Source organism: Bacteroidales bacterium (genome assembly GCA_035647615.1).
Classification (GTDB): domain Bacteria; phylum Bacteroidota; class Bacteroidia; order Bacteroidales; family 4484-276; genus SABY01.
The window spans coordinates 1-115343 of the sequence record DASRND010000007.1 but is presented as its reverse complement, the minus strand read 5'-3'; the positions used below and the strand labels follow the sequence as shown (position 1 = coordinate 115343).

Below are 115343 nucleotides of genomic sequence, written 5' to 3'. Positions count from 1 at the left end.
TGAAACCACGGTGCTGTCGTCGGGGTAGTTGTAACCATTGGCAAACTGCGTATTAAAATTGATTTGCCCGGTAGCACTCCAGTTTTTCGAGAATTTCTGATTGAACTGCGAGATCAGCTCGATGAGATCCTCGCTCTTGCGCGCATGTTCGTCGGTTTCGTTTTTGAGTATGCCGTATTTCAGCGTCAAGGAGTTGTTGTTAGAAAAATTGCCGTTGGTGTAGTCAGCGAAAAGTTTTCCCAGTGCCGAGAATGCAACGGAGTTTTCGCCACCGGCAGTCCAGTTGGTGTAGCTTGCCTGGTTGAGCGTTAAACTAGTCAAACCGGTAACTTTCCATCGCTGCGCAGTGTCAGCAACGTTTTGGGCCGATAAACTGACGGACACAAATACCGCCATTAGGAGAAGGATTTTTTTCATAAATCTATAAATTTCGTTTTGTTAAAAAAAATGAAAATCAATAATTTAAGTGCAAAATAAACCATTAATCTTCAGAATGCTTAATTTGAAGGATACAATTTGTAATTTTTAACAACAAAAAAAGCCGCTCCCGGATTATCAGGAGCGGCTTTTTATTAATTAATTTAAAAAAAGTTCTAGTCAGCAAACAGCGGGAAGTGTGTCATCATCTTGTTCACCTCAGCTTTCACGTCGCTGATGGTCTTCTCGTTTTCGTGGTCGGAAATAACGCGGTCGATCAGCTCGACGATTGGCTCCATGTGTTTCTCTTTGAGGCCGCGGGTAGTAATGGCCGGCGTTCCGATGCGCAGACCGGAAGTCTGGAAAGGACTGCGGCTGTCGAAAGGCACCATGTTTTTGTTAACGGTGATGTCTGCTTTGCCCAGCACATCTTCCACCTGCCGTCCGGTAATTGCCGGAAACTTGGTGCGCAGGTCTATGAGCATCAGGTGGTTGTCGGTACCTTCGGAAATCACGTGGTAGCCGCGTTCTACAAAAGCTTTCGACATGAGGTGCGCGTTCTTTTTCACCTGCAAGATGTAGCGCATGTATTCGTCGGTGAGTGCTTCGCCGTAAGCCACTGCTTTGGAAGCAATCACGTGCTCCAGCGGGCCGCCTTGTATGCCGGGGAATACGGCGGAATTGAGCAGCATCGACATGGGTTTTATTTCACCTTTTTTGGTGGCCAGACCCCATGGGTTGTCGAAGTCCTGTCCCATCAGAATCATGCCGCCACGGGGGCCGCGCAGGGTTTTGTGTGTGGTGGTGGTAACGATGTGGCAGTGGGGCATTGGATCGTTGAGTACGCCTTTGGCGATGAGACCTGCCGGATGGGCAATATCAGCCATCAACAAGGCGCCTACCTGATCGGCAATCTGGCGCATACGTTTGTAATCCCAGTCGCGTGAGTAGGCAGATGCTCCGGCGATTATGAGTTTGGGTTTTTCGGCCAGTGCAGTTTTTTCCATCTGGTCGTAATCTACCAGGCCGGTTTCTTTAATCACACCATACGACACCGGATTATATAGGATGCCCGATGAGTTGACGGGTGAGCCATGCGAAAGGTGGCCGCCATGTGCCAGGTCAAGACCCATGAAGGTGTCGCCGGGTTTGAGGATGGTCAGTAAAACAGCCATGTTGGCTTGTGCACCTGAGTGCGGTTGCACGTTGGCATATTCGGCTCCAAATAGTTCTTTCGCGCGGTCGATGGCCAGTTGCTCGGTCATATCTACAAATTCGCAGCCGCCGTAATAACGTTTGCCGGGATAGCCCTCGGCATATTTATTCGTCATCACCGATCCCATTGCTTCAAGCACCTGATCGCTTACAAAGTTCTCGCTGGCGATCAGCTCGATGCCTTTAATCTGGCGCTCGCGCTCCTGACGGATGATATCAAAAACCCGGGTATCTCTTTTCATCTTCAATGTGTTTTATTAGTGTGTTAATTATTAATGTTTTACTGCGTGCAAAAATAAGATAATTTCTTGCTTTTCGCTTACGCGGATAGAATGGGTTGGCTTGCAAAAGTTTACCGCAGCTTCTCGAAGTCGATAGAGATTTCGTTGTTATCTTTAAAGTCGAAGAGCGTGAGCTTGCGCAGTTGGTAATAGTTGATCCAGTAATCCTGAAGGCTTCGGATAAAGCTGATGGTGGCGTTGTCGTTGCTCGACTGTGCATCGCGCAAATTGATGATGTCGATTTTACCGATCAGGTAACGTTGTTTGGCAATATCAAAACCTTTGCGTGCCACTGTGTCGGCCTTGGCGGCAATGGCGAGCTGCCGTTGCTGCATCATAAAATTCTGCACCTTCAAATATACATCTTGTTCAAAGTCGATGCGCTCCTGCTCGATGGATGTGTTCACGATCTCTCTGTCTGACTGTGCAATTTTGATGCGTCCTTTGGCCAAACCCCAGTCAACGATGGGTATCGACAAGCCAAGCGAAACCACCTGCTGGTCCTGTGGTGAGCGGAATGCATCTTCAAAATTTTCGGCACTTTGCGTTAGGCCGTACTGGGCAAAAAGTGCTGCACTGAATCGGTCGGTAGTCTGGGCGCGGTTTACCTCGCGGTCAGCTTCAAGCAGGCGTCGTTCAAAAGCCAGTGATGTCGAGCTGTTGGTTTGCGCCAACAGGGTGGCCTCCTGCACGGCGATATCAAAAAATTTAATCTCCTCTACCGGCAACTGCAGCGATATGGGTGCGTCGTCCTGCAGCCGCAAATACGATTTGAGTTTAAACATCCGGTTCTCCGTTTCTATCTGGTTGCTCTCCACAGCAGCCTGCGCCTGCAACAAACTCAGCTCAAGTTGCAGGAGATCATTCTCAGGGATTTTCCCAAGATTAAACCGGCCAACGCCGATCTTGTAAAGCGTGTCGTAGTTGGCTTCTTTTTGCTCTTCTATGTTTTGACGCACCTGGCTTACCAGTAGGTTAAAGAAATAGTTGGTGGCCGTTACGGCGATTTGTTCCACCTCTTCCAGATATTGCCGCTTGGCTTCGCGGTATTTTATCGGGTCGATTCGCTTCGACCATTTGTAAGGGTTGAATGTGAAAATATTTTGCTGATAGCCTATCACCAAGGGGTCGCTGGCCCAGGCCGAGGAGTCGGCAGCCAGATAGTCGATGCGTTCCAAACGCGATTGCATGAAAATGCTGCCGCCCGTCAGTCCTACATTTTTAGAAATACCCAGCGCTGCTGACGTTGTCATTTGGGATATTTCGCGAAAAGCATCAGAGCCGTCGGGTTGCGTCACTTTTATAATGCTGCGGTTGAAATTGGGAACCGTTGCATTAAGCGACAATTGTGGCAACAGGCGCGCTTCGGAGGTGCGCAGCTCCCAGAAGGCTTTCAAAAACCGATTCTTGGCCAGCAGCGCGTCGGGCGACTGCTCCTGAGCGATTTCGATCACCTGATCGAGCGTGAAGCTGCGCTCAGCCACCTGTGCTGACAATGCGGCCTGGAGCGCCAGCACCATTAATACAATAAGAATGTTCCTTTTTTTTATCATTGCTCTGCTAGCCCATTTCCCCGATGGGTTTATGTTTTAATTTTTTATTTATTGATATTCGTAAAAATGAATTTCCTTTTTTTATTTTCATTGTTGTCCGGTAAACATCATTTTCCATAAATAGATTCTGATCCGCCGGTTGGCGGATCAGAATGACAGGCTGTTAGGGTTCTTGGGAGGGCTTAGTCGGCGGCGCAGCCGCCGACTAAGCCCTCCCTCCCCAAATTCATCGCAAACCGATGTCATTCTGAGCGCAGCGAAGAATCTATTGTTTTTAACCGGACACCAGTGATTTTTTTATTAAAACCAATATTCATTTATAAAATATTCTATTCACATCTGACTTCACTAATCGTGTCGCAGCGACGTCACCGGATCCTGGTGGGCAGCCTTGCGCGCAGGCATCAATCCGAATACAATGCCCACCGTGGCAGAAACGCCAAAGGAAACCACTATCGAAAGCATCGAAATGATGGTCAAAATTCCGGTGAGCTGCATGATGACTTTGGCCAGAATAACTCCCAGGATTACTCCGATAAATCCGCCGGTGATGCTGATGAGGGTTGCCTCGGCGATAAACTGGAAGATGATGTCGGTGCGGCGTGCGCCCATGGCCATGCGCACGCCGATCTCGCGGATGCGTTCCATCACCGAGGCCAGCATGATGTTCATAATGCCGATGCCGCCCACAATGAGCGAGATGCTGGCGATGGCACCTAGCACGATGTTAAAAATGTCTTTGGTGCGCTGTTCCTGCCGGAGCAGAAGCTCTGGAATCTTAATTTCAAAATTCTCTTCCCCGGCGTGGCGGCGTTTCAGTATTCGTTTTATCACCGAGGCGGTGACGGTCATTTTTTCGCTGTCGGTAACCTGCAGGATGATTTTGTCGAGCTGGTTACGGTTTTGGTTGGTGGTGGCCTGGTCGTTGCCGGCATTCATCAGCATGGCCTGGGTTATCAACGACCTGTCGCGGTAGCGCATCAGGATGGTTTTTACAGGTACGAATACCGAATTGTTAAATTCACTTACGCCCAGTTCTTTGGAGGCGCTTTGCGAAACTTCGCGACTCTTGAGCACACCGATTACTTCCAGCCACACATCGCCGCATTTTAGTCGTTTGCCAAGGGGACTTTCTTTTTTAAAAAACTTTGCCCGCACCTCCGGCCCGATGATGCACACCGGCTGTCCGTTTTCTATTTGATAATGGCTGAACATTTCTCCCTGCATCAGATCCAGATTGAAAACCTCGAAAAATGCGGGGGTGACGCCCGAAAATTTCACCTGGCTGCGCGTTCCTGCCGTCACTGCAAAAGCGTTGTAAATTACTTCGGGGCTTACCAGCCGGATGTCGGGGATCACCTGACTGAGGCTGTAGGCATCCTGCAAAGTGAGGCCAGGGATAAACTTCTTCCGGGTCGTTCCGCTGCCGTTATCACTTTCTCCGCTGGTCTTATCGCCATCTTCATCTTTCTCCAGGATGGGCGTAATTACGATATTATTAACGCCGACCATCTTCATCTGATCCAGAATTTCCTGCTGCGCTCCGTTGCCGATAGCCATCATAGCAATAACAGCAGCCACTCCAAAGATGATTCCCAATGCTGTGAGTATCGAGCGGAATTTGTTGGCAAATACTGCCTCTATGGCGGAGTTGAGATTGTGCAGGTGGCGTTTCACGATCGGGGGTGGCAATGATTTATAATGTTATCAATCTGGTGTCGTCGGGGTTTTCAGGGATCGACAGCAACACCTCCTCGTTGGCTTCGAGGCCATCGGTAATGATGATTTCGTTTTCGTTGCTGGCGGCGGTTTTTATCTCTTTACGAACTACATGACTTCCTTTATTAATAAATACAAAAGTGAGCGTGTCGTTGCTGTGCACGGCATCGATGGGGAGCGCCAGCACATTGTCGAAAGCGGCGGTGATGATCTCGTTTTTGGTGGTCATGGAGGGGCGCATGATGGTGTCGGATTGGTTCACGTTGATGACCACCTCAAACACTTTGGCGTCCGATCCCTGCAATTGCTGACCGATATTGGCCACCTCGTCCACGATGCCGGAGTATTGCCTTTCGGGAAAAGCATCGATGGTAATGCGCACAGGTTGTCCTTTCTGCACTTTAGAAATGTCGATTTCATTGACGTACGTTTTGGAGATCATCTTGCTCAAATCGGGAAGTACCGCCACGGTATTGTTCCAGGGGTCGATGGAGGAACCGGTTTGTGTTTTTTTTCCGCGCCAGTCGCGTTGATAAATTACCATTCCCGGCTTGGGAGCATACACCATAAAACTACTCAGAATCGCCACCATGCGGTCTTTTTTGCGATGTGCCTGATCCAGTGTGGCAGACACCTCCTGCATTTCGGCCTGTGCTTTTTCCTGTTTTAATACATAATTCTCTACTGCCTGGTCGTAAGTGCGCTGCGACTTGTCGCGGTTGATCACTGCCTGGCGTTGTGTGGCCGGCGGCTCAAACTGCGACTGATCCACAGCAATCTGCGCCTCTTCCATGGCAAACTTCAGGTTTACCAGCTCGTTGCGTGCGCTGCGCATGTTCAGCGAGGTGTCAAGCATCGTCTTGGTGTATTGCGACTCAAGTTTATCAAGCTCATTCTCCAGGTCTTTGAGCTTGCTTATCACCTCAGTTTGATCGAGTGAAGCAACAAAATCGCCCGAGTCCACCACGGTTCCTTCGGGTATCAATTCATTAATCTTAATCTCACCCCATATCTGGATGCTGCGCAGGTTTTCGGGGCCATAGATGTTCTCGGATTGCTTTGCTTCAAGCTCGCCGGTGGTTACCACCGCCACCTCAAAAAGTCCCTGCCGCACAGGAACACTCAGCGTATCTGTTGCAGCAGTTTTGGTTCGCGCAAAATACCAGGTAGCCGCCAATAGCAGCACGGCTACACCCAGGGTGATAAGAAGTTTCTTTTTCATTACAAGCTGTAGCTAATATTTATGCTGATCTATTCTTCTTTGAGAAATTCATCGATGATATTCTCGATAGAGATGCCGGCGGCTTCCGCTTTGTAGTTGCGCACGATACGGTGGCGCAGGATGGCGACAGCTACTTTGCGCACGTCTTCGATGTCGGGGGAATATTTGCCGTGGATAGCAGCATGGCATTTGGCTCCTATCACCAGGTATTGCGATGCACGCGGACCAGCGCCCCAGGTGAGGTATTCGTTGGCCCACGGGTGCGAGTCGGGGCGGTTGGCGCGAGTTTTCGATGCCAGCCTCACAGCATATTCATAAACATTATCTGGTACCGGAATTTTGCGAATCAGATTCTGGAAATAAAGAATCTCCCGATCGCTAAGCACCACTTTGAGTTCGGGCACGTAGGTGGTCGTAGTACTTTTTACCACATTCACTTCTTCTTCAAAGCTGGGATAGTCGAGCCAGATGTTGAACATGAAACGGTCGAGCTGGGCCTCAGGTAGGGGATAGGTGCCCTCCTGCTCGATGGGGTTTTGGGTGGCCAGCACAAAGAAAGGCTCATCCAGTTTGTAGGAGCGTCCTGCCACGGTGATTGCTTTTTCCTGCATGGCCTCCAGCAGCGCACTTTGTGTTTTTGGGGGCGTACGGTTGATCTCGTCGGCCAGGATGATGTTGGCAAATACGGGGCCTTTATTGAATTTGAAGCTGCGGCTCTGGTCGAGTATCTCCGTGCCGATGATGTCGCTGGGCATTAGGTCGGGGGTAAACTGAATACGGCTGTAGCTAAGCCCCAGCACCCTCGAAATAGTGTTCACCAGCAGCGTTTTGGCCAGGCCGGGCACGCCCACGAGCAGCACGTGTCCGTGTGAAAAAATGGAGATGATCACATTTTCAATCACATCGTCCTGACCTACTATGACTTTCGCTATTTCGGCACGAAAAATTTTTACCTTTTCTACAAAAGCATCAAGAGCTTCTACATCCGTTTTATATTGTTCCATGAAATTTCTTTTAAATTTTTTGTGTAAACCAATCTAATTAATATTTCTAAATCAATCCCGTCCTATCAACACCAAATTCCAATAACCCTAAAACCATTTTTGGGCAAATTTGCATTGCAGGAATTCACCATAAACTTTGATGTAGGTTTTGTGGGCGTTTTTCTTGATCCACACGAAGATGGCATCTTGTCTTTTTTGTTGTAATGCCCAGTCCTGTATCTGGTTGTAATCATCTTCTAGGTTGGCGCGGTGGGGCTGTGTACGTTTGCTAAGCATCAGCAGGCGATACGCTTCTTCGCCTTTATCGTCTTCCATCAGCACGGGGGTTGACACTTCGCGGGGTTCGAGTTTGTCGACTACAAAAAACACCTTTGGATCGAGCTCTTCTACCGACCACTGGGCGCTGCCAGTGTTGGGGTTGATCATGATGCCTCCGTTATTTTTGGAAGGATCAGTGGAATAAAGTCGTACAGCATTTTCAAAAGTCAGCGAATCATTACGGATAAGCTGTCCGATGCTGTCGAGAAACGATCGTGCCTCTGCCAGCGCTACCGGCGAAACCTTGGGGCGGATAAGGATGTGGCGCACACGTGAAAATTCTCCTCTTTTCTCAATTCCCTGAATGATGTGAAAACCGGCTTCGGTTTCAACTATTTCCGACATAGCGCCGGGTTCGAGTTTAAAAGCTACAGCTTCAAATTCGGGGTACAACTCGCCTCGGCTGTGCAGTCCGATGTCGCCACCCTGCTTGGCAGAGCCGAGGTCTTCGCTGTAGAGTACCGCCAGGGCTTCAAAGCTTTCACCTTTCAGGATGCGTTCGCGCAGCGTGTTTAGCCGCTCTTTCACCTCATGTTTTTCTTCGTACGAAATGGGCGGTTTTTTCACCAGTTGCATCACTTCTACCACAGAACTGATGAGCGGAACGCTGTCGCGCGGGATTTCCTTATAAAAGCGCCGCACCTCCGAAGGAGTTACGTTGGTGTTGGTCGTAATGTTTTCCTGTACCCGGTTTATCATCATCTGGTCAGCGATAACATCGTACAGCTCTTGTTTAAATTCTAATATCGTTTTGTTGTAATATTTCTCCAGTTTTTCCTGTGTTCCAAACTGCTGGATAAAATAACGCATGCGCCGCTCTTGTTCTGAGCTCACCTGATCGGGAGTAACGACGATGCTGTCGAGTGCGGCCTGGTGCAGCAACAATTTCTCAAACATCAGGTTTTCGAATATCTGGCATTTTACTGTTTCAGCGGCGCCTTTTATGGTGCCCTGCATGCGCATTTGCAAGTATTGGCTTTCCACGTCGGAGCGCAGGATGTAGTTTTTGCCTATCACCGCTACCACTTCATCGATGGTGGCGCCTTCGGGCGTGCCCTCCTGATCCTGCGCTACAGCAGGAACAAAGGTTAAAAGAAAAATGACGCTGGTTATCCAAATAAAATATTTCATCGCAGTTGCCGGTGTATGGTGATGCAGATAGTTGATAAATTAAAAAAGTTCGAAATTATTGCCTTTTAAAGCCTGTTGGTAAGTTTCATCCTGCATCTTTTTGATGAGCAATTTCTTGCGCTTGTTGAGCAATATTGAGCGGATGTTTTCGCGCTCAAGCGACAAGGGCGAGAGGCTCTCGCTGAGACCATAATCCAAGAAATTTACAAAATACCAATAAGGTTTCTCATAATGCTGAACAAACGCATTTTTTGTCAAAAACGTCTCGGGATTGCCTGCAGGTATCGGCACCCGTAAAAGCAGATCGTCAAAGGTGATCCACTCGCGGTCGATAAGGTCGAAATCCTCTGCATAGCGAATGCAATAATACGCCAGCGAGTCGCGGTCTTGTTCGTCGTTGCTGCGGGTAAGCTTTTTTATCTTGTTGAGATATTTCGACTTTTCGTCAATCTTTACGTAAACGGCCTGAACAATGTTTTCGTTGAGTTTGAAATTACTTTGATTCTCGTTGTAATAAGCCTCTATTTCTGAATCACGAACTAGGGTATCGAGTTTTTGGTTGATAAGCTGTGTCTCGTATTCGTAGATCACCAGCGAGTTGCGGTAGTCCTGAATGAGCTTGCTGAAATCCTTCTGTTCGCTGCTAAGGTTTTTCTCGGCTTTGTAGAGGATCAACTGGCTTTTTATCCAATTATTAATAAAGTTTTGCGCAATGCTCAGGCTGTCGGTGGGGCTGGTGCCTTCCGGCACGATATTATTGAGATCTGATTCGTAAAGATAGGCATCATATGCGCGTGCCAGGATGCGGTCAGAATCTCTGAAAGCCTCATTCTGGCACGCCATGCCGTTGATAATAAGCAGGGATATGATGACTAAAAGGTTTTTCAAATTCGCAGATTACTTTTGCAGATCGTTCAGTACATTTTCGTTTACTACCACGGGGTATTTGCCGCGTAGCTCTTTGATCCATTGTGCTTCTAGATAGTTCTGATAATCGGCGGTGATGAGGCCGCGGGCTTCCCCCAGCGTTTTATTCTCCGGTGCAACAGTTTCCTCAACGATTACAAAACCGAAGTTGCCTGTACCTGAATAGACCCGCGAAGTGCCTGCTTTCCATTCCACTTTATCCACAAATTCGTTATCGCCTTTGCTGAATTTTTTGTTGACAACCATCACGTCGAGTGGCTTATCATTTACGAGAACCTCCTTCATCTCTTCGGGCGACATACCGTTGTTGATCAGTTCTAATGCTTTGTCGGCATCGTCGTTTTTAACAGATGTAATTACGGTAGCTTTCAGGCGCTTGCCCCACACGTAGTTTTCTTTATTATTTTCATAAAAATTCTTCAAACCGGTGGTGTCGCTAATGGCTTTGCTCCATACCATTTTGTCGGTAAGATCGAAAAGCAAGATGCCGTCGCGGTACTCTTTTACCAGTGCTTTAAATTCGGGATGTTTCTCCTCAAGCCGCTCGTCTTCGTAAGCAATTGCCTGCTCATCCACCCATTCGTTGTAGGCTTTCTCTACGAAAAAAGGAATGGTTTCCTTGCTGTTGATGGATTGATGTTTGGCCAGATAAGTGGCAAACTCCTGCTGGTTATAATTTTGGTTGCCCAATGTAAAAAGTGTTTTATTCATTCCGGCAGCTTTGTCGGTTTCCCACTTGCGTTTATACACCGACGAGTCGATGACAGCATAAAACTCTTCGAGCGCTTTTTGATTGGGCTGGTAATTGGCTTCCTGTTTTATCCTGCGGATGATGGATTCTTTGCTTTTGTTCGAGCGCGTGTCTTTGGAAAGGCTTTGTTTCAGGTCGGCTTTTTCATCCTCGAAAGAGCGGATGGGTTTTTTATCCACCAGCTTGATGATGTGCCAGCCGTAAGAGGTCATCACAGGTTTGGAAATGCCGCCGGTGTCGGAGATGCTGCGGATGCCGTCAATAAAGGAAGGTACCATGCGGTTGGAGCCAAACCACGGGAGTTTGCCGCCATTTTCGGAGGAGCTTTTATCGTCGGAGAGCTCTTTTACCATATAATCCCACAGGGCACCAGCATTTAAAGCTTTATAAATGGAATCGGCACGTACGGCCAGGTTTGCCGAATCGGCAGGGGTTGCTTCGTCGGGCATCTTCAGGAAAAGGTGTGCTACCTGCACGCTGCCCAAGGCTGGGCGGATGCTCTGCAACATGAGCAGATGATATCCAAAGTCGGTGCGCACCGGCTGCGACACTTCGCCTTCTTTCATCGAAAAGGCTGCTTCTTCAAAAGGCAGCACCATATCAAAAACCGTAAAGTAGCCAATGTCGCCGCCGTTTCCTTTGCGTGGGGGCTGAAAACCCTGTGCCGGCATGTCACGAGCCGACGGGTCTTCCGAAACCTCGGCAGCTACTTCGTTAAAGTTTTCGCCGTTGATAATCCGGCTGCGTATCTCCACAATTTTGTTGTAGGCAGCCAGGGTATCTTCGGGCGTGGCGTACTTGTCGGCACGCACCAGAATATGACTTACGCGTACATCTTTCAACTTGCGGTTGTAAGCCTGCTGCAGCAGATGGGCGTTTACTTCTTCATCAACAAAATAAGGCTTTGCAAGCTGGTCGCGATAGCCTTTCAGTTCGTTTTTGAATGATGCTGCTGTATCCAGTCCCAGTGTTTCAGCTTCTTTCACTTTCAGCTTGAAGTTGATGAAGAGTTCAAGATACTCTTCGAGAGATTTCTTGTCGAGCACCTCTCCGTCCACGTTGTTTTTTTGGTAAATCGCCATAAACTCGTTGGAGCTAATTTTATCGTTGCCAATGGTCAGCAAAACTTTTTCGCTTGCATTTTGAGCGTTCAGGCTCAAAAACATAATCGAAAAAACCATGATAGCAGCTACTGCACACCGCCGCTGGAAACCTTTTGTAGTAAAAATCTGTGTCATCTTTGATTTAAAATTTAAGATAGTTTATTGCTTGTCAATAAAGTGTTATCTGTTACGAATAAACACTGTAATTATTATATGTTCAAATAAAAAGCATGATTAAAATTTGCTGTAGTTGGGCGCTTCACGCGTAATAGTGATGTCGTGCGGATGACTCTCGGCAACGCCGGCAGGGCTTATTTTGATGAAGCGCGCCTGCTGCAGTTGTTCAATGTTTTGCGATCCGGTGTAGCCCATGCCTGCGCGCAGTCCGCCCACCATCTGATGGATCACTTCGCTCAGCGATCCTTTAAAAGGTACCCGCCCAACGATGCCTTCGGGAACCAGTTTTTTGATGTCTTCTTCCATGTCCTGAAAGTAGCGGTCTTTGGAGCCATGTTGCATAGCTTCGATAGAGCCCATGCCACGGTAGGCCTTGTATTTGCGGCCTTCGAAGATGATGGTGTCGCCGGGCGATTCGTCAACGCCGGCAAACAACGACCCGGCCATGATGCTGTGGGCGCCGGCGGCAATAGCTTTTACGATGTCGCCCGAATAGCGGATACCGCCATCGGCTATCACAGGGATGCCGGTATCTTTCAGCGCACGCGCCACATTATACACGGCGCTGAGTTGCGGGATGCCTATGCCGGCAATGATGCGCGTGGTGCAGATAGAACCGGGGCCAATGCCCACTTTCACGCCATTCACACCGATGCGCGCCAGGTCGAGGGCAGCCTCGGCGGTACCGATATTTCCGACTATCAGTTGCAGGTTGGGATATTTGCGCCGGATGACGCGGGCGGCTTCCATCACACCTTTGCTGTGGCCATGCGCCGTGTCGATGATGATGGCATCCACGTCCACAGCAATCAGCTCATCCACGCGATCCATCATGTCGCCACTCACACCTACGGCAGCGGCTACACGCAGGCGGCCACGCTCGTCTTTGCAAGCGTTGGGGCGCTCTCTTATCTTTATAATGTCTTTGTAGGTAATCAATCCCACCAACTTATAATCTTTATCGACCACCGGCAGCTTTTCTATTTTAAATTCCTGCAGGATGTCGGCAGCTCTTTCAAAATCAGTAAACTCGGTGGTGGTAATCAGGTTTTCGCTTGTCATCACCTCTTCCACCGGACGCCCGTGGTTGCGCTCAAAGCGCAGGTCGCGGTTGGTGACGATGCCTACCAGCGTATTGTCGGGAGTTATCACCGGGATACCGCCGATGCTGTACTCTTTCATCAGCGCAAGCGCGTCACCTACTTTTGCTGTTTTGTTGAGCGTGATAGGCTCCAGAATCATTCCGTTCTCCGCACGCTTCACACGGCGCACTTCGTTGGCTTGCTTGTAGATGCTCATATTTTTGTGCAAAACACCTATGCCGCCTTCCTGCGCCATGGCGATGGCGAGCTTGTGCTCGGTCACAGTATCCATGGCCGCCGACACAATGGGTATCTTCATGCTGATGCCCGAAGTGAATGACGTCGAAAGGTCGACCTCCCGCGGAAGTACTTCGCTGTAGCCCGGCAACAATAAAACATCATCGTAAGTAAGTCCTTCGCCAGTGAATTTATCTTGATTTTGAAGCATTTGAAACGGTTTAAAAAAATTGGGACAAAGATATAAAAATTGATCAGTCGCAGTCGGCTTTTGGCAGTCTTCAGCCGGAAGAAATGAACTTTCAGAAATGAGAAAGAAGTTATTTATCCGGAGTGTCACAGTGTAACACAGAGTTTTACACAGTGTTACTCTGTGTAACTATTGTTTATAAGCGTCTTTCCCTTCGATAAGGCTGGTTTCGGCAAGCTGGCTTCGACTTGGTTCGGCTTGGTTCGACTCCGCTCACCAACCAACGCTGGCTTCGACTCCGCTCAGCCGCCACAGTTGACGGTGGTTGAGCGTAGTCGAAACCACCACAACCACAATCGTTAATCGTAATTTGCAACCCGCCACCCGCAACTCGCAACTCGCAACCCGTCAATCTCACCTCTGTTTTCCCACAATTTCAAAAGGAACCCGCAGCAGATTGCCGTCACCGTCGAGCAGGGTGAGGATATGTTTTCCGGGCGCCGGCTGCAGCGATAACGTGTGAAAGGTGCTGGTTTGTCCGGCAAAGGTTTCGTCGAGGTACCAGAAGATGGTGGCGCCGGCATCTTGATGCGCCGCCTCAAAAACGGTTGCCTGGAGGTTTCCGTCGGTTTCGCGTGGCAGGAAAATCTTTCCCGGCTTATCCGGCCGGATGATCTGCATCACCTGCGTCGGCTCCTGCTGACAACCGGGAAGCCACGGTGGCGGATTTTTGTAAAAAGGGTTTTTGTTGCGATAATACCACGCCATCGCCGCCGGAAGGATAAACCACGGTTGGCTTTGAATCTGACCGATAGGATAGCACTGGGCGTTCACCTGGTGTTTTTCTTCTGTGTCCAGATGCAGCAGATGGTGCCACGGACAGGCGGCGCTATTAAGTCCGTTTAGCGGGATGAGCACGCTGTCGATGTGGTTGCAAAATGGAGAGGGGCGCATTCCGCTCTCGTGGCACACCGGCACCTCGGCCAGCGCATCCCACGGCGTAACAAACCATCCGGTGGCGGGCAGCAGATCGAAAAGATCGAACATCACGGGAGCAGCAGCCAGCAAACCCGTGAGGCCGGGACGTCCTTCGCCATCGGCATTGCCGGCCCACACCACCACCGTGTAGCCGGGAGTTACGCCAACAGCCCACGCATCGCGGAAGCCAAAGCTGGTTCCCGTTTTCCAGGCGACGGGTGTGGACGAAAGAAAGGCTTCCCATCCTGCCTCCGCCGCCGGACGCCGCACCTGCTGCATGGCATCGAAAGTAAGATAGACGGCGCCGGCACCAAAAACCGGCGTTTGTTTTTTAAGATGATCATCAGTTTCAGAAATGAAATTGAGCTTTGTCGCAAGTTCCGGCTGAAGGTCGGGATAGTGCAGCAGCGTGACGGCCATGTTGCGGTACATCAGCGCCAGGTCTTCCGCTTTTGCTTCGGCGCCTCCCAATATCAACGACAAGCCATAATGCCCTGCCGGAAAAGTAAGCGACGACAGTCCGGCCTGCTGCAACTGGTGGTAAAACCGTGGCTGTCCGTATTGGTTGAGCAGACGCACCGCCGGCACATTCAGCGAACGAATCAGCGCCTCGTCGGCATGCACTGCGCCATCGTAGGCCACCTCGAAGTTGCGCGGCGAATAGTTGCTGATGGTGGTGGGGATGTCGGCAACCAAAGTGCCGGGCAGCAGCTCGCCGGCGTCGAGCATGGCGGCATAGAGGAAAGGCTTGAGGATGCTGCCGCTGCTGCGCGCGCTGGTGATCACATCCACCTGATCGCCGTGGCTTCCTTCCTCCGAAGGAGTGGCGATATTACCCACATACGCCAGCACATCAGCGGTACTGTTTTCGACGATCATCGCGGCGATGTTGTGGATTCCGTTGGCGGCCAGCAGTCGCTGGTGGCGGCTGAGGACTTCGTTGCAGTTCTGTTGCAAAGGAGCGTCGAGCGTGGTTTTGATGATCTGTCCGTGCGCCGCAGCATTTATCCTTTCGGTGAGATGAAAAGCCAGGTCGGGCAGCGGCTTGGGCTTTTGTGGCAACGGCTCCGCTTTGGCCAGCGTGCAGGTGGTGGCGCTGATGATGCCGCGACTTTCTAACCGGTCGAGGAGCATGTTTCGTTTTTGAAGCAGAAGCTGTGCATTCCTTCCCGGAAATATCAATGCCGGAGCGTTGGGCAGCACTGCCAGCGCCGCCGTTTCGGCCCAGCTCAGGTTGTCGGCGCTACGACCATAATAGCGCCATGCGGCAGCGTCCAGCCCCACCACATTGCCACCAAAAGGAGCGTGCGAGGCATGCAAAGCCAGGATTTCGTTTTTGCTGTAGCGGCACTCCAGCCGAAGCGCCAGCCATATCTCATAAAACTTTTCTACAACAGTGCGCGGCTTTCCTTTGCGCATCAGCCGGATGGTCTGCATGGAGAGGGTGGAGCCGCCGCTCACCACGTGGCCACCAGCCAGATTTTGCTTTAGCGCCCTGGCCAACGCCAGCGGATTGACGCCGGGATGACGATAGAAATAACGGTCTTCGAAATGGGTGATACAAACGGCAAACTTCTCCGGAACCTGCGCCGTGGCTGGAAAGCGCCATTGGCCGTCGTCGGCGATGCGTGCGCCCAGCATCTGCCCGTCAGCAGCCACCACCACCGTGCCGGTAGGATCGCGGAAGAGATGGCGCGGCAGCGAGAAATAAAAAACCACCACCAGCACCACAAGCCCCGCCGCCAGCCAGCGCACGAGCCGTGGGGTTTTTATAAGAAGGGTGCGGATTTGGTTCTTCAATTTCATCAGGCTGCTTTGAGAGGCAAAAGTAGGGTTATGGTGGGAGATGGATGGGTGAGGTTAAATGCGCAAAGCGTTAATGAAAACTTTTCGTCATTTAGATTTGTTTGGACAGGGTTTGCTTATTGGAGAAATAGAATGTGGAGGTGGGGTGTTACGTATATGGTTAGTTGCCGATTTTGAGGCACTGTTATATCAAAATATGATGTTCTTTACTCAAGCATTTTAATCCATTGTAAATATTGAACTTCTGTGTCATTGTCCTTTTTATTTCTTGTCTGTGTCAACTCGTGTGTAAGTGTTTGTTAATTCTTTAAAGTTGACAAATTATTATAGATAATATTACTTTTAGCTTTGGTTTTCAGATATTTGGTAAGAGTTTACAAAAAACGGGTAGAAGCAGAGAGTAGTTGTTCATTTAATTCGCGAAAGCTTTGCTCAATATATGGTGAGCTAAAATCAGCTTCCAATTTTAGTTTTTCAAGAACGAAGTGAGAAGCAAATTCACCTGCTTTGTTACCTCCAACTCCGTCTGCAACAAAACAAAAGCAACTGTCTTGTCCAATTAAATGAATTTCTCCTTCATTTAATACCATTCCATTGACAAGAATATGGTCTTGGTTCAATTCACGAATCGTTCCAATATGTGTAAACGCCGAAATGTTAAATTCAACCCGCATATCCAATTCTTTAGGATTTTATGAGGATGTCACTACCGTGACATCCTCATAAATACTATCATTTGTTGTAAACGTAAGCTTCTGCTTTGTTCATTGCCTCTGTAGCCGAACTTGCTTTGCCAACACTGGTCCAACCAGCATAGCTAACATAAACGTCACGATTTGATTGGTCCCACTTTACATCATATGATTTCTGCGTTTTGGGAGATTTAACTGTCCCAATTTTTTCTGCTGCCATAACTTACTTCTCCTTTTTTAGTTAATACGAATATTGAAAATTGTTTTTTTATTACTTTTATATCCAAGTTTTTTGCCATGATGAGTTTTGAACAATAATTTGACAGTTCAAGCAAATTAACAATGTATTAGAGGTTGTACAGCATTAGACTGCACTTTTATTATCCATTTTGTCGTTTGGCCCAATCAATTAATTCTTTGAAATTATAACCGCTTTGTCCACTATCATCATGTGTATATATATGCATGTCGCCATATTCTTTTTCTTCGCCGCTTGTGACAACAGATTTTAGATTATTATGCTTATCAGATAGTAATAAAACTGACCGATTATTCTTATCAACACCTAGCATAACTCTGCTGCCATAAAATGCATTGTGTATACTTAAACTCATCATTCCATTACCCTCCTTACTAAGGGATAATATATTCATGCTCGTTACCATACCATTTTCTAATTCACCTTCAACAAATATGTCATCTGCATCAACAAGTTGTATGATTGGCCTCTCATTATCATCTATAGAAATTCTAATAGCCGGAACACCTTTTTTATCTCGAAGAATGATCTGAGGATCACCATTAGAAATGGTGCGCAATTCAATCTTAGGATTGCCATCATTATCAACAATGACTAACTTTTTTGTTCTGATTTCTTCTTCCATGATGTGTAGTTTTATTTTTGTCTATGTTTTGTCTCATTTTGAAAATTTTGAGTAAAATAGTCAATTTTTATGTGGCATTTTATAAATAATTGTGTTTTTAAAATTTCTCTATAGTAGGCCTCAGAAAATCTAAATGCCCTTGAACAACATCGCATGCACGAGAGTAATCGTTCATTAAACCCCAAAGCGTTCCTAAATATTTCGTCCCATTGGGTTCATAACGATTACTTTCGTAAATTTCCATAAAACGCTCTGAATTCGTATCAGCAAAAGTGCAGGTAAAATAATATAAGCTTTCAGCATCAATATCATCAAAAAACGGGCCTGCTAATTTTGAATAAATACCTTCTATTATTTGTTCTGTTGTGCCGATATTTCTAAATATTGTACAGACTTCTTTTGTAGAAACATCTATCTTTTCACTGTACATCTTATTTAAGGCTAAAAGCCCAACAAGAGTATATACTGCACGTTTAAAATCATTCTTATTTTGCACATCTTTTTGGAAATGTAATGTGTTGTTCTGTCCAATGCATCTTATTAAGATGTCAAGTGTCGTATTGTTGGCAATATAAATATTATCTAATTGCTTTTCAATTTCTTCTAATCGTTTTAGAATTTCTTTTGATATCTCTGAGTTTGTCATAAGTTTAAATTTAACATGTTCTTATAAGATTTAATTGCAAATTATTTCAATCCATATTACTTCACTTTCAGATCCTAATACCATGGCTTTTCATTTCCGCACCGTTTCTTCAAGAGGCTTCTGATTTCCACTTTTTATTTCAATTTTTGAAGTCGTAACTTTTTAGAGCTATAAAAGTCAAGTTTCGCTAGTCCTCTTGCTAACCTATTGTATTTTATGTAATTGCTCATAAAATCTGTGTAAATGCATTTTTAGGTTAATTTCTTCATTCCAATTTGCAAAAAGTACATTTTACACACCCAAGGTTAGGTTGCAAATTTGCACCTTTTGCATCCTTATCCGTAATCATTCGGTGGGTTTACGATTTTACTTAATTCTTTCTTGGAAGCAAGTGTGTATATTACGGTGACTGTGCTGCTTTTATCTCTCACCATTTGCCAAACTGGGGCAAAAACACCCCTCATTTTAAAATCACTGTTAGCAATGTCCCAAATCCCCTGGCTTTGACTATGGGTTACGTGTGGAAGACCTTTCACTTTGCCTTTGGGGCAGGGCTCCTTTACAGAGCCCAATCTGTACAAAGGATTTCCATGGTGGTTATCGCAAGTCAAACTATTTTCAGAATTTCTCATGCAACAAATATTACATAATTCAAAGCGGCAAATCTAAAGAAGATTTTGATTAGAAATACATCACATTGCCTTTTTAGAATGATTCTGAATAAATGGGACTGTGCAAACCAAGTGCCTTATTGGCGAAGATAGAAAGTCACCCCGTGAATTACGCCAGACAAGCCTACAAATCTTCGGGCGAATGTTTCTGGCTTAGGCAGCATTCACGGGGTGACTGCTGTCTGTGTTCTACTTTTCGTCCGAAAGCGGGACAAAACGAGCGGTTAGATCCGGGTCGGCCATCTCTTCGTCCAGCGGGTACATGGGGCGGTCGATTCTCTGGTAGGGCAGCCGATGCAAGTCCTGATCCACACCACCGGGCGTGAGTGCCATGATCCAATCGCCGCGCATGTCGTACAACTCGGGTACGAGGTAGCCAATTTTTACGACCACAATATCCGCTTTGCGCGGATCGAGCCCTAAGTTGGTAAAATCCGATTCGTAGTGGTATGGTTTCCGTTTTTTGGTGACGATAACCCGCACGCTGCCCACGCGAACCACCACTTCGGTTTGGGCGTTGTCGTCGCTTTGGCGAATGGCTTCTACCGTGCCCTTCAGCATGACGGGGCCTTCGTAGCGGTTGTCGATATCTGCTCCGGCAAAGGCTTCTACTTTTCCACCCACGCCTGCTTCGATGGCTTTATCGATGAGCTTGGGGCCGGGAAGTGAAGCGTAAATCAGCGATGGGCCGTCAGGATTTTTGAAAGTATCGTTGTCGAGTATTTGCTTTAGCGTCCAGGTAACGTCGCCGGCACCACCTGCCGTGGGGTTGTCGCCCATATCGCTGATGATAAAAGGTTTTTTGTCGCTGTGGAGGGCCATTTCCAGACATTCGTCCAGCGGAGCCACGGGAGCTACAAATTCAAATTGTTCGCGGACATCCCAAAATGACTGCGCCAGCGTTTCGGCCGAACGTTTTACCTCTTGCTTGTCGTCGCCGGTAACCATTACTACCGCTATGTTGCGCGGTTCATCGGCCCACGCGTAGCCTACCCAAATGGCGGCGTCCAGCACACCTTCCAGTTTTGTAATCGGATCGACTTGTGCATAAAGGCTTTTGGCCGGTTCGATGCGTGTGCTGGTTTTTTCGCCCGGCAGCAGAATGGGAATGGGAATCCATGCCTTATAGGCGGGCTTTCCTTTCCCGGATTCCAGACGATCGAGCAGGTTTACCAACGTCCGCTTTTTCGATTCGATGGCATCTTCGTGGGGTGCCAGTCGGTAGCAGGTGATCAGATCGGTCTGATGGGCCAGTCGCCACGACACGTTTCCATGCAAATCCATAGAGGTGGAAATCAAGGCATCTTTACCAACGACATCGCGCACGCGCTGAATCATATCGCCTTCGGGGTCGTCAAGTCCAACCACGCTCATAGCGCCGTGGATGTCGAAAAACACGCCGTCGTAGGGGAGGTTCTCTTTGAGCCGTTGCAGCATTTCTGTCATCAAAGTATCGTAGGCTGCGCGGGTAACGATTCCGCCGGGGATTGCATGGCCTCTCATCGCCGGGAAGTATTGCGCCCGCTGGCGTGTGGCCGAATCTTCATGCATAAACGGGTAGTACGAGAATATCTCTTCGCCACGACGGACGCGGAAATCTTCGGCATTGCTTTGTGCCGGCGAAAAGGTGCTGCACTCAATGGCCAGTCCGGCAATGGCGATGCGCGGGTTACTTATTGCCTTTTCCTTTTGCGATTGGCAAGCTGACAAGCCGATTAGGATTATTGCTGCGATCAGTATTTGTTTAAAATTCATAGCGGTTATTTTGTGATTTATTTCTGTTTTTCAGAATGCTTCAAAAATAGGTAAATTTCTGAAAAGGCACTTCCAAATCATAATCCCTCCTTTGAAAGTCACCTCGTGAATAACGCCAGGCCAACAAACTAATGATCTGGCTAATGTTTCAGGCTTAGGTGGAATTCACAGGGTGACTATAGCCGTTTTTGTTCCTGGGTGCATATTATTACGTGTTTTCGATTTCTATATCGTATTTGCCTAGAAGCCCCGGAATCCCATGGATAGAAAATTTCGCTTTCTTAATTCGGTTAATTTCCGGGTCGATCGAGTAGTTGAAGGAAGTCCGAAAATCTGCTTTTTCAATAATTGTATTGTCAAAAGTTGCTCTGGTCAGGTCGCAATCATCAAACAGCGAATTTGTCAGGTCGCAGGATGTAAAATCGACTTCCTGCAATTGGGTGTTTTTGAAAGATGTTTTTTTGATTTTTGTCTTGTAAAACGAAGAGTGATTTAAAATGCAATTTTCGAAGCTGAAGGAAAGTCCAAATGCGTTGCAATTGTCAAAGTTCAATCCCAACATTTTGCACTCCTTGAATTTTATGCCCCGAAATGCTGTCTTTGTAAGTTTGGCCAAACTCAAATTACATCCCGAAAACTCACAATCGGCAAACTTATAGTCGGCCAGGTCACTATTTGAAAAGTCGCAATTGAGAAACCGGCAATTTTCATACTCCCCTTTTGTCAAAGGTTTGTCTGTGAAGTCAATTTTGTCAAACGTTTTTTCTACGATGTATGCTTGTTCCATATTCTGTTATTGTCTGTTTGCAGTCCCTTTTTATGCTTGGGACTAAGGGATTGGAGGTGTGTTTTTATTGCCGGTTATCATTCGATTTTAAATTTCCCAATACTTACTCTTTTTTTAATTTCGTAAGTCTCAAATCCAAACTTAGCCCAGGTCTTTTTACCAACCTCGTTGTCGGCAAGAACTGATAGTTCGACGTGTTTGATGCCCTTACTTTCAAACCATTTTTTAAGCTCTGTCAAAAACTCCCTGGCAATGCCGAGTTTCCTGAATTCTTCTTCTACAAACACATCGTTTATGTATCCATTTTTAGCAATCCTGAATATTGGCGACCTCGCCTGAATTTCTGCTGCAGCATATCCAACTATTTTCCCGTCAATTTCCGCAACCAGAAGAAGCCTATCCTCCGAAAGCAGACTTCGCTCCATAAAATCTCGATACACTTCTTCTACGGCGTCGGTGGGAACAAAATATGGATCGAGATCGGAATGTTGCTTTAATAAAATCAGGCCATAATTCGTCACTTGTTCTATGTCTTGCAGTTTTGCTTTTCTTATTTTCATATTGATAAATTTAATACAACGTTTTTCAGCTATCCGAAGGTGGTGGTTTGGGAGACTCCCCTGTCGAACTGCTGCAAATTTAAAGAAAGTTCTCAAGCTTCCAAATGAAAATTGATTCTGCTATTGTGCCAGACTGCTGTTAGCGTTTGGGTGGTTTTCAGAGCACTTCACTAGCCACCTACTAAACAAGTTTATTAAATGGTATTACTTTCATTCTAAAGCCAAACTCTGCATTAAGGATAGCCATGGTTGGGCAATTATATTTTATTGAAATTCAAATTTCAAATAATTCCTTGTTGCTCCTATTTCCGAATCTTGAAGATTTGAGATGTCAATGACAGCACCAAATTCTATAAATACATCAAAGAACTTGTCATAGTCATGTCCCCAATAAATCATTGCGCATGCCATTGGCGCGCCTTTTCCGGCACCAGAACCATTTTCAAGGAATTTCAATCTAGTATCATAGAGAAAGCATATAGCTTTGGCTTGTCCAAAAATACTTTGTTTCCAATGTCCGGTATTCGTAGCAACTGGTACTAAAGCTAATATTTCTGAATCAAATTTATTATGTGTCAAGGCACATTTTGCTAACCAGTTTTTAATGGTTGTTCCCCTATCTCTATCAGCACCGTATGGGGGATTCATATAAATAGTTGGATAGTTCCATTCTTCTTTTAGTCCATCATTTTTGGGTAGCATAAACTCCTTTTCAGCATGGACTATTGAGTATTCATTTGAGCACGGATCTAATGAAATTAAGCCTCCAAAAAAACGCCTGATGACATTTACATATTTGGGAGGAGTTCCCCAACTTTGACTTTTTGAATTTACTGTTCTACCCGCACTCATAAAATTTCTTTCCAATTTTTTGAACGCAACTCAATAATTTCGTTCTTTAATTCAGTAATGCTTTTTTCCGCTGGCGCAATGATATTGAACCAACCTTCTATTTCATTCAATTTGTCAGAGAAATATTTCAGCAAAATAGCATCTGCCTCAAAATCCATTTTGACTTTTGTGAAAACGTTTCTCTTTTTATCAGCAGTATAACTGCTTTTAAAGGCTTCTTGAACTTTAGAGTATTCCGGTATCGGATTCAGAATTAATTCTTCAATAAATTGAGCCAACCCATTGTCTGTTAAGAATATTAACCAATCATATGAATGAGCTAAAACCTTTAATTCTTTATTATGGTTTTCTGCTGTAAACCAATTTCCATGGTTGCTGACAACGCCTACAGTTAAAATGAATTTTTTAAGTAGTTCGGTATCATCTGAGTAAATTACTTCCTCCATCAAATCAATATATGGTTTTATGTACGGCTCATTGTTTGAACGGTAAATAAGCCCATACTTTTCACCAGTATCTGTTCTGATTTTTTGAAGTGATGATGCAGTTCTTGCAACATATGCTCCCTGCTTTGCTTTCTCAATTGTCTGTGGTCCTTTTTTATTTCCTTCCTCAACTCCAACTCGCTTGCATTCAAAGATTGCATATGGCTTTTGCTTTTGTTCGAAGACGAACAGTTCATATTTATCTTGTCCTATTGATTTAAAGCTGGTAAGCAGGAAGGAGTCTTCGGACTCGCCAATAGTGCAAGCGTTGCGGAGAATATTATGCTTGTCGAGAAGGTTGTTATTCCTTTTTTTGAACTTGGTAATATCTACGTTTTCTGCTAATGCTTTTAATATCCTCGTAGCTGTTATGGAATTGCTGCATCTGTCAATAGTTACTTCATGTTCTTTGATTATAGGGTGTAGAGAGTATTCAACATTGTGGCAGATATCTTCATTTCCATATTCCACAAGACCTCTCTCTATTGAAGTTGAGTTATTGAAGCCCCAAGTTTTGAGCAAGTAGTATGTTATGATTTCAACCATCGTCCCAAGTGCCCTGCCAGCTGCCTTTTTCTTGTCTTGAGTGTAATGAAAAACTTTCTCTACAAGAGCGTTTTGTAATTTATCTACTGAATCGTATGCCATTTATTTATGTTTTTTACAAAGATACTTGTTCTGTTGACTTTTTAGCATGTTGCCCAAAGTTATTGGTTAACCTGAGATTTTATTTCATTTATGTCTTTTCATGATTTGTGAACATACTCCAGCAAATCGGCGTAATCCGATTTGGCTCCAAGTGGTTTCTTGTAGGCTTTTCACTCTTATGATGTTTACATAACACTTTCCAAAATCCAGGCTGCCCACCAGATTTCTGGGGTGGTTATTGTAAGCCAAGCTATTTTCAGAGTTTTCCATGAGCCAAAGATTAATTCTTAAAAGTTGCCAAAGTTAAAAAGTATTTTGAACGGAAAAACATCCCGTTGCTTTTTAGAACCATGATGAATAAAGAATCCTGTGCGAACTTGAATGGCTTTCCCTAGATGAGGGAGAATACGAAAAACCTCCAATCCGGTTTTAAAAGTTCCCCCGTGAATAACGCCAGGCCAACCAATAAATGTTCGGGCTGTTGTTTTAGGCTTAGGCAGAATTCACGGTGTGACTGCTGCTTGGGGCGACTGATGCCCGCATTGAATTACAATAAATTAATTCGCGGTAACTAGCTTAATTGGTGGTAATTCATGGACAGTTGAAATTCGTGGACAGTAGATTTTCCTCCGCCATCTCTATTTTTTATAGTTTTGAAGCTTTGTTACAAGAGCATTTATCATAAAAATAAGAGATATGAAAACCAGGATTTTACTATTGTTGTTGTTCGTGGCAGCTACGCAGGCAAGGCCGCAGGCGGCGGTTGATTTCGATAAGACTTTTACCGGCAACACCATGCGGGTAGATTATTTCCATACAGGTACGGCAAGCGAGGAGCATTTCTCGGTGGATCGCATCCTGAATGACGGCGCGTGGGCCGGCAGCCAAACGGTGCTTCTGGATACGTTGAACAGGGGATTGTATTTTTACGAAGTTACCGATGCCGCCACAGGAGCCTTGCTTTACAGCCGGGGTTTTGCCAGCATCTTTGGCGAATGGCAGAGCATTGCGGAAGCAAAAATAAACTGGGGCACTTTTCATGAGTCGGTGCGGTTTCCCTGGCCGCAGCATCCTGTGGTGCTCACCATCTCGAAGCGGGATGCCACCAACAAGTTTGTACCGCTGTGGAATACCACCATCGATCCGGCGGCGCGCAACGTAAATCCTGCTCCGCTGCAATCGGAATTAACCACACAAACCCTTTTCGAAAACGGCGACCCGGCCACGCATGTCGATCTGGTGATTCTGGGCGACGGCTACAGCGCCGGCGAGATGGAGAAATTCAATGGCGACGCCCGTCGGCTCATCCAGGCGATGTTTGATGTAGAGCCTTACAAATCGCGCAAAGCAGATTTTAATGTGCGGTTGGTGGAAACACCTGCTGCCGAAAGTGGCGTCAACAAACCACACCCCGGCAGTTTCCGGCGCACGCCACTGTCGGTTTCTTACAGTGCTTTCGATTCGGAGCGTTATGCCCTGGCCACCGACAACCGCGCCATCCGCGATGCTGCCGCCAACGTGCCTTACGACGCCATGTTTATCCTTATCAACGAGCAGACCTACGGCGGTGGCGGTATTTATAATCTCTACTCCACCGTGGCCGTCGACAACAAGTTTTCGGATTACATCTTTGTGCATGAGTTTGGGCATTCTTTTGCCGGGCTGGCCGACGAATATTACACCGCCGACGTAAGCTATGAAATGGCCGAAATTACCGTGGAGCCTTATGAGCCAAATGTTACGGCATTGCTCGATCCGTCAGCTTTGAAATGGCAGGAACTTGTCGAGCCTGAAACGCCTATCCCCACGCCGTGGGACAAAGAAGCTTTTGATGCTTTCAGCTATGAGATACAAAAGGAGCGACGCGAGCTGCGCGCCGCCAAAGTGCCCGAAGCACGCGTGGAAGCGCTCTTTGCCCGCGAAAGGCAGGAGATGCTGAATATGATCGACAGGATGGAATATAAAAACACTACCGGCGCCTTTGAGGGAGCCAACTACATGCAGCACGGCATGTATCGCTCGGCCATCGACTGCATCATGTTTACGCGCAACAAGCAGGAGTTTTGCCCTGCTTGCCGCCGCGCCATCTCGCAGGTGATTGATCAATACACAAAGTAAATGGAACAATTTGGTGTTTACAATAAACTACAGTTTTTCTATCACCAATGCCCCATCGAAGCGCTTCGTTCAACGAACTCTCATATAGCCAGGCAGAAGAGCTCCCATCTCCAATTGGAGAGGGGTCGGGGTTGAAGCAAAAAAGAAGTATTTTGCTCCGCGATCATTTAATTTTAAACAAGAGTTAATTACCTACTCATACGTCTTTCATGAAGCCCTCGATTCGCTCATCTGCCTCTCATTTTGCTGGTATATTTCTGTTATGGTTTTTATTCGCAGCTTTCGCTGAAATATCTACTGCACAGGGGCAGTCCGCGGCAGGAATACAGCCGGCATTTTTAAATGAATTTATTAATAACTCCTGCTTACAACATGCGTCGGTGGGAGTGCTGGTGATAGATGCAGAAAGTGGAGAAGTGGAGATGGAGCATCAGCCCGACCTTACTTTGGTTCCGGCATCGCTACAAAAACTGCTCGTCTCAGCGGCTGCATTGCAAACTTTTGCCGCCAGCTATACTTTCGAAACGCAGTTGCTTTATCAGGGTGTAATTGATTCGGCGGGTACGCTGCATGGCGATGTGATTTTGCGCGGTGGCGGCGATCCCACCTTTGGTTCTTCACGTTTTGCGACGCATTACGGCGATGTGATGCAACGGCTTGCTGCAGCTCTTTTGCAGGCCGGGATTGCGCTTGTGGATGGCAACATCGTAGCCGATGCTTCTTTATTCGGATCGTCGCAACTTACCGGCACCTGGATTTGGGAAGATATCGGCAACTACTACGGAGCTGCTCCCTGCGGCCTCAATTATCTCGATAATAGTTACGAAATCACCTTTGCTACCAGGGCTGCCGGCACGGCCGCAGAGATCGTTAAGACCACACCGAAACTGCCGGATATTACTTTTCGCAACAGCGTAATGGCTGGCGGCTCCGGTGATGAGGCATATATTTACGGAAGTTATCTTACCAATATCCGTGAGGTCCGTGGCACGTTGCCCCCTTACCGGAAGGCGTTCACCATAAGAGGTGCTTTGCCTGATCCGGCATTGGTCGCGGCCACGCAACTTTGGGCGGCAGTTGGTAAGTCGGGGATTGCTGTGAATGGAATTGCGCGATCGGAGTATCAACAACAGGATTCGATAAATGAGCAAGTGTTGCTAAAGATAGCGTCGCCGTCGTTGACCGAAATTATCCATGAGCTTAACCTGAACAGCATAAATCTTTATGCCGAGACCTTGCTGCTCCATCTGGCGATAAGTGCCGATAAAGCCCCGGAGATAAAAATGGGCTGCGAAGTTCTGAAGAAGTTCTGGAAAGAAAAAGGGATGGATACCGACGGATTGTTTATGGAAGATGGCAGCGGGCTTTCGCGTACCAACGGCATCACCGCGCACCAGTTTGCATTTGTTTTGCGCGAAGCGATTAACAGTGAAAACGGCGATATATTTCTCACTTCTCTTCCGTTGGCCGGACGTTCAGGCACGTTGCGCTACTTTGGCGACGGTACACCGATTGAAGGGAAGTGGCGCGCCAAGACGGGCAACATGTCGCGTGTAACAGGCCATGCCGGCTTGCTGACGGATGCCGCCGGCCGAAACAAAATTGTGGTGGTGATGGTTAATAATTTTGTTTGCACCAGGATGGAGTTACAGCGGAAGATAGAGCGGTTGCTGGTGGGGATTTATGAGAATGAATAAAAGAAATGGGAACCATCGAACAAATCAACTTCGTTGGTGGTTTTTTTTCTGATACATTTGCAACAATTAACTACAAAGACTATGGAAGATATCGAAAAAGATGAATTGATACAACTTATTTCGGCGCCTTACATACAGAAGGCGACGGCGCTGATAGGCGTGGCGCGCAAGGTAGGCGGCAACCAGTTCAGGCACACGATGGCTACTTTTGCCATCCTTCTCGACTATCACTACACCAATCATGTGCTGCTAAAAGCTTCGCTGATCCACGATTTGTTTGAAGATGTACCTCTGAGCAACCGCGAGGAGATCAGGCGGATCGACGAGGACGGCGACGAGGTGGTGCGGCTGGTGGAGGAGGTGACACGGACCCCTGAAGAGAGCAAAATCGGTTATCTGGAACGTATTCTGAAATATGGGTCGCCCGAAGCCAAAGTCCTGAAAGTAGCCGATCGCATCAGCAATATTACCGACCTGCATCTCGACATCATGATCGAAGAAAAAATGGCCGACTATCTCGAACAGACCATGAAATACATTTTCCCGATGGCTGAGCAGGTAAACCACCTGATGGCCATCGAGCTTGGCGATTTGGTAGAGCGCCGCCGGATGTACCTTACCGCTTTTAGGTAGTCGGTAGCCCATAATTCTCAGTCTGAAAACTTCAAAATTCGATATTCAAATTTCCTGGTTTTAAAAATCTAAATTCTAAAACCCGCATTTTGTAGAGACCCGACTGGACTGCGACCTGCGGCCTGCCACCTACCTCAGAAATTGTGTAGTTTTGCGGCTTAATCCACATTGTCAGCATGACCGAATATTTGCAAACACCCGTACCCGCTCCTGTCCGTCCCCGACTTCTCACCACTCTTTGCATCCTTAGCTACATTGGCAGTTCGATGGGTGCTTTCAGCTATTTCATGATCTTTTCGGCCTATTCGCAGTTCATGCCCATGATCGAAGAGATGGGATTGGCTATGCCTGGCATGGAGCTGTATCTTAGCGCAGGGCGCAACTTCTTTCTGGCCGGAGCAGTGTTTTATTTCCTCTCTCTGATAGGGGTGGCGCTGATGTGGCGATTGCGCAAAGTTGGTTTTCACTTCTACACTGCTTCGCAGGTGATGATCCTCATCATGCCGTTGTTTTACATCCAGGGCTTTCCCATCCCTTTCCTCGACGGCATCATCACGGCACTTTTCATCTTTTTGTATTATCGTTTTTATCCTTTCTTTGTTTAATAAAAACAAATTTGCATAAAATGGAAAAAGAGAACAACCAAATAGATAGCCCAACACCAAAGGCGGAAAAGAAACGACTCCGCAGGAAATCGTTGCCTCTGGGACTGGCCATCCTACTGATATTTTCGTTTGTTTACAACGGGTTGATGCTGGTGCTGCTGGTGGCCGGCTTGTTTTTCCGCGACATCGTCCTCAACATCCTTCAGCAATATTACAAGCAGATTTATATCTCACCCGAGCTTTCGTTGGCCGCCAATGCCGGAGCTGTAGCGCTTTTCGCAATATCATTATTCGGGCTAGTCCTTTTGTGGCGGCAGCGACGCACCGGCATCTGGTATTTTGCGCTTTCGCAAATTGCTATCCTATCCACGCTGGTATTTGTGCTGCATACTTACGACTGGATTAACATCGCCATCGCATCGTTTATCATACTCATCATTGCCATTTACGCACGGGGAATGAAGTAGCGGCGGGCGCAATGCGATAATGATTATTTTTGCATCAAAAGTTATTACAACCATGCCCGTCGTCCACCATCAGCAATTTGAACTTCAGCGCAGCTATTTCGATCATCAGAGCACGTTGCATGGCATCAATCACACCTACCGCGTGATGCTGCATGTGCTCAACATCGGGCAACAGGCGAACCTTGACCGCGAGATACTGCCGGCGTGGTGTGCGGCTTACATCCACGATATGGCGCGCAAGCACGATGGCTATTGCACCCGGCACGGCGCCTGGTCTGCTAATACAAAGCTGCCGCTCTTCCGTGATTTCTTTGCGCAGCAGGGTGTGGATGACGAAGGTTTGCGCGCCATCGAAGTGGCGGTGGCCAACCACTCGGCGCACCAGGAGATCCATCCCCGACATCCTTATTATAAAATTACAGCGCTGCTCAAAGATGCCGACGCCCTCGATCGCATCCGCATCAGCGAAACCAACCTTAAGGTAAAGTATCTGCGCTATCCCGTCACCGCCTCGCTTGTCGATTTTGCCAAAGCGCTTTACTACGCCACACCCTCTCGAGAACTCACCAGCTTTGACGAGCTGCTGCAAATAGCTGAATCTATCGGTGGGGTTTCTTTTGGGGATTTGATTGGGTAGGGTGGAAGGTTGTTGGTTTTAGAAATGTGGTAAGAAACTTTTGATTAATAATCATAAGGCCAAACAGACTATCACTAACTGTTGTCATTCCCGCAAAACTTCTTCCATGGGTAATCTTTGTGCGCATGCACCGTTAATCTCCTTTTTAATTTGATTATTTGCTTATGCAAAAATTATTGAAAAAGAGATGGCTGGTTGCAGTAATTGCCGTGAGCCTGCTGCTGCAGAGCTGTATCAATATCGTAGAAGAGGTAACGGTGCATGCCGATCGCTCGGGCAGTGTTTCGCTGCGGCTGGATGCCGGCAGCGGCAACCCGTTGATGACACTGCTGGGGCGCTTTGTCGATCTGTCGTTTCTGGACGATCTGGAGCAGGAAGCGCGATCGGTGGCTTCCACACTGCGCTATCAGCCGGGCATTAGCAAAGTAAACGTCCGAAAGCTTGGTCGCAATGGTGCGCTGGAACTTTCGTTCGACTTCGTCGACAGCCGCGCTTTAAACCACGCCTTGTATGCTGCGGCGGGTGCCCGAAAAACCTGTTGGCAGCCGGCTATTTACAAAACCAGAAACAGCAATTTTGTGCGCACTAACACCACCGGATGGCTGCGTCTGCTTGTAAAAGAAGCCGGCGACGAGATGCCCGATAAAGCCATCGCAGAATTTATCGATATCACCTCCATTTATCACGTACCGAAACCTATGCGCAACATCAGCAGCAAAGGCAAGTACTCTGTTTCCAAAGACCAAATGACCATTACCACCACCAACACGCTGGCCGACGTGCTCGACAACAACATCAGCTCGCGCATCAAAATCCGGTATTAGATAGAAGGATTGCAAAAAATCAGAACGGCATCTTGTGATGATTAAAAGTTTGTCCTTCTGAAAAGTGCCGTATCTGTTCGGCGATGTGGACAAAAATCTCCAACTTTTGGTTGCGAAACCAGGCGATGGCTTGCTGGTTGTTGCGGGCGGCCTGTGCCAGCATTACGTAGAAGTCGAGCTGGTGCTGCCGGAGCCACTGCATGGCGCGATCGTCGTCGACAGAGGCGGCATCGAAAGCAGCGTAATGATTATAGCCATTGCCGATGAGCCAGCGGATGGCGTCGCCGCTGCCACGGATGGCATTGGCCAGCGCTGCCAGCTCGGGATAGCCGTTGTTGAGCAGCCAATAAAGAAAATCCTCCTTTCCGGCAATGGCTCGCTCTAAAGCCAGCAGGATTTTGATATCATATTCATACAATTGTTTCATCAATTCATTGGGTTCTTACAGCAGGACAGCCATTAATAAACGCTGTATTTGATGCGCATGGCGCGCAACATATCTGCTATTTTATACAAATCCTCTTTGCTAACTACCTCCAGACCATTGGTGGGTGTGGAGCGGTCGATGGGATAAAGCATCACATAGCGCGGCTGTATCTGTTTGATGTGTCCCATCCAGGCATGCAGCTCGGCAGGTTTTGTATTGTCGATTTTTTCGCCATCTACCTCACCACGTACGAACAAAGTTTGTATGATCACCTTTTGGCGAAAGCGCATCAGGTTTTTCACGATGCTGTCGAGGGTAAGCTTCGGAGAGAGTGGTTTGCTGATCTTTTGAAAAGTAGCTTCCAAGCCGGCGTCGAGTTTCAGGATGTTGTTGTCGACGCGGCTAAGGGCAATAAAAATCTCCGGGTTGTGCAGCGTACTTGAGTTGGAAAGTACGGTAACTTCGGCATCCGGAAAGTGCAGGCTGCGGAGCTTCAGGGTGTCTTCTAAAATGCCCGGAAATGCCGGGTGAATAGTTGGCTCACCGTTTCCGGCAAAGGTGATGCTGTCGGGCGTTTTTCCGGCAGCTTTCATCTTTATCAGCTTCTCTTCGAGTGCGTCGGCTACCTCGCTGCGGGTGGGCAACACGGCAGGCTCACCCTGTTCGTCGGGCGTAAAGCCGCATTCGCAGTAGATGCAATCGAACGTGCACATTTTACGGTTGACGGGCAAAAGATTGATGCCCAGCGAAAGGCCCAGACGTCGGCTGTGCACCGGCCCAAATATGAGTTTATTAAAAAGAAAAGTCGACATGGTTTCTGGTTTCTTTGATAAAATCGGCTATCATTGTTGACAAACAAAACAGATACCCGAATGTTATTCCCATCACAAATAAACAGCTTCTCAATGAAAAGCTATACTTTTGAAAGCTAAAATTATGAAATGGCTGATCTGAAAGAAATCAAAAGTCCCATTAGTAATCACCTGACACTTTTTGAGCAAAGGTTCCGCAAGTCGATGAAAAGCAATGTAGCGTTGCTCGACACAATCATGCGTTACATCATCCGCCGCAAAGGCAAACAGATGCGGCCGATGTTTGTGTTTTTTTCGGCTGGCATCTGTGGTACCATCAGCGAATCGACCTATCGCGCGGCTTCGCTCATCGAACTTCTCCACACCGCCACTCTGGTGCATGACGACGTGGTGGACGACTCCAACATGCGTCGCGGATTTTTCTCGATCAATGCTTTGTGGAAAAACAAAATTGCTGTGCTGGTGGGCGATTATCTGCTTTCGCAAGGCCTGTTGCTGGCGCTCGAACACGACGAATTTGAGCTGCTCAAAATCGTGTCGTCGGCCACCCGCGAAATGAGCGAGGGGGAGCTGATGCAGATAGAAAAGGCGCGTCGCCTCGACATTCAGGAGGAGATTTATTTCGAGATCATCCGCAAAAAAACCGCTTCCCTCATCGCCTCCTGCTGTGCTGCCGGAGCACAATCCACCGGTGCCGACACCGAAACGGTTAGAAAAATGCACCGCATCGGCGAATACGTGGGCATTGCTTTCCAGATCAAAGACGACCTCTTCGATTATACCGCCGACAAAGCCACCGGCAAACCAGATGGTATCGACATTAAAGAACAGAAAATGACGCTGCCGCTGATTTACATGCTCAACCACAGCCTAAACAGCGAAAAGCGTGAGGTGATCAACGTTGTGAAGCGTCACAACAACAATCCCGACAAGGTAAATGATGTAATCGAAAAAGTGAACCATAGCGGTGGCATCGACTATGCCCGGCAGCGCATGCTCGAATACCAGCAAAAAGCTTTTGATTTACTCTTCACTTTTCCCGACACCCCCATGCGGCAGTCGTTTGAGCAACTGGTGCGTTTTACGGTAGAGCGCAATAAATAGAGGCGGGAAAGTTTCAAATCCCATTCTTTCATCATTTCAATTTCCCAAGATCTTTTTTTGTAGAGACACCCGATTCGGGCGTCTGTACGATTTGTGCTTTAAAATCAACATTCCATGAGATTTCGTTGGGTTTTAAAAGCTTGGGCATCTGACGGTTCAGATTAGGCTTTCCTATTTAAATGTTTTCTAAATTTTAATAGGTCGTTTCACAACTTACCGCTCACCGCTCATTTCTAATCACTCAATTCTTAAGATTTCGGACTGAGAACTGTGGACTGAAGACTTTCTGCTACCCTTCCAGCCGATAGCTCTCCAGTACCGTGTAAACAGGTCCTTGTGGCCGGAGCGTGCTTTCGATCAGCTCGAATGATTCCACTTTTACTTCCTGAATCAATGAGTCGCTGTGTTGACGGATTGTCTGTTGGAATATCTTTTTATCCGTGATATTTTTAACACGACCGATGGTGAGATGTGGTCGGAAGTTCTGGCGGTCGCGCGGAAAGCCAAGAGGCACCATTGTATCGAGCACATCGGTGGCCAGTGCGCTGATGGCTTCGCTGTGGCGGATTCCAAACCAGACCACGCGCGGATCGTAGCTGCTGCCAAAGATGCCGGTGCCGAAGAGTTCTATGTCAAATGATTGGTGTCGCCGGGCTACGTGCTGCAACGCATCATCGATGGCTTCGATCTGTTCCTCGTGGACTTCTCCAAAAAACTTCAGCGTCAGATGCATGTTGTGCAGCGGCACCCAGTTGATGCGGTCGTGATGCAAAGCGGTTTTTAGTTGGTTGTAAATGCTGCTGAAGTTGGCGTCAGGAGCGATTTTGACGGCGGCAAATATTCTTTTCATCATACCTAAAATTGCTTTGCGCAAAAATAAGGTTTTCCTCTGGTTGTTGATATTTCGATGCTCTGCACAATAGCATTTCCCTCCACAGTCACACCGTTAATTCTGCTTTAGAATAAAACAGTTTGCTGAGATTTTGTTCCAGGGTTTGGCGCTATTCACGGTGTGACTTTCGATATCTCCACAAGCCAACATTTGTAATATCGAATGCGTCAGTAAATTGGATAAATTTGCAGCATGATAGTACTGGATAAAACCACCGTTTCTGACGATCTGCGCCGTGTGCAGTTTGTTTGCAACATCAAGAAATGCAAGGGGATCTGTTGTGTGGAAGGTGACGCAGGCGCTCCTTTGCTCGACGAAGAGATAGGACTGCTCGAAGATTGCCTGGATGAGGTGAAAGCCAACATGCGCCCGGAAGGTTTGCGTGTAATAGAGGAGGTCGGGGTGTATGAATACGATATGTCGGCGCAGTTTGTAACGCCTTTGGTGAACGGGCGCGAATGTGCTTTTGTCAACTTTACCGACGGCATTGCCTGGTGCGCCATCGAACGCACCTGGGAGCAAAAGAAAATTTCATTTCGCAAGCCGATCTCGTGTCATTTGTACCCGGTGCGCATCACCAACTACGAAACCTTCGAAGCGGTGAACTACCAGGAATGGCATATCTGTCGTCCGGCGCTGGTGCATGGGCGACGCAACGGCGTGCCGCTTTATGTTTTCCTGAAAGAAGCGCTCACGCGGAATTATGGTAAAAAGTGGTACGACGCGCTGGTAAAAGAATTTGAAGCCGGTGGGAAAGAATAAAAAAAGGACGACTCATGGTCGTCCTTTTTCAATTAAATAACACAAACAATTTTATTACACTTGAGCTGCGGCCAGTCCATTGAGGAACATATCGAGGTGGAAGTTGCCGTTTTTGCTATCGCCAACCAGCTTTATCTTGTCGACGATTTCCTGCGACAGGCTTTCTTCTTCAATTTGTTCGGTGACGAACCATTGCAGAAAACTATTGGTGGTGTGGTCTTTTTCGGTCAGACACATATCCACCAGGTTGTTGATTTTGCTGGTAACGTAGCGTTCGTGGTCGAGCACGCTTTTGAAGAGTTCTTCGAGAGAGTTCCAGGTGTGGCTGGGCTCCTCGAGCTTCAGAAGCTGCGCATGGCCACCACGATCGTTGAGGAAATGCACAAGCTTGAGCATATGCTCGCGTTCTTCGTCGCTGGCTGCGTAAAGAAATGCTGCTGCTCCGGGCAGGCCATTTACCTCGCACCACGAGGCCATGGCCATGTAAATGCGTGAAGACTGCTCTTCGAGTTTTATCTGTTCGTTGATGGCTTTTTCTAAATTTTTCGAGATCATAACTATTATTTTATTAATGAATGTTTTGTTGACCGAATAACAGCTAAGGGCTGATAATGTTTTTAAAAAAATTGTTAGGAAGAAGGTTCGGAAATGTTAAGCTGTTGGAATAAGAAGTTGTCGAGTTGTTGAAAGAAGGAGAAAGCTATCCGGGCTGATGAAGTGTCTAAAAAAGAAGACCCCTTGTTGGGTAAAGGTAGAGATGAGTTTTGAGAATCTCTTCTAAAATCATCTTCCCGATGACCTTGTTGATCAGACTTTGCGAAAAAAACTATTTTTGAAAAAAATCTATCGCATGGTCTGGTTGTATTTCTGGATTGTAATTTATCTGTTGCTGGTGATGTATCTAACGCTGCGTCATGTGCGTGGCGGCGATACGGAGGCTTATCTGGTAAACAGTCGCAAGACGCGCACGCTGCCGTTGGTTTTTACCACGCTGGCAACTTTTGTGGGTGGCGGCACCTCCATCGGATTGATGGCAATGGGTTATGAGTCGGGTTTTGCTGCCGTCGGTATTGGCGTAGCATACGTCATCGGATTTTTTATTTTATTTCGGTTTGCCGGAAAAATAAATGCCGAGGGTTCCAAAAAATCGATTTACTCTTTGCCGGGATATCTCAATCTTCACTACACCGACAGCGGCCACCGACGACATGCGCGTATGTTTGCGGCGGTGGTGAGCGGCGTCAATATTTTCATCTTCTTTTTTCTGCTGGCGGCGCAGTTTGTGGGCATGGCTTCATTGCTGCGCTACGCATTCGAAATCGGCTATGTGCCGGCGGCTATAATCTCATGTCTGGTGGTGATTTTTTATACGGCATTGGCGGGGCTTTCGGGCGTCATTCTCACCGACATGATCCAGTTTATGATCATCTTGATAATGATCATTTTGCTTTTTATTCCCGGTATCTGGAGCGACACCAATGGCCTCGAACGGCTGGTTGAACTCCCTGCAACGATGCTTAACGGTACCCATTACGGAATTTTGTTTTTGGTGGGATTGCCGCTGTTTTTGGCGCCTTCGGTAATGGTTCGGATGGATATCTGGCAGCGCATGCTTGCTGCCCGCAACCCGGCCACCGCGCGCCGTACCAGTATTATCTCGGGGCTGGGCATGTTGCCGTTTTACATTATTTTTCCTTTGGTAGGGATGGCGGTGCGTCTCACCATTACCCAGGATGCTGCTCCACGCGACGTGGCCTATCTTTTCATAAACCGCCACAGCACCGAATTTGTGCTTGGATTTGCCGTGGTCGGACTGCTTGCGGCGCTCATGTCGTCGGCGGATAGTTTCCTAAATATTATTTCCATATCCGCCGTGAAAGACTTTGTGGCGTCGGGGCGTGGCAACAATAGAAGCAGCGGGACGGTGCGGCGCAGCATACGCCTCACGACGATCGCGTTTGGCATCATTGCACTGATAATGGCGCTGGTATTTCCACGCATCGTCGATTTGATGGTGGTGGGATTGGGAACCATCGTCATCTTTGTTCCGGTAACGGTGGCAGCCCTTACGCACCGAAGCGTCCATCGTTGGCGCATGGCTGCACTTTACAGTATTTTGTCGGGATTTCTAGTAAACCTCGGTTTCTTTATCTGGGGCATTGCTGCGCCGGCGCAGTTCGAAGCCAAAGCATCATTCATCCCCGGGTTTCTCGTGGCGCTGATAGTGCTTTTGGTGGGAATGACGATAGAGAGAAGAAGGCAGAAATGAGTTACGGGTTACGGGTTGCGGGTTGCGGGTTGCGGGTTGCGCATTTTGCCTGCCCTGAGTGTAGTCGAATGGATTAACGATTAACGATTAAAAAAGAAGTAAACAGATTGCTTCTCCGCCAGCCGGCGGATCGCAATGAACCATGAACGATTAACAATTATCCATTATGCTCGATCTTTACACACACGAATTTTTTATGAAAGAGGCGCTGAAAGAGGCGCAGCAGGCTTACGACAAAGACGAGGTGCCGGTAGGGGCGGTGGTGGTGTGCAACGATCGCATCATCGCACGGGCGCACAACCTCACCGAGCAGCTTACCGATGCAACGGCCCATGCCGAGATGCAGGCTTTTACGGCTGCCAGCAATTATTTGGGCAGCAAATACCTCGAAGGATGCCGCCTTTATGTAACCCTGGAGCCTTGTGTGATGTGTGCCGGCGCCGCCTTCTGGACGCAAATAGAACAAATCTTCTTCGGTGCTTCTGATCCCAAACGTGGATTTATGCGCTTGCAGCCTTCGCCCACACATCCCAAAACGATTATTACCGGAGGCATAATGGAAGCGCAATGCGCCGCCTTGCTCCGTAAGTTTTTTGAGAATAAAAGATAGGGGGAAGTATTTTACTTGAGTGCAGCGGGGAATCTCCTAATATCATCTGCCACCGTCAAAAACGAAGTAGCGACCAAGCAGGTGACTTCAAATAAGTTCAAAAACAAAAATGGATTTGGGAGATTTGTGGTTTAAAGCTTTTTAGAATTCTTAATTCTTTAATTTATGAAACCAAAGAAAATAAACCTGGCAATCATCGGAAGTGGCGCTTCCACGGTATTTTTGCTAAAACATTTTTTGGACAACCTCGACGCGTTTAAGCAATTCGTAGATGAAATTGCCATTTTTGAAAAAGAGCAAATCATGGGGTTGGGCATGCCTTACAGCCCGCACACCACCGATTATTTTAACATGGCCAACATCACCTCCGAAGAAATACCTGCACTTACCGAAAGCTTTGCTGAGTGGCTCAAAAAGCAGGACGACAATATTTTGAAGGGTTTTGGCATACAAAAAGCCGACATCAGTGAGTACGGAATTTACAGCCGGTTGACGCTGGGCAGCTATCTGGGTGCGCAATACAGTGTGCTTGTGGATGCAATAAAGGCAGGCGGGATAACGGTTAAAGACTTTCCGCAAAGCGAGGTAACCGATATTTCCTACGATTCAGAACAAAATAAAGCCAGCGTTCGATATGGCGCCGGCAGCTCCTACGCCGCATCTACGGTAGTTATCTCAACGGGCCATTGGTGGGAAAATTCGGATAAACCTGATCAGGGTTATTTCTGTTCCCCATGGCCCATCGCCAGAATTTTACCCAAAAAGGATCAGATTTTTAATTTCGAAATCGGGATTTTAGGCGCGTCACTAAGCGCATTCGATGTGGTGTCGTCGCTGTCGAGAAGGCACGGTGTCTTCGAAGCTTCCGACGACGGCGGCCTGACATACATTCCGCGCACTGGAACCAAGAAGTTTAGTTTGATAATGCATGACGCCCATGGGTGGTTGCCTCACCTTCAATACGAACAGCAGGAACCTATGCGGGAAATTTATCGCCATTTCAAACGCGATTTCCTTTTTGATTTAATCGATAAAAATGGCTTTTTAAGGTTGGATGTTTATTTCGAAAAAATTTGCAAACCCGCGTTAATAAAAGCATTCGAGAAGGATAAGATGCCGGAAATGGTGAGCCGTATGTCGGAGCCGGATTTTGTTTTTAAAGATTTTATTACCTGCATGAGCCGGCAGCATGAATATGATAATCCGTTTGAAGGCATGCGCCTTGAAATGCAAAAAGCCGAAAAGTCGGTTAAAAAAGATAAACCAATTCATTGGAAAGAAGTCACCGACGACCTGATGTATGCACTCAATTTCCATGCGGAGCTTATGCCTGCCGAGGATCATTTGTTTTTTAATAAAGAATTAAGGTCTTTTCTGATGAATGTAATTGCAGCCATGCCGCTTCCGTCGGCCAATCTGTTGCTGGCTTTGAACGATGCCGGCAAATTGTCGTTGGTGAAAGGAAGGGTAGAGATTTCTGAAAAACAGAAACCAGGTTCTACTACAGTAAAGGTCAGCAACGGAGAGGATGTTAAAACCTATAGCTACGGCATGTTCATCAATTGTGGCGGACAAAAGCCGGTCAACTACGATATTTTTCCTTTCAGCCGACTGAAGGAGGAGGGTGTGATACGTCCGGCACGAGTAAAATTTGCAGATTCAAAAAACGCCGAAAAGATTGACGAATCGGAGCAGCAACAGATTATTAAAGAAAACAATCAGTACTTCCTTCAACTTGATGGTGTTGGTGTAGATGCCAGCTATAGAATAATCGACGCGAATGGTGAGCCTAACAACTGCATTCACGACATTGCTTTCACGCACACCGCAGGCCTGCGACCCTATTCATACGGGCTTCAGGCGTGCAGCGCCACCAGTCATATCTTCATCGAGTCATGGCTGAAATCGTTACAAAAAAACGGTAAGGCCGAAGGCAACATTGAGGATGTTTCCCGAATTTATCAAGAGGAATCAGATTTGTAAAAACAATTTTGGTAAAAACTGTATGAAAAACATCATCCAAATCAAAATCCTATTCTTATCGCTGCTGGTTTTAATGGCCGCTGCGCTTTATGGCCAATCGGCCAAAGCCCCGATTATGGGGTGGAGCAGTTGGAATAATTTCAGAACCAACATTGATGAAGCGATGATTCGCCAGCAGGCCGATGCGCTGGTTACTTCCGGGCTTTGGGATGCCGGATATCGCTTTATTAATATCGATGACGGATATTTTGGCGGACGCGATTTATCGGGGCAAATTTTCGTCGATAGCACCAAGTTTCCGTCAGGCATGAAATCGCTGGCGGATTACATTCATTCCAAAAATCTGAAAGCCGGAATTTATTCGGATGCCGGCCGCAACACGTGTGGTTCTATTTGGGATGATGATAAAAATGGAATTGGCGTCGGGCTTTATGGCTACCTGGAGCAGGATTGCCATCTCTTTTTTAATAAATGGGGCTTTGATTTCTTAAAAGTCGATTGGTGTGGCGCCGAACAAATGAAGCTCGACGAAGAGACGGAGTACGTCCGGATTATCGACCATGTAAAAAGCTTGGATTCAAATATTGTTTTTAATGTTTGCCGGTGGCAGTTTCCGGGAGAATGGGTTACTAAGAAAGCCGACTCCTGGCGCATATCCGGCGACATAGATGCTTCGTTTTCGTCAATCCTACACATCATCGATTTGAATGTGGAGCTTTATAAGTATGCATCCGCGGGCCATTACAACGACATGGATATGCTACAGGTAGGAAGAGGCATGAGCTACGACGAAGACAAGACGCATTTTTCGATGTGGTGCATGCTCAATTCGCCGCTTCTGGCCGGAAACGACTTGCGATCGATGTCAGCGGAAACGATAGAAATACTTACCAACCAGGAATTGATAGCGCTCAGTCAGGATATCGGCTACCGGCAAGCAACCAGGATATTTTCGCAAGATAATCTCGAAATCTGGCTTAAGCCGCTGGGCGTTGATGGTAAATCGAAAGCTGTCGCGTTGATGAATCGTGGGGAGCAGGAAATTGATTTTTATCTTTCTCCCGAAATGATTGGGGTAGAAACCCATTGTCAATTAAGAGATTTGTGGCTTCATGAAAATCTAGGCAAAATAGGGGAGGGACGACAATTTACAATCCCGGCACATGGGGTGGTTGTTTTAAAAACGGAGTGACTTGCGAGCGTCCGCAGAATCTCGAAATATCTAAAAAACAGAAAAACCTTTTTTTTGAAATACTTCTTACCTTCGCCAGCAACTCAAAAAATCAACAGGTATGAAAAACGTGGTAATGCTCATTTCATTTTTGGCTTTGGCTTATCCATTTTCTGCTTTTGGACAAGTTAAGGTTTTTAATTCCTACCTGGATTATTCTAATGGAGTGTTCGATGCTTACCATAAAACAGGCGAAGCAGGCCCAAATCTGGAGAACTATCTTATTGTAAAGGACGACGCCAACAAAAGGACTCGAATACTGATGTCGTCAATTTGGGGATACCAGAACGAGAAGGGTGATTTATATCGGGTGCGGGGCGATGTGCCGATGAAAGTGGATTATTCCAACGACCGGATAGCCATCTACTGTATCACAAAAGACGACACCATCATCCTTGGCGACATGATTATTCCTGACACAAAAACCATCCTCTATTTTAGTTTGGATCTGTCAGCTGAAATCCATGAATTTTCTTTGGATGCATTGTTATCCGAAATCTCCTTCAGCGATCAGGAAAAGGAGCGCATTGCCGAGCTTGATAAAAAGGGCAGACTCACCAAAAAGAATTCAGAAACAAAGGAGTATTATCTGGTTGAAGCTTTATTTGACTTTTAACGTTTCTATGTCCTCCTTCGTCGGACGATAGAAAGTTGCCGCCTGCCCTCAGACTTTCGAGTGTCCGGAGGACCTCGAAACGTCTAAAAAGAAACCCCAAAAGAAAAGAGGCTCCAATTTCGCCTTGTTGTATTTGATTTCGAAACCTGAAAATTTACGGTTGACCATAAGAATTATGGCTAAAATTTACGGTCAACCGTAAGAATTCGGGTTTTTCATTTTTTACCACATGATGAATGAGTTACCCATCCATTGCTACCAAAAGCCCTCGTTCGGGTTGCTGGCTGGCCTAAAAAGTATAGTTTTGCCGGCAGTGAAAATAGGTTTATTTGATCATCCTTAAAAGAGTAGCAATGAAAGTATTAATTGTTTTTAACAGAGAACCTTACGACAACACCGATGTAACCTGGAACGGCCTCAGGCTTGCCGAGACCCTCAGAAAAAATGGACACGAGGTCAGGATTTTTCTCATGAACGATTCCGTGGATATGGCCAGAGATGTTTGTAAACCTCCCGAAGGATACGACCAGGATTTGTCGCAAATGCTCCGCGACTTAATATTGCAGGGTGTTGCGGTACAAGTTTGCGGAACTTGCATGTCGCGCTGTGGCATTTATAAAAACCATCCCTACTTCGATGGCGCTGAAAAATCGACCATGCCAGCATTGGCAGATTGGGTGATCGACAGCGACAAAATCTTGACATTTTAACCCGAGATCGTCTCTGTGTGGCAGTGTCCGCGTCGACAATTGAAAAACTAATCCATTCGTAAACTACAATCATTATCATCAACATTCGTAAAGCATCAATCAATAAACTTTCAGAGCGTATGAAAAAAGTGTTTTTATTAATTGCAATTGCAAGCCTGTTTTTTGCTTGTCAGCAAACTCCTAAAGATTCAGCAGATGCTATTTATTACGGAGGCGACATCCTGACCATGCGTGGCGAAACGCCCGAGTACATGGAAGCTATGGCAACAAAGGATGGCAAAATCCTTTACGTTGGCACCAAATCGGAGACGATGAAACTAAAAGGGGATTCGACTGTACTTGTCGATTTAAATCAGCGCACGCTGTTGCCTGGTTTTATCGATCCTCACAGTCATCTGTGGATTTCCGGCTTGCAGTCGCTGGCAGCTAATCTTTTGCCTGCCCCCGATGGCGAAGGAAATTCCATTCCTGCACTCATCGAGGTGGCCAAAGCGTGGGCTGACGATAATCCGAAAGCCATTGGAAAAGTGGGTTGGATCGTTGGCTTTGGCTACGACGACGCACAGTTGGCCGAGCATCGTCATCCTTTGGCTGATGAGCTGGATAAGATTAGCACAGAGTTTCCGGTGCTATTGATTCATCAGTCCACGCATTTGGGCGTGATGAATCACAAAGGGCTGGAGATGGCCAATATCAATGCAGGCACACCCAATCCTGTCGGCGGGGTGATAAGACGGATAGCCGGAAGCCAGCAGCCGGATGGTGTTTTGGAAGAGATTGCGTTTTTTAATGCGGCATATAATTTCCTGAAAAATTTCGATCCGGAATCCAACGAAGCTATTGCCAAAGCCGGATTAAAAAATTACGCTGCCTTTGGCTTTACCACCGCACAGGAGGGACGCGCTACAAAATCGGTGGTGGAAACCTGGAAAGCCCTCAGCGAAAAAGATGAGCTGTTTCTGGATGTTGCTGCGTATGTCGATTTGGAGGCTGAAATGGAGTACATGAAAAACCATGGCGTGAGCAGCACTTATTCCAATCATTATCGGGTGGCAGGTGTAAAATTGTGCCTCGACGGATCGCCACAAGGCAAAACCGCCTGGCTTACGGAGCCATACAAAGTTCCTCCGGCCGGCGAAAGCAAAGATTACAGAGGCTATCCGGCTTACGAAGACGAAAATTTGGTGTTTGCTTTGGCAGATACCGCTTTCAAATACAACTGGCAACTACTGGCGCACACCAACGGCGATGCTTCAAGCGATCAGTTTATTCACGCTGTTCGCCATGCCGCCAACAATTACGGAAACGACGACCGGCGCACGGTGATGATCCATGCCCAGACCGTGCGGGAAGATCAACTCGATTCGATGAAAGTATTAGGAATCATGCCTTCTTTTTTTGGTATGCACACCTATTATTGGGGCGACTGGCACCGCGACCAAACCTTGGGTAAAGAGCGCGCCTATCGCATTTCGCCTGCTGTTTCGGCACTCAATCGGGGTATGATTTTTACGGAACATCACGATGCCCCCGTAGCCACAGCCAGCTCGATAATGATTTTGCATACCGCCGTCAACCGCACAAGCCGTTCGGGAGATATAATAGGCCCGGATCAACGCATCTCGCCCTACATAGCGCTCAAAACTCTCACCGAATGGTCGGCATATCAATATTTTGAGGAGGAGAGCAAGGGAACTTTAGAAGTCGGAAAATTAGCCGATCTGGTGATTCTTGATAAAAATCCATTGAAAATTCCGCCTGAGGAAATCGTCAACATTCAGGTGATGGAGACCATCAAAGAGGGAAGCACCATTTATAAATTTTAGCAACTTCACTTTTTTATCCTACCCTTAACCTGCTCAAGAAAGAGGGCGGGTGGGATGAGAAAGGAAATAGTTTTTTAAAAATACATTTCAGATGAAAAACAAATTCCTTGTGTTAATCTGCCTGGGTTTCATTTTTAGTTTATCAAAAAGTGCCGAACTAATAGCTCAGCAGGATAGCCTGAAATTTGTAAATTTATTCGATTCAAACGCAAAGCCCGGCGTGGCCTGTTACCGGATACCGGCCATAGTTACGGCTCCCAACGGAGATGTGGTGGTGGCTATTGATGAGCGCGTTCCTTCCTGTGGCGACCTGAAATGGAATGATGACATAAACATTGTGATGCGGCGCAGCGCCGACAACGGAGCGTCCTGGTCCGACATCGAAACCATTGTCGATTATCCCGCAGGCCAGTCTGCCTCCGACCCTTCGATGATTGTGGATCGTGTTACGGGAACCATTTTCTTGTTTTTTAATTACATGGATGTAGAAAATGAAAAAGACGTCTATTATTTTCGGGTTACCCAAAGCCGTGATAACGGAAAAACCTGGAGCGAGTCTGTTGATATTACTTCACAAATCTCTAAACCCGAATGGCACAACGATTTTAAATTTATCACTTCCGGCAGAGGCATCCAAACCCGTTCGGGGAAGCTGCTGCACACGCTTGTGAATCTCGAAAACGGGCTTCATCTTTTTGGCAGTGACGACCATGGTGAAAGCTGGCAGCTCTTCAGCAAGTCAATTGTGCCGGGTGACGAATCCAAAATGGTCGAATTGGCCGACGGCATCTGGATGATCAATAGCCGCGTAAATGGTTCAGGAACCCGATACGTTCATACATCAACAGACCAGGGTGCTACCTGGTACTCTGCAGCTGATTCGGCGCTCATCGATCCGGGCTGTAATGCAAGCATCATCCGCTACACCAGCACCGATGATGGTGCCGACAAAAACAGGCTGCTATTTGCAAATGCAAAATCCACCGACGATCGCGTAAATATGACTCTGAGAATTAGTTACGACGAAGGCAAGACCTGGACGGTAGGCAAAACCATTTATGAAAGAGGTTCTGCTTATTCTTCCCTGACTGTTCTTTCCAATGGCGATATTGGTTTATTCTTTGAAAAAGATAATTATCAGGAAAATACGTTTGTCCGGATTTCGTTGGAATGGCTTACCGATGGTAAGGATGAATACAATGAAATTCAGGAACATTAGAAAATTATAAAAATAATTCACAGCCAACTAAAAACAGCGTACCGGAAGAATTGCAGGAGGTGGTAAGAAACGCGCGAGCCGGTGGATGGGATGTTGAATTTAAAACAAAGCGATAATAAGGTGTAAAAAATACTTTTTCGGGTTAGAAAATAGGAGACAATGAAATGGATGATTTCAAAGATAAATTCCCTGAGCTTATCAAAAATAAGAGGTGGATATTGCTAAAGAGTTCATTGAATGAATACGATTCAATTCAAATTACAGATCTCATTGAAGAGTCATCCGAAAGTGATCAGATAATTCTCTTTAGATTACTCAACAGGACGCAGGCTAAGGAAGTTTTCCAGCTACTTTCCTACGAAAATCAGGAGCAGATCATAGAGGGGCTGTCGCAAAATACTCAGGAGCTGTCGGATTTGCTTAACGACCTGGAGCCGGATGACAGAACCGCGTTTTTCGAGGAATTACCCGGGCAGGTTACCCAGCAACTTATTCAGGTCCTTTCGCCCGAAGAGCGTCGCATAGCCATTCAGTTGTTAGGATATCCCGAGGATAGTATCGGCCGGTTGATGACTCCTGAATATGTTGCCGTTAAACCCCAGGATACAGTCGAGCAAACCTTTGCGCACATCCGTAAATACGGCAGGGATTCGGAGACGCTCAACGTTATCTATATTGTCGACGACGGATGGAAACTGGTTGATGACATCCGGATCAAAGAGTTGATTTTGGCTTCTCCGCAGCAGAAAATCGAAGAGCTGATGGACCGCCGGTTTGTTGCGCTCAATGCCATGGAGGACCAGGAAACTGCTATTAAAACATTCCAGGATTACGACCGAGTGGCGCTGCCCGTAGTCAATGACGAGGGCGTGCTGATAGGCATTGTTTCGGTGGACGATATGTTGGACGTTGTGGAAGAAGAATCAACGGAAGACTTCCATAAATTTGGTGCGTTTCAGAGTGCGATAGCCAACCCATTAACGGAGCGAATAGGCTCTTTGTACAAAAACCGGATCGTTTGGCTGGTGGCTTTGGTATTTATGAATGTATTTTCGGGAGCGGTTTTATCACATTTCGAACATGTAATTCAGACGGTAGTTTCGTTGGTTTTCTTTCTGCCCCTGCTCATCGACAGCGGCGGCAATGCCGGCTCTCAGTCGGCTACCCTTATGATTCGCTCATTAGCTATCGGAGATGTAAAAATATCCGATTGGTACAAGCTTATTGGCAAAGAAGCACTCGTTGCTTTGCTGCTTGGTATTACTATGGCGGTAGCCGTTTCCGCTGTCGCCAGTTTTAGAGCGCCCGAAATAATTTATGTGGTAGCCATTACGATGGTTTTGACGGTTGTGAACGGAAGTCTGCTTGGCCTTCTGTTGCCCTTTATCTTTACAAAGTTAAAATTGGACCCTGCCACAGCGAGTGCGCCATTGATTACCTCCATCGCCGACATCAGCGGAGTGTTGATTTACTTTTCCGTTGCAAGCTGGCTTCTGCTTCCTTGATTTGCAAAACCCGTAGCGCAAAAAGTGAGTGGTAACGCCACAAAAATTCTCATAAACTTACGTTTCAGATTTTAAGTTGTAAGGACTTGTTCTGGGAATGTCACGAATGAGTTGGCGAACTTTGCCGTCAAAATTAGCTCGATGACTTTAAATCAGTAACAGTTCAAATAAATTTTAATGAAACACAATTTACACGCATTATTAGTAGCAGCATTGATCTTTGTTGCGCAAAGCTTTTCGGTTGACGCACAAACCATTTCTACATTTGAAAACCTTACCCTTGCGCCTGATTCGTATTGGGATGGTGCGGATACACCACATGGAACATCGTTTACCAGTGGCAATGCCATCTTCCCCAATTATTACGAAACAGAATATGGCGGTTATTGGGCAAGTGGCTGGGCATACAGCAATATGCAGGATAGCACCACCGAAGGTTTTACCAATATGTACAGCGCAAGGCCGGCTATTGGCTACGACAATTCGCCTAATTATTTGGTCGGACAGCAGGGGTCAGTTATTAATTTTAACGAAGCAGCCATTGGACGGACAATGCTGGGATGTTACATCACCAACGGGACTTTTGCAGCAATAAGCATGAGAGATGGCGATGGCTACGCCAAAGCATTTGGCGGCTCCACCGGCAATGACCCTGATTGGTTTAAACTCACTATTCGCAAATGGTACGGAGGTGCGATGACCGACGACAGCGTTGAGTTTTATCTTGCCGATTATCGCTTCGAAAACAACGACCAGGACTATATTTTAAAAACCTGGCAATGGGTCGACTTATCTCCACTTGGAAATGTGGATAGCTTGAAATTTGTGATTTCTTCCAGCGATGCAGGACCTTATGGGATTAATACGCCCACTTTCTTTTGTATTGATAACTTCACAACTGCGGATGCGGGCGTATCGGTTCCAAATATTGTTGCAGAAAACTCCATTGTTTCAATTTATCCTAACCCGGTGGCGGAGATTGTAAACGTGGATTTGTCGCAACTCACCGATAAGAATCTGCATGTGAAACTTTCCAACATCAACGGACAAGTACTAATTGATAAGGCAACAGACTCACCCCGACGTATTGCATTTAATCTGAATGAATATCCCGGCGGTGTTTATTTTGTTACCATCAGCGGAGATCGCACCTCCATTGTTAGGAAACTGATCAAGGAATAAATGCAAAATTTCACGCTCTCTTTTTTAATATCATTAATGGGTTTAAGTGGTTTTGCCCAATTTGCTCCACCTGCGGGGCAATTGGGTACCACTGCTATTGCCGGTGATAGTTCTGTTTTTGTTGCCTGGGCCACGGGGTGCACGGTTGAAAGAGGCTACCAGGACATTTCAAATCCGGGTCTTGGATTTGCCTCCTTAGGCGACAGTTCCATGGCTTTAGGAATTGCTGGTGCCAGCGGAGTGGTTTCTTTAGGCGATGGAGGCTCCGCAATTCTCACCTTTGAAAATCCGATATCCAATGGTCCCGGATGGGATTTTGCCGTTTTTGAAAACGCATTTGATGATACCTTTCTGGAATTGGCTTTTGTGGAAGTGAGTTCCGATGGCGTGAATTATTATCGTTTTCCGGCCACTTCTTACACGCAGGATACCGTTCAGATAGAAAGCTTTGGTTCGGTGGATGCCTCAAAAATCGACAACCTTGCCGGCAAATACAGGGCTTTGTTCGGGACGCCGTTTGATTTGCAGGAACTATCCGGCCAAAGTGGACTGGATGTAATGCACATTACCCACGTCAAAATTATCGATGTGGTCGGATGTATCCAAAACGAGTACGCCAGCTACGACCAATACGGCAACAAAATCAACGATCCGTGGAATACTCCTTTTGCTTCCGGAGGTTTCGATTTGGATGCTGTTGGTGTTATCCATCAGGCTGGTGCCGGATTCCAAAACTTTCCGGCAGTAATTTCATCCATAAATATCTTCCCCAATCCTGTTACCCAACACACGGTGCTTGCGTATTATCTCAATGAACCCTCCGTGGTACAAATTGCTGTTTTTGATGTGGCTGGAAAAGAACTATGTATCGTTTCAGAGGGCCACCAAAGTTGCGGAAAGCAATCTTTCGCACTCAAAAACTTTCATCTCAAAAGCGGCATTTATCTCCTTACGCTGCAAACCACCGACACGAAGATAACTAAAAAGATAATCGTAAATAACTAATTCATCTTTTCACAAAATTCATAGCCGGAGTTTGGGTTTGCACGAAACGGCTCCTCTTTATACTATAAATCCTGATATCGTTGTGTCGGATAGCAAACAATAAAAAGTGCGCTAGAATGCACTTTTTGAGAACTTCCGCTATTTTAATATTCTTTATGCTTTTAAATCGGATAATATTGTCCGATATAAAAAAGTTATCTATCTTTGCCTTGTCAAATCATTTAGTAAAAACTAAAAAAGGATGTTTTCCAGAGCTTGCGAATACGGGATAAAAGCGGTGATTTACATTGCCGTGCAATCCAAAGAGGCCAGGCGTGTGAGTTTAAAAGATATCGCCAGCGCATCTAATGCGCCGGAAGCCTTTACGGCGAAAATTTTACAAATTCTGGTAAAGGCAAACGTGATCGATTCGGTGCGCGGTTCTGCCGGCGGTTTCGAAATTGATCCCGCCAAATTGAATACCCTCAAACTGAGTCAGATTGTTTCCGCCATCGATGGCGACGAAATCTACAAAGGATGTGGACTGGGTCTGGAGGAGTGTTCTGAAATCCAGCCGTGCCCTGTGCATCATAAGTTTGCAAAGATCAGAAACGATCTGAAGCAGATGCTCGAAACCACCACAATCCTCGAATTAGCAGAGGGAATAAGTAAAGGCGAAACTTATCTAAAAAGAAAAAGCGTGCTATGATAACCCAGGTAAAATACCTCCATGCGCACGTTTATAACATAGGCATGGAGTTGGTAAAATTGTTTGCCTGTTTGTTTTCGGTTTTAAACTTTTTAAATATTGAATTTGTTACTCTTAAATAACTTTGTAAAACATGAATGATATCAAAGAAAAAACAATTGGAGAAATAGTTGCCGGGGATTATCGTGCAGCAGCCGTTTTCGAATCTTTTGGCATCGACTTTTGCTGCGGTGGCAACATAACCGTGGACGAAGCCTGCCGGCAAAAGTCGGTAAATACCGATGAGGTTGCCGGTAAACTGGCCGCGATTATCAACAATCAACAGGGCACCTCGGTCGATTTCAAATCGTGGCCGCTCGACCTGCTGGCCGATTACATACAGAAAAAACACCACCGGTATGTAGAAGAAAAATCGCCAATTTTGAAGCAATACCTCGAAAAAGTGTGTCAGGCGCATGGCGACCGGCATCCCGAATTATTTGAAATAAAAAAAGAATTCGACATTTCTGTCGGCGAGTTGGCCATGCACATGAAAAAAGAGGAGCTGATGCTTTTCCCGTTTATAGGTAAGATGGTGCGCGCTAAGTCGGCCGGACAACCCTTGCCACAGGCTCCGTTTGGGAAGGTGCAAAATCCCATTCAAAATATGATGCATGAGCACGACACGGAAGGCGACAGGTTTAAGAAAATTTCGACGCTGAGCAACAACTACACTGTGCCGCCGGATGGCTGCAATACCTACAAGGTAACGTATGCACTGCTCAAGGAATTTGAAGATGATCTGCATCTGCACATCCATCTCGAAAATAATATCCTGTTTCCCAAAGCTATCGAACTTGAAAATGAATTTATTATTAACTAACTTTAAAAACATAAATAAAATGGCAATTAAAAAAGTATGGATCGAAGAAGGTTGTACAGCCTGTGGGCTTTGCGAGAGCATCTGCCCCGAAGTATTTGTAGTGGAAGACGAAGCAACAGTAATCGAAGGTGCCGACTTTGGTCCGCACGAGGATGAAATTATCGAAGCCGCCGAGAGCTGCCCGGTAGAGGTCATCAAATATGAATAGAAACCATTGTGATGAAAACTTTTAAAAATATCAATGTAGATGAAAATCCCATCGAGATGAAGAAGCATCTTGATATCGACAACGATCGCGTTGATAAAATGATTGATATCAAGCTAAAGGTCTTCAACAAGGAGTTTACACTGGCCGAGGCCAAAGAGTTGGTCAACAAAACCTTCGACCACATCACGGCCGAAGAGTTTGCTTACGGCGAACAGCATTTGTACAATGCCGGCATTACCGACGAAATCATGGCGGAGGGTATGGATGATATCATCGATGTCTTCCGCGATGTTTTGTTGGTCAACAGATTGAATCTCCCGTCGGGGCATCCCATCCAGACCTATGCCGATGAAGCTGCGGCCATCAAGAAAGTTGTGCACCAGATGGAAGTAAAGCTTAAGGGCAAATTCATCAAAAACGAATGGCTTGAACTGTATGCGCAGCTCAGCCAGATCAACACTCACTTCAGCCGCAAACAACACCAATTGTTTTCGGCGCTGGAGCGCAAAGGATTCGACCGACCGTCAAAAATCATGTGGACCTTCGACGACCGCGTGCGCGATGCCATCAAAGATTCGTACGAATTGCTGCAGGCCGACAAAGATCAATCGTTTATTGAAGCTCAGCCTAACGTCATTCATTTGGTGCGCGACATTCTGTCCAAAGAGCGCGATGTCCTTTATCCCACTTCACTCAAGCTTTTATCCGATGAAGAATTTGCAGAAATGCGCATCAGCGACGACGAAATTGGTTATTGCCTCATTGAAAAGCCAAAGCCATACAAAGGCACCGCCACGAAAACGGAGCGCGGACAAGGGAAAAATTCACCCGCAGTCGACAGCACTTTGTTGGATGATTTGAAAGCAGTACTCGAAAAGCACGGGGTGGCAGGCAATGGTGGCAGCAAAGGAGATATGCTCGATGTAACTACCGGCCGGATAACCTTGGAACAGATAAATTTGATCTACAAACACATGCAGGTCGATTTGTCGTTTGTGGACGAAAACGACGAGGTAAGGTTTTACACCGACACCAAGCATAGGATTTTCCCTCGAAGCGCCGGAGTCATTGGTCGCAAGGTTCAAAACTGCCATCCGCGCGAGAGCCTGCACATGGTCGAGGCGGTCATCAAAGCATTCAGAAGCGGCGAGCAGGATGAAGCTGAATTTTGGATTGATAAAGGCGAAAAGTTCATTTACATTCTTTTCACCGCTTTGCGCGATGATGAGGGCAACTACCGCGGAACCCTTGAGTCGATGCAGGAGGTTGCCCACATTCGCAGCCTTACCGGCAGCCAGCGGTTGCTTAACTGGGACAAGGATTACGACAAAAAAGTGATAAAAGAAATATCGGAGGCACAAGCTGAAGAGAAGCTGGAAATAACTCCGAAAACTATCGTGGGTTCGCTCATCAAGCGCTACCCTTTTATCAAGGAATTCCTTGTTTCACTTTCGCCCGAATACGACAAGCTGAACAATCCGATTATTTTCAACACCATGAAACATGTGGCAAGTCTCAGCATGATCAGCCAGGTTGGAGGATTTGAAGTCGATAATTTGATTCAGATGATCAAAGATGAAATAAAACGTAAAACCTGATTAATATGGAAAAGTACATTTTAAAAGTAAAATCTGTGGGTCATGTCACGCATGATGTGTTGCAAATCGTGTTGGAAAAACCTCCCGGTTTCACATTCCTTCCGGGGCAGGCTGCCGAGGTAGCCATCAACAAAGAGGGCTGGGAAGGTGAAGTAAGGCCATTTACATTTACGTGCCTTCCCGATGACGATTATCTGGAATTTACCATCAAAACCTATCCCGATCACAAAGGTGTAACCAACGAGTTGCTCAGCCTGAAACCCGACGATGAACTAATCATCAGTGAAGCGTGGGGTACAATTAATTATAAAGGTGAAGGCACATTCATTGCCGGAGGGGCAGGGGTAACGCCCTTTATCTCCATCTTTAGGCACCTCCGTTCCAAAAATAAAATTGGAAACAACAAACTCATTTTTGCTAACAAACGAAAATCGGATATCATCAATGGCGACGAGTTTGAAGAAATGTTGGGTAAAAACTTTGTCAATATTCTGTCGGATGAGGAAGCGGGCGTTTACGCCAAAGGATACATTTCAGAAGGCTTTTTGAAGAAAAACATCTCAAACCGCAAGGACTACATCTATCTGTGTGGCCCCGAGGTTATGATGGACATCGTAGAAAAGCAGTTGGCTAATCTGGGTATCAAAAAAGAATTGATTGTAAAAGAAGAGTTTTAAGGATTGATTTTTGAAATCAGTACTAAATAAATGAAGAGATTCCTCACTTCACTTCGTTGCGTTCAGAATGACAAGGTTTCTGAGGTAATAGGATGTTGGAGTGGGTGCGGCGCAGCCGCACCCACTCCAACATCCTCCGGGTATCAAACGCCTCGTCATTCCGACCAAAGGGAGGAATCTGTTAACGCACTCAAATAGTAGCTTTATTAAACATTAACTTAATACAAAACACAAAATCAACATGGGAAAGGACATTTTTAAGATTAAGAAACCTTTGACAATCGGCGATAAGAGTTATACTTATTACAGCCTCGTCGAATTGCAAAAGCAAGGCTACGATATCGGCAAGCTGCCCTTTTCCATCCGGATTTTGCTGGAAAATGCATTGCGTAATTACGATGATTTTGCGGTAACGCGCGAAAACATCGAAACCATTTTGCACTGGCAGCCGCAGGCCACCGACAAGGATATCCCGTTTAAACCTGCCCGCGTTTTGATGCAGGATTTTACAGGTGTTCCCGCCGTGGTTGATATTGCCGCGCTTCGTGCCGAAGCAGCCCGGAAAGGCAAAGACCCCACCATTATCAACCCGCTCATTCCCGTGGATCTGGTGATAGACCATTCGGTTCAGGTGGATTATTTTGGCACCGGGTATTCTTACAAACGCAACATCAACGAAGAATACAGGCGCAATCAGGAGCGATACCAGTTTCTGAAATGGGCGCAAAACTCGTTTGATAATTTTAGCGTGGTGCCGCCCGGAATGGGTATTTGTCATCAGGTAAATCTCGAATATCTTTCCAAAGGCGTTATCGAACGAAACGGGGAGGTTTTTCCGGATACGCTGGTTGGAACCGATAGTCATACGCCAATGGTCAATGGCATTGGTGTGGTAGCATGGGGCGTGGGCGGCATCGAAGCGGAAGCAGCCATTTTAGGCCAGCCGCTCTATTTTATAATGCCTGAGGTGATCGGCCTGAAACTTACCGGTAAACTTCCGGTGGGTTCCACGGCCACCGATTTGGTTCTGACCATTGCCAACATGCTTCGTAAGCTTGGTGTAGTAGGAAAGTTCGTTGAGGTCTTCGGCCCGGGGCTGGACAATCTTTCTGTCCCTGACCGTGCCACCATTGGCAATATGTCGCCCGAATTTGGAAGCACCATCACCTATTTTCCCATCGACGATAAAACGCTGGAATACATGCGAAAAAGCAATCGTTCGGAAGAGCAGATTGCGCTGGTGGAAAGCTATTGCAAAACCAACATGCTGTGGCGCGAACACGAAGATAAAATTACCTATTCGGATGTTTTGGAGCTGGACATGTGCACAGTCGAACCTACTGTTGCCGGCCCTAAACGGCCGCAGGATAAAATACTCTTGAAGGAGTTCAAAAGCAAATTCATTGAGTTGCTGGACAAATCTTTCGATCGGAAATACATATCCCAGGAAGACCGTGAGATTGAGAAGTCCATCACCCGTTTTGATGGCGAAGGTGGCGATTTGCCGGTATCCAAATCTGACAAAAAGATGCCCACCGAAGTAGAAACGAAAGATAGCAACGGCCTAAAAACGGTTTGGATCACCAGAGGGCAGCAGAAGTTTATGCTTTCGGATGGCGCAGTGGCTATTGCAGCCATCACCTCCTGCACCAATACTTCCAATCCTTTCGTAATGATAGGCGCGGGATTGGTAGCGCGCAAAGCCAGAGAGCACGGTATCGACGTAAAGCCTTGGGTGAAAACTTCGCTTGCCCCCGGCTCGAAGGTGGTGACCGATTATCTCGAAAAGGCCGACCTGATGAAAGACCTCGAAGCGCTGCAGTTTCATCTGGTGGGTTATGGTTGTACCTCATGCATCGGGAACTCCGGCCCGCTGACGCCTGACATTGCCAAAGCTGTTGATGAGAATAACCTGATCGTTACGTCCGTCCTTTCCGGAAATAGAAACTTTGAAGCAAGGATTCATCCACAGGTAAAAATGAATTTTTTGATGTCGCCAATGCTGGTAGTGGCTTATGCCATTGCCGGCCGCGTAGATATCGATCTGATCAACGAGCCGATTAGCTACGACTCCAATCGGGAACCGGTTTTTTTGAAAGATATCTGGCCTTCCGACGATGAGATCAACGAAATACTAAGCAAGGTTTTGTCGCCCGGCGATTTTGCTAAAAATTACGGTGAGATTTTCAAAGGCAACGAAATCTGGAGAAATCTGGAAGTGCCGTCAGGAAAGCTTTATGATTGGGACGAAAACTCTACCTACATCAAAGAAATTCCTTTCTTTCATAACATTCCTGAAAATCCCGAGGCGCTCGAAAACATTGAAAATGCACGCGCTTTGCTGGTTTTGGGCGACAGCGTAACCACCGACCACATTTCTCCCGCTGGCGCCTTTGCTGAAGATTCTGCAGCCGGGAAATACCTGTTGGAAAAGGGCGTCGAAAAAAAGAATTTTAATTCTTATGGATCACGCAGAGGCAACGATGAAGTGATGGTTCGCGGCACATTTGCCAACGTGCGCATCAAAAATAAACTGGCCGAAAAAGAAGGTGGATTCACACGCCATTTGCCTACGGGCAAAGAGATGCTGGTATATGATGCTTCTTTGAAATACAAAGAGGAGCAGACGCCGCTGCTGGTTTTGGCCGGAAAGGAATATGGCAGCGGCTCCTCGCGCGACTGGGCAGCAAAAGGAACATTTCTGCTGGGCGTAAAATGTGTGCTGGCCGAAAGCTACGAACGCATCCACCGCAGCAATTTGGTGGGGTTGGGTGTGTTGCCGCTTGAATATAAAAATGGAGAAAGTGCAGAAAGTCTGGGAATTACCGGTGAAGAAGTTTTTACAATAACCGGCATTGCCAACGATCTCAAACCGCACAAGGTGCTACAGATTATGGCCAAAAACGACAAGGGCGGCGTGATTAAATTTCAGGCCATTGCCCGCCTCGACTCCAACATCGAAATTGAATATTACCGCAACGGCGGAATCCTACAATATGTTTTGCGGCAGTTTTTAAATAAAAAATGATTTATCCATCAATTAATAACCATTTAAAATCAAACTATTATGTCAACATCAAATGCACACGCACAATGGAAAGGAACGATCAAAGAGGGTCGTGGAACAATGAGTTTTACCGGCTACGAAGGCGTCTACACTTTCAACTCCCGTTTTGAAGGAGCCAAAGGCACCAATCCCGAAGAGCTTGTTGGAGCGGCACATGCCGGATGCTATTCCATGTATCTTTCATTGCTGCTCACCGAGGAAGGGCTGAATCCTGAGAGCATCGAGACCAAGGCTCAGATAACCCTTGCCAAAGACGACTCTGGCCCCCACATTACCGAAATCAAGCTGGATTGCAAAGTAAAATGCCAGGGATTGGACGAAAGCAAACTGAAAAAACTGGCTGCAATTACCAAAGAAAAATGCCCGGTTTCGCGCTTGTATGCCGGCGGTACAGCCAAGATTTCGGCTGAAGCAAACCTGGTTAAGTAAATCCTGCTTATTGCAAAAGATGGAATAGAAGAGGATCAGGTTTCAGATAGCTGTTTGACCTGATCCTTTTTTTTTGAACTTAAAAATTCTGATTATGGACTTTTTTGAACAACTTCACGACTTTTATAAAAAGCCAAAAGAAGCAACAGAAAACCTGGCTCCTGAAGGCGTTTGCCCTGTTTGCTGGGGCTATCAGGAATATGACCAAAAGATTCGCAAACTTTTTGAAGACGATCAAATTGATGTGTTGCATCAGCAGAAAAAATATACGCTCGTGCGTAAGTTTATCAAAGAGCACATTGATGGCATTCGTTTAAAAAAAGGCGAAGTTGAGGTTTGCCCAACGTGTGGCAAGAAACACGATTAAAACCAGCATTTATCATTAAAAACCAACACCATGAAAAGCGAAGATTTGTATCCAAAATCAACCAAAGAGCTCGCTGACAAAAGGTCGGCATTGGCTCCTGAAATAATGGAAGCCTGGGCAAATTTCAGCAAAACGGTTTTCAAAGAAGGAGCGCTGCCCGAAAAAACAAAACAATTGATTGCCGTTGCCGTGGCGCACGTCACACAATGTCCGTATTGCATCCGCTCGCACACCAGGACGGCCATGCGAAAAGGGGCAAGCAATCAGGAAATAATGGAAGCAATTTGGGTAGCTGCCGAAATGCGCTCGGGTGGAGCTTTTGCTCACTCAGCCCTTGCCCTGAATGAAATGGAGTGATGAGTCAGGAAAAACAAAATAGAAAGATTTGGACCATCGGGCATTCCATTCATAGCCTGGAGGAATTTATTGGCATGCTCAAATCCTTTCAGATTGAAGTGGTGGCCGACGTCAGGAGTTTTCCCGGTTCGCGCAAGTTTCCACATTTTAATAAAGAAGCGCTTGGAGTTTCCTTGCCGCAAGCCGGCTTTCGATACATCCATATAAAAAATCTTGGCGGTAGAAGGAAAGTACATCTCGACTCTAAAAATACTACCTGGCGGAATCAGGCCTTCCGCGGCTATGCCGATTATATGGAAACTAACGCTTTTCGCGAAGGAATAGAAGAGCTGAAGCAAATAGCTCTGACGCAGCGCACCGCCTACTTTTGTTCCGAAGCTGTTTGGTGGCGCTGCCATCGCTCTATGATTTCCGATTGCCTGAAAGCAGAAGGCTGGAACGTGATGCACATTATGGGCGTGGGCAAAGTCGAAGAGCATCCCTACACGCAGCCCGCAAGAATTGTGGCCGGGAAGCTGACTTATGTTCCTGAAACCAGCAACGAAAACATAGCCGATTAAGGATAAAAACCAATAAGATGAAACCACGAATAAAATACTCAGAACAAGCACCCGAGGCTATCAAAGGTATGCTCGAACTCGAAAAATATGTGCACGGTTCGGGGCTTGAACGTACGCTTTACGAATTGGTAAAAACCAGGGCGTCGCAAATTAACGGGTGCGCCTACTGCCTCGACATGCACACCAAAGATGCACGCAAGGCAGGCGAAACCGAGCAGCGCCTTTTCGCGCTGAGTGCCTGGCGCGAAACATCCTTTTACACCAATCGCGAGCGGGCTGCCCTGGCCTGGATGGAGGCACTGACATTGATTTCGGAAAATGATGTGCCGGATGAACTTTACGAAGCAACCCGCAAATATTTCGACGAGAAGGAAATCATTGCCCTCACGATGGCCATTGTCGCCATAAACGGCTGGAATCGGTTGGCCATTGGTTTCCGCACGGTTCCGGGGAGCTATCATCCTGAGCCGTAAAAGCGTTGTGTTTTACACAAAATAAATAGTACGCAGATGTTGATAGTTCGAAGACAACGACAAACGATTATTCCGTAGCGAAAATCTGAACCGCATGATAATACAAAGTGCGAAAGCTCTACTTTCGCAGCGATGCAAGGGAAATTTAGAAAAGATTAATAACCAGCAAAAATATTTATGATGAACAGACTAATCGAATTATTAAAGTATGGCCAGAGTTATTGGCTTGATAATTTAACGCGGGGGAAAATTACCTCTGGCGAATTAAAGAAAAGAGTGGAGGAGCAGGGACTGAGAGGAATAACTTCAAACCCAAGCATTTTCAACAAGGCCATTACAGGTGGTTCAGATTATGACGACCAGATTGCCAAATTGGTAAATGAGGGCAAAAACCCTTTGCAAATCTATGATGCACTTACCATAAAAGATGTACAGGATGCCTGCGATATCCTCTTTCCGGTGTATGAAAAATCAGGCGGCACCGATGGCTTTGTAAGCCTTGAAGTTCTGCCCAATCTTGCCCGGGATACGGAAGGTACGATTAAGGAAGCCCGCAGGCTATATGATGAGGTTGGTAAGAAAAACTGCCTTATCAAAATTCCGGGAACAAAGGAGGGCGTTCCGGCCATTGAGCAAATGCTTTACGAAGGTATCAACATCAACGTAACGCTTCTTTTTTCGATTGAGAGTTACGTTGCGGTGGCGCAGGCCTACATCAATGCCATTACACGAAGAGTTGCAGAAGGTAAACCGATCAATCATATTATTTCCGTAGCAAGTGTTTTTATCAGCAGGATTGACGTACTCACCGACCAGCTGCTCGATCAGCATATTAATAAGGCCGGAGAAGATAAAAACACCAGCCAAAGCCTCCAATTATCAGGCAAGGCGGGAATTGCCACAGCACGTCTGTGCTACCAACGGTTCAAAGAAATATTCAGCGGTGCGGATTGGAAAAAACTGGAAGAAAAGGGCGCTCATGTGCAACGGCCTTTGTGGGCAAGCACCAGCAACAAAGATCCTAAGTACAATGATCTCCGCTACGTTGATCCGCTGATTGGTGAAAACACGATAAATACTTTGCCCGACAAAACCATTACAGCTTTTGCCGACCATGGAATCCTGAAAAAAGATGCCATTGAGGAGGATCTTGACCAGGCCAATGCTTTGTTTGGTGAACTAAAAAAAGTGGGTATTGATATCTCACTTGTAACACAGCAGTTAGAAGTCGAAGGCATCCAAAAATTTATCGAATCTTTTGATGAATTGATCAGTAACCTGGCAGATAAAAGATTGAAAATGCTGGGAGATATCCAATCTGCCAAATAGCATTAAACTCAGAATAAGTGATCGCTTGATTGTTCGTTTTAGCTCATTCTGGAAAATAATAATCTGGATTAAACAGAATAATAAATATGAAAGAGACAAAATTCGACTACGGAATGATTGGCCTTGGCACCATGGGGCGCAATCTTGTTTACAACATGAGCGATCATGGATACACCGTGATAGGTTATGATAAAGATAGTTCACAAGCAGAAACACTTAAAAAAGACGCCGGCACCGAAAATGTGGCCGCCACCTCCGACCTGAATGAATTTCTCGGTGCGCTAAAGACGCCTAAAATAATCTTGATGCTTGTGCCTGCCGGAAAAATTGTGGACGATGTCATCAGTGAATTAAAACCTTTTTTGTCGGAAAATGATTTGCTGATGGATTGCGGTAATTCTCACTTTACGGATACCAACAGAAGGAGTGAGCAATTGCAGGAATCAGGCATTCATTTTATGGGCGTTGGCGTTTCAGGAGGAGAGCTGGGCGCACGCCAAGGGCCAAGCATTATGCCGGGTGGACCGAAGAAAGTGTATGAGCGTGTGGCTGAAATGCTGGAAGCTGTTTCTGCCAAAGTGAATAATGAACCTTGTGTAACATGGCTGGGGCCAGGCTCCGCCGGACACTATGTAAAAATGGTGCACAACGGAATTGAGTATGGATTGATGCAACTCATTGCCGAAGTTTATCACCTGCTGAAGGAATGTGCAGGTATGAATAATGATGAGCTACACGCTATTTTTTCAAAATGGAACGAGGGGGAATTGCAGTCCTATCTTATCGAAATAACCGCAGATATTTTTACCCAAAAAGATGACCTTACCGACAGCCGGATCATTGACAAGATCCTCGACAGTGCAAAACAAAAGGGCACGGGCGCCTGGACTTCTGAAGATGCTATGAGTTTGCAAGTACCTATTCCTGTCATTGATATTGCCGTTTCCATGCGAAATTTATCAACTTATAAAAAAGAACGTGAAGCTGCACATCAACATCTGGAAGGTTCTATAACGAAATTCGCCGGAGATAAAAACGATCTGCTGAAACGGATGGAGCAGGCACTCTATTTTTCAATCATCACAGTTTATGCGCAGGGAATGCAGCTGTTGCAGGTAGCATCTAAAAAGTATAAATATGATTTGAAATTAGAAGATATTGCTGCTATCTGGAGAGGTGGTTGTATCATCCGTGCTGCCTTATTGGAAGACATCCGTTCTGCGTTTCTGAAACAGCCGGATCTGTCGAATCTTATGCTGAGCGATGCGTTTTCAAGAAAACTAACGCAATCGCAAATAGATATTCGAAAAGTTATCCAGACAGCTGCGGGATCAGGGATTCCGGTTCCTGCAATGATGGTCGCTTTGGCCTATTTCGACAGCTACAGGAGTAGATGGCTTCCTGCCAATTTAATACAGGCACAGCGCGATAATTTTGGTGCTCATACTTACGAGCGAAATGACAGAGACGGAATTTTTCACACACAATGGAACCAAAAGAGATAACATGGAAACCGGAACAAAAATAGGCCCCACCATCATTGTAATACTTGGCGCCACAGGAGATTTGACCTGGCGCAAACTGATTCCCGCCATTTATAATCTCTGGCTGGATAAATGGATTCCCGAAGAGTTTGCAGTCATCGGGGTAAGTCGTCGTAAATACACAGACCCGGAATTTGTAAAACATTTGCATGAAGGCGTAGATAAGTTTTCGCGACGGGGAAAAGCAAAAAAAGATCAATGGGATGTTTTTAGTAACTACCTCACCTATCTGCAAGGGGAGTTTGATGCTACATCTACCTATTCTGCCATAAGCAAACAGATAAAAGCTCTCGAAAAAAAATGGAATGCCTCCGCCAACACAGTCTATTATCTTGCTGTTCCGCCAAATGCATTCGAAGAAATTTCGATGAATATAGGATCGTCGGAGCTTTGTGATAATAAGCAGAAAAGCCGCATTGTTATAGAAAAGCCTTTCGGGCACGATCTGGAGGGTGCTATTAGTCTTAATACCTTGTTGCATACCCATTTTGACGAATCCCAGATTTATCGTATCGATCACTATCTGGGCAAAGAAACCGTGCAAAATATTCTGGCATTTCGTTTTGCCAATGCATTATTTGAGCCGATCTGGAATCGGAATTACATCGATCATGTTCAGATCACTGTTTCAGAAGAATTGGGCGTCGAACACCGTGGAAATTATTATGAGACTGCCGGCGCACTTCGCGATATGATTCAAAATCATTTGCTCCAGCTAATGTGTCTTATCGCCATGGAACCACCCATCACTTTTGAAGCAAACGAAATCCGTAATAAAAAGGTCGATGTATTGAATGCGGTGAGAAAATTAAAACCGGAAGAGGTACACAAAAATGCCGTAAGAGGCCAATATGGTAGTGGATGGATAAAAGGTAAACAAGTAAAGGGTTACCGGGAGGAGCCTGATGTGGCACCAACATCCAATGTAGAAACTTTTGCAGCGGTGAAATTTCATGTCGATAACTGGCGCTGGCAGGGAGTGCCTTTTTATGTTCGTACCGGGAAACGGATGAATGAGACCATTTCCGTAATCACTATTCAATTTAAACCGGTGCCACATCATTCCTTCCCGGTTGAAGCTATCGAAAACTGGCAATCCAACAAGCTTATCCTTAATATCCAGCCGCACATGGGAATACAGTTAAGCTTTCAGGCAAAACAACCCGGACTTAAAATGCTTCTCAACCCCGTTCACATGTTGTTTAATTACCACGACACCTACACAGGCGGAACGCCCGAAGCTTATGAAACCTTGCTGCTCGATGTATTCCGGGGAGATGCAACGCTTTTTATGCGTGCTGACCAGGTAGAAGCGGCATGGGCAATACTTATGCCAGTGCTGGATGCATGGAAAGCAAACACCTCTCCTAATTTCCCAACTTACGATGCCGGATCACACGGACCTCAGGATGCACACGCATTGATAGCTGTTGACGGGCACAATTGGCTCACAATACCCTTTGGAAAAAATGAAATTGAATCAGCAAAATAGCATAAGCGTTTTTCAGAATTCAGCTGCATTGGCAAAGGCAGCAGCGGATTTGATGATTAAAATTTCGAAACAAGCCATCGAAAGCCGCGGAAAATTTGTGATCTCCTTATCGGGAGGAACTACCCCCGAAAACCTGTTTGCTCTTTTGGCAAAGCCACCTTACCGGGATCAAATTTCCTGGAACAAAACCTTTGTCTTTTGGGGTGACGAGCGTTTTGTACCATCGGATGATAAACGAAATAATGCCACCAAGGCCAGGGCTTTATTGTTGGATCACATTGATATTCCGGCAATAAATATTAATCCCATTCCTGTTGATTTAGAACCGGACGAGGCTGCAAAGAAATATGCAGACATCATTACAAAATTCTATGGAAAAGAGTCGCCGCGTTTCGATCTTATTTTTCTGGGTCTGGGCGCAGATGGCCACACGGCGTCATTATTTCCCGAAACCGATGTTATTTTCGAAAACACTCGGCTGGTACAAGAGCTCTATGTATCGGAGCAACAAATGTTTCGCATCACCATGACGCCCTCTTTAATTAACAAAGCACACAACATTGTTTTTCTTGTTGAGGGAGAAAAAAAAGCAGAAATTTTAAAAACCGTTTTGATTGACCCGCGTCAACCGGAGAAATTTCCTGCACAGATGATCCATCCGGAAGATGGAAACCTAATTTGGTTTGTCGATAAAAAGGCAGCCGCACTGTTGCCTTCGCTTTAAGCCGCATGAAAACGAAATTTTTAGAATGGGATAAGTAGAATGATTAATACAAAAAACCAAACCCATGAAAGAAATAAAATTAAAACGGATTTACGACGATCCTTCTGCAGATGATGGCTACCGGGTTTTAGTTGACAGGCTTTGGCCCCGTGGCGTTTCCAAAGAAGTTGCAAAGCTCGATGAGTGGGACAAAGAACTTGCTCCATCCACCGAACTGAGAAAATGGTTCGACCACAAAGAGGAGCGGTTTGATGAATTTGCCCGTCGCTATCGCGAAGAGCTAAAAGATAAAAAAGAGGCCCTGGACAATTTGCGTGAAAAGGCGAAAAATAAAACGCTTTGCCTTTTGTATGCGGCCAAAGACCACAAAATAAACCAAGCCGTTGTGTTGAAAGAGGTGCTGTTGGAAAGTTGATAATACCGGCTATTTCATTATTAAAAATAGGAGCAAGGTATGAAAAAGGAGAGAAAAAAAAAGAAGGTAATAGTTGTGGGTGGCGGGTTTGCCGGCATTCCGATAACAAGGCAGTTGGATAAAAATTTGTTCGATGTGTTGCTGATCGACAAAATAAACCATCATCAGTTTCAGCCATTGTTTTACCAGGTGGCCACTTCGCAAATTGAACCGGCTAATATCTCTTTCCCTCTCCGCTATGTTTTTAAAAACAAAACCAATGTGGTGATCAGGTTGGCAGAAGTGACCCACGTTTTTCCCGAAGAAAATAAAATACGCACCACCATTGGCGATTTCAACTATGATTATCTGGTGATTGGCATAGGCTGTAAGACCAATTTTTTTGGGAATGATAAAATTTGCCGTCATTCTCATACTTTAAAAAGCACCTACGATGCCATAAAAATCCGTAACCACATTTTGCAAACCTTCGAAAAGATTGCTTCAGCAAAAGAGGAGAATAAGGAGGCATTGCGAAACCTCGTGATTGTAGGTGCCGGGCCTACCGGAGTGGAGCTGGCAGGCGCTTTTGCCGAAATCAGAAAAAACATCCTCCCAAAAGATTATCCCCGCATCGATTTCTCAAAATTCAATATCACGTTAGTAGAGGGTACCAGGCATACCCTGAACAATATGAGCGGGAAGGCACGTCATGCTTCACAAAAATACCTTGAGGGTATGGGCGTGAGGCTGCTTACCGAAACATTTGTAACCGATTATGATGGCGATATCCTTACCCTGAACAATGGCAGCAAAATACTTACGAAAACCGTGATATGGACCGCCGGAGTTATAGCCAACCAGCTTGAGGGCTTGCCTGCAAGCAGCATCACGCACGGAAACCGTATCATTGTAAATCGAATAAATCAAATGGCAGGAAGTGAAAATGTTTTTGCCATTGGCGACATTGCCTACATGGAAACACCCAAGTACCCAAAGGGGCATCCTCAGGTGGCCAATGTGGCGATAAACCAGGGTAAGAATTTAGCAAAAAATCTTAAGAGGTTGGGTAGGGGAAAGGTACCGGTGGATTACGAATACAAGGACCTTGGTTCCATGGCAACCATTGGCCGAAACAAGGCAGTGGTCGATTTCCCATTTACCAGCTTCAAAGGATATTTTGCCTGGTTTGTATGGATGTTTCTGCATCTGATGCTCATCCTGAATGTGCGCAGCAAAATAATCATCTTCATCGACTGGGCCTGGGTGTACGTCACCAAAAACTCGTCGCTTCGATTGATCCTCACACAATCTGATGAACCATGTTCTTCCGGAAAAAACCAGGCCGGATAAGTATTCAATGTGCATCCGGTTTACATAACCTTTCCTTTTCCCAATCGTAATTCTGTCATAATTTCTCGTCAAAGTCAGAGAGTCGCGATGACGATAATGGCCGCATGTATGGCACTGATAGCCCATTCCCGGCTAATAATTTTCTTATAATATACAACAGCACTGAGGTCCGTTTTTTTCTTCGTTTCAGAAGAAAGAAACGGGCTTGTTGATTTTCTTAAGGAAATAGGTTCTAATTTTGGAGCCATCAAAATCTTCTTTATCAAAATGAACTACGATGACAATTGTTTTATTTAAAATTGCGATACTCCTTACATTTGTTTTGTTTCTGCTTCCAAAAAAGTATCAGTATTATTTTGGTTTGGCATTGCATCTTGCAATTATTACTATTTCAAGCATCTGGCTCATTAACGTTTTAGCATTCTCATCCACGTTAACGCTGCCATTTACCCCGTTTTTGGGAAACACCCTATTCATCAAAATAGACCAACTATCCGCCTTCTTTATGCTGGTCATAAATTTTACGGTACTTACCGGTATTATTTACGCCAAAGGCTATTTACAACCCTATTTCAATACAAAAAGTAAAGCGGAGATGGGCTGGCATTTCTTTAATTTTTTATGGCTTCACATTTCAATGCTTTTGGTTGTAATTGTCCGCGATGCCATTGCTTTTTTGATGATTTGGGAAATTATGTCGCTCTCCTCATTTTTCCTTGTAATTTTTGAATCAGAAAAAAAGGAAACCATAAAAATTGGCATTAATTATCTGATACAAATGCATGTGGGGGTTGTCTTTCTGATGGTTGCATTTATTGTCGCCTATGTGCAGACAAACGCAGAACTTAGTTTCGACGGTCTGTCGGTTTATTTTGCATCACATAATCCGTTTTGGCTTTTTATACTGTTTTTTGTCGGGTTCGGAATTAAGGCCGGATTTATCCCGTTACATTCCTGGTTGCCCCATGCACACCCGGCTGCACCTTCGCACGTTTCGGGGGTAATGAGTGGCGTGATGATCAAAATGGGCATCTACGGCATCCTTCGCGTGTTGTTGTATATCCCTCACGATTTGCTTAATATTGGTTTATTTATTCTGATTGTTTCGCTGATAACCGGTTTAACGGGCATTTCGCTGGCCATTGTTCAGAAGGACTCAAAAAAAATATTGGCCTATAGCAGTATCGAGAACATTGGGATTATCGGCATAGGGATAGGTTTGGGTGTTATCGGAATTGCCGAAAGCATGCCGGTGCTTGCCGTTCTTGGTTTTGGCGGCGGAATTTTACACATCCTAAACCACTCTCTTTTCAAGTCATTACTTTTTTATGCCGTTGGCTCGGTTTACAAACAAACCCACACACGAAACATTGAGCAGCTTGGAGGTTTAATTAAAAAAATGCCTAAAACCGCCTTGTTCTTTCTCCTCGGAGCATTGGCAATTAGTGGGTTGCCCCCGTTTAACGGCTTTATTTCCGAGTTCTTAATTTATTCCGGAATTTTTAAATCGCTTCGTTCGGCAACTTTATACATCGACATTGTACTCATGTTCAGTTTTATCGGATTGGCTATTATTGGCGGTTTGGCTGTGTTTTGTTTTACCAAAGTGTTCAGCGTTATTTTTCTCGGAACAGCCCGGTCATCCAAAGTGGAACATGCCACCGAGGTTGGGAAACAGATGTTGATTCCTGATTTTTTGATTGGTTTTTTTATAATAGTCATTGGTTTTATTCCTGTCATTTTTACGCGTCTGATCTCTCAGGTAGTCGTCTTGTTTTCAGCCGATACTCTTGCCCTTCAGCGCATAATTCCAACGTTGAATTACATTAGTTTGTCTTCCGGCATTTTTATAATACTTATTGGTTCATTATGGCTGTTAAGAGCCTGGCAGCAAAAGCAGCAAATTGTAAAACAAAATGCTACATGGGGCTGCGCGTATTCAGGAGCCAATCCAGCTTTGCATCAATACACAGCAGCATCTTACGCCGACAATTTTGTGCAGTTAACATCAAAAGTTGTAAATGTTAAAAATGATTTTAAAGATTTTGATGAAGCTGAAATATTCCCTCAGAACCGGGAATTTAAGACCCGTTCCAGCGATGTTTTCGAAGACAATTTAATAACCAGACCCGGAAATAAGTTATTGGTCTGGATGGAGAAAATTGCTGTTTTCCAAACGGGTAAAATCCAACACTATTTGCTGTATGCTCTCGTGTTTTTAGCCCTTATTTTTTTACTCAACTTTTTTAATTTGATCTAAGATGGTTAGTCTGCTATTGATACTGATCTCTTCGTTGTTTTTTGTAGGGATTATCGTGAGGGTAAAGGCCAAAATTGCTGCCCGGAAAATGCCTCCGATTCTTCAGCCGGTTTATGATGTAATCCGGTTGTTCAAAAAAGGAGCTATTTACAGTCGCACAACGAGTGTTATTTTCAAAATTGCACCTTTAATCTATTTTTCCTCTGCGTTGGTGGCCACGTTATTTATTCCAGTCGGTTCGTTCAAATCTATTTTATCCTTTGAAGGCGATTTTGTGTTTTTTGCCTATTTATTGGGGATTGGAAAATTTATGATGATTGCGGCAGCAATGGACACCGGCAGCGGCTTTGAAGGAATGGGAGCCAATCGTGAGTCTTTGTATTCCATGTTGGTAGAGCCTGCATTCTTCATTCTGATTGGGTCGGTGGCGTTGTTTACCAATAATATTTCCTTCCACGATTTATTTTTAAATTTTAATGTTGGCAGCAACCTTTCTTACATCATCGGCGTCGCTTCTATTTATGTTTTGGTATTTATAGCAATGGTTGAAAACTCGAGAATGCCGGTCGACGATCCCAAAACCCACCTGGAGCTGACGATGGTTCACGAAGTAATGGTTCTCGATAATAGTGGTTTCGACCTGGCATTGATACACATGGCATCGTGGCTGAAATTTGCAATTTTCGGAGGATTAATCTCTAATTTTATCATTAAAGGTTCGTGGGCAATCCATTGGCAAATTCTTGCCTTTTTCGGAATTCAGTTTGCTTATTCTGTTGCGGTGGGGATGTTAGAGGCTTTTAGGGCAAGAAACAAAATGGAAAAAAATCCGCAATGGATTCTCATGCTCTCAGCCATCTCGGTTGTGGTATTTCTCACTGCTTTAATCATGACGCAAAAAATAATATTGAACTAAAATGGCCTATTTATTTATTATTCTTTACGCAGTTACCTTAATTTATTTCGCTCTTTCGGAGCGGGTAAAAAAATTTGTGTGGCTGCTGGTAATTCAAGGAATCATTCTGTTTGCGATTGTATTTTTCAGTTTAAATGAAATTGAATTATTCGATTTTATCTTCATTCTTACTGAAACCATTTTGGTAAAGTCGATCATAGTACCCTGGTTCATCAACAAAGTGCGAAAACGCAATAATCTGAAACGAACACAAGAAGTGTCGGTTCCGGTTTTTTATTCGATCATAGTGGTGGTAATTAGTTTGGTGGTTAGTTTTTTAATAAGCAACAATTTAAACAGCGACCACATTCACACCCGGTACTTTACGGTTTCCTTCGCATCTGTTTTGTTTGGTATTTATTTCATCATTATACACAAAAATATCTTTTCACACGTCGTTGGTTATCTCATCATCGAAAATGGGATATTTCTGCTCTCACTGGCGGTTGGTAGCGAAATGCCGATGATGGTGAATTTGGCAATATTACTCGACGTGCTCATGGGTGTGTTGGTATTAGGTGTTTTTATCAACCGCATTGGCGATACCTTCGAAAGTACCCGAATCGATCAACTATCCAGACTAAAAGATTAAGACTATGTTTTTTACATTTATCATTCTGTCAATTGCCATCAGCCTGAGCATTTTTCTGGTTAAAAACGCTCGTTACACAAAAGTGATCTCCTCCCTGTTTTTGTTTTCTGTTTTGATGATCACCGGATACGCCTACCTGCACCTCGAAGAAACCAGTTCTTTGTATTTTAAATTTGATAGCCTGGGCGTTTTGCTGGCTTTTGTTTTAGGTATTTTGAGCGTTGCAACTTTCTACCACAGTGTTTTATATTTACAACGACATCATTTTTCGGCAGCACAGGAAGCCGGATATTACGCCTCATTAATTATGCTGATCACGGCTATGTTGAGCGCTTATTTTGCTGATAACATTGCTGTATTGTGGATTAGCATCGAAACCACCACGCTGTTCGTCTCTATTTTGATTTTTCACGAACGAACCAAGGAAGCTTTGGAAGCTGCCTGGAAATATTTATTTGTATCGTCGGTAGGTGTCGCCCTGGCTTTTATCGGGATATTATTCCTTAGCATCACGGCAAGTAGCATCGGCATTACCGATTTGAGCTTGACCCGTTTGTTGAATGCCACACAAACCATGAATACCGTCTGGCTTAAAATGGCCTTTCTTTTAGTCCTAACAGGCTTTAGTGCAAAAATGGGGATATTCCCCTTGTACACCGTTGCCGTGGACGCGCATACTGTTGCCCCGCCACCGATCAGTGCTTTTATTTCGACTACGTTGATGAATGTCGGTTTCCTGGGTATTTTCAGGATTTTTACCATTCTTGCTCAAACAGATGTGCTGCAATGGGCACAGAATGTATTGCTTATTGCCGGCGTTATTTCGGTGTTTATGTCGGCTATTCAGCTTTTAAGAATCAAACATTATAAACGGATGTTTGCTTTTTCAAGCCTGGAGCATATGGGGCTTGTTGCTCTGGGGTTGGGAATTGGCGGAATAGGCTATTATGCTGCCGTGCTGCACATCGTATTTCACTCGTTTGCAAAGGCAGGATTGTTTTACCAAATCGGGCAGGTACATCAGTTTTTCAATTCGTATTGGATAAAAGATGTTGCCGGTTATTTTAAGAAGAACCCGATTGGCGGTTTGTCAATGATTTTGGGAATTGTTTCAATTCTGGCAATTCCACCCTCCGGTCTGTTCGTTAGCGAGTTTTTGGTTTTTAAAGCCATGTTTGTTCACGGGCATTATTACATCGCGGTTTTTGTTCTGATCCTGTTAACGGTTATCATTTATACTTTTAGTAAAAACGCCTTTCATCTTTTGTATGGCGAAACCGACAATCTTGTCGATCGGGAGTCGATAAAGGTGAATCCTTACGAAACTATTTCACAGTTTGTTCTTTTCGGGCTGGTTATTTATCTGGGGGTAAATCCACCCTTGTTTTTCACCGATTTGATTAATAACGCCCTTGCCATTTTATAATTAGTAAAGCCATGATTGAATTACAAAATACCCTACGAATAAAAAACAATCAGTCTGTCAACGTGGCGGAGATTCCCAATTTTTCCTACGATGAATTTTCAGAGCTTGTTTTAAAAATATTTGAAGAGGAAGAAAACCATTGCCTTACTTATTTTGCCTATAAAAAAGAGAGTGGGCTTCACTTTATTATGGCCATTGCCGATGATGAAAATCACGACATAATTATCCTTTCCCATTTTCTGAAAGCAACCGAAAAACAAACATTACACGCTTTAAGCGAAAAGATTTTTGCGCTGCATATTTTTGAGCGTGAAATTCACGAGAATTTTGGTGTTGAGTTTTTAAATCATCCCTGGCCAAAGCCTGTCCGCTTCGCTCACGATCGTGCCGATAAGAAATTGCAAGTCAACGATTATCCGTTTTATTCTATCAAAAGCGAAGAGCTGCACGAAGTTGGTGTCGGGCCTATCCATGCCGGAATCATTGAGCCTGGACATTTTCGGTTTATCTGCAACGGTGAAAATGTTTTGCATCTCGAAATACAATTAGGCTGGCAGCATCGCGGCATCGAACAGCTTTTTTTGGATAAAAAGCAAAATTTGCAACGAAACATTTTAGCTGAAAACATTGCTGGCGATACAGTGATCGGACACACTACAACGTTTGCGCAAACAATGGAAGCGCTTGCCGGGAAGCAGGTTGCCGAACAAACACATATAGAACGTGCGTTGGCAATGGAATTGGAACGAATAGCCATTCATACCGGCGATATTGCTGCGTTGTGCATCGATGCGGCGTATCATCTTGGTGCCAATGTTTTCGGGATTTTGCGAACAGCCATTATCAATTATACACAATTCTGGTGCGGCAATCGTTTGGGTAAAAGTCTGGTGCGGGTGGGCGGAACAAATTTTCCTTTTACCGAAGAGTTAAAAAAAGAACTGCTCGAAATGTTATTAAAATATGAAAAGCAGTTTGACGAAATGGCAAACGTAACCTATCGCTTGCCGAGCATTCAGAACCGTTTCGATTTTGTTGGAAAGGTAACCCCACAGCAAGCCCGTTTAATTGGGGCTGTCGGACTGTCGGCGCGGATGACGGAGATTAAAAGAGACATCAGAATTACGCATCCAAACCGGGCAATGGAAAAATTCCCTTACGAAATGATTGTCGTCGATAACGGCGATGTTTTTTCGCGATTTTTATTAAAGAGAAAAGAGATAGCAACCGCTATTGCCTGGATACGGAATTTGATGAGTAATTACCAATTTGACGCCTCGAAAACAGAAAAGCCGGATTATCAATTACCGTTGAAACCCGGTAAGCTGGCAATTTCCGTCAACGAAGCATGGCGGGGCGAAGTTTGCCATTGTGCTATTACAGACGAAAATGGCGAGTTGATGCATTACAAAATAAAAGACCCTTCGATGCACAACTGGAAAGCTTTGGAGTTGTCGTTGAGAAATACCGAAATCTCCGATTTTCCAATCAACAACAAAAGTTATAATTTAAGTTATTGCGGTCACGACTTATAAAATTTGAGCAATGATAAACGAATTTAAAGTAATGCTCCACAACGGGAGACAGTACATTCCGGATCTGAGAAATGTTAAACTTAGAGCACCCTTCAGAGGCCGGCCAGAAATTTCCAATGCCAAAGTCGATGAGCAGGCACTGGTAAATGTTTGTCCTTTGCAGGCAATTTTAGCCAATCCCGTGAGGATCGACATGGGGAAATGTGCTTTTTGCGGCGAATGTGCTTTTGCTTTTCCCGAAAAAATAAAATTCACCCAGGATTATTTAACGTCATCCAATGTGCGCGAAAACTTAATTATCAAAGAAGGCGATCGAAATCCTATAATTTTTGAGAAAGATAAAACCAGAAAAGAGGTAAGAAATACATTTTCAAGATCGATAAAAATGCGACAAGTGTCGGCAGGGGGCGATAATTCGTGCGAATATGAATTGGGAGCCAGTGGAAACGCAAACTTCGATATGGGTCGCTATGGAATCGAGTTCGTAGCATCGCCTCGTCATGCCGATGGAGTTGTAATTACAGGCCCTGTTTCCGAAAATATGGCTGAAGCTTTACAGATTTGTTACGATGCTATTCCTTCACCAAAAATAGTTGTTCTTGTTGGTGTTGATGCAATCAGCGGTGGAATTTTTGCCGGAAGCCCGGCCATAAATCGGACGTTTTTGGATAAATATCCCGTCGATTTGTACATCCCGGGAAATCCGGTTCATCCGCTGACTTTTGTAAATGCAATTTTGGATCTTACAAGATGAGTTCTGATGTTCCTTGCTTCTGACAATACCATACCTGCCAGCAGGCTGTAAGGATTTGTACAAGCTGCAAAATGAACCTTCTGACTTTGGCTATCTCGTTGATAAATAACGTGGTGCAAGAGCCTGTAATTGGAAAAGTTAGATTGGGTAATGTTAATCTAGTAACACTGTTAGCTTGTTCACGAAAAAACGTTTTTTATTATGAACTTTCGTCATAATTTTGCACCGGTCTCAGAGTTTCACTTAAGGGTAAATAACTGTAAGAAAACGATATAGTAATTTTTCGAGATAAATTAACCGAACAAACAACTAAAGAAAAATGGCAAAAATTAAAAATTTAGCCGAGTTGCGTAAGATGAGGGAAGAGCAGCAGAAGCAGCTCAACCTACGCGAAAAAAGCGCCGATCCTGAGAAGTACGTTCAGATCAAGGTGGGCATGGCTACAAGTGGCATTGCCTCCGGAGCCAAGGGCATTATGGATTTTCTCATCGTAGAACTCGACAAACGCGGAATCGATGCTGTGGTAACACAAACCGGCGACATGGGCTATTGCTATGCTGAGCCCACAATTGAAGTGACAAGACCTGGCGAAGAGCCAATCGTTTTTGGATACGTGGATACAAAACGTGCCGACGAAATCATTGAGAAATTCATCAAAAATGGTGAACTCGTCGAAGGTATTATCCCGGTGAATTATGAATCTATTGACTAAAAAGTAACAAGCAAGATATGGCACAACAACTGAAAATGCAACTGCTGGTATGCGGCGGTACAGGCTGCCGGGCTTCCGAAAGCGAGTTGATAGAAACAGCGCTTATACGTGAACTCAAAGCTCACGGACTTGAAAATGAAGCTAAGGTGGTAAGAACAGGATGCTTCGGCTTTTGTGAAAAAGGACCGATTGTGAAAGTGCATCCCGACAACACTTTTTATACACAGGTAACACCTGATGATGCTCGCGAAATCGTGGAGGAGCATGTTTTGAAAGGACGTAAGGTAGAACGCCTGCTTTACACTGATCCTGAAAACAAAGAGCATGTCCCCGATAGTAGGCACATGGGTTTCTACCGCAAACAAATTCGTATTGCTTTGCGCAACTGTGGTTTTATTAACCCCGAAAATATCGAAGAATATTTGGCGCGCGATGGCTACGAAGCCTTGGGCAAATGCCTCACAGAGATGAAACCCGAAGCTGTTATCGACATCATAAAAAAATCAGAGTTACGCGGTCGTGGCGGTGCTGGTTTCCCTACCGGCCTCAAGTGGGATATAACCCGCAAGAGCGCAGGCGACCAGAAATATGTTGTTTGTAATGCTGACGAAGGTGACCCGGGCGCATTTATGGATCGCTCCATTCTGGAAGGCGACCCACATGCAGTGCTCGAAGCTATGGCCATTTGCGGCTACGCTATTGGCGCAAACAAAGGTCTTATTTACATACGCGCCGAATATCCACTGGCCATCAAACGTCTGAAGATTGCTATCGATCAGGCCATGGAATACGGGCTGCTGGGTAAGAGAATTTTCGATACCGATTTTGATTTCCATGTAGAGCTGCGTTATGGCGCCGGTGCTTTTGTATGCGGCGAAGAAACTGCACTTATCAGTTCGATGGAAGGCGGCCGTGGCGAACCTACCTTTAAACCTCCGTTCCCATCGGTGGAAGGTTATTTGGGAAAACCCACCAACGTTAACAACGTCGAAACCTTTGCCAACATCCCAATTATTATCAACAAAGGCGCCGAATGGTTTACAAGTATTGGCACTAAGGGTTCAAAAGGAACCAAAGTATTTGCTCTGGCGGGTAAAATCAATAACGTGGGACTGATAGAAGTACCCATGGGAACTACCCTGCGCGAAGTAATTTTTGAAATTGGCGGTGGCATCAAAGACGGCAAAGAATTTAAAGCTGTACAAACCGGTGGCCCTTCGGGTGGATGTTTAACGAAAAAGCACTTGGATATGCCTATCGAATACGAAACGCTGGTAGAAGCTGGCTCCATGATGGGATCAGGTGGTATGATCGTAGTGGACGAAGATGACTGTATGGTTTCGATGGCTAAGTTTTATCTGGAATTTACAGTAGAAGAGTCATGTGGTAAGTGTAGCCCATGCCGCATTGGCAACAAACGCTTACACGAAATGCTCGAAACCGTCACCTCCGGGAAAGCAACCATGGAGACGCTGGAGAATCTGAAAAATTTGAGCAACGTTATCAAAGATACTTCCCTTTGTGGTTTAGGTCAAACTGCACCTAACCCGGTACTTTCTACACTGAACAACTTCTGGGACGAATACGTAGAGCACGTGGTAGATCATAAATGCCGTGCCGGCGCCTGTAAGTCGCTGATGCGTTACGTAATCATACCCGACAATTGTGTGGGATGTACTGCCTGTGCCCGCAACTGCCCGGTTAACTGCATTTCGGGCGAACGCAAACAGGTGCATGAAATCGATCAAAGCACCTGCATTAAGTGCGGAATCTGCATGGAGAAATGTAAATTCAATGCTATCGAAATTGTTTAATCCAACTATTAAAAAAGCATTATAATGGAAATGATTCGTCTGACCATAGATAAAAAAACTGTAGAAGTTAAAAAAGGCACCACTATTCTGGATGCTGCTAAAAGTATAGGTATTCACATCCCCACCTTGTGCTATCTTAGCATGCCCGACATGAATATTGAAAACAAACCGGGCGGCTGCCGAGTGTGTGTTGTAGAAGTTGAAGGACGCCGAAACCTGGCTCCCTCATGCGTTACCCAATGTATGTCTGGCATGGTAGTAAATACGCATTCGATGCGTGTTTTGAACGCTCGTAGAACAGTAGTTCAGCTTATCCTCAGCGACCACCCGTTCGACTGTCTGGTTTGCGCCAAGTCGGGCAATTGCGAGCTGCAGGATCTGGCTATTAGACTTGGCATTCGCGATGTTCCTTTTATTGGTGTTAAAAGCACTTATCGTGAAGACACTTCGCCCTCCATCATCCGCGACATGGATAAATGCATCATGTGCCGTCGCTGCGAAGTAATGTGTAACGATGTGCAGACTGTTGGTGTTCTTTCGGCTGTAAACCGCGGTTTCCAGTCGGTGGTAGCTCCCGCTTTCGAGATGAACCTCGACCACAGCGTGTGTACCTATTGCGGACAATGTATAAACGTATGTCCTACCGGCGCCCTGACAGAAGTAGACCATTCTAACCAATTGATTAACGACCTGTCCAATCCTGACAAAGTGGTGGTGGTACAAACCGCTCCTGCAGTGCGTGCAGCGCTTGGCGAAGAGTTCGGCTTGGAGCCGGGAACCCTCGTTACCGGAAAAATGACTACCGCACTTCGTGAGTTGGGATTTGATTATGTATTTGATACAGATTTTGCTGCCGACCTTACCATTATGGAAGAAGGCTCCGAGCTGCTTCAACGTCTTAACCTGCACCTGCAGGGTGATCCCGACGTGAAGTTGCCTATCCTCACTTCATGCTGCCCGGCCTGGGTCAAGTTTTTTGAACACAACTTCCCGGAGATGAAGGAAATTCCTTCAACAGCACGCTCACCACAGCAGATGTTTGGTGCAATAGCCAAAACTTATTTCGCTAATAAAATTAAAGTAGATCGCGAAAAACTCATCGTGGTTTCCATCATGCCCTGTGTGGCTAAGAAGTACGAGTGTACCCGTGAGGAGTTTCAAACTGACGGGAATCCCGACGTCGACTACTCTATTTCTACACGAGAGCTGGCACATCTTATCAAACGTGCCAACATCGAATTTACAGAACTGCCCGACAGTGAGTTCGATACTCCATTAGGTGAATCTACCGGTGCTGGTGTTATCTTCGGCGCTACCGGTGGTGTAATCGAAGCTGCTGTGCGTACCGCATATGAGGTGCATACCGGCAAGACCCTTGAGAGTGTTGATTTTAAACAGCTTCGTGGTCTGGAGGGTATCCGTTCGGCAACAGTCGATTTTGACGGATTACCTATCAATATCGGAATAGCCCACGGACTGGGCAACGCGCGTAAATTGCTCGAAGACATCAAAGCAGGCAATAACACTTATCACGCCATCGAGATTATGGCATGCCCCGGCGGCTGTATCGGCGGTGGCGGACAGCCTTACATCCACGGCGACAGCAGTATCCTTAAAGCGCGACTAAAAGCAATCTATGCCGAAGACGCCGGAAAAGTACTGCGCAAATCGCACGAGAACCCATACATCCTGAAACTCTACGAAGATTTCTTGGGTAAACCGCTCAGCGAAAAATCGCACCATTTGCTCCACACACATTATTTCGACCGCAAAAAAGAAATATTTATCGAGGAGTAATCCGGTAAGGCTAAATCATTAAGGAAATAGTTTGATTAAAAAATTCTGACGTAAATATCTTTTGAAATATGTCATCAATAAAAGTAAAATTGAAAGAAACGGACGTCGCAAAGATCATCGAGATATGCGATTCGTTCAACAATAATCCACGCGATCTTGTAAACGTGCTTCACAGAGTACAGGGTGAGTTTGGATACCTTCCTGCCGAGGTGCAGGAGGTGGTGAGCAACCAGCTCAAGATTTCGTTGGCTAAAGTTTATGGAGTGGTAACGTTTTATTCGTTCTTCACGATGATACCACGCGGCAGACATCCCATTTCCGTTTGCATGGGCACGGCCTGCTATGTGCGCGGCGCCGAGAAAGTGCTCGATGAGTTCAAAAAAGAGCTGGGTATCAAAGTAGGTGAATCGACACCCGACGGTAAATTTTCGCTTACTTGTCTGCGCTGTGTTGGTGCCTGTGGTTTGGCGCCGGTGGCTCAGATTGGCGACAGAACCTTCGGGCGCATTGCTCCCGACGATGTAAAAAACATACTTAAAGAGTTCCCTGATTAATAAATCAGCTGCTTTTGTCTTTTTAAGCTTTGTTTCATAGTTATAGTTTTTGTTAATAAATCACTTCGGAGCTATCGATGGCCTGTGCGTAAACCTTACCACGGATCGTCGATAGCTCTTTTTTTTTTAATTTTGTACAATAACTTTAAATAAAGTGCTCAAAAAAAACACTTAGGAATTGTGGTAGAACGTAAATATCAAGAACCTTCAACAAAGGAGATCAAAGAGAATATTCGCCAAGGACTTAGGGAACTGTAGTTGGTTGAACAAGGCAAATTAAAAACCAGGTCTGCTAAAGAGTTTGTAGATGAGCTATAGAGTGAAACGAATGATGTTTCCGATAATGAAATTCAGGATTTGATTAAAGGAATTCCTTAAAAACCGGTTTTCCTATTTAATAAAGCAAGGCGCTTGAGGGTTCTTTCTCCTTCTACCAAAACTCTCATTCAATCCCACCCCTTGTGTACGGAGCTGCGCTGTGTGCAGTAAAATCCTTTTTTAAATATTTAAAATATCCCGAAATGGCAATCATGGCCGCGTTATCGGTGGTGAATGAAAAGGGTGGGACAAAGGTTTCCCAGCCTTTTTCGGTTTGTGCCTGCTGCATGGCGTGGCGCAGTGCCGAGTTAGCCGAAACGCCACCGGCAATGGCTATCTGGTTGATCCCATAACTTTTGGCTGCCAGCGTAAGCTTGTGCATCAGTATGCTGATGATGGTCTTCTGCAGTGAGGCGCTGAGATCTTCCTTATTTTCATTAATAAAATTAGGATTGACCTTGAGGCTGTCGCGCAGAAAATACAAAAAAGAGGTCTTCAGTCCGCTGAAACTATAATCGAATCCTTTGGCTTGTGGGTGTGGAAATGGGAATTTTTTGGGATCGCCGGCAGCAGCAAGTTTGTCGATGACGGGACCGCCGGGATAGGGCAGCGACATGATTTTAGCTGCTTTATCAAAAGTTTCGCCCGCCGCATCGTCGATGGTTTGTCCTACAATCTCCATCTCAAAATAATCCTTTACCAGCACGATTTGCGTGTGTCCACCCGAAACGGTGAGGCACAAAAACGGAAACTGGGGTACCTTTTTATTTTCTCCCGGCATCTGGATAAAATGCGCCAGAATATGTGCCTGCATGTGGTCGGCTTCGATGAGTGGCAGGTCAAGCCCCAGCGCAAAAGCCTTGGCAAAAGAAGTGCCCACCAGCAACGAGCCCAGCAGACCTGGCCCGCGTGTAAACGCCACCGCGTGCAGTTGATTTTTGCGGATGCCTGCTATTTGCAAAGCCTCGTGTATCACCGGCACGATGTTTTGCTGGTGTGCACGCGAAGCCAACTCCGGCACCACGCCGCCGTATTTGCGATGTACTTCCTGATTGGCCGTAACATTGGAGAGCATGGTGGTGTCGGCCAGCACTGCCGCCGAGGTGTCGTCGCACGATGATTCGATGCCGAGGATGTAAGTCATGAAAGTTTTAAATTTGAATCTTTGACTTGTGGTAACGCAAAGCTGAGTGACATAGTTTATTTTCCCTCCTGTGGTTCCTCATTTTTCGTCGCCGCGTCGTTTCCTGGTTTCTGTTGGGTTTGTTTGGGATTGTTCCTGGAGCGGATGCCGAAAAGATCGTTAAAACCATCAAATTCCTTACGGAAAAATATCCCCACGCCCTGGGTGTAGGGGGCGTTGTCTTCGAGGAAACTGATGTCGTTCGTGCGGTTGAAGGCTTTAATGCGAAACCGTCCGTCGTTGGTAATTTTGTATTCTACGTTGATGTCGCCCACCACGTTGCTGGTATTTTGTTCGCGTTTGGTGCCGCGCACGCCAAAGTTTCCGTCTATCGAAAGGCGGTCGTTGAAGAGCTGTGTCCGCAGCGCCACCTCCAGTTCTTCTTCGCTAAGTTCGCTACCTGGCTGGTAGTTGATGCCGATGTCGAAATCCTTGCTGATCTTCGAAAGCCAATCGCTGAGCTGGTTGCTTAGCAGCTTAAAGCCCGTTGCACCGATGTTTGGACCCGCAGTAGTATAACTAAAGCTGCCCAGTACCAGCAGCGAGATGATTTGCTGGCTCATTGCCGACTGATCGGTGGTGTCGAGGGCAGCGAAGATGATCTCTTTGGTATCGTCGGTGACGTTGGTAAAGTCGATCGAGAAGCGGATGTCGGGATTAAAAAGTGCGTTCATCAGGTGGATATTGCTTTGCACTTCCACGCGGGTATTGCGCAACGCCGTCGAGTCGGTTTGAAGGCGCAGTCCCGCCAGGTTGGTCTTCACGGTATAGGTAGCGGTGATGTCCACGGTAGCGTCCAAAGGATCGCCGGTCCACGAAATCTTGCTGCCGCTGCGTATCTTCAGGTTTCGACCGATGAGGTTTTCGAAGTTAAAGAAAAAGCTGCCCTCGCTGATGATGTAGTCGCCGTTGATGGTAAAATCGCCGCGCGGTGTTATGCCCATGCCGATGTCGCCATTGCCCCTGCCTTTGATGTTGCCCATGTTGTCGGGCAGATAAATTTCTATTTCAGCCTCGGGTGTTACGTCAAGCTCCATATTCATGGTGAAACCCTTGACATTTAGGTTATAATTATCGGCTTCTTTGTGGATGGTGTCGGTATCATTTATAAAAATAATAAAGTCGTTTTCCGAAACGCTCAGTCCGGTGTTGATAGGAATAATGACGCGGGTACCTTTGTTGGTGCTCGCGTTGATGCCCATCAGTATGTCGTCGAAGGGTCCGGTAATAGCTACTTTTCCGGTGGCGACGGCTGTGCCGTAAAATATTTCATTATCGCGTGCCGATGTGTTGAGGGCGCGCAGATTTTGGAGATCGATGTAGATGGCGAGCCGGAAGTTTTTAAAATAATCATGCGTGATGTTCCCCGAGAGGTCAGCCGAATGCTGCTGGGTATCGTAAAGAACCAGGTTGCTCACGTTGATGCTATTTTTTGCTATCTCCGCAGAGCCGGCTATCGAGTAGAGTGAGTTGAGATATTTAATCAAAAACTGCGTACGCATGAGCTTGACGGTTCCGGTGGCCACCGGTTTGTTATAGCTTCCGCTGATGTGCAGAGCGCCACTGGCCAGGCTGGCCTGATCGATCACAGCATAATCACTGATAAAAGGATTGACAATTTGGATGCCCAGGTTGTTGAGCTTCACGTCGAGATCGAAATTCTCACGGGTGCCGGTCGGGAAATAGTCACCGGTGATGCCTACCACTTCACTTACGCCAAGGTTGCCACTGCGCAGGATGCGTGTGTCAACTCTGAGCCGTTGGGCAGCATCGTTCCATGTTGTTTTCAGTTTCATCATACCGAGATCCTCACCATTAAAAAATAAATCTTCCAGAGTGATGTCGGCCAGGAAATTAGGTTCTTTCATCAGGTTTACCAGCGTCACCTTACCACTGAGGATGGCGTTCACGTCAATCATGTCGCCGCGAATGAGCTGGTCGAGCTCCGAAATGTCGAGTGATGCAAAAGCCAGATGCAGGCTATCGTCAGGTTGCGAAGTGATGCCACCGGAAATGCTTACCCAGCTTGTGTCGCTGTATAAGTTGAGGTTGTCGAAAACGATACCGCTGGTATCAGCCGCTATCCTGTTGCCTGGCCGGATGCTCCAGAGAGCGCTGTCGATGGTCATATTCACATTCGTGAGTGCGGCAATTATCCGGGTGCTGTCCAGATGCACGTAGCCGCCTACTTGTCCGGTGTTTCTGTTGGTATTGTCCAGGTCGTTCCACAGCAGCTCAAACTGAATGGTATCGCGCGCCAGGCGGGTAGTAATTTGCAGGCTGTCGATACCGTAGCCAGCAGTATCGGAAATGCTGAGGTCTTTAAGCATCAATCTGTCGAAACCTGTGGTAAGCTCAAAAGCATCTACACTGCTGCTGGTCTCAAGGTTCCAGTCGTAAGCGGTAAGGGTGGTGTATTTTATCCAGTCGGCGTGTCCGCGAAGTTTTACTTTTTCTTCCGTAAGATTGGCTGTGCCTTCTATTATTGTCTGTGGGGCAAGTTTGAGCGCAGGAACGAAAAGATCGGTAAGGGCGTCGGTGTTTTTCAGTTCTATATTAAAAGTAAGATATTGCTGCTCCTCTCCTGGCGGTTGCTGCCAGGGTAGTTTTGCAGCCAGGACCGGACTGTATTGCCGGGTGTAATTCCCGATAGTTTCCGATAGAGTGCTCAATTTGTAATAACCCTCCAGTCGTGCGTCGATGTAATCGGAAGCCAGGCTGATGCCCGAAAGTCCATCGCCGGCTTGCCAGGCAACCACTTGCAATTTTTTTAGCTTGTATTCTTTACTGCCTTCGATATAGGAAGTATTGGTTATTGCCAGGGTTCCGCTGATGTCGTCGATGCTGGTGGCGCGCATGTCGGCATCTATTGCGGTACTCAGGATGCTGACGCTGTCGCGGGATGAAAAATGCAGCGCGTTAAGGTCGGCGTGGTCGATGCGCGCTTTAAAATCAAAACGTGGTATTTCGTCATTAAAATCGATAAGCCCGTCGAAGACAAAGCCGAGGTTTTGATCGTCGACTGCTGCGCGACCTTTAAAAATTAATGCATCCAGGCTGGCGTCGATGGCGATGTTGTTATAATCATAATCATGAAATTGCAGCGACTGAATGATCCCTTTGGTGTTGATGCGCAGCGCGTCGCGGCTGAACCCTTCCCCATCCACATCAAGCGTAAAGCTTGTCTTCCCGAGATTCTCCTCCGCGTCGAGCAGTGTGCCAATGTCCAGGTTGCTGGCTACCAGATTTCCCTGGTAAGTCACAGCGTTTTGTTGGCTGGTCTTCATTACAAGATTGGTCCTGAGGCCCCCAAGCCGGCTTTGCACCACCGCTTTAGCTACAAAATCGTTGTAGAAGCCGGTAAATTTCCCCGATACCTTCACCAGCCCCATTTTCATCAGCAGGTCGGGCACTTGTATGGGCGGCGCCTCGCCGGGCAATCCAAAAGAACGGATGTCGCGTGTGCGCGTGGTAAGGGTTTTTATATTGGTATTAATGAAGGTTTCGTAGAAGTCGGGCAGGCCGTTCATTTGCACCGAGCCAACAAAGCGGGTGTCGGTGCCGTAGGTGACGTCGAGATCGCTTCCGCGGATGTTGCTCACCGTGCCCTTCACGCTGCCTTCGATTCCGATGGTGTTGGTCATCGAAAACATAGTTTCGGCAAAGTACCCGATGTCGCTCATATCGAGCTTCGATTTACCAAAGGTGCCGTCGAAATGCACTTCTTCAATAAAATTCTTAAAAGAACCCAGGCTGGGATAGGCAAATGCCAGGTCGAGCTTTACGTTGGAGTTGTTGGTAATCAGCAACAGATTATTAACCGAAAGTCCGACAGGACTATAGCGTACAATGCCGGAGAACTCCTTGAGTTCAAAGCCGCTTTTTTCGACGAAAGTCAGATTTTGAATTCTGGTGCTGATGGTGTCGTGGTCGATGATTACCGAAGCAGCGAGCAAATCCATATCGAGCAGCTCCATATCGTTATAGTCGATGCCGCGGCTGGCAACTTTAGCATCGGCATCTTCGTAAATAAAATGCGCATTGCGTATCTGTAAGTCGTTTACCAAAAGCGTCCAGGGCTGTGGCGGTGGCTTATCCTGTAGCGTGTCGGCGTTGGGATTTGTGAAATGCCGCATGAAATAGCCTAAGTTGTTAAGGTCGTCGGCAGAGTAGCGGCGCAAGAAAAATTCTGCGCCGGTAAGATGTAGGCTGCGTACACGTAATGTCCGCTTAGCGCGACTTATCCCCGAAAGGGCTACCGATAGCTCGTCGGCAACAATCATTTCATTGCCGTGCTCATCTTCTATCACCAATCCCGTAAGGTGCAGCGTTCCTGTAAGTTCCACCTGAATACCATCAATGCTGATGGTGGTGCCGGTCTTCTGCGTCAGGAAGGCTGCGGTAAAACGCGATGCCAGCGTCTGCACCTCCGGGTTGCGTAGCAAAAGAAAAACCACCAGTTGCAGTGAAACTACAAAAGCAATCAGGTAGATGATGCTATGGAAAATCTTTTTTAGAATATCAATAGAGTTTTTTGTTGATGCCGGTTGATATGCAAAAGCCGTTCACGTTGAAAATCATAATATAACGTCATTTTGCAAAATTATGATTTTGTTTCGGGTGTGCAGGGGTAATAAAAAATTGTTGGTGTGGTGGAAATCCCTAACCGAAGAAAGTCAAGTGCCGCCCGTTGATGCTATGAGATAGTAGCGTGCTATCTATACTTTCCGGGTTTTTTACTTCAGTACGTTTTATTCCCTTTCCACAGCAGCCTCTTTCAATCTGATGCGTCAGGCGGCCAAAAACACTGCCGTGAGTAATCTTTTTCAACTGGTTGTGCGTCAAAACCATTTCATAGTATTGCAAACCATAACGTAAAATTATCGGCGGAGCCTCGCAGGTTTTGCGTAAATTCGCCAATCATTTTAGAGATTCATTTTTTCATTTTTACAAAACCTCATCATTATGAAACTATTTATCAAACGACACTTTTTATTGATGCTGCTGGCCATGGGGATGATGATTCCGGCTTATGCACAAATTACCATCAAAAGCAGCGACATGCCCATAGCCGGCGACACGCTGCGCAAGAGCAACAGCGTCGACATCAGCGGCGTCGACTTTGAAGCTACCGGCGCCGGATATGTCTGGGATTTTTCCGAATTTCAGCCGGTGTTCCAAACTGTCGACACATTCGTGAGCGTGAGTTCCGTGCCAATTCTTTACCAGCTCGTCTTCTTTTACACCAACGCGGCCAACCTTGCACAGAAATATACCGGGATCAATCTCGACACCCTCGTCGGCGTTTCGCTGACTGACCCTTACCGGTTTTTTAAAAATACTTCAAGCTCCTATACTGATGTGGGCTTTGCTCTTACTCTCAACAGCATTCCGGTGCCGCTTAAATTTGATAATGCCGATGTATTGTATAAATTTCCGCTCAACTACGGTCATGCCGATTCGAGTGTTTCGGGAGTAGGCTTTGGTTTGCCAAATCTCGGCTACATCAACATCGACCGAAAGCGCGTGAATGTGGTTGACGGCTGGGGCTCGCTCACCACCTCGTACGGCACTTACGATGTGCTGCGGCTGCGTTCCACTGTCAAGGAAGTCGACAGCATTTATGTAGACTCGTTGCAGTTTGGCACCGCCATCACCCGCAACTATGTGGAATACAAATGGCTTGGCACCGGACACGGTGAGCCTTTGTTGCAGGCTACCATCGAAGGGCCGCTCATTACGGTTGCATGGCTCGACTCGATAACCGGCAGTACCGTAGGCATAAAGCAGCCGGTTGCGTTTGAAACGCGTCTTTCGGTAGCTCCTAACCCAATGGCCGCTGAGTCCACCGCCACTGTGCATCTCGATCGCCCCGATGTGGTTTCGATGACAATTTTCGATCTTTCGGGCAAACGTGTTGCCGAAATATTCAATGGCAGATTGCCGGCGGGGATCTCTGATGTTTCGTTTAACAATCGGCTAAAGCCTGGCATCTATTTGCTCAGGCTCACTACATCTGAGAAATTACTGACAGAGAAATTGATAGTTCAGTAGGGAAGAAAGAGGTGAGAGGGTGGAAGTTAGATATTCGAATTGCGTTTGGTATGTAGAGGCGCACGGCCGTGCGTCTGGAAATGCAATCCGAATTACATTTGGTATATAGAAGCGCACAGCCGTGCGCCTAAAAATGTAATCAAATAAAAAAACAATGCGATGAGTTTTACCATTTATAAATCTTCGGCCGGATCGGGCAAAACCTACACGCTGGTGAAAGAATACCTGAACCTGGTGATGCAGCAACCGGAGGACTACCGGCATATCCTGGCCATTACCTTCACCAACAAAGCCGCCGGGGAGATGAAAGATCGTATCCTGCAATATCTGGCGCTGATGGCCTACGACGTTGCCGACGACAAAGACCGGGGAATGCTTGCGGGATTGTCGGCGCATTATTGCGATTTACTTCAGGGCGATGCAGCGGCTGTGCAGGCGCGGGCACAACTGGTGTTGGGCAACATCCTGCACGATTATTCCAATTTCGCCATCGGCACCATCGACAGCTTTGTGAATAGCATCGTGCGTAGCTTTGCGCGCGAACTAAAGTTGCCCGCCGGTTTTGAGGTGGAGCTTAGTGCCGAAAATCTCCTGCGCAAAAGTGTCGACGCCTTGCTGAGCAAGGCCGGCGTGGAGGCCGAACTCACCACTCTGTTGGTAAGTTTTATTAAAACAAAAATGGAGGATGAGAAAAGCTGGAATATCGAAAATGAGATTTTCAAATTTGGTAAAATCATGCTGCGCGAAGACAGCCAACTGGCTGCCGATAAGCTACGGCACCTCTCCATCAACGACTTTAAGCTAATCCAACAGCAGCTGTCGAAACATTGCGCAAGTATCGAAACCAAAATAAAAGTCCCGGCTTCAGATGCAATGAAACTGCTTTCGCAAAATGGCATCACCGGCGAGATGATGTACCGGGGTGGAACTGGCGTTTATTCATACTTTGAACGAATTGCTAACGGGGATTTTAGCAAACCTGAGCCTAATAAATTTGTTCAGAATATGCTGGACAATCAAAAATGGTATTCTGGTAAATGTCCGTCTGACAAGCGCGTGATCATCGAAAATCTGCAATCCGAACTGGAAGATTTGCTTCATTTAACTTCTGACACCATTCAGAATCTGTTGCTGGCTTATAATTTGCACAAGCTCGTCCTAACGCATATTTATGAAATGGCGCTGCTGAATGAAATCGAAAAGGTGATGCAGGACTTCCGTGACAACGAGAACATCGTGCACATCTCCGAGTTCAACAAGCGCATCGCCACCATCGTGCAGCGCGAGCCGGTGCCGTTTATTTATGAGCGTATCGGCGAAAAATACCGCCACTTTCTTATTGACGAATTTCAGGACACCTCGGTGTTGCAGTGGCATAACATGCTGCCGCTCCTCGAAAATTCGCTGGCAAGCAATCATTTCAACATGATTGTTGGCGATGGCAAACAAGCCATTTACCGTTTCCGGAATGGCGATGTAGAGCAGTTTGCAGCGTTGCCGGCGTTGATGCACCACGACGGAGATCCGATAATGCAGCAGCGCGAAAACCTGTTGCGACACCATTGCAAAGAGCTGGAGCTTGGTACCAACTACCGCTCGTTTCGGGAAGTGGTGGAATTTAACAATGATTTTTTTGAATTTGCCAAACAATTGGTGCCTGAAAATTTGCAAACCATCTACGATTGCAGTCCGCAAAAGGTGGACGAAAAGAAAACCGGCGGCACTGTCGACATCCATTTTTTAAAATTTGAAAAAAAACAAACTGATGCAGAAACCGAAACAGATACCGAAACCGAAACCAAGGGTGACAAACAGCAGCAATGGATGGATGCCATTATGGAGCAGGTACAAAAGCAGCTTCATACATTCCAGCCCGGACAGATTGCCATTCTGACTCGACAAAATGATCAGGCAAGCAACATTGCGCAGCATCTCACCTACAACGGCATCAGCGTGGTTACGAGCGAGGCGCTGTTGCTTATCTCAAGCCCGGAAGTGAGTTTTATCATTGCGCTTCTTCGGTTTATTAATGATAAAACCAACAAGATCAACATCGGCGAAATGCTCGTTTTCCTCTTTAGTCGCTCTCCCGAAAAGGTTGTGGATTTGCATCAGCTTCTGAATTTGAGCATTGATATTAATACCAAAAACCCGGATGGACTTACTCTTTCGGCCTTGCTGTACGAGGTTTTCGGATATGATTGTGATTTTGACAGGCTGGCCAGTCTGAGCCTGACCGATCTGGTGCACGAGGTAATTCGTGTTTTTGAATTGTCGGAAGGCGGTCGCAACGACTTTGTCCGGTTTTTTATCGATATCGTCATCAAATACACCGCTACCAATCCCGAAGGCATCCCCGACTTTTTGCGCTTTTGGGATGAGGAATGCCAGAAAGAATCCATCGTGGTGCCCGAAACCATGCAGGCGGTCACGGTGATGACCATTCACAAAGCAAAGGGCTTGCAGTTTCCGGTGGTGATCCTGCCCTATGCCAATATCAAATCGAAAAATAGTGGTGAGTTCCTGTGGATCGATCCGCAGTTTCAGCAGGATACCCCATTGCCGGTGGCATTGGTTAAAACGGGCGATATATTAAAAGCTAGCAGCCAGTCAGCGCTCAACGAAGCTGAATGCGGCAAGTCGATGCTTGACGCGCTCAATGTTCTTTACGTTGCCATGACGCGTCCGGTAGAGCGGCTTGTGGTAATGATGGAAAGTAAAGCCAATGAGAAAAAGGACGACGCCTGGAGTATTTCAGAGAAATTTTTGGATGGTGCTGACATTTTTTATCAATACCTCGAGTCAAAAGAATTGTGGGATGCAGAAAAGTTGCATTACCATTTCGGTGCAGATGTTTCTGAAGATTTAAAATCAGAAGAAAAAACGCTGGAACATGATGAGAAAGCTAGTGAACAATTGCATGCCGGACGCTGGAGCGAAAAGCTGAGTATTCGTTACCGTGCGCCGGAATTTTGGGAAGGCGCTGCTCCCGACCGGCGTCGTGACCGCGGCATTATGATGCACCATCTCTTGTCGCAGATCAACACTTCTGCCGATATCCGCGGCGCGATTGAGCAGGCTGCCATGCAGGGGTTTTTGGCTGCTGCCGAAAAGGAGGCTGTTGCCAAAGATTTGGATCAGCTTGTGAGCCACTCCACACTGGCGCCATTTTTTGCTCCCGGCGCAGAGGTGATGACCGAACGCGACATCCTTTTGCCCGATGGCAATGTTTTGCGACCCGACCGCGTAGTGAAGCTTGCAACCGGTGCGGCAGTTATCGATTACAAAACCGGAAAGGAAAACCAGATGCATCACAAGCAGATGGAAACCTATGCCGCAGCGCTTCAGGCCATGGGAATGACCGACGTGGAGCGCTACCTGGTATATCTGCCATCGGATGAACATGCTGATTTGAAAATTGAAAAGGTGTGATTATTAGGATTAATTTGGGTGCTATCCGGTGCGGGGATTACTAACCCCGGGCTTCAGGTCGGGGGATAAAAAGACACAAAGTTTCATGGGGCTTTAGCCCCGGATAATTATAAAAACATTCTAAAATATGGATTCTGAAAACCGTCATGTGCGGCTTATCGCCGAAGAGTTGGGAATTAGCGAAAATCAGGTGAAGAGCACGCTGCTGCTTTTTGCCCAGGGCGACACCATTCCTTTTGTGGCGCGTTACCGCAAAGAAGCCACCGGTGGCCTCGACGAGGTGCAGCTTGCCGCAATCCGCGACCGTAAAAATAAACTCGACGAGATCGACAAACGCCGGGCGAGCATTCTCGGTACGCTCACCGAAAACGACTTGCTCACCGACGAGCTGCGCCGCCAGATCGAAGAGGCGGAGTCGCTGGCCGAGCTTGAAGATATTTATCTGCCCTATCGTCCCAAGCGCCGCACGCGCGCCATGATAGCGCGGGAACGCGGATTGGAGCCGCTCGCCAAAATCGTCATAGCGCAAAATGCCGGCGATGTTGTGGCTGTAGCCAAAAAATATGTCGATGCTGCCAAAGATGTTCCTACCACCGATGATGCTCTGAGCGGCGCGCGCGACATCATCGCTGAATGGACCAACGAGAACGCCGGCGTGCGCCAACGGCTGCGGCGACTGTTTGCCACGCAGGCCACCATAAGCTCAAGGGTGATCAAAGATAAAGAGGAATTTGCCGGTAATTACAGCAACTATTTCGAATTTTCGGAGTCGCTGCATCGCGCCCCATCGCACCGGGTGCTGGCCATGTTTCGCGGTGGAAACGAAGGCTTGCTCCGTGTGGAAGTAGCACCGCCCGAAGAAGTTGCCGTTGAGATTTTAAAAAAGCGTCTTATCAAAAATTCTTCGGAGGCTGCCGCTCAGGTGCAGCTTGCGCTAAAAGATTCGTACAAACGGCTCTTGCAGCCTTCGTTAGAAACTGAATATCGCAATCAGGCCAAAGAACGCGCCGACCGCGAATCCATCCGCGTTTTTGCCGACAACGTGCGGCAGTTGCTGATGGCACCGCCGCTGGGACAGAAAAATGTGTTGGCCATCGATCCGGGTTTCCGCTCCGGATGCAAACTCGTGTGCCTCGACGCACAGGGAAAGTTGCTACACAACGAGACCATCTATCCGCATCCGCCACAAAGTGAGGTAAAACAATCCATCAACAAAATTGAACATCTGGTGGCTGCGTATAAAATTGATGCTATCGCTATTGGCAACGGCACTGCCGGGCGCGAAACGGAGCGGATGGTGAAATATCTGCGCTTCAACCGCGAAGTAATCGCTGTGATGGTCAACGAAAGTGGCGCTTCGGTATATTCGGCGTCGGCGGTGGCACGCGAGGAGTTTCCCAATTACGACGTCACTGTTCGTGGCGCCGTCTCCATCGGGCGCCGGCTGATGGATCCGCTGGCCGAACTCGTCAAAATCGATCCGCGCTCCATTGGCGTGGGGCAGTACCAGCACGACGTAAACCAAACGCTGCTTGCCGGAAGCCTGGAAGATACGGTGGCCAGTTGTGTGAATGCGGTAGGAGTGGAGGTGAACACCGCCAGTCCGCAACTGCTTGCCAACGTGGCGGGAATCGGCCCGGCGCTGGCACAAAACATCATCGAACATCGCAACGAAAATGGCGCCTTTGCTTCACGCGAAAGCCTCAAAAAGGTGAAGCGTTTCGGGCCAAAATCCTTTGAACAGGCGGCGGGATTTCTACGCATCCGCGAAAGCGAAAACCCGCTCGACCATAGTGCCGTGCATCCTGAGAGCTATCACATTGTGGCTAAGATGGCGAAAAAGCTAAAGGTAACCATCGGCGCGCTGATCGAGGATGATACGCTGCGAAAGCAGATAGATATTCATGAGTTTATCACTGAAAGTGCGGGGCTGCCAACGCTGAAGGACATTATGGAGGAGCTGGCCAAACCTGGCCGCGACCCGCGCGAGAAATTTGGCGTTTATCAGTTTACCGAAGGCATCAATTCACTCAATGACCTGAAGCCCGGCATGGTGCTCAACGGGCTGGTGACCAACATCACGGCCTTTGGCGCCTTTGTGGATGTAGGAGTTCATCAGGACGGGCTGGTGCACAAAAGCAAAATCGCCGACACCTTCGTCCACGATCCCGCCGACCACGTGCGCCTCAACCAGCGCGTAAAAGTAAAAGTAGAAAGCGTGGACAAAGCCCGCAAGCGCATCCAGTTTACAATGGCTGGCGTGGAGCAGCCTAAATATGCGTGGTGAGGCTTCGACTACGCTCAGCCAGCAGGCTTCGACAAGCTCAGCCGCCGGGCTTCGGCAAGCTCAGCCACCTCAATCATTTGTAAAGTATCTGATGCCACAAACACTGTCGGAATTAGGATTTTTATGATTAAAAGATAATAGGATGAAATCTATCAATGAAAAGATAAACAGATGAAACATGAAGAGTTAACACATAAAATCATTGGTTGCGCAATGAAAGTTCATAGCACTTTAGGCAATGGGTTTCAAGAAGTTATTTACCAACGCGCTTTAGCTATAGAAATGGGGAATCAAGGATTAAGATTTCAGCGTGAAATGACAATGAACATTTATTATGAAGGAATTGACATCGGAACGCGCAGGGTTGACTTTTTCGTAGAAGATATCATCATGCTTGAATTGAAGGCGGTGATAAAACTAGAAGATGTGCATTTAGCGCAAGCAATGAACTACTGCCAGGCATATAATTTACCCATTGGATTGCTCATAAATTTTGGTTCAAAAAGTATGGAATTTAAAAGAGTTTACAATGTAAATCACCCAGACAACAAAGACTATCAAAACAATCCTAAAATCACCAAATCCTAAAAATCCTAATTCTGACAATGATGAACGCAGACGAGCCTCGAAAAGAGAGAGGTTTGCGAGATAAAGCCCCTTGCATAATGACAAATTCTTAGTAAACGATATCCTATGAAAACTCCCCATTTCAAAACAATTGCTTTCCTATTTGCTCTGGTAGCCTTGTTTGGCTGCAATGAAACACCTCCCGACATTAGTCCAAACCCGGTTGTGCCGTCAGAAAAATTAATAGCCTATCAGCAAATGGAGTTGATCGGATTTATTCATTTTTCTGTCAACACATTTACTGATAAAGAATGGGGATTTGGTGATGAGCGCCCTGAACTATTCAATCCGAGTGAGTTGGATGTGGAGCAATGGGTAATAACTGCAAAGTCGGCAGGGATGCAGGAGTTGATACTTACTGCAAAGCATCACGATGGGTTTTGCCTGTGGCCCAGCCGTTACACCGAGCATAGCATCAAAAACAGTCCGTACAAAAATGGCCAAGGAGATATTGTAGCGGAATTTGCCGACGCCTGCCGTAAACATGGCTTAAAGGTGGGGCTGTACCTGTCGCCATGGGATCGGAATTCGAAAGATTACGGCCGGCCGGAATATCTCGAATATTATCGGAATCAGCTTCGGGAGCTGCTCACGCAATATGGCGAGATCAATGAGATTTGGTTTGATGGTGCGAATGGCGGCGATGGTTATTATGGCGGCGCCAACGAAACCCGCAAAATTGATAGCGAAACCTATTATAACTGGGCAGGGATTTTTTCGTTCGTAAAAGCGTTGCAGCCCGGCATAAAAATATTTTCGGATGCAGGCCCTGATGTGCATTGGATTGGCAACGAAAAAGGGTTTGCGGGTGCTACCTTTTGGTCGTCAATAAACCGGGATAGCGTGGCGGTTGGAACTTCGAAGACCAAGTACCTGAATACGGGTGATCCTTTTGGGAAAGACTGGGTTGTGGGGCAATGCGATGTCTCTATAAGGCCCGGATGGTTCTATCATGAGGCGCAAGACAGCCTAGTAAAAACGCCACAGGAATTAATCGACATTTACTATAAATCTGTCGGGAGAAATGCTCTGTTGCTCCTCAATCTTCCGCCTGATAAAAGAGGTCTCATTCATGAAAATGATATAAAGGCATTGCAAGAGTTTAGGAAAACTCTCGATGAAACCTTTGCAGTGGATTTAACAGCGGGCGCTTATGTAATTGCCGGAAACTATCGGTTAAATCATAAAAAATTTGCTCCCGAAAATATCTTAAATGATAACGCTGATACCTATTGGGCAACCGATGATTCTGTATTGTCTTCCGACCTCATCATTCAACTCTCCGAAGAAAAGCAATTCGATAGAATAATCATCCAGGAACCTATTAAGTTTGGACAAAGAATCAGTGCGTTTGAAATAGAAATAATGGATAATAATAGTTGGCAATCAGTTTTTCAGGGTACAACTATTGGTTATAAAAGGCTCATCCGAATTCCCGCTGTAAAGACATCACAGGTTAGATTGCGCATACTTAGAGCAAATAATACGATTGCCATATCCAAATTTGGATTATTCAAATCTTCAGAAAATGAATAACGGTTTCCGATAAAGGTCGAAATCCCGGTGGTTGAGCGAAGTCGAAACAGAGCGTTGCCGAAACCACAAGAAATAAATGGCTAATTTGCGGGTATTTCAAAATTGAGCTAAATGAAAAATGCAATGAAATTGGGAATAATGATGCTCTTTGTGGTTGGAGCATCTTGTTCGTCATCTAAAAGCACCGCAGGTATTATCCGAGACGGAAGTTCTGTCGAAAAAGCAATCATCGTTAAGAGCATTTCCGAAGAATATGAATATGTGAGGAAGGTATGTTCCAATTGTGAGCTACAGATGCAAATGCTGATTTTTGACAAAAAGAAACCTTATGATGTTATTGAGGTAAAAAACAGTGAGGGAGACACCATTCGTTATTACTTCGACATACATAAATTCTATGGAAAACAATCTCCATTTAGAGGGAATTTGTTCTGAAGCTACTGCCATTCAGAGGATAACTTTTTAATACAGACCAATTATTATTTGATCATCCATTTTTCACTATTAAACCTGATCCTGCTGGTATCAAAATCAAATTCGCCATCTTCAAAATTTACCACCACATCGGGTGGGTAACCCAAACTGTCGAGGCCGGGCTTTTCTGCCGGGCCATTTTTATTTTTAATAAGTACAAATAATCCCGGCTGCGCTATCTGAAGTAAAGCCCCCGATTCGATAATGACGGGCTGATGGGGAGGCAGGTGTTGCAGGAATTTCAGAAATTCATTGGTAAGATGCCGCTGGCGCAACTGCAGATAATATACTTCGGTGGCGCCGGCTGCCAGCATCCGGCCGCTATCCTTAGACGAGTTATGGCCACGTTCTCGCAGCAAAAGATAATCCATGGTTTCAGCCAGCACTTCGCCGGGTTGTTCCTGCTGGTGCATGTGCGGCGATATTTTGATGGCTGTCACCGCAAAATCTTTTGCCGTTTGTGTTATCAGCCGGCAGGCCAATGTTGTTTTGCCAACGTTGCGACCTGTTCCGGCAATCATCAGAACCTGAGGCAAATTTGGTATTGATATTTTCGGAGCCGCTGGTTCACTGTTGGACATTAGCTTCCCAAGTTCGTGTAGCTCTTCACGAGTATTTACATTATAAAAATCGGTTTCTTTCAGCACTGGATCGTCTGGAACCGGGATCCTATGTGCATTCACCTGGATGATCAGTTCGGGGATTTTAAAATTTCCCGCCCGGATATAAGATTCCATGAGTGGAATAAGGCGACTGCTGTAAACCGCACACAATGGTTCGTAATGTTCCTCGCCATGCCATGGTACGGTTATGTCGGCATCCTCCGAAAGGGAAATAATGTGCGCCACGATTTCTGAACCAATGCGTGGTGTATCGCACGAAAGCACAAAAAACCATTCTTTACTTTTCTCCGTGTCTTTGTGCCTCTGTGGTAAGGACTTTTTCTTTTCTAACTGGCTTTGCAACATACAGCTATAGATGCCACCCATCGGTCCGCTGTTAGCGATAATGTCGGGTACAACGCGATAACCCAGATGATTGTAGGCATTGCTGTTGCTGCTGATGAGGATTTCGGTGCACAAAGGGGCAAGTGCTTCAAGCGCATAAGCGATCATGGGTTTGCCGTCAAACTCAGCCAAACCTTTCTCCTGACCCATGCGGCTGCTTTTGCCGCCCGCCAGCACGATGCCCGTTATTTCCTTTTTCCAGATCATAATCTTTGCGCAAAACTAATTGAAACTGTCCACGAATTTTCGCCAATTAGGCGAATTTCCGCTAATTTTTTAATTCGTGTTAATCAGTTTAATTCGTGTGAATTAGTGGATGGTTTTACTGTCCGCGAATTTGCAGATTGTATTTGAATTTTTCACACAAAGTATTAAAAAAAAAGAGCCGGAGTTGGAATTTTGGATGATCATAAAAACATCCAAAACTCTTTTCTGGCTCCTTAATAATATGTGCTTGTCGCAAATGCTATGCGTTTTCCAGCCTTTTCTTTTCAGCTATTTTCTCCAGAATTTCTTCCTGAATAGCCTTTGTCACCGGCACATATCTCGAAAATTCCATCGAGTAGTTGGCACGTCCGCTTGAGATGTTGCGCAAAGTAGTGGCATAGCCAAACATCTCCATCAGTGGCACGGTGCCGGTAAGTTTCTGCGATCCTTTGCGGTGGCGGCGCATCGACTCTATTTTGCCACGACGTTTGTTGAGGTCGCCCACCACGTTGCCGATATAGTCGTCGGGAACGTTCACTTCTACATGCATCACTGGCTCGAGTAGAACAGGATCGGCTTTCATAAAACCATTGCGGAAAGCGATGGCTGCGCAAGTCTGGAAAGCCATATCCGACGAATCCACAGGATGGAAGCTGCCGTCGAGCAGCACCACCTTTACATCTATCACCGGATAGCCGGCCAATACGCCTCTGCCCAGTATTTTGCGGATACCTTTGTTGACAGAAGGAATATATTCGCCCGGAATCACACCGCCTTTGATGTAATCAATAAATTCGTAACCTTTGTCTTTGTTGGGTTCCAGACGGATAACGATGTGGGCAAATTGTCCTCTGCCACCTGTTTGCTTAGCGTGTTTGTAGTTGCTCACCGTTTCGGTAGTAATGGTTTCGCGATATGCTACCGATGGTTCACCAACCACAACCGGGATGCTAAATTCATCTTTTATACGGTCAACGATAATTTCGAGGTGCAGCTCGCCCATGCCCGAAATTATCGTTTCCTCGGTTTCGTCGTCGTAGCGGGCGTGAAACGACGGGTCTTCGTTGGAGAGTTTGGCCAGTGCTTCGCCCAGTTTGCTTTGGTCTTTGCGTTTTTCAGGAGTTACTTTCAGTTCTATCACCGAAGGTGGCACGTGTATCGATTCGAGCAGCAGGGGTGCGTCTTTGTCGCAAAGCGTGTCGCCGGTTTTGGTGAGTTTAAGTCCGACCAATGCAACAATTTCGCCGGGTCCGGCGTAAGACACCTCTTCGCGGTCTTTGGCGCGAATTTTCAAAATCCTGCCGATGCGTTCATTTTTGCCTTTGGTAGAGTTGAGTATCTGCATGCCGCTTTCGAGGCGACCTGAGAAAACGCGTACAAATGTTTGTTGTCCCACATAAGGGTCGTTGATCAGTTTGAATGCCAGTGCTGAGAAAGACTCCTTGGCCGACGGAGCGCGTGTATGCGATTTGGTGTGATCGTCCACATCCATTCCTATTACAGCACCCACATCGAGGGGTGAGGGCAGATAGTCAATTACGGCGTCGAGTAACAGCTGAATGCCTTTATTTTTGTATGCTGCACCGGTAAATACAGGTGTTATCACCAGCTTGAGAGTGGCGGTACGGGCTGCTCTTTGCAGCAACTCGTCGGGTATTTCCTTCTCCTCAAGGTATAGTTCGGTGACTTCTGCGTCGAAGTCGGCAACTTTTTCTATCAGCAGGGTACGTGCATCGCGCGCTGCTTCAACGTATTCTGCAGGGATTTCGGTCTCGTGCCGTTTTGATTCTTCAAAAATATATGCTTTCTGGCGGATGACATCGATGAGTCCGGTAAAATCTTCTTCACTTCCCATAGGCAACTGAAAAGGCACTGCGTTGGCATCCAGAAATTCGTTCATCTGTTTCGCTACTTCAAAAAAGTCGGCACCGGTACGATCCATTTTATTAATAAAAGCAATGCGGGGCACGCGGTAGCGGTCGGCCTGGTTCCACACCGTTTCGCTTTGCGGCTCTACACCACCTACGGCGCAAAAGACCGCTACCATGCCGTCGATGACGCGCAGCGAGCGTTCCACCTCAATGGTGAAATCCACGTGTCCCGGCGTGTCGATGATGTTGATGTTAGAGTCTTTCCAGTGGCACGAGATGGCCGCCGAAGCGATAGTGATTCCTCGCTCCTGCTCTTGCTTCATAAAGTCCATGGTGGCTTGCCCGTCGTGTGTTTCGCCGAGCTTGCGGGTGGCGCCCGTAAAAAAAAGGATGCGTTCAGTGACGGTGGTTTTGCCGGCATCGATGTGAGCTGCGATACCGATATTTCTCAGTTTAGATAATGTCATGATGTTTTAATAATTATCAGGTAAAATGTCATTAAGAGGCTATGAATCAAATAAATCAAACTTTAGCCTAAAAATGGCGGCAAAAGTAGTTTTTAATAATAAGCCGTTGATGTTAAGATTATGTAATCATTGAAAAAGTAAAGCTATTCATCCAGAAAAATAAAGCGCTGGTTGCCTGCCGGGGAAAGCATCCTGCTGTCGTGATCGTAGTGAATCAGGGAGCGTAGCGTTTGGTCGGTTGGGAGATTTTTCAGGATGTAATAATTCATCAGGTAATCAAAAATATAGCCGGCGTAAGTGGCTCCTGTCTCTGAAGCCAGCGTGTAAATGTCGTCCATCTCCAGTGGAAGCAGGTTGTAACGGAAGGTAACCTCACCGGTGAAAATATTCTCAGCGAAGCGCCCCTCCAGTTCATCCGTAAAGTAGTGACTTGCATAAAGCACTTCAGAAGTTTCCTGGTGATTGTTCACTTTTACAATTTCAAACCAACTGTTGAGGCTGGCCTTTTGCAATTCAAAATCTTCAAAATAAACTACCGAATCATCAAAAACCTCCTGTTCACGATACGGCATCAGGCTTTCTTCTAGTTCCAGCTGAACCAGAGTCACCTGCCAGGCGTGTCCATGTGTAGTAAGAAAATCTGGTAGCTGATGCTGGCTCATGGTTTTGATGCCATATCCCTCCAGCGTTTGCACCAGGCTGGTGATGTAGTATTGGATGAAGACACTGTCGGTGATGTGTTGCAGGAAAAGGCTGCTGTCGTAAAGAATCTGCTGCTGCGCCTCAGCGCTTAGCGCATCAAAGCCCTCTATCGCAGGTTCCTTCAGGTTGGTTTTAAAAAGAAAACCCGGCTCAATGATCATCACACTCAGGCTATCGCGGTGATTAAGGAAATCGTTGGCCAGCTTGCGTTCGACGTTGCACGCCGACATCAGCGTAAGCGAGAATATTATCAGCAGCAGGAAAGTGAATCGATGGTTCAATGTGATGATGTATGTAATTAATTTTCGCAATATCTGCTAAAAAACAGTGGCTAAGCCTAAAAGGTTTAAAAACCTGTGATCGACTTAGCCACCCTAAACATATGAAAACAAAATATTACCCAGCCAATCAACGGGTTTTTCGAAATCTTTATTGTAGCGCCCGACCGCCCCTTTTGCTCTTTCCAAAGTTATCCGAAATCATTTGGGTGGTATCCAAGGCTTCGTTCGCGTTCATTAATTTAGCGAAAGCGAGTGGTTTTCAATAATCTTTATCTCTATTCCTTATCGGCTGTCTTGTCGTTTTGCGCCAGTACAGTTTCTCCAAATGCTTTTCCAAAAGCCACTGCCCGTTCGCTGTCTTCCTGGTTGGGAGTAAACTTTACAAACATCTCTTCATCAAAAACCGAAAGATTCAAATTTTCCAGGTTGGTACGGATGATCTTTTTAGCCTCGCCGCTCCAGCCGAAGGAACCAAATCCGGCAGCAGGTTTGCCTTTGTCGCGGATGGGGTTGATCAGCGCAAAGCATTTGTAGATAGGCAGCAGAATGTTTTTGTTGATGGTGGGCGAGCCGATGAGGTAAGCCGAGGCGTGCGCGATGTTCTGATCTACTTCGCCCAGCGGCGCCAGCTCGATGTCGAGCACGTGCGCCTCGATGTCGCCGGCCTGGCGCACACCCTCCGCGAGCAGATTGGCCACCTTCCCGGTTTTTTGATAAGCGCTTACGTACGGAATGAAGACGACTGGTCTGGCTGGTTTCTTCATAGCTTCTTCGGCATATTGGCGCGAAAGCTCCACCTTTTTCTTCCAGTCGCTACGCAGAATCGGGCCATGACCTGTGGCAATCATGCTGATGGGCAGCTCCTTGATTTTGTCGATGGCTTTGAGCATAAACTTGCTGTAAGGAGCCAGGATGACATCGAAATAATATTTGAACGATTCTTCGTAAGCCGAGCGGTCGGTGATCTCGTCGTCGAAATGATGCTTGCTGCTATAGTGAGCGCCAAAGCAGTCGCAGGTGAAAAGCACCTTGTCTTCTTCGAGCCACGTGAACATGGTGTCGGGCCAGTGCAGGTTGGGCGCGCTGATAAAACGCAGCGTCTTGTTGCCGAGGTCGAGTGTGTCGCCGTCTCTCACCGCGAGGTTTTTAAAATCCATTCCCATCAGGTCGCGCAGGTAGCGGATGGCGTTGCCGGTGCCTACCACCGTGGCGTTGGTAGCAATGTTTAGCAGGTTTTTAAGGTTGCCTGAGTGATCGGGTTCGCTGTGGTTTACGATGATGTACTGCAGGTCGGCAGGGTTGCACACCTCCTGGATCTTGGCCAGATACTCATCCCAGAAATTTTCTTTAGTAGCTTCTACAATCGTTTTCTTGTCGGCATCTATAAAGTAGCTGTTGTAAGTAGTGCCGTATTTGGTTTCCATCACCACGTCGAAAGTCGCCAGGTCAGGGTCTTTCACGCCAATCCATTTCACGTCGGGGGTAAGGTTGATAATTTCGTTTTTCATATTTTTAGTTTGTCGTTTATCAAAAGTTTATACTGCAAAAATAGCAAGTTAAAAAGGATGCCAAAAATTTTAATCCGAACAAAAACCAACACTATCACGCATTATCAGAGGTTAAGTCGAAAGTTGTATTTTTGCTTCAACCAAAGCAACAACGTGAATTATGAAAAATTACCAGCTCGACAGCCTGATTCTTGAAAATTTTAAAACCTTCAAAGGGCAGCACACCTTTGATTTTAACGAACTCAACATTTACACCGGCGCAAACAATTCCGGGAAAAGCACGATTATCAAGGCCATTCATTTGTTTTCCAAAGGGTTTGAAAAAGGAGATTTCCCTATGATTGATCTGATGGGAAGCAAAGGGAATTTTGGAGAATTTGCTGATCTAGTAAATTGGGAATCCAAAAGTGACAACTTTAAAATTGGCTTTTTCATCACAATTGGAAAAATTGAGACTCCTTTCAAGCTGCTCTTTACTTTTAGAAACGGTAAAGACAATGGCTATGAAAAACGTAAAGGGATGGCGGTGTTTTCAGAGATAGAAATAATCAATGATAGCGATGAAGTATTTTTTGGAATTTACAATAAACCTTTATTTGAGGTTAATGAAGCCAATATCGAATTTGACATTGATAAAGCATATCTGGAAGAATACAGGGAATACGAATATCCCTATAAATCACCATTGGAGCATGCGGATTCAAGCTTAATTTTGCTCAAAGTGAATGTCCCGCTTCTCGAAACATATATCGATAAAATTACAGACCACGATTATTCGGGTGTGTTTGATCAACTGAATAAAATAAAAACCAAAAAGAACAATTGGTGGGCTGAATGTTTCGAAGAAGAATTTTTTTCCTTTCCCGACTATGATTTCTCACACATAAAATTTCGGGAGTATGTAGATGAAATTGTTCAGGATAGATATTATAATCTTGGAGGTTTTGAAATTCGCCATGCATTATTTTGGGATACTGACACAAAAGATGAGCAAAAATATTTAGACCTGTATGAAAATACAGGATTCGCTGATTTTGTTAAAGATGTGATTGGAGGGGTGATATTTGAAATTAATGAAGGTCTGAAGGTTTTTCGCGGAAGAAACATCATCCATGTAGCGTATCAGCATTTCAGTAATCATTTAATAGAAATTAGTCCTGTGAATGATTATTTGCGTACGGTTTTCGATCTGCAAGAGGATTCTTCTTTTATGGAATTCATTTACGACAGCCTGCAAATTTTTGGGATTGATGGCATCATAAATATAGAGCAACACCAAAATTCATATTTCGAATTGATGTTCATGCCAAGTGTAAATCGGGCAATTGAAGAGAAAGGAAAGGAATTAGAAGAAAAAAGAAGGGAAAATGAAAACGAAGGAGATAATAAGCGTCTGATTTTTCTACCACAAACCAATTTTCAACATTGGATTCTGTCAAGTTTTGATGAGGTTAAAAAACAATACCTTGCAGATTCGAATAACAAAATGGTGAATATTGCTGACCTTGGCAAGGGGGCTGCACACATTATTGGAATCGTCTTGAATGTTGCTTCAATTTTATTTCTTTCAGCAAAAGAAAAAGTTGAAAAAGAGAAACTCCCAAGGTTAATGGGTAAAAAGCCTGAAAAAGTAATTCAAAAGACCATACTCATCGAGGAACCTGAAACCTTTTTGCATCCATCGTGGCAGGCCAGGCTGGCGGATTATTTCATCTTTTGTATTGGTTTTTATAAAAAACAAACCAAAGAAAAAGAAGCTGAGAATCAGCCATTGAAATTTATTATCGAAACCCACAGCGTTTATCTGATTCAGAAACTCCAATTGTTGGTAGCAAGGGATAAATTTGATGCCGATGCAATTAACATTCTTTATTTTAATGATAATGAGCAGGCAGAAAAATGCTACAAAATCCCGATGCGAAAAGATGGAATTCTTAAGAAAGGATTTGGTACCGGGTTTTATGATGAAACCGCAAACCTGACCGCCGACATTCTTAATGCCCAAAAACTCAATTAGCATGCTAACACATATCGACAAGGAGATTTTCATGAATGCCTACCAGGTTTTCAATGAAGATGTCATTAATAACTCACGAGATTTTATTGATTTTCTTAGAAGTGAAAGCGATGTAAGAGTTTACGGTAAACCGGATTTGGATTTGAACAATCTTTTATCGATGCTTCTTGTGGGCAGGGGAAATACAAAAATTGCTAGCCGGCCAGGGAATTTCACTAAACAACAGATAAATGAAAATAACCCGTATCAGCTTGTTTTTATTGATGTTGAAGATGAGATACAAAGGCAACAATTTGAAAATGAGATTAAGTGTCTGATTGGATTTAAAGATAACTATAAAACGGTTTTCGAAGAGTTTAAAAGTGAGCCAAAATTTCGTGTTGATAAAGATGGAAGTATTGATAAAAACAGCAGTGTAAAACTATTCGAGTCCTGGAACCAAATATTGCCCGATCTGCCAGTCACAGAGATTATTATTTCTGATCCTTTTATTATCAGGGGTGATAACACACATCCCCTCGACAAAAATTTATTTGGGTTGCTATCGGCAATAAAGTCAAAATACAAAGTCATTAACAGCCTATGGATATTTACAACAATTGAGGATGATAAGGATATTAATGAATTATCAAAAATTCGAGAGGAGGCCAGGAAAATCTTTGGGTCAAAAACAATTGTGGGAACTATTCTATTTCAAGGAAAAAAGGAACACGATCGACATATTTTTACCAACTATAAACACATTAATTTAGGAAGTTCAGCAAGGTTTTTTGATAATGAAGGAAATATCAACGTAAAAAGCACAAGCAATATTCACACATTCTCTTATAGTAAGACAGAGAAACATCAGACGGCCTCAATCATACTCGATGATCTGAATACGATCCTTAAAGATTTGCAATCGGAAGGTAAAATACCTTCTTTTTTAAAAAGCAGATTGCTTGATTACACGGAAGGTAGCAGGGAGTGACTTTGCGGAGTGATAGAAGATTGGAATGTTGCCTGTTCATTAATACTCTAGAAATTTCTTGTACCAATTCATCAGTCAATTGATGAATTAGTACAAAAGTGATTCAAACTTTTATCAGATTAATCAAACAGCGACATCTGCGTCTTGTCTCCCATATCTTTTTCTTTGCCCTCTTGCTGCTGATCCTGTTTTGTTTTTCCAGAAGTTTTTCGTGGTGATGGCGACGGTGGGGTGGGAGTGCTCTCCGCTTTTTCGGATTTCACTTTGGTTTTGTCAATCTTGTCAGGCGTAATGATTTCTTCTTCCGGCACCTCTTCTTCCGGCATTTCAGGCTCTTCAGGCTTTTTGTAAGCAGGCAACGGCTCCAGCCATTTCACTTTTTTCACAGCCAGATTGGTCAGGCGTTTGCCTTTGGCTTTGTAGCTTTTCTCGCCTATAAAATTATCGGCGGCAATAAACAGGTCTTCTTCCTCTTTTTCATTCTTCTTTTCATCCATCACCACTTGTAGCACAGGGCGCTGATCGGTGGTAACGGTAATAAGTTTTGACTCAGGATGCTCTGTGATAAACCGCGTTTTTTTATCTGTTTCCTCTACCTTAAAGCGCTTGATATACCACAGGTTCTGGCTACCGTCAAGGTACACCGCCGTGATGATGGTGTCGGGGTCGTATTTTGCGAGGTGAAGCAAATCTTCATCAAAATGGGTCGAGAGGTCATAGCCGGTGAGTCGGTAGTCGCCCGATTGCATCAGAGTAAGTATTTTGTTGTCGCCCTCAAAGGCATCCACAAAGTTGCCGCGCTCATCGTTGTTTAGTCGCTTCACGCTGGGGTCGAACCAAACGTCTATGGCGCCCAGGGTGGAGATTCCTTCTTCTTTTTGTACGATTTTACGGATGAAGTGTTTGCTAAGTATGTTGCCCTTCGATCCGCGTCCTTTGATGGCCAGCTCGCTGAAGTCGTAGTCGAAGGTGGTGATCTTCAAACGTGGTTTGGGGCGCAGGTTGATGCCCACTATTTCGGCCTCGCCATTGGGGTTGGCTGAGAAGTATAACACACGGGTGCCATCGGTGCCGCGCGTGAGGTTGTAATCTTTGTCACGGGTTACGCCCATCACTGCAAAACGTTTCACGTAATTGGTGCCGCCACGCCCGTCGCGGTATATCATGTTGTAGATGGTGCGGTCGTCGTTGCGTTTGAAGACGTCGATGTGGATCACGTTTTTGCCGGTAAAAAATTTCTCACTTGCACGTGTAACCATAAAAGTACCGTCGTCGCGGAAAAAGATGATGTCGTCGATGTCGGAGCAATCGCAGATAAATTCATCTTTCTTAAGCCCGATTCCGGCAAAACCCTCTTCGCGGTTGAAATAGAGCTTGGCATTGGCCACAGCCACCATAGTAGCTTCTATGGTATCAAAGCTGCGGATTTCGGTGCGCCGGTCGCGGTCTTTGCCATATTTCTTGCGTATCTGCCTAAAGTAATTGATGGCATAATCGATGAGGTTGTCCAGATGATTTTGCACCTCTTCCAGGTTGGTTTCGATATCGCGAATCTGCTCATCGGCCTTAAAAGCATTGTATTTGGAGATGCGTTTTATTTTTATCTCCGTCAGGCGGATGATGTCGTCGCGGGTGATGGCGCGTTTAAATAGTTTTTTAAATGGCGTCAACCCGAGGTCGATTGCTATGATGACGGCTTCCCAGGTCTCACATTCCTCGATGTCGCGATAGATGCGCTCCTGGATAAAAATCTTTTCGAGTGAGGCAAAGTGCCACTGTTCTTCCAGCTCCTCGCGTTGTATCTCGAGCTCCCTGCGTAACAGGCGCAAGGTGTCGTTGGTCGAAATTTGTAGAATCTCCTTCACGCCCATAAAATGGGGTTTGCCCTGATAGATCACGCAGGAGTTGGGCGAAACCGACATTTCACAGTTGGTGAAGGCATAGAGTGCGTCGATGGTTTGGTCGGGCGAAACGCCTGGCACTAGTTGTATCTGTATCTCCACCTGGTCGGAGGTGTTGTCGTCGATTTTTTTGATTTTAATCTTACCCTTATCGTTGGCCGAAATTATCGACTCGATGAGGCTGGTGGTAGTGGTGCCAAAAGGAATCTCGGTGATGGTGAGCGCTTTCTTGTCGGTTTGTTGAATTTTAGCGCGTATCCTTATTTTGCCGCCACGCAGTCCGTTGTTGTATTTCGAAAAGTCGGCCATGCCACCGGTGAGGAAGTCGGGGAAGATTTCAAAATCTTTGCCTTGCAAATGCCGGATGGAAGCTTCGATGAGTTCGTTGAAGTTGTGTGGGACAATTTTAGAGGCGAGACCTACGGCAATACCTTCGACACCCTGAGCCAGCAGCAGCGGAAATTTTACTGGTAGCATCACAGGCTCTTTGTTGCGCCCGTCATACGCGTCTCGCCACTCGGTGGTTTTGGGATTAAAAACTACTTCAAGAGCAAATTTCGACAGGCGTGCTTCGATGTAGCGAGGCGCTGCGGCGCTGTCGCCGGTGAGGGTATTGCCCCAGTTTCCCTGTGTGTCGATGAGCAGCTCCTTCTGACCGAGCTGCACCAGCGCGTCGCCAATAGAGGCGTCGCCGTGCGGGTGGTACTTCATGGTTTGCCCAATGATGTTAGCCACTTTGTTGTAACGGCCATCGTCCATCTCGCGCATGGCGTGTAGTATGCGGCGATGCACCGGTTTCAAACCATCCAGCACATCAGGCACAGCACGCTCCAGAATTACGTACGAAGCGTAATCCAAAAACCAGCTCTGGTACATACCCTCCAGCGCAATGGTCTTGTAGGTGCTTTCGCTCCCGATGCCGGCGTCGTGGCCAGTGTCAACGGGAAGTTGCGGTTCTTCCTGATGTTCGTTGTGATTTTGATCTGATTCCATTCGATGCACGTTGCGCATTCAGCGCTTTACTTTTTAGTTTTTTGTGTTCAAACCTGCAAATTGAAGCATTCTGAACGAGATAACGCCTATTTTTTTATTAACGATTTATTACCAGTAGCGGTGAAAAGGCGGATTTGTGCCTGCTCTTAAAGGTCGGGTTTTCCCGAAAATAATACTCAACATACAAATTCTACATGACAAACAAATTCCAGAGTACAAATTTCGAAAGCTTGAAATGGTTGTTGTTTTAAAATACAAATTTACCTCCGCAGCCAGGTCTGGAAACGATAGCTAAAACTGCCGTCGTCCATTTTTACCGGCTCCGACTCCTCCGTGAGCTCCCACACTTTCGGGTCGATAGTTGGGAAAAAAGTATCGCCGTCATAATCTTTGTCCACTTTTGTGATGTAGAGTTTTTTGGCTAATGGCATAAATTGTTGGTAAATGGAGGCGCCACCCATCACAAAACATTCTTCCTCTGCGCTGCACAAGGCAGCTGCTTCGGTGATGGAATACACCATCCGGCATCCGTCGAAATTTTCATTCTCCTGGTCAGTAATGACGATGTTGGTACGGTTGGGCAACGGATAGCGGGGCAGCGAGAGCAAAGTGTTTCGTCCCATGATCACTTTGTGGCCGGAGGTAAGACGCTTGAAGCGTTTCAAATCTTCGGAGATGTGCCACAGCAATTGGTTGTCCTTGCCGATGGCGTTATTTTTTGCTATTGCTACGATAATCGAAATCATAAATGCTAAATTTTTAAAAACTAATTATTGATGGCTTTTTCAATAAATTACAAACTACAATAAAACATCCGCCATTAGTCGGAGTAAACAATCACAAATAAATTCCAAGAATCAAAATACAAAATATCAAAACATCCTGGTTATTTGAAAATTGTGATTTGAGTTTTATTTGTCATTTGAAATTTTGGAAATTGGAATTTATAATTTGTCCTTCCCAGACTATACCGAAATATCAGCTTTAATGTGCGGGTGTGCCGTGTAATCTTTCAAATGAATATCTTCATAATTGAAATCGAAAATACTGGTGATGTTTTGGTTGAGTTCTAATTTCGGCAGCGGATGTGGCGTGCGCGTCAGTTGCAGCTTTGCCTGATCGATGTGGTTGAGATAAATATGCGCGTCGCCGAAGGTGTGAACAAAAGTGCCGGGTTTGAGTCCGGTTACCTGCGCCATCATCGTTAGCAGCAGTGCGTAAGATGCGATGTTGAAAGGCACGCCCAGAAATACATCGGCGCTCCGTTGATACATCTGGCACGAAAGCGCTCCGTTGGCCACATAAAACTGAAACAGGATGTGGCAGGGCGGCAGCGCCATATTGTTCAGGTCGCCAACATTCCATGCACTTACCAAATGGCGGCGCGACTTGGGATTGGTTTTAATGGATTCGATGACGCCAGCAATCTGATCGATCGAAGCGCCGTCGGGCGTAGGCCAGCTTCGCCACTGGTAACCGTAAATGTGACCCAAGTCGCCATTCGCGTCGGCCCATTCATCCCAAATTGTCACGCGGTTATCGTTGAGGTAGCGGATGTTGGTGTCGCCGCGCAGAAACCACAGCAGCTCATAAATAATCGAGCGCAGGTGCAGCTTTTTGGTGGTAACCAGCGGAAAGCCCTCCGACAGATCGAAACGCATCTGATAGCCAAAAACGCTCAGCGTTCCTGTTCCGGTGCGGTCATCTTTTCTCGTGCCGTTGGTGAGGATGTGGTCGAGCAAATCGAGATATTGTTTCATCGGGTGATTAGGTTTTTATTGTTTTTTCGAATTTGTTCCGGCACGATCATACTGCCCGCGCAGCCTGCACTTGCCGCATCACACGCATCAGATTGCCGCCCCATATCTTTTCGATTTCCTCTGCCGAATATCCGCGTCGCAGCAGTTCGGCGGTGATGTTGTGCATCTCTGAAGCGTCGAAGCAGCCCGTAACACCGCCTCCGCCATCGAAGTCGGTGCCGATGCCCACGTGGTCGATGCCGGCCACGCTCACAACATGATCGATATGGTCCGCATAGTCGGAAAGTGTGGCCAGGTTGGGCGGAAAATTCTTATTGACGGCGTGCCACTCGCTGCGGGCCTGAATCATCAGTTCTTCGCTAAGGCCGTCGAAGTTGTTGTATTTTTCGCGTAAGGCGCTTTGCGCAGAGTCGCGTTGTGCGTTTGGCGGCATGGTCTTCACATAGTCGCTGAGAATACACACCTGTGCCACGCCGCCATTTTTTGCCAGCTTCAGCAGCATATCGTCCGACATATTGCGCGGATGATCGCAGATGGCGCGGGCCGAAGAGTGCGACGCAATCACCGGCTGCAACGAAACCTGGAGCACATCGTAGAAACTGCTGTCGGAAATGTGCGACACGTCAATCATCATTCCCTGCCGGTTCATCTCGCTCACCACCTGGCGGCCAAAGTCGCTTAGACCGTGGTGCTCTGTGCTGTCGGTGGATGAATCGCAAATGTCATTATTTCGGGTGTGGCACAACGTAATGTAGCGTGCGCCACGGTTGTAGAAATTACCAATCTGTGCCAGGTCGTTGCCGATGGCATAGCCGTTTTCGATGCCGAGAAAGATAGCTTTTTCACCTTCATTTTTCAGCCGCAGCGCCTCATCGGGTGAAGTGGCAATAGCGGCCAACTCCGGTACCCGTTGCAAATGTGCATCAATCGAGTCGAAGATGCGGATGGCGAGGTCGATAGCATGTTGGTTTCCTTCGGGCGTGCGTGCCTCCTGCCCAAGAAAAACGGCAAAAAACACTGCATCCAAGCCGCCTTCGGTCATGCGTGGCAAATCTACTTTGCTGCCGTGCGTTGTGGCATCGTGGCGCTGGCTCAGATCGTAGTCGCCGCGCAAAAGCCATAAAGGCGTGTCGGTGTGCGAATCGACCGTAAAAATCTGTGCCTGCACTTTCACTGCATCAGACATTTGATCGGTATTGGCAGCAGGCTGGTTGCAACTGCTCATCAGCAGCATCATCGCACCGGCAACCATCACCAGCAAGCTCGTCTTTCTGGAATTTATCATTGATTTTATCATTAAAAACTATTTGAAAAACATCGCCAAAAGTAGCAACTTTTTTTGTGGCTGGCGGGTGGCTCAGATCGATGGAAACAAATTCTGGTGTGCAGATTGCGCTTCATATTGAAGAGAATTTGTATTTTTGGGAGGCAATTAATCAAAAAAATCCCAGTAGAATGGAGAGAATTATTTTCCATAGTCAGATTTATCGGAGTTGGTTCATCAGGATTGTGGCAATTTTATTAATCACAATCATGCATCTGCCGATAAAGGCGGAAGCCCGGCTTGCTCCCGATAGTTTGTACCGGCAGCTCGAAACGGCTGAAGTAAAAGAGCGGGTGCTTATTTTGCAGGCTTTGGTTCGTGGACTTAATGTGGTGGATTCAGTGGCGGCATTTTGTTTCTTTTATGAAGCTGCCGAACTAGCGGAAGATTTGAATTTGAATTTTGATCTTAAAAATAGTTTTGAATCCATTAGAATAAAGGCATCACCTCAGCGGTCTATTGCGCGATACAAAAAAATTATTGATGAATTGCGAGATAAGAAATACCCCAGGCAGATTGGATTTGCCTATAGCTTTATCGGTAGGGAATATTTGAACCTGAATAATTTCGATAGCTCGGAATATTATCAAAACAAGGCACTTTCTGTTTTTACCAAAACCAACTGCGAATTGGGAAAGGCTTTGGTCCTGGATAGAATGGGGCAGAATGATTTAACCAGAAATCAATTTCTGGACGCGCTTAAATACTACTATCAGGCCTTGCAGATTAACCAGTTGAATGGCTTTGAGCGGGACGCTGCCATTTCGTTGTATCATATTGGGCTTACCCAACTTTACTTGGGGAATTATCATCAAGCGGTTGATTTTATTATCAAATCGCTGAGTTATTGGGAAAAGATCAGCAATCGGCCAAATACCTGGAACTGCAACGAGTTGATCGGGAATATTTACATTCAATCAGGGGATTTTCAAAGAGCACTTCAATTCCATCGGATAGCTCTTGCGATCCGGCAAAAACATATACGGATAGCTAAAGAAGCAGGAACATCCAATCTCAAGGAGAATTATTTAGGAATCGCTTACTCCTACAACAATATTGCTGAGGTTTATCTGCATATGAAACAACTCGATTCGGCTTATTATTATGCCCTTCATTCCTATCAAATTAAAACCGAAGAAGGCTCGGCTGCTTCTGTTCGTGATGTAGCCAACTCGGAATTAAATCTCGGAAACATTTATTTTGCCTTAAAGAATACTGATTCGGCCTATTTGCTGACACAGGTTGCTGCCGAAAAGTATAAATCCCTGCAAAACTGGAGCGATTTCAGCATGGCACTTTACAGCCTGGGAAAAATTGAGCTTTCGCTGAAAAAGCCGCTGCCGGCCAAACAACATTTTCTCGAAGGCCTGGAACATGCGCGCCAGGTACAAAGCAAGCAAAGCATCCTGGAAGGATACAAGGTTCTTTCGGAGATGTATCTTGAAAACAAAGATTTGAAAAAGGCTTACGATTATTATGTAAAGTATGCCATGATAAAGGACAGCATTTTCGACCGTGAAAAATCGGATGCCATCGAAGAGATTCAAATCCGCTATGAAGTAGATAAAAAAACGGAGCAAATCGAAGATCAGGAGTTGGTAATCGGACAAAAGCAGCGGCAGATAAAAACTGCCACCATCGTAGGCGTAATTGTAACCGTTTTGCTGGTCTTACTCATCGTGTTCATCATCAAAACCAAACGGCAAAAAGAGGCCCTGCTCACCAAAGAAGCCGAAAATCTCCGTCAGGATTTGGAACTAAAAAACCGCGAACTGATTTGCAACGTCAGTAATATCTATACCAAGAATCTGGTGATAAACAAAGTAGCCAAATCCCTGCAGCGAAGCAGCGCCAACTTTAAGCAGTCGAACATGGAGCTGGTGCGTGAAATTATTTCGGAGCTGAAACAAAACCTCGACGAAACCAGTTGGCGCGAATTTGAATACCGCTTTGCACAGGTTCACGAATCGTTTTACAACACCCTCGATGCCCAATTCCCCGACCTTACACCCGCCGAACGAAAGGTTTGCGCCATGCTCAAGCTCAACATGAGCAGCAAAGAAATTGCCGCCATCACCATGGTGCGCCCCGAGAGTGTGGACACCGCCCGTTCGCGCATCCGCAAAAAACTCGACATCGACAAAGACGAAAACCTGACCGTGTTTTTAAATCGGCTATAAACACAATCTTAATGGCTACTCATAGGGCTTTCTTATGAGCACTGACAATTCGGCCAAAGAAATAAATTTCTCCCAATTTTTCCTTGCTAATTTTCGTTGTAGCGTTTTATCTCCACTCCACAGTTTCCCTCCAATATGATCTGTTAAAGCAACAAATTCAACATCATCCGAATCAATATCTTTAAGAAGCTCTTCAGTTGAATTAAAGATGTCGTTAGGAATTAACCTGGCATCAATAAATCGAATTTTTCTGGTAATAAGTGCAATCGATTTATCTAAATCCTCTTTTGATAAACCTGATAAATTTTGAAGCTTTTGTTTATGTTCTGAAATTTCGGCAAGTAGTAAATCAGTCGAGTAAAAATGTAAAAACCTCTCTGATTGAAGAAGTATGTTCGCAATACGACTGTTGGTGTTTAAAACTGCACTGAAAACGATATTGGTATCGACAACAATTTTCATTTCACCAAATCTGATTTCCGTCGCTTCCAGCGGCCTTTCTTAATTTCATCAACAAGCCCATCAACATCCTTTTGCCTTGCTTTCGATTTTTGGGTTATTTCCAGGTAATCCAGCCAATCTTTCAAATTCTGTAATGCATCGATATTGGTATCAAGTGGCAGCCTGAAAACAATTTCCTTATTTGTTTTTTCAATTATCATATCCATAATGATTTTTACAAAAGTAATTTTTTTTATTCAGCTAACATTGGCCGACCCAGCATTAATTCACCCCGTGAATTCCTCCCGGCAAAAACCTAAATCCCCGAAAGCTTTTACACAGCCCACGAGCTATTCACGGGGTAAATGTTGCCAGGCAAACACTTGAATTTCCCCAAAAACCAAAATACAGAGCTAACTCATTATTATGCTGTCCGCTACGCCAAACAGTACAGATTTAATCGAGGTGGTAATTTGGGATAGTACAGAAAAAGTGGAGGTCGAAAATTTGCAAAACGGTACTTGCCCGGCGTAATATTGCCGAAATATTTTTCACAATGCAAAAACACCCACAAACGAAGCCTCATCCCAAACCGAAACCTGCCGGCAAAAAGCTCACCGATGAAATCGAAAAAATCATCAGGGTGACGGAGGGGCAGAATGAGGCGCTAAAATTAATCATCGACCATAATAGCAAAAAACATACAGATGAAAAATAGAAACAATCTTCCTAAATGGTCAATGCTCTTGATCAGCTCGTTATTAATTATGTTTTTAATTTCAAAACAAACATCCGCTCAAACATTGCATTGCATTATTGCAGGGGCAACAAATGAACAAAATTCAGTAATCAGAGAAGGAACGCGGTTGTCGATTGATGCTATGATGTCTGAAATTGGAGCTATTGAAAAAAACACTTCCGTTAGAAGAAAAGTTTACGAATTAACCGGAACAAATTTTAAAAGTGAAAACTTACAAAAAACGATTGGTGATCTTAACTGTAATGAAAATGACGTCATCTTATTTTACTATAACGGGCATGGATTCAGGTACCGGGATCAATCAGATAAATGGCCTACCTTGTTTATGGGTTATCATATTGAAGGCTTTGACGATACCTATCTGCGTAGCATTTCACTCAGTAAAATAGCCAATGAATTAAAAGCGAAAGGAGCGAGATTAACCATTCTCATAGTGGATTGCTGCAATGGTGAGCTTAGTGTTTTAAGTCCATCTGACATTGAAGTAAATGGTATCGCTTCATTAAATTTTTCGGTCAGGAATTCAGAGAGATTCAAGGAATTATATGAGCAATCATCTGGTTTTATCATTGTTTCTTCAAGTGAGCCTGGTCAAACCTCCGGAGTATCCAGTAGATATGGAGGCTACTTCACTAATTCTTTTCTGGAAATTCACAAAGAGTTAACAAGCATTTCAAATTATGCTGATTGGAATGATTTACTTGAAAAAACAAAAGAAAGAACCATTAGTGTTACCCAACTAAATTATAAAAAGCAAACTCCGCAGTTTCAAATTGAGATCATTAAAAGAAATAACTCTCATCCATCAAGAAATTGGCAGGATGTCATTACCACCAATAGTGGTGCCTTTGCTAATCAGCCAAACAATTTCGTATCCAATAATCCATATCGTATTTACCAATTCCCGGTTGCGCGAATTATAATGTTCAAAAATAATGACGTGCTTTTTCTAATGTCGGATAACTACATTGTGAAATATAATCCATTCGATGGAGGTATGTTCATCGCAGGATACCGTGCAATAACAATGCAAGCACAAACTTTTCAGTGGGACCTAATTAATCCGGTGAATAGCTTTCATACCAATGTTTTTGGTGTGGATTATTATGGGAAAATTTGGGAATGGAATAATTATCGAAGGAAATGGGATAATGTTGGTGTTGTGTATTATTAACTAATTAAATACTAAGGTTATGAAAGTAAAATTGCTTATTGTTCTTTTGTTTGGCATTGTTCATCAAAGCATGTGTCAAAATACTTTCGCCCGTATCGAAAATGATAAAATATTGATCTATGCAACACAACTTGAATTTAAAGGTAATAACTCCTATCCTAAATATAGGCTAGTGCAATCAATTCCTCGTTACACTGATATTTCAAGGATTGTTAATATTCAATATCTGTCAGAAGAACAAATTGTGACAGAAATAATTTCCCGTGTTAATAGCTTGAAGCTAATTTTTGATATCATAAAACAAACCACGCCACACCTAACAAATGTATTAGGTGTTGGCCTACCAGGATACCTAAATGTGAACTTTGGTTATATTGAAGGTCAGGGCTGGGGTTTAGTATTAAACTGTGAGGGAATTTTTGCATACATTTGTTCCAACAAAATCCATAACTTTAATGAAACCGTATTTTATTTTAATGGGAAAAGAATGACTAACCATCCAATTTATCCAGCATTTAATCCCAAAGTAAATCCTATAATGTTTTAATTTAAAAAGAATAACAAATGGCAAATAAAACAATTATTGATAACGATTACAATTCGTTTGAGAAAAATCCTGAAAAAGCTGGCAAGTACACGCAAATTTCCGGATCAGATAGGAACCCTGAAAAGATCGAAGAGCGAAACCTTGTGGGCTTTTTGGTTTCCTACACTACATCAGAGCCTGGTGAATACTGGCTCATCAGGGAAGGCCGAAACTTAATTGGCAAGTTTGCCGATAATAATATAATTCTCAAATTACCTACTGTATCAGACAGACATGCCTTGTTGAATGTGCGAAGAAGTAAAAATGACAACAGATTGATGTTTGTCATCAAGGATGAAAACTCAACAAATGGAGTATTCGTAAATAAAGAGGACATTGAATACCAACCCCGGGAATTAAACGACAGAGACATTATTAAAATTGGTGATTACGAACTGTTGTTAATCATCATCGATAAGGTTACGCTTAAGCTAAAAACTCTTCAGGGCCTAAGTAATATTGTAAAGGAACTGCACGACCCTCACAAAAGATCCTCTCCCTATGATTATCCTGCTTACGATAAAGATATTAAAGATGGCACTGTAACTGATTTATAAAAATCTTATGAAAAAATTTGTATTCATTGTGGGCAGAAGCCCAAGCTGCAATACGGGTGAAACCCCAATTATTATAAATGACAGTACCAATACGGTGAGTAGCACCCACTGCCGGATAATCGTTGAAAATGGTCTGGTTTATATTGAAGACCTGAATTCGACAAACGGAACTTTCATAAATGGCAACAGGATTAATCAGGCGGTAAAAGTTGACTTGAGTAGCAGCATTATGCTTGGGAAAAGACTGCAGTTTCGCTTAACGCACCCAAGTATTCAAAATGTATTGACAGCTTTTAAAAAAGAAGAAATCGTAAAACACGCACCTTTTGAAGAAAACCCCAACAATAGCGTACCATTAAAAAAACAACTTGATACTACACAGTATGCTTCCTTTGGGGAAAGGCTGGTGGGGTATTTACTGGATGGTTTAATAATGGGTTTGATTTCTATTCCCATCCTGATAATGCTTAGATTTATAATGGGTTCGTACCTCTATTATAGCTATATTATTTTTGGACAACTGCTTTTTATTGTTGCGCTTTTAATCATCACGCATCTGTATTATGCAGTCCCCATTTCAAAGAAAGGCTACACCATTGGAAGAAAAGCGATGGGAATTATCTACCTCGACGAAAAAACCCGAACCTATCCTTCAAAGGGACAAGTATGGGCAAGGCTTTTTGGATACCTTTTGTCATCAGCATTGCTAATGATTGGCTTTTTAACAATGTTAGGTGATACCAAACATCAGGCACTTCACGATAAAATTGCAGGTACAATAGTGGTAAAAATACAATAATATGGAAATTCTTCTAACAGGTATAAACGGCTCCTATTCATTCGATCCCCGCGATCCGCAATCGAGGATAGCAGATGGTGGGATGGGTGTGGTGTACTCAGGGCAAAATGCCATAACCGGGCAAAAGGTAGCCATTAAAGTAGTTTATCGCGAGCTGGCACGTGATGAAGCAAATGTGGAA

99 protein-coding genes (1 of these 99 running past the window's edge) are annotated in these 115343 nt (G+C 45.6%); 62 read left to right on the top strand and 37 right to left on the bottom strand.

What is annotated here, in order from left to right; all coding sequences use genetic code 11:
* From VFC92_03395 to VFC92_03300, 20 genes are all read right to left on the bottom strand, one after another.
* Nucleotides 1-417, bottom strand: the beginning of a protein-coding gene (locus VFC92_03395; protein ID HZK07225.1) for a DUF3078 domain-containing protein. The gene continues 540 nt to the left of window position 1, outside the view; 417 of the gene's 957 nt are visible here — the first part of the coding sequence; its start codon is at nt 415-417; its stop codon lies off the left edge, out of view.
* A 176-nt stretch (nt 418-593) separates the two neighbouring features.
* Nucleotides 594-1874, bottom strand: coding sequence for a serine hydroxymethyltransferase (gene glyA, locus VFC92_03390; protein HZK07224.1), 1281 nt, complete (start codon nt 1872-1874; stop codon nt 594-596).
* A gap of 110 nt (nt 1875-1984) precedes the next feature.
* The gene (locus VFC92_03385) at nt 1985-3466 is read right to left on the bottom strand and encodes a TolC family protein (protein HZK07223.1); all 1482 of its coding nucleotides are present in this window, start codon (nt 3464-3466) and stop codon (nt 1985-1987) included.
* Nucleotides 3467-3814: 348 nt separating this feature from the next.
* Nucleotides 3815-5158 (bottom strand): ABC transporter permease, encoded by a 1344-nt coding sequence (locus VFC92_03380; GenBank protein HZK07222.1) that lies wholly within the window; start codon nt 5156-5158, stop codon nt 3815-3817.
* A gap of 4 nt (nt 5159-5162) precedes the next feature.
* Nucleotides 5163-6407: an HlyD family secretion protein gene (locus VFC92_03375; protein ID HZK07221.1), complete on the bottom strand. Its 1245-nt coding sequence runs from the start codon at nt 6405-6407 to the stop codon at nt 5163-5165.
* Between the two features lie 29 nt (nt 6408-6436).
* Nucleotides 6437-7411, bottom strand: coding sequence for an AAA family ATPase (locus tag VFC92_03370; GenBank protein HZK07220.1), 975 nt, complete (start codon nt 7409-7411; stop codon nt 6437-6439).
* An 87-nt stretch (nt 7412-7498) separates the two neighbouring features.
* Nucleotides 7499-8860 carry a peptidylprolyl isomerase gene (locus VFC92_03365; protein HZK07219.1) on the bottom strand — a complete coding sequence of 454 codons (1362 nt, stop codon included), beginning with the start codon at nt 8858-8860 and terminating at the stop codon, nt 7499-7501.
* Nucleotides 8861-8899: 39 nt separating this feature from the next.
* Complete coding sequence (locus VFC92_03360; protein HZK07218.1) at nt 8900-9748, bottom strand: hypothetical protein; 849 nt, start codon at nt 9746-9748, stop codon at nt 8900-8902.
* 9 nt (nt 9749-9757) lie between these two features.
* Nucleotides 9758-11776: a peptidylprolyl isomerase gene (locus tag VFC92_03355; GenBank protein HZK07217.1), complete on the bottom strand. Its 2019-nt coding sequence runs from the start codon at nt 11774-11776 to the stop codon at nt 9758-9760.
* A 99-nt stretch (nt 11777-11875) separates the two neighbouring features.
* On the bottom strand, nt 11876-13348 hold the full coding sequence (guaB, locus tag VFC92_03350) for an IMP dehydrogenase (protein HZK07216.1): 1473 nt from the start codon (nt 13346-13348) through the stop codon (nt 11876-11878).
* A 393-nt stretch (nt 13349-13741) separates the two neighbouring features.
* Entirely contained in the window at nt 13742-16111 is a 2370-nt protein-coding gene (pbpC, locus tag VFC92_03345) for a penicillin-binding protein 1C (GenBank protein ID HZK07215.1), read from the bottom strand.
* Between the two features lie 374 nt (nt 16112-16485).
* The gene (locus VFC92_03340; GenBank protein ID HZK07214.1) at nt 16486-16791 is read right to left on the bottom strand and encodes a hypothetical protein; all 306 of its coding nucleotides are present in this window, start codon (nt 16789-16791) and stop codon (nt 16486-16488) included.
* A gap of 52 nt (nt 16792-16843) precedes the next feature.
* Nucleotides 16844-17023, bottom strand: coding sequence for a hypothetical protein (locus VFC92_03335; protein HZK07213.1), 180 nt, complete (start codon nt 17021-17023; stop codon nt 16844-16846).
* 160 nt (nt 17024-17183) lie between these two features.
* Entirely contained in the window at nt 17184-17687 is a 504-nt protein-coding gene (locus VFC92_03330) for a hypothetical protein (GenBank protein ID HZK07212.1), read from the bottom strand.
* 97 nt (nt 17688-17784) lie between these two features.
* Nucleotides 17785-18333, bottom strand: a complete 549-nt coding sequence (locus tag VFC92_03325) for a hypothetical protein (protein ID HZK07211.1) — start codon at nt 18331-18333, stop codon at nt 17785-17787.
* A gap of 860 nt (nt 18334-19193) precedes the next feature.
* Nucleotides 19194-20759 carry a M81 family metallopeptidase gene (locus VFC92_03320; protein HZK07210.1) on the bottom strand — a complete coding sequence of 522 codons (1566 nt, stop codon included), beginning with the start codon at nt 20757-20759 and terminating at the stop codon, nt 19194-19196.
* Between the two features lie 208 nt (nt 20760-20967).
* Nucleotides 20968-21546: a pentapeptide repeat-containing protein gene (locus VFC92_03315; protein ID HZK07209.1), complete on the bottom strand. Its 579-nt coding sequence runs from the start codon at nt 21544-21546 to the stop codon at nt 20968-20970.
* Between the two features lie 77 nt (nt 21547-21623).
* The gene (locus VFC92_03310; GenBank protein HZK07208.1) at nt 21624-22106 is read right to left on the bottom strand and encodes a GNAT family N-acetyltransferase; all 483 of its coding nucleotides are present in this window, start codon (nt 22104-22106) and stop codon (nt 21624-21626) included.
* A gap of 264 nt (nt 22107-22370) precedes the next feature.
* Complete coding sequence (locus VFC92_03305) at nt 22371-22973, bottom strand: DNA N-6-adenine-methyltransferase (GenBank protein HZK07207.1); 603 nt, start codon at nt 22971-22973, stop codon at nt 22371-22373.
* Complete coding sequence (locus tag VFC92_03300) at nt 22955-24091, bottom strand: hypothetical protein (GenBank protein ID HZK07206.1); 1137 nt, start codon at nt 24089-24091, stop codon at nt 22955-22957. Before VFC92_03300 ends, VFC92_03305 begins: the two co-directional genes overlap by 19 nt.
* A gap of 696 nt (nt 24092-24787) precedes the next feature.
* Between VFC92_03300 and VFC92_03295 the strand changes: the two genes are divergently transcribed.
* The 7 genes from VFC92_03295 to VFC92_03265 all read left to right on the top strand — a co-directional run bounded on the left by VFC92_03295 (nt 24788) and on the right by VFC92_03265 (nt 31072).
* Nucleotides 24788-26209, top strand: a complete 1422-nt coding sequence (locus tag VFC92_03295; protein HZK07205.1) for a M64 family metallopeptidase — start codon at nt 24788-24790, stop codon at nt 26207-26209.
* A 209-nt stretch (nt 26210-26418) separates the two neighbouring features.
* The gene (gene dacB / locus VFC92_03290) at nt 26419-27906 is read left to right on the top strand and encodes a D-alanyl-D-alanine carboxypeptidase/D-alanyl-D-alanine-endopeptidase (GenBank protein ID HZK07204.1); all 1488 of its coding nucleotides are present in this window, start codon (nt 26419-26421) and stop codon (nt 27904-27906) included.
* Nucleotides 27907-27987: 81 nt separating this feature from the next.
* Nucleotides 27988-28539, top strand: a complete 552-nt coding sequence (locus VFC92_03285) for a hypothetical protein (GenBank protein ID HZK07203.1) — start codon at nt 27988-27990, stop codon at nt 28537-28539.
* Between the two features lie 176 nt (nt 28540-28715).
* Nucleotides 28716-29144, top strand: coding sequence for a hypothetical protein (locus tag VFC92_03280; GenBank protein ID HZK07202.1), 429 nt, complete (start codon nt 28716-28718; stop codon nt 29142-29144).
* Nucleotides 29145-29164: 20 nt separating this feature from the next.
* The gene (locus VFC92_03275) at nt 29165-29611 is read left to right on the top strand and encodes a hypothetical protein (protein ID HZK07201.1); all 447 of its coding nucleotides are present in this window, start codon (nt 29165-29167) and stop codon (nt 29609-29611) included.
* A 52-nt stretch (nt 29612-29663) separates the two neighbouring features.
* Nucleotides 29664-30248 (top strand): HD domain-containing protein, encoded by a 585-nt coding sequence (locus VFC92_03270; protein ID HZK07200.1) that lies wholly within the window; start codon nt 29664-29666, stop codon nt 30246-30248.
* Nucleotides 30249-30424: 176 nt separating this feature from the next.
* Nucleotides 30425-31072 carry a hypothetical protein gene (locus tag VFC92_03265; protein ID HZK07199.1) on the top strand — a complete coding sequence of 216 codons (648 nt, stop codon included), beginning with the start codon at nt 30425-30427 and terminating at the stop codon, nt 31070-31072.
* A gap of 19 nt (nt 31073-31091) precedes the next feature.
* Here the strand turns inward: VFC92_03265 and VFC92_03260 are convergent, their stop codons facing one another.
* Both VFC92_03260 and VFC92_03255 read right to left on the bottom strand, forming a co-directional pair.
* Complete coding sequence (locus tag VFC92_03260) at nt 31092-31499, bottom strand: hypothetical protein (GenBank protein ID HZK07198.1); 408 nt, start codon at nt 31497-31499, stop codon at nt 31092-31094.
* 32 nt (nt 31500-31531) lie between these two features.
* A complete protein-coding gene (locus VFC92_03255) occupies nt 31532-32311 on the bottom strand; it encodes a radical SAM protein (protein HZK07197.1) in 780 nt (259 codons plus the stop codon).
* Nucleotides 32312-32440: 129 nt separating this feature from the next.
* On the opposite strand from VFC92_03255, the gene VFC92_03250 reads away from it, so the two are divergent.
* Nucleotides 32441-33415 carry a polyprenyl synthetase family protein gene (locus VFC92_03250; protein ID HZK07196.1) on the top strand — a complete coding sequence of 325 codons (975 nt, stop codon included), beginning with the start codon at nt 32441-32443 and terminating at the stop codon, nt 33413-33415.
* A 289-nt stretch (nt 33416-33704) separates the two neighbouring features.
* Here VFC92_03250 and thpR read toward each other — a convergent pair whose 3' ends face one another.
* A complete protein-coding gene (gene thpR, locus VFC92_03245; GenBank protein ID HZK07195.1) occupies nt 33705-34268 on the bottom strand; it encodes an RNA 2',3'-cyclic phosphodiesterase in 564 nt (187 codons plus the stop codon).
* Between the two features lie 231 nt (nt 34269-34499).
* Between thpR and VFC92_03240 the strand changes: the two genes are divergently transcribed.
* Nucleotides 34500-35069, top strand: coding sequence for a DUF3109 family protein (locus VFC92_03240; protein ID HZK07194.1), 570 nt, complete (start codon nt 34500-34502; stop codon nt 35067-35069).
* 54 nt (nt 35070-35123) lie between these two features.
* Here the strand turns inward: VFC92_03240 and VFC92_03235 are convergent, their stop codons facing one another.
* The gene (locus VFC92_03235; GenBank protein HZK07193.1) at nt 35124-35624 is read right to left on the bottom strand and encodes a ferritin; all 501 of its coding nucleotides are present in this window, start codon (nt 35622-35624) and stop codon (nt 35124-35126) included.
* Nucleotides 35625-35901: 277 nt separating this feature from the next.
* On the opposite strand from VFC92_03235, the gene VFC92_03230 reads away from it, so the two are divergent.
* The 38 genes from VFC92_03230 to VFC92_03045 all read left to right on the top strand — a co-directional run bounded on the left by VFC92_03230 (nt 35902) and on the right by VFC92_03045 (nt 77746).
* Complete coding sequence (locus tag VFC92_03230) at nt 35902-37338, top strand: sodium:solute symporter family protein (protein ID HZK07192.1); 1437 nt, start codon at nt 35902-35904, stop codon at nt 37336-37338.
* A 166-nt stretch (nt 37339-37504) separates the two neighbouring features.
* Nucleotides 37505-37948 (top strand): nucleoside deaminase, encoded by a 444-nt coding sequence (locus VFC92_03225; protein HZK07191.1) that lies wholly within the window; start codon nt 37505-37507, stop codon nt 37946-37948.
* A 165-nt stretch (nt 37949-38113) separates the two neighbouring features.
* Nucleotides 38114-39931, top strand: a complete 1818-nt coding sequence (locus VFC92_03220) for an FAD/NAD(P)-binding protein (protein ID HZK07190.1) — start codon at nt 38114-38116, stop codon at nt 39929-39931.
* 22 nt (nt 39932-39953) lie between these two features.
* A complete protein-coding gene (locus tag VFC92_03215) occupies nt 39954-41123 on the top strand; it encodes a glycoside hydrolase family 27 protein (protein ID HZK07189.1) in 1170 nt (389 codons plus the stop codon).
* Nucleotides 41124-41223: 100 nt separating this feature from the next.
* Nucleotides 41224-41778: a hypothetical protein gene (locus tag VFC92_03210; GenBank protein ID HZK07188.1), complete on the top strand. Its 555-nt coding sequence runs from the start codon at nt 41224-41226 to the stop codon at nt 41776-41778.
* A gap of 353 nt (nt 41779-42131) precedes the next feature.
* Entirely contained in the window at nt 42132-42488 is a 357-nt protein-coding gene (locus VFC92_03205) for a DsrE family protein (protein ID HZK07187.1), read from the top strand.
* Between the two features lie 119 nt (nt 42489-42607).
* Nucleotides 42608-44314, top strand: coding sequence for an amidohydrolase (locus VFC92_03200; GenBank protein HZK07186.1), 1707 nt, complete (start codon nt 42608-42610; stop codon nt 44312-44314).
* A 91-nt stretch (nt 44315-44405) separates the two neighbouring features.
* Nucleotides 44406-45533 (top strand): sialidase family protein, encoded by a 1128-nt coding sequence (locus tag VFC92_03195; GenBank protein HZK07185.1) that lies wholly within the window; start codon nt 44406-44408, stop codon nt 45531-45533.
* Between the two features lie 164 nt (nt 45534-45697).
* The gene (mgtE, locus tag VFC92_03190) at nt 45698-47038 is read left to right on the top strand and encodes a magnesium transporter (GenBank protein HZK07184.1); all 1341 of its coding nucleotides are present in this window, start codon (nt 45698-45700) and stop codon (nt 47036-47038) included.
* A 177-nt stretch (nt 47039-47215) separates the two neighbouring features.
* Entirely contained in the window at nt 47216-48220 is a 1005-nt protein-coding gene (locus VFC92_03185; protein HZK07183.1) for a DUF4465 domain-containing protein, read from the top strand.
* Complete coding sequence (locus VFC92_03180) at nt 48221-49225, top strand: T9SS type A sorting domain-containing protein (GenBank protein ID HZK07182.1); 1005 nt, start codon at nt 48221-48223, stop codon at nt 49223-49225.
* 241 nt (nt 49226-49466) lie between these two features.
* Nucleotides 49467-49913 carry an Rrf2 family transcriptional regulator gene (locus VFC92_03175; protein ID HZK07181.1) on the top strand — a complete coding sequence of 149 codons (447 nt, stop codon included), beginning with the start codon at nt 49467-49469 and terminating at the stop codon, nt 49911-49913.
* Between the two features lie 133 nt (nt 49914-50046).
* A complete protein-coding gene (gene ric / locus VFC92_03170; protein ID HZK07180.1) occupies nt 50047-50775 on the top strand; it encodes an iron-sulfur cluster repair di-iron protein in 729 nt (242 codons plus the stop codon).
* 19 nt (nt 50776-50794) lie between these two features.
* Nucleotides 50795-50983 carry a ferredoxin gene (locus tag VFC92_03165; GenBank protein ID HZK07179.1) on the top strand — a complete coding sequence of 63 codons (189 nt, stop codon included), beginning with the start codon at nt 50795-50797 and terminating at the stop codon, nt 50981-50983.
* 11 nt (nt 50984-50994) lie between these two features.
* Nucleotides 50995-52581 (top strand): DUF438 domain-containing protein, encoded by a 1587-nt coding sequence (locus tag VFC92_03160; GenBank protein HZK07178.1) that lies wholly within the window; start codon nt 50995-50997, stop codon nt 52579-52581.
* A gap of 5 nt (nt 52582-52586) precedes the next feature.
* Nucleotides 52587-53258, top strand: coding sequence for a hypothetical protein (locus tag VFC92_03155; GenBank protein HZK07177.1), 672 nt, complete (start codon nt 52587-52589; stop codon nt 53256-53258).
* A gap of 241 nt (nt 53259-53499) precedes the next feature.
* Nucleotides 53500-56286, top strand: coding sequence for an aconitate hydratase AcnA (gene acnA / locus VFC92_03150; protein ID HZK07176.1), 2787 nt, complete (start codon nt 53500-53502; stop codon nt 56284-56286).
* Nucleotides 56287-56325: 39 nt separating this feature from the next.
* Nucleotides 56326-56754 (top strand): OsmC family peroxiredoxin, encoded by a 429-nt coding sequence (locus tag VFC92_03145; protein HZK07175.1) that lies wholly within the window; start codon nt 56326-56328, stop codon nt 56752-56754.
* A gap of 94 nt (nt 56755-56848) precedes the next feature.
* Entirely contained in the window at nt 56849-57121 is a 273-nt protein-coding gene (locus VFC92_03140) for a hypothetical protein (protein ID HZK07174.1), read from the top strand.
* 30 nt (nt 57122-57151) lie between these two features.
* Nucleotides 57152-57478 (top strand): carboxymuconolactone decarboxylase family protein, encoded by a 327-nt coding sequence (locus VFC92_03135; GenBank protein HZK07173.1) that lies wholly within the window; start codon nt 57152-57154, stop codon nt 57476-57478.
* Nucleotides 57478-58038 carry a DUF488 domain-containing protein gene (locus tag VFC92_03130; protein ID HZK07172.1) on the top strand — a complete coding sequence of 187 codons (561 nt, stop codon included), beginning with the start codon at nt 57478-57480 and terminating at the stop codon, nt 58036-58038. Before VFC92_03135 ends, VFC92_03130 begins: the two co-directional genes overlap by 1 nt.
* 17 nt (nt 58039-58055) lie before the next feature.
* Entirely contained in the window at nt 58056-58511 is a 456-nt protein-coding gene (locus VFC92_03125; protein HZK07171.1) for a carboxymuconolactone decarboxylase family protein, read from the top strand.
* A 177-nt stretch (nt 58512-58688) separates the two neighbouring features.
* Complete coding sequence (tal, locus tag VFC92_03120) at nt 58689-59840, top strand: transaldolase (protein HZK07170.1); 1152 nt, start codon at nt 58689-58691, stop codon at nt 59838-59840.
* Nucleotides 59841-59926: 86 nt separating this feature from the next.
* Nucleotides 59927-61345, top strand: coding sequence for an NADP-dependent phosphogluconate dehydrogenase (gene gndA, locus VFC92_03115; GenBank protein ID HZK07169.1), 1419 nt, complete (start codon nt 59927-59929; stop codon nt 61343-61345).
* Nucleotide 61346: 1 nt separating this feature from the next.
* Complete coding sequence (gene zwf, locus VFC92_03110) at nt 61347-62876, top strand: glucose-6-phosphate dehydrogenase (GenBank protein HZK07168.1); 1530 nt, start codon at nt 61347-61349, stop codon at nt 62874-62876.
* Complete coding sequence (gene pgl, locus VFC92_03105) at nt 62854-63600, top strand: 6-phosphogluconolactonase (GenBank protein ID HZK07167.1); 747 nt, start codon at nt 62854-62856, stop codon at nt 63598-63600. The genes zwf and pgl overlap by 23 nt, the downstream gene beginning before the upstream one ends.
* A 64-nt stretch (nt 63601-63664) precedes the next feature.
* Nucleotides 63665-64015, top strand: coding sequence for a DUF488 domain-containing protein (locus VFC92_03100; GenBank protein ID HZK07166.1), 351 nt, complete (start codon nt 63665-63667; stop codon nt 64013-64015).
* A gap of 39 nt (nt 64016-64054) precedes the next feature.
* A complete protein-coding gene (locus VFC92_03095; protein ID HZK07165.1) occupies nt 64055-65347 on the top strand; it encodes an NAD(P)/FAD-dependent oxidoreductase in 1293 nt (430 codons plus the stop codon).
* A gap of 277 nt (nt 65348-65624) precedes the next feature.
* Nucleotides 65625-67607 (top strand): proton-conducting transporter membrane subunit, encoded by a 1983-nt coding sequence (locus VFC92_03090; protein ID HZK07164.1) that lies wholly within the window; start codon nt 65625-65627, stop codon nt 67605-67607.
* A 1-nt stretch (nt 67608) separates the two neighbouring features.
* Nucleotides 67609-68523, top strand: a complete 915-nt coding sequence (locus VFC92_03085; GenBank protein HZK07163.1) for an NADH-quinone oxidoreductase subunit H — start codon at nt 67609-67611, stop codon at nt 68521-68523.
* A 1-nt stretch (nt 68524) separates the two neighbouring features.
* Nucleotides 68525-69154, top strand: coding sequence for a hypothetical protein (locus VFC92_03080; protein ID HZK07162.1), 630 nt, complete (start codon nt 68525-68527; stop codon nt 69152-69154).
* 4 nt (nt 69155-69158) lie between these two features.
* A complete protein-coding gene (locus VFC92_03075; protein HZK07161.1) occupies nt 69159-70580 on the top strand; it encodes a proton-conducting transporter membrane subunit in 1422 nt (473 codons plus the stop codon).
* 11 nt (nt 70581-70591) lie between these two features.
* Entirely contained in the window at nt 70592-72115 is a 1524-nt protein-coding gene (locus VFC92_03070; protein HZK07160.1) for an NADH-quinone oxidoreductase subunit C, read from the top strand.
* A 10-nt stretch (nt 72116-72125) separates the two neighbouring features.
* Nucleotides 72126-72869: an NADH:ubiquinone oxidoreductase gene (locus VFC92_03065; protein HZK07159.1), complete on the top strand. Its 744-nt coding sequence runs from the start codon at nt 72126-72128 to the stop codon at nt 72867-72869.
* Nucleotides 72870-73188: 319 nt separating this feature from the next.
* Nucleotides 73189-73581 (top strand): (2Fe-2S) ferredoxin domain-containing protein, encoded by a 393-nt coding sequence (locus VFC92_03060; GenBank protein HZK07158.1) that lies wholly within the window; start codon nt 73189-73191, stop codon nt 73579-73581.
* A gap of 17 nt (nt 73582-73598) precedes the next feature.
* On the top strand, nt 73599-75395 hold the full coding sequence (locus VFC92_03055; GenBank protein ID HZK07157.1) for an NADH-quinone oxidoreductase subunit NuoF: 1797 nt from the start codon (nt 73599-73601) through the stop codon (nt 75393-75395).
* 24 nt (nt 75396-75419) lie between these two features.
* Nucleotides 75420-77192 (top strand): NADH-dependent [FeFe] hydrogenase, group A6, encoded by a 1773-nt coding sequence (locus tag VFC92_03050; protein HZK07156.1) that lies wholly within the window; start codon nt 75420-75422, stop codon nt 77190-77192.
* Nucleotides 77193-77260: 68 nt separating this feature from the next.
* The gene (locus tag VFC92_03045) at nt 77261-77746 is read left to right on the top strand and encodes an NAD(P)H-dependent oxidoreductase subunit E (GenBank protein ID HZK07155.1); all 486 of its coding nucleotides are present in this window, start codon (nt 77261-77263) and stop codon (nt 77744-77746) included.
* A 442-nt stretch (nt 77747-78188) separates the two neighbouring features.
* Here the strand turns inward: VFC92_03045 and tsaD are convergent, their stop codons facing one another.
* The 3 genes from tsaD to VFC92_03030 all read right to left on the bottom strand — a co-directional run bounded on the left by tsaD (nt 78189) and on the right by VFC92_03030 (nt 84167).
* Nucleotides 78189-79208, bottom strand: coding sequence for a tRNA (adenosine(37)-N6)-threonylcarbamoyltransferase complex transferase subunit TsaD (gene tsaD, locus VFC92_03040; GenBank protein ID HZK07154.1), 1020 nt, complete (start codon nt 79206-79208; stop codon nt 78189-78191).
* A gap of 56 nt (nt 79209-79264) precedes the next feature.
* Entirely contained in the window at nt 79265-83704 is a 4440-nt protein-coding gene (locus tag VFC92_03035) for a translocation/assembly module TamB domain-containing protein (GenBank protein HZK07153.1), read from the bottom strand.
* A gap of 205 nt (nt 83705-83909) precedes the next feature.
* Nucleotides 83910-84167, bottom strand: coding sequence for a hypothetical protein (locus VFC92_03030; protein HZK07152.1), 258 nt, complete (start codon nt 84165-84167; stop codon nt 83910-83912).
* 45 nt (nt 84168-84212) lie between these two features.
* Here VFC92_03030 and VFC92_03025 point away from each other — a divergent pair, with 45 nt between their 5' ends.
* The 6 genes from VFC92_03025 (at nt 84213) to VFC92_03000 (ending at nt 93618) form a co-directional block, all read left to right on the top strand.
* Nucleotides 84213-85301 carry a T9SS type A sorting domain-containing protein gene (locus VFC92_03025; GenBank protein HZK07151.1) on the top strand — a complete coding sequence of 363 codons (1089 nt, stop codon included), beginning with the start codon at nt 84213-84215 and terminating at the stop codon, nt 85299-85301.
* 159 nt (nt 85302-85460) lie between these two features.
* Nucleotides 85461-88733, top strand: coding sequence for a UvrD-helicase domain-containing protein (locus tag VFC92_03020; protein ID HZK07150.1), 3273 nt, complete (start codon nt 85461-85463; stop codon nt 88731-88733).
* A gap of 127 nt (nt 88734-88860) precedes the next feature.
* Nucleotides 88861-91020, top strand: coding sequence for a Tex family protein (locus VFC92_03015; GenBank protein HZK07149.1), 2160 nt, complete (start codon nt 88861-88863; stop codon nt 91018-91020).
* A 171-nt stretch (nt 91021-91191) separates the two neighbouring features.
* Entirely contained in the window at nt 91192-91608 is a 417-nt protein-coding gene (locus tag VFC92_03010; GenBank protein ID HZK07148.1) for a GxxExxY protein, read from the top strand.
* Nucleotides 91609-91713: 105 nt separating this feature from the next.
* Nucleotides 91714-93183 carry an alpha-L-fucosidase gene (locus VFC92_03005; GenBank protein HZK07147.1) on the top strand — a complete coding sequence of 490 codons (1470 nt, stop codon included), beginning with the start codon at nt 91714-91716 and terminating at the stop codon, nt 93181-93183.
* 111 nt (nt 93184-93294) lie between these two features.
* Nucleotides 93295-93618, top strand: coding sequence for a hypothetical protein (locus VFC92_03000; GenBank protein HZK07146.1), 324 nt, complete (start codon nt 93295-93297; stop codon nt 93616-93618).
* A 44-nt stretch (nt 93619-93662) separates the two neighbouring features.
* Here VFC92_03000 and VFC92_02995 read toward each other — a convergent pair whose 3' ends face one another.
* From VFC92_02995 to VFC92_02980, 4 genes are all read right to left on the bottom strand, one after another.
* A complete protein-coding gene (locus tag VFC92_02995) occupies nt 93663-94871 on the bottom strand; it encodes an NTP transferase domain-containing protein (protein HZK07145.1) in 1209 nt (402 codons plus the stop codon).
* 259 nt (nt 94872-95130) lie between these two features.
* Nucleotides 95131-97209: an elongation factor G gene (gene fusA / locus VFC92_02990; GenBank protein ID HZK07144.1), complete on the bottom strand. Its 2079-nt coding sequence runs from the start codon at nt 97207-97209 to the stop codon at nt 95131-95133.
* Nucleotides 97210-97352: 143 nt separating this feature from the next.
* Nucleotides 97353-98192, bottom strand: coding sequence for a hypothetical protein (locus tag VFC92_02985; protein HZK07143.1), 840 nt, complete (start codon nt 98190-98192; stop codon nt 97353-97355).
* Between the two features lie 275 nt (nt 98193-98467).
* On the bottom strand, nt 98468-99700 hold the full coding sequence (locus VFC92_02980; GenBank protein HZK07142.1) for an FprA family A-type flavoprotein: 1233 nt from the start codon (nt 99698-99700) through the stop codon (nt 98468-98470).
* A gap of 160 nt (nt 99701-99860) precedes the next feature.
* Between VFC92_02980 and VFC92_02975 the strand changes: the two genes are divergently transcribed.
* Nucleotides 99861-101717 carry an AAA family ATPase gene (locus tag VFC92_02975; protein HZK07141.1) on the top strand — a complete coding sequence of 619 codons (1857 nt, stop codon included), beginning with the start codon at nt 99861-99863 and terminating at the stop codon, nt 101715-101717.
* Nucleotide 101718: 1 nt separating this feature from the next.
* The gene (locus VFC92_02970; GenBank protein ID HZK07140.1) at nt 101719-102687 is read left to right on the top strand and encodes a hypothetical protein; all 969 of its coding nucleotides are present in this window, start codon (nt 101719-101721) and stop codon (nt 102685-102687) included.
* Between the two features lie 119 nt (nt 102688-102806).
* Here VFC92_02970 and VFC92_02965 read toward each other — a convergent pair whose 3' ends face one another.
* The 4 genes from VFC92_02965 to VFC92_02950 form a co-directional block, all read right to left on the bottom strand.
* Entirely contained in the window at nt 102807-105581 is a 2775-nt protein-coding gene (locus VFC92_02965) for a DNA gyrase/topoisomerase IV subunit A (GenBank protein ID HZK07139.1), read from the bottom strand.
* A 260-nt stretch (nt 105582-105841) separates the two neighbouring features.
* The gene (locus VFC92_02960; protein ID HZK07138.1) at nt 105842-106327 is read right to left on the bottom strand and encodes a dihydrofolate reductase; all 486 of its coding nucleotides are present in this window, start codon (nt 106325-106327) and stop codon (nt 105842-105844) included.
* Between the two features lie 219 nt (nt 106328-106546).
* Nucleotides 106547-107341: a thymidylate synthase gene (locus VFC92_02955; GenBank protein HZK07137.1), complete on the bottom strand. Its 795-nt coding sequence runs from the start codon at nt 107339-107341 to the stop codon at nt 106547-106549.
* Between the two features lie 46 nt (nt 107342-107387).
* Nucleotides 107388-108626, bottom strand: coding sequence for a dipeptidase (locus VFC92_02950; protein ID HZK07136.1), 1239 nt, complete (start codon nt 108624-108626; stop codon nt 107388-107390).
* 170 nt (nt 108627-108796) lie between these two features.
* Between VFC92_02950 and VFC92_02945 the strand changes: the two genes are divergently transcribed.
* Entirely contained in the window at nt 108797-110845 is a 2049-nt protein-coding gene (locus VFC92_02945) for a transcriptional regulator (protein HZK07135.1), read from the top strand.
* Between the two features lie 15 nt (nt 110846-110860).
* Here the strand turns inward: VFC92_02945 and VFC92_02940 are convergent, their stop codons facing one another.
* Together VFC92_02940 and VFC92_02935 are read right to left on the bottom strand one after the other, a co-directional pair.
* A complete protein-coding gene (locus VFC92_02940; GenBank protein ID HZK07134.1) occupies nt 110861-111307 on the bottom strand; it encodes a PIN domain-containing protein in 447 nt (148 codons plus the stop codon).
* Nucleotides 111304-111507, bottom strand: a complete 204-nt coding sequence (locus VFC92_02935; protein ID HZK07133.1) for a hypothetical protein — start codon at nt 111505-111507, stop codon at nt 111304-111306. Before VFC92_02935 ends, VFC92_02940 begins: the two co-directional genes overlap by 4 nt.
* A 335-nt stretch (nt 111508-111842) precedes the next feature.
* On the opposite strand from VFC92_02935, the gene VFC92_02930 reads away from it, so the two are divergent.
* The 6 genes from VFC92_02930 to VFC92_02905 all read left to right on the top strand — a co-directional run.
* Nucleotides 111843-112004 (top strand): hypothetical protein, encoded by a 162-nt coding sequence (locus tag VFC92_02930; GenBank protein HZK07132.1) that lies wholly within the window; start codon nt 111843-111845, stop codon nt 112002-112004.
* Entirely contained in the window at nt 111994-113220 is a 1227-nt protein-coding gene (locus tag VFC92_02925; GenBank protein ID HZK07131.1) for a caspase family protein, read from the top strand. Before VFC92_02930 ends, VFC92_02925 begins: the two co-directional genes overlap by 11 nt.
* Before the next feature lie 19 nt (nt 113221-113239).
* Nucleotides 113240-113767 (top strand): hypothetical protein, encoded by a 528-nt coding sequence (locus tag VFC92_02920; protein ID HZK07130.1) that lies wholly within the window; start codon nt 113240-113242, stop codon nt 113765-113767.
* 17 nt (nt 113768-113784) lie between these two features.
* Nucleotides 113785-114363, top strand: coding sequence for an FHA domain-containing protein (locus VFC92_02915; GenBank protein HZK07129.1), 579 nt, complete (start codon nt 113785-113787; stop codon nt 114361-114363).
* A gap of 7 nt (nt 114364-114370) precedes the next feature.
* The gene (locus VFC92_02910; GenBank protein HZK07128.1) at nt 114371-115162 is read left to right on the top strand and encodes an RDD family protein; all 792 of its coding nucleotides are present in this window, start codon (nt 114371-114373) and stop codon (nt 115160-115162) included.
* A gap of 1 nt (nt 115163) precedes the next feature.
* Nucleotides 115164-115343: hypothetical protein (locus VFC92_02905; GenBank protein HZK07127.1), on the top strand; the 180-nt coding region annotated here is incomplete at its 3' end.

Excerpts from the sequence above, each read along its gene's own strand:
- VFC92_03140 (HZK07174.1), top strand. The coding sequence starts at position 56,849 with ATGGACTTTTTTGAACAACTTCACGACTTTTATAAAAAGCCAAAAGAA.
- VFC92_03080 (HZK07162.1), top strand. The coding sequence starts at position 68,525 with ATGGCCTATTTATTTATTATTCTTTACGCAGTTACCTTAATTTATTTC.
- VFC92_03240 (HZK07194.1), top strand. The coding sequence starts at position 34,500 with ATGATAGTACTGGATAAAACCACCGTTTCTGACGATCTGCGCCGTGTG.
- VFC92_02970 (HZK07140.1), top strand. The coding sequence starts at position 101,719 with ATGCTAACACATATCGACAAGGAGATTTTCATGAATGCCTACCAGGTT.
- VFC92_03165 (HZK07179.1), top strand. The coding sequence starts at position 50,795 with ATGGCAATTAAAAAAGTATGGATCGAAGAAGGTTGTACAGCCTGTGGG.
- VFC92_02925 (HZK07131.1), top strand. The coding sequence starts at position 111,994 with ATGAAAAATAGAAACAATCTTCCTAAATGGTCAATGCTCTTGATCAGC.
- VFC92_03000 (HZK07146.1), top strand. The coding sequence starts at position 93,295 with ATGAAAAATGCAATGAAATTGGGAATAATGATGCTCTTTGTGGTTGGA.
- VFC92_03185 (HZK07183.1), top strand. The coding sequence starts at position 47,216 with ATGAAACACAATTTACACGCATTATTAGTAGCAGCATTGATCTTTGTT.
- tal (HZK07170.1), top strand. The coding sequence starts at position 58,689 with ATGATGAACAGACTAATCGAATTATTAAAGTATGGCCAGAGTTATTGG.
- VFC92_03365 (HZK07219.1), bottom strand. The coding sequence starts at position 8,860 with ATGAAATATTTTATTTGGATAACCAGCGTCATTTTTCTTTTAACCTTT.
- tsaD (HZK07154.1), bottom strand. The coding sequence starts at position 79,208 with ATGACTTACATCCTCGGCATCGAATCATCGTGCGACGACACCTCGGCG.
- VFC92_03090 (HZK07164.1), top strand. The coding sequence starts at position 65,625 with ATGACAATTGTTTTATTTAAAATTGCGATACTCCTTACATTTGTTTTG.
- VFC92_03175 (HZK07181.1), top strand. The coding sequence starts at position 49,467 with ATGTTTTCCAGAGCTTGCGAATACGGGATAAAAGCGGTGATTTACATT.
- VFC92_03375 (HZK07221.1), bottom strand. The coding sequence starts at position 6,407 with ATGAAAAAGAAACTTCTTATCACCCTGGGTGTAGCCGTGCTGCTATTG.
- VFC92_03130 (HZK07172.1), top strand. The coding sequence starts at position 57,478 with ATGAGTCAGGAAAAACAAAATAGAAAGATTTGGACCATCGGGCATTCC.
- VFC92_03135 (HZK07173.1), top strand. The coding sequence starts at position 57,152 with ATGAAAAGCGAAGATTTGTATCCAAAATCAACCAAAGAGCTCGCTGAC.
- VFC92_02955 (HZK07137.1), bottom strand. The coding sequence starts at position 107,341 with ATGAAACAATATCTCGATTTGCTCGACCACATCCTCACCAACGGCACG.
- VFC92_03180 (HZK07182.1), top strand. The coding sequence starts at position 48,221 with ATGCAAAATTTCACGCTCTCTTTTTTAATATCATTAATGGGTTTAAGT.
- VFC92_03160 (HZK07178.1), top strand. The coding sequence starts at position 50,995 with ATGAAAACTTTTAAAAATATCAATGTAGATGAAAATCCCATCGAGATG.
- VFC92_03075 (HZK07161.1), top strand. The coding sequence starts at position 69,159 with ATGTTTTTTACATTTATCATTCTGTCAATTGCCATCAGCCTGAGCATT.
- VFC92_03330 (HZK07212.1), bottom strand. The coding sequence starts at position 17,687 with ATGGAAGAAGAAATCAGAACAAAAAAGTTAGTCATTGTTGATAATGAT.
- VFC92_03300 (HZK07206.1), bottom strand. The coding sequence starts at position 24,091 with ATGGCATACGATTCAGTAGATAAATTACAAAACGCTCTTGTAGAGAAA.
- VFC92_03325 (HZK07211.1), bottom strand. The coding sequence starts at position 18,333 with ATGACAAACTCAGAGATATCAAAAGAAATTCTAAAACGATTAGAAGAA.
- VFC92_03055 (HZK07157.1), top strand. The coding sequence starts at position 73,599 with ATGGCACAACAACTGAAAATGCAACTGCTGGTATGCGGCGGTACAGGC.
- VFC92_02995 (HZK07145.1), bottom strand. The coding sequence starts at position 94,871 with ATGATCTGGAAAAAGGAAATAACGGGCATCGTGCTGGCGGGCGGCAAA.
- VFC92_02945 (HZK07135.1), top strand. The coding sequence starts at position 108,797 with ATGGAGAGAATTATTTTCCATAGTCAGATTTATCGGAGTTGGTTCATC.
- VFC92_03220 (HZK07190.1), top strand. The coding sequence starts at position 38,114 with ATGAAACCAAAGAAAATAAACCTGGCAATCATCGGAAGTGGCGCTTCC.
- VFC92_03215 (HZK07189.1), top strand. The coding sequence starts at position 39,954 with ATGAAAAACATCATCCAAATCAAAATCCTATTCTTATCGCTGCTGGTT.
- VFC92_03275 (HZK07201.1), top strand. The coding sequence starts at position 29,165 with ATGGAAAAAGAGAACAACCAAATAGATAGCCCAACACCAAAGGCGGAA.
- acnA (HZK07176.1), top strand. The coding sequence starts at position 53,500 with ATGGGAAAGGACATTTTTAAGATTAAGAAACCTTTGACAATCGGCGAT.
- VFC92_03145 (HZK07175.1), top strand. The coding sequence starts at position 56,326 with ATGTCAACATCAAATGCACACGCACAATGGAAAGGAACGATCAAAGAG.
- VFC92_03280 (HZK07202.1), top strand. The coding sequence starts at position 28,716 with ATGACCGAATATTTGCAAACACCCGTACCCGCTCCTGTCCGTCCCCGA.
- VFC92_03070 (HZK07160.1), top strand. The coding sequence starts at position 70,592 with ATGATTGAATTACAAAATACCCTACGAATAAAAAACAATCAGTCTGTC.
- glyA (HZK07224.1), bottom strand. The coding sequence starts at position 1,874 with ATGAAAAGAGATACCCGGGTTTTTGATATCATCCGTCAGGAGCGCGAG.
- VFC92_03355 (HZK07217.1), bottom strand. The coding sequence starts at position 11,776 with ATGACACAGATTTTTACTACAAAAGGTTTCCAGCGGCGGTGTGCAGTA.
- dacB (HZK07204.1), top strand. The coding sequence starts at position 26,419 with ATGAAGCCCTCGATTCGCTCATCTGCCTCTCATTTTGCTGGTATATTT.
- VFC92_03025 (HZK07151.1), top strand. The coding sequence starts at position 84,213 with ATGAAACTATTTATCAAACGACACTTTTTATTGATGCTGCTGGCCATG.
- VFC92_02980 (HZK07142.1), bottom strand. The coding sequence starts at position 99,700 with ATGAAAAACGAAATTATCAACCTTACCCCCGACGTGAAATGGATTGGC.
- VFC92_03385 (HZK07223.1), bottom strand. The coding sequence starts at position 3,466 with ATGATAAAAAAAAGGAACATTCTTATTGTATTAATGGTGCTGGCGCTC.
- VFC92_03255 (HZK07197.1), bottom strand. The coding sequence starts at position 32,311 with ATGTCGACTTTTCTTTTTAATAAACTCATATTTGGGCCGGTGCACAGC.
- VFC92_03260 (HZK07198.1), bottom strand. The coding sequence starts at position 31,499 with ATGAAACAATTGTATGAATATGATATCAAAATCCTGCTGGCTTTAGAG.
- VFC92_03155 (HZK07177.1), top strand. The coding sequence starts at position 52,587 with ATGGAAAAGTACATTTTAAAAGTAAAATCTGTGGGTCATGTCACGCAT.
- VFC92_03370 (HZK07220.1), bottom strand. The coding sequence starts at position 7,411 with ATGGAACAATATAAAACGGATGTAGAAGCTCTTGATGCTTTTGTAGAA.
- VFC92_03085 (HZK07163.1), top strand. The coding sequence starts at position 67,609 with ATGGTTAGTCTGCTATTGATACTGATCTCTTCGTTGTTTTTTGTAGGG.
- gndA (HZK07169.1), top strand. The coding sequence starts at position 59,927 with ATGAAAGAGACAAAATTCGACTACGGAATGATTGGCCTTGGCACCATG.
- ric (HZK07180.1), top strand. The coding sequence starts at position 50,047 with ATGAATGATATCAAAGAAAAAACAATTGGAGAAATAGTTGCCGGGGAT.
- VFC92_02940 (HZK07134.1), bottom strand. The coding sequence starts at position 111,307 with ATGAAAATTGTTGTCGATACCAATATCGTTTTCAGTGCAGTTTTAAAC.
- VFC92_03060 (HZK07158.1), top strand. The coding sequence starts at position 73,189 with ATGGCAAAAATTAAAAATTTAGCCGAGTTGCGTAAGATGAGGGAAGAG.
- VFC92_03250 (HZK07196.1), top strand. The coding sequence starts at position 32,441 with ATGGCTGATCTGAAAGAAATCAAAAGTCCCATTAGTAATCACCTGACA.
- VFC92_03005 (HZK07147.1), top strand. The coding sequence starts at position 91,714 with ATGAAAACTCCCCATTTCAAAACAATTGCTTTCCTATTTGCTCTGGTA.
- VFC92_02910 (HZK07128.1), top strand. The coding sequence starts at position 114,371 with ATGAAAAAATTTGTATTCATTGTGGGCAGAAGCCCAAGCTGCAATACG.
- VFC92_03315 (HZK07209.1), bottom strand. The coding sequence starts at position 21,546 with ATGGAACAAGCATACATCGTAGAAAAAACGTTTGACAAAATTGACTTC.
- VFC92_03050 (HZK07156.1), top strand. The coding sequence starts at position 75,420 with ATGGAAATGATTCGTCTGACCATAGATAAAAAAACTGTAGAAGTTAAA.
- zwf (HZK07168.1), top strand. The coding sequence starts at position 61,347 with ATGGAAACCGGAACAAAAATAGGCCCCACCATCATTGTAATACTTGGC.
- pgl (HZK07167.1), top strand. The coding sequence starts at position 62,854 with ATGAAATTGAATCAGCAAAATAGCATAAGCGTTTTTCAGAATTCAGCT.
- VFC92_03045 (HZK07155.1), top strand. The coding sequence starts at position 77,261 with ATGTCATCAATAAAAGTAAAATTGAAAGAAACGGACGTCGCAAAGATC.
- VFC92_03225 (HZK07191.1), top strand. The coding sequence starts at position 37,505 with ATGCTCGATCTTTACACACACGAATTTTTTATGAAAGAGGCGCTGAAA.
- guaB (HZK07216.1), bottom strand. The coding sequence starts at position 13,348 with ATGCTTCAAAATCAAGATAAATTCACTGGCGAAGGACTTACTTACGAT.
- VFC92_02915 (HZK07129.1), top strand. The coding sequence starts at position 113,785 with ATGGCAAATAAAACAATTATTGATAACGATTACAATTCGTTTGAGAAA.
- VFC92_02965 (HZK07139.1), bottom strand. The coding sequence starts at position 105,581 with ATGGAATCAGATCAAAATCACAACGAACATCAGGAAGAACCGCAACTT.
- VFC92_03205 (HZK07187.1), top strand. The coding sequence starts at position 42,132 with ATGAAAGTATTAATTGTTTTTAACAGAGAACCTTACGACAACACCGAT.
- VFC92_02950 (HZK07136.1), bottom strand. The coding sequence starts at position 108,626 with ATGATAAATTCCAGAAAGACGAGCTTGCTGGTGATGGTTGCCGGTGCG.
- fusA (HZK07144.1), bottom strand. The coding sequence starts at position 97,209 with ATGACATTATCTAAACTGAGAAATATCGGTATCGCAGCTCACATCGAT.
- VFC92_03065 (HZK07159.1), top strand. The coding sequence starts at position 72,126 with ATGATAAACGAATTTAAAGTAATGCTCCACAACGGGAGACAGTACATT.
- VFC92_03125 (HZK07171.1), top strand. The coding sequence starts at position 58,056 with ATGAAACCACGAATAAAATACTCAGAACAAGCACCCGAGGCTATCAAA.
- VFC92_02935 (HZK07133.1), bottom strand. The coding sequence starts at position 111,507 with ATGATAATTGAAAAAACAAATAAGGAAATTGTTTTCAGGCTGCCACTT.
- VFC92_02930 (HZK07132.1), top strand. The coding sequence starts at position 111,843 with ATGCAAAAACACCCACAAACGAAGCCTCATCCCAAACCGAAACCTGCC.
- VFC92_03320 (HZK07210.1), bottom strand. The coding sequence starts at position 20,759 with ATGAATTTTAAACAAATACTGATCGCAGCAATAATCCTAATCGGCTTG.
- VFC92_03015 (HZK07149.1), top strand. The coding sequence starts at position 88,861 with ATGGATTCTGAAAACCGTCATGTGCGGCTTATCGCCGAAGAGTTGGGA.
- VFC92_03285 (HZK07203.1), top strand. The coding sequence starts at position 27,988 with ATGGAAGATATCGAAAAAGATGAATTGATACAACTTATTTCGGCGCCT.
- VFC92_03200 (HZK07186.1), top strand. The coding sequence starts at position 42,608 with ATGAAAAAAGTGTTTTTATTAATTGCAATTGCAAGCCTGTTTTTTGCT.
- pbpC (HZK07215.1), bottom strand. The coding sequence starts at position 16,111 with ATGAAATTGAAGAACCAAATCCGCACCCTTCTTATAAAAACCCCACGG.
- VFC92_02975 (HZK07141.1), top strand. The coding sequence starts at position 99,861 with ATGAAAAATTACCAGCTCGACAGCCTGATTCTTGAAAATTTTAAAACC.
- VFC92_03235 (HZK07193.1), bottom strand. The coding sequence starts at position 35,624 with ATGATCTCGAAAAATTTAGAAAAAGCCATCAACGAACAGATAAAACTC.
- VFC92_03010 (HZK07148.1), top strand. The coding sequence starts at position 91,192 with ATGAAACATGAAGAGTTAACACATAAAATCATTGGTTGCGCAATGAAA.
- VFC92_03295 (HZK07205.1), top strand. The coding sequence starts at position 24,788 with ATGAAAACCAGGATTTTACTATTGTTGTTGTTCGTGGCAGCTACGCAG.
- VFC92_03270 (HZK07200.1), top strand. The coding sequence starts at position 29,664 with ATGCCCGTCGTCCACCATCAGCAATTTGAACTTCAGCGCAGCTATTTC.
- thpR (HZK07195.1), bottom strand. The coding sequence starts at position 34,268 with ATGATGAAAAGAATATTTGCCGCCGTCAAAATCGCTCCTGACGCCAAC.
- VFC92_02960 (HZK07138.1), bottom strand. The coding sequence starts at position 106,327 with ATGATTTCGATTATCGTAGCAATAGCAAAAAATAACGCCATCGGCAAG.
- VFC92_03195 (HZK07185.1), top strand. The coding sequence starts at position 44,406 with ATGAAAAACAAATTCCTTGTGTTAATCTGCCTGGGTTTCATTTTTAGT.
- VFC92_03020 (HZK07150.1), top strand. The coding sequence starts at position 85,461 with ATGAGTTTTACCATTTATAAATCTTCGGCCGGATCGGGCAAAACCTAC.
- mgtE (HZK07184.1), top strand. The coding sequence starts at position 45,698 with ATGGATGATTTCAAAGATAAATTCCCTGAGCTTATCAAAAATAAGAGG.
- VFC92_03210 (HZK07188.1), top strand. The coding sequence starts at position 41,224 with ATGAAAAACGTGGTAATGCTCATTTCATTTTTGGCTTTGGCTTATCCA.
- VFC92_03310 (HZK07208.1), bottom strand. The coding sequence starts at position 22,106 with ATGAAAATAAGAAAAGCAAAACTGCAAGACATAGAACAAGTGACGAAT.
- VFC92_03100 (HZK07166.1), top strand. The coding sequence starts at position 63,665 with ATGAAAGAAATAAAATTAAAACGGATTTACGACGATCCTTCTGCAGAT.
- VFC92_02920 (HZK07130.1), top strand. The coding sequence starts at position 113,240 with ATGAAAGTAAAATTGCTTATTGTTCTTTTGTTTGGCATTGTTCATCAA.
- VFC92_03095 (HZK07165.1), top strand. The coding sequence starts at position 64,055 with ATGAAAAAGGAGAGAAAAAAAAAGAAGGTAATAGTTGTGGGTGGCGGG.
- VFC92_03335 (HZK07213.1), bottom strand. The coding sequence starts at position 17,023 with ATGGCAGCAGAAAAAATTGGGACAGTTAAATCTCCCAAAACGCAGAAA.